The sequence below is a fragment of the Burkholderia multivorans ATCC BAA-247 genome (assembly GCF_000959525.1).
Classification (GTDB): domain Bacteria; phylum Pseudomonadota; class Gammaproteobacteria; order Burkholderiales; family Burkholderiaceae; genus Burkholderia; species Burkholderia multivorans.
In genome coordinates, this window is sequence record NZ_CP009832.1 from 2,109,634 (window position 1) to 2,223,730 (window position 114,097).

General features: G+C 67.4%; 104 protein-coding genes, 3 tRNA genes and 1 pseudogene (2 of these 108 running past the window's edge). 48 read left to right on the top strand and 60 right to left on the bottom strand.

What is annotated here, in order from left to right; genetic code table 11:
* The 4 genes from NP80_RS22180 to NP80_RS22195 form a co-directional block, all read right to left on the bottom strand.
* Window positions 1–117, bottom strand: the start of a protein-coding gene (locus tag NP80_RS22180; protein ID WP_006411887.1) for an acetyl-CoA C-acyltransferase. It extends 1,062 nt beyond the left edge of the window; 117 of the gene's 1,179 nt are visible here — the first part of the coding sequence; it begins with the start codon at window positions 115–117; its stop codon lies beyond the left edge, outside the window.
* 52 nt (window positions 118–169) lie between these two features.
* On the bottom strand, window positions 170–802 hold the full coding sequence (pncA, locus tag NP80_RS22185; RefSeq protein ID WP_006402259.1) for a bifunctional nicotinamidase/pyrazinamidase: 633 nt from the start codon (window positions 800–802) through the stop codon (window positions 170–172).
* 41 nt (window positions 803–843) lie between these two features.
* Window positions 844–2,928 (bottom strand): 3-hydroxyacyl-CoA dehydrogenase NAD-binding domain-containing protein, encoded by a 2,085-nt coding sequence (locus NP80_RS22190; protein ID WP_006411886.1) that lies wholly within the window; start codon window positions 2,926–2,928, stop codon window positions 844–846.
* A 239-nt stretch (window positions 2,929–3,167) separates the two neighbouring features.
* Window positions 3,168–4,811 (bottom strand): 3-(methylthio)propionyl-CoA ligase, encoded by a 1,644-nt coding sequence (locus NP80_RS22195; protein ID WP_006407744.1) that lies wholly within the window; start codon window positions 4,809–4,811, stop codon window positions 3,168–3,170.
* Window positions 4,812–4,964: 153 nt separating this feature from the next.
* Here NP80_RS22195 and NP80_RS22200 point away from each other — a divergent pair, with 153 nt between their 5' ends.
* The 5 genes from NP80_RS22200 (at window position 4,965) to NP80_RS22220 (ending at window position 8,764) form a co-directional block, all read left to right on the top strand.
* Window positions 4,965–6,533 (top strand): protein adenylyltransferase SelO, encoded by a 1,569-nt coding sequence (locus NP80_RS22200; protein ID WP_006409702.1) that lies wholly within the window; start codon window positions 4,965–4,967, stop codon window positions 6,531–6,533.
* Between the two features lie 38 nt (window positions 6,534–6,571).
* Window positions 6,572–7,003, top strand: a complete 432-nt coding sequence (gene msrB / locus NP80_RS22205) for a peptide-methionine (R)-S-oxide reductase MsrB (protein ID WP_006407742.1) — start codon at window positions 6,572–6,574, stop codon at window positions 7,001–7,003.
* A 122-nt stretch (window positions 7,004–7,125) separates the two neighbouring features.
* On the top strand, window positions 7,126–7,656 hold the full coding sequence (locus NP80_RS22210; RefSeq protein WP_006402253.1) for a septation protein A: 531 nt from the start codon (window positions 7,126–7,128) through the stop codon (window positions 7,654–7,656).
* A 1-nt stretch (window position 7,657) separates the two neighbouring features.
* On the top strand, window positions 7,658–7,972 hold the full coding sequence (locus tag NP80_RS22215) for a BolA family protein (protein ID WP_006402252.1): 315 nt from the start codon (window positions 7,658–7,660) through the stop codon (window positions 7,970–7,972).
* 9 nt (window positions 7,973–7,981) lie between these two features.
* A complete protein-coding gene (locus NP80_RS22220; RefSeq protein WP_006407741.1) occupies window positions 7,982–8,764 on the top strand; it encodes a peptidylprolyl isomerase in 783 nt (260 codons plus the stop codon).
* A 109-nt stretch (window positions 8,765–8,873) separates the two neighbouring features.
* Here the strand turns inward: NP80_RS22220 and NP80_RS22225 are convergent, their stop codons facing one another.
* Entirely contained in the window at window positions 8,874–9,431 is a 558-nt protein-coding gene (locus NP80_RS22225; protein WP_006407740.1) for a GNAT family N-acetyltransferase, read from the bottom strand.
* Window positions 9,432–9,435: 4 nt separating this feature from the next.
* The gene (gene purL, locus NP80_RS22230) at window positions 9,436–13,500 is read right to left on the bottom strand and encodes a phosphoribosylformylglycinamidine synthase (protein WP_006407739.1); all 4,065 of its coding nucleotides are present in this window, start codon (window positions 13,498–13,500) and stop codon (window positions 9,436–9,438) included.
* Between the two features lie 250 nt (window positions 13,501–13,750).
* On the opposite strand from purL, the gene NP80_RS22235 reads away from it, so the two are divergent.
* The 3 genes from NP80_RS22235 (at window position 13,751) to pgi (ending at window position 18,373) form a co-directional block, all read left to right on the top strand.
* Window positions 13,751–15,055, top strand: a complete 1,305-nt coding sequence (locus NP80_RS22235) for an FAD-dependent oxidoreductase (protein WP_006407738.1) — start codon at window positions 13,751–13,753, stop codon at window positions 15,053–15,055.
* A 41-nt stretch (window positions 15,056–15,096) separates the two neighbouring features.
* Entirely contained in the window at window positions 15,097–16,641 is a 1,545-nt protein-coding gene (locus NP80_RS22240) for an NAD(P)H-hydrate dehydratase (RefSeq protein ID WP_006408528.1), read from the top strand.
* Window positions 16,642–16,750: 109 nt separating this feature from the next.
* Window positions 16,751–18,373 carry a glucose-6-phosphate isomerase gene (gene pgi / locus NP80_RS22245; RefSeq protein WP_006408399.1) on the top strand — a complete coding sequence of 541 codons (1,623 nt, stop codon included), beginning with the start codon at window positions 16,751–16,753 and terminating at the stop codon, window positions 18,371–18,373.
* A gap of 104 nt (window positions 18,374–18,477) precedes the next feature.
* On the opposite strand, the gene NP80_RS22250 is transcribed toward pgi, so the two are convergent.
* Entirely contained in the window at window positions 18,478–19,179 is a 702-nt protein-coding gene (locus NP80_RS22250; RefSeq protein WP_006408398.1) for an ABC transporter ATP-binding protein, read from the bottom strand.
* Here NP80_RS22250 and NP80_RS22255 point away from each other — a divergent pair.
* Window positions 19,178–19,858, top strand: a complete 681-nt coding sequence (locus NP80_RS22255) for an arylesterase (protein WP_006409804.1) — start codon at window positions 19,178–19,180, stop codon at window positions 19,856–19,858. The genes NP80_RS22250 and NP80_RS22255 overlap by 2 nt on opposite strands.
* Window positions 19,859–19,990: 132 nt before the next feature.
* On the opposite strand, the gene NP80_RS22260 is transcribed toward NP80_RS22255, so the two are convergent.
* The 9 genes from NP80_RS22260 to tig all read right to left on the bottom strand — a co-directional run bounded on the left by NP80_RS22260 (window position 19,991) and on the right by tig (window position 32,112).
* The gene (locus NP80_RS22260) at window positions 19,991–21,925 is read right to left on the bottom strand and encodes a SurA N-terminal domain-containing protein (protein WP_006408396.1); all 1,935 of its coding nucleotides are present in this window, start codon (window positions 21,923–21,925) and stop codon (window positions 19,991–19,993) included.
* Window positions 21,926–22,173: 248 nt separating this feature from the next.
* Complete coding sequence (locus tag NP80_RS22265; RefSeq protein ID WP_006409808.1) at window positions 22,174–23,520, bottom strand: MFS transporter; 1,347 nt, start codon at window positions 23,518–23,520, stop codon at window positions 22,174–22,176.
* Between the two features lie 197 nt (window positions 23,521–23,717).
* Window positions 23,718–24,851 (bottom strand): porin, encoded by a 1,134-nt coding sequence (locus tag NP80_RS22270; RefSeq protein ID WP_006409803.1) that lies wholly within the window; start codon window positions 24,849–24,851, stop codon window positions 23,718–23,720.
* A 683-nt stretch (window positions 24,852–25,534) separates the two neighbouring features.
* Window positions 25,535–25,611 (bottom strand) — tRNA-Asp (locus NP80_RS22275).
* Between the two features lie 23 nt (window positions 25,612–25,634).
* Window positions 25,635–25,710, bottom strand: a tRNA-Val gene (locus tag NP80_RS22280).
* 200 nt (window positions 25,711–25,910) lie between these two features.
* Entirely contained in the window at window positions 25,911–28,337 is a 2,427-nt protein-coding gene (gene lon, locus NP80_RS22285) for an endopeptidase La (RefSeq protein ID WP_006402240.1), read from the bottom strand.
* A 198-nt stretch (window positions 28,338–28,535) separates the two neighbouring features.
* Window positions 28,536–29,807, bottom strand: coding sequence for an ATP-dependent Clp protease ATP-binding subunit ClpX (gene clpX, locus NP80_RS22290; RefSeq protein WP_006402239.1), 1,272 nt, complete (start codon window positions 29,805–29,807; stop codon window positions 28,536–28,538).
* 164 nt (window positions 29,808–29,971) lie between these two features.
* Complete coding sequence (clpP, locus tag NP80_RS22295; RefSeq protein ID WP_006408392.1) at window positions 29,972–30,625, bottom strand: ATP-dependent Clp endopeptidase proteolytic subunit ClpP; 654 nt, start codon at window positions 30,623–30,625, stop codon at window positions 29,972–29,974.
* Between the two features lie 140 nt (window positions 30,626–30,765).
* A complete protein-coding gene (gene tig / locus NP80_RS22300; RefSeq protein ID WP_006408391.1) occupies window positions 30,766–32,112 on the bottom strand; it encodes a trigger factor in 1,347 nt (448 codons plus the stop codon).
* A gap of 422 nt (window positions 32,113–32,534) precedes the next feature.
* Here tig and NP80_RS22305 point away from each other — a divergent pair, with 422 nt between their 5' ends.
* Window positions 32,535–33,680 carry a glycerate kinase gene (locus tag NP80_RS22305; RefSeq protein WP_006409802.1) on the top strand — a complete coding sequence of 382 codons (1,146 nt, stop codon included), beginning with the start codon at window positions 32,535–32,537 and terminating at the stop codon, window positions 33,678–33,680.
* Window positions 33,681–33,742: 62 nt separating this feature from the next.
* Window positions 33,743–34,192 carry a MarR family winged helix-turn-helix transcriptional regulator gene (locus NP80_RS22310; protein ID WP_006408388.1) on the top strand — a complete coding sequence of 150 codons (450 nt, stop codon included), beginning with the start codon at window positions 33,743–33,745 and terminating at the stop codon, window positions 34,190–34,192.
* 135 nt (window positions 34,193–34,327) lie between these two features.
* Here NP80_RS22310 and NP80_RS22315 read toward each other — a convergent pair whose 3' ends face one another.
* The gene (locus tag NP80_RS22315; protein ID WP_045594154.1) at window positions 34,328–35,326 is read right to left on the bottom strand and encodes a 2-dehydropantoate 2-reductase; all 999 of its coding nucleotides are present in this window, start codon (window positions 35,324–35,326) and stop codon (window positions 34,328–34,330) included.
* A gap of 84 nt (window positions 35,327–35,410) precedes the next feature.
* A complete protein-coding gene (locus NP80_RS22320; protein WP_006411154.1) occupies window positions 35,411–36,556 on the bottom strand; it encodes a helix-turn-helix transcriptional regulator in 1,146 nt (381 codons plus the stop codon).
* A 273-nt stretch (window positions 36,557–36,829) separates the two neighbouring features.
* Between NP80_RS22320 and NP80_RS22325 the strand changes: the two genes are divergently transcribed.
* The 4 genes from NP80_RS22325 (at window position 36,830) to NP80_RS22340 (ending at window position 40,587) form a co-directional block, all read left to right on the top strand.
* The gene (locus NP80_RS22325; protein WP_232356640.1) at window positions 36,830–37,897 is read left to right on the top strand and encodes a porin; all 1,068 of its coding nucleotides are present in this window, start codon (window positions 36,830–36,832) and stop codon (window positions 37,895–37,897) included.
* A gap of 20 nt (window positions 37,898–37,917) precedes the next feature.
* Entirely contained in the window at window positions 37,918–39,120 is a 1,203-nt protein-coding gene (locus NP80_RS22330; RefSeq protein WP_045594155.1) for an MFS transporter, read from the top strand.
* 12 nt (window positions 39,121–39,132) lie between these two features.
* Window positions 39,133–40,254, top strand: a complete 1,122-nt coding sequence (locus NP80_RS22335) for a class II histone deacetylase (protein ID WP_006410237.1) — start codon at window positions 39,133–39,135, stop codon at window positions 40,252–40,254.
* A gap of 102 nt (window positions 40,255–40,356) precedes the next feature.
* Window positions 40,357–40,587: a hypothetical protein gene (locus NP80_RS22340; protein WP_006402226.1), complete on the top strand. Its 231-nt coding sequence runs from the start codon at window positions 40,357–40,359 to the stop codon at window positions 40,585–40,587.
* Between the two features lie 103 nt (window positions 40,588–40,690).
* On the opposite strand, the gene NP80_RS22345 is transcribed toward NP80_RS22340, so the two are convergent.
* Window positions 40,691–40,777: transfer RNA gene (locus tag NP80_RS22345), tRNA-Leu, on the bottom strand.
* A 230-nt stretch (window positions 40,778–41,007) separates the two neighbouring features.
* Here NP80_RS22345 and hpnD point away from each other — a divergent pair.
* On the top strand, window positions 41,008–41,841 hold the full coding sequence (hpnD, locus tag NP80_RS22350) for a presqualene diphosphate synthase HpnD (RefSeq protein WP_006408382.1): 834 nt from the start codon (window positions 41,008–41,010) through the stop codon (window positions 41,839–41,841).
* Between the two features lie 16 nt (window positions 41,842–41,857).
* Here the strand turns inward: hpnD and NP80_RS22355 are convergent, their stop codons facing one another.
* The 3 genes from NP80_RS22355 to NP80_RS22365 all read right to left on the bottom strand — a co-directional run bounded on the left by NP80_RS22355 (window position 41,858) and on the right by NP80_RS22365 (window position 45,019).
* Window positions 41,858–43,069 carry a DUF1501 domain-containing protein gene (locus tag NP80_RS22355; RefSeq protein ID WP_006408381.1) on the bottom strand — a complete coding sequence of 404 codons (1,212 nt, stop codon included), beginning with the start codon at window positions 43,067–43,069 and terminating at the stop codon, window positions 41,858–41,860.
* Window positions 43,070–43,130: 61 nt separating this feature from the next.
* Window positions 43,131–44,618, bottom strand: a complete 1,488-nt coding sequence (locus NP80_RS22360; protein ID WP_006410240.1) for a DUF1800 domain-containing protein — start codon at window positions 44,616–44,618, stop codon at window positions 43,131–43,133.
* Between the two features lie 122 nt (window positions 44,619–44,740).
* Window positions 44,741–45,019: a hypothetical protein gene (locus NP80_RS22365; protein WP_035946893.1), complete on the bottom strand. Its 279-nt coding sequence runs from the start codon at window positions 45,017–45,019 to the stop codon at window positions 44,741–44,743.
* A gap of 257 nt (window positions 45,020–45,276) precedes the next feature.
* Here NP80_RS22365 and ompR point away from each other — a divergent pair, with 257 nt between their 5' ends.
* The 4 genes from ompR to NP80_RS22385 all read left to right on the top strand — a co-directional run bounded on the left by ompR (window position 45,277) and on the right by NP80_RS22385 (window position 48,755).
* Complete coding sequence (gene ompR / locus NP80_RS22370; protein ID WP_004192636.1) at window positions 45,277–46,011, top strand: osmolarity response regulator transcription factor OmpR; 735 nt, start codon at window positions 45,277–45,279, stop codon at window positions 46,009–46,011.
* 40 nt (window positions 46,012–46,051) lie between these two features.
* Window positions 46,052–47,413, top strand: coding sequence for an ATP-binding protein (locus tag NP80_RS22375; protein ID WP_006408378.1), 1,362 nt, complete (start codon window positions 46,052–46,054; stop codon window positions 47,411–47,413).
* 188 nt (window positions 47,414–47,601) lie between these two features.
* On the top strand, window positions 47,602–48,150 hold the full coding sequence (locus NP80_RS22380; RefSeq protein WP_004192241.1) for a peroxiredoxin: 549 nt from the start codon (window positions 47,602–47,604) through the stop codon (window positions 48,148–48,150).
* A gap of 77 nt (window positions 48,151–48,227) precedes the next feature.
* Entirely contained in the window at window positions 48,228–48,755 is a 528-nt protein-coding gene (locus NP80_RS22385; RefSeq protein WP_006402220.1) for a carboxymuconolactone decarboxylase family protein, read from the top strand.
* A 125-nt stretch (window positions 48,756–48,880) separates the two neighbouring features.
* Here NP80_RS22385 and ispF read toward each other — a convergent pair whose 3' ends face one another.
* Together ispF and ispD are read right to left on the bottom strand one after the other, a co-directional pair.
* Entirely contained in the window at window positions 48,881–49,366 is a 486-nt protein-coding gene (gene ispF / locus NP80_RS22390; RefSeq protein ID WP_006408377.1) for a 2-C-methyl-D-erythritol 2,4-cyclodiphosphate synthase, read from the bottom strand.
* 29 nt (window positions 49,367–49,395) lie between these two features.
* Complete coding sequence (ispD, locus tag NP80_RS22395) at window positions 49,396–50,106, bottom strand: 2-C-methyl-D-erythritol 4-phosphate cytidylyltransferase (RefSeq protein ID WP_006402218.1); 711 nt, start codon at window positions 50,104–50,106, stop codon at window positions 49,396–49,398.
* 19 nt (window positions 50,107–50,125) lie between these two features.
* On the opposite strand from ispD, the gene mfd reads away from it, so the two are divergent.
* The 4 genes from mfd (at window position 50,126) to NP80_RS22415 (ending at window position 56,771) form a co-directional block, all read left to right on the top strand.
* Window positions 50,126–53,683 carry a transcription-repair coupling factor gene (mfd, locus tag NP80_RS22400; protein ID WP_088923238.1) on the top strand — a complete coding sequence of 1,186 codons (3,558 nt, stop codon included), beginning with the start codon at window positions 50,126–50,128 and terminating at the stop codon, window positions 53,681–53,683.
* A gap of 175 nt (window positions 53,684–53,858) precedes the next feature.
* Window positions 53,859–55,079, top strand: coding sequence for an acetylornithine deacetylase (argE, locus tag NP80_RS22405; protein ID WP_006408374.1), 1,221 nt, complete (start codon window positions 53,859–53,861; stop codon window positions 55,077–55,079).
* Between the two features lie 61 nt (window positions 55,080–55,140).
* Window positions 55,141–56,160: a pyridoxal-phosphate dependent enzyme gene (locus NP80_RS22410; RefSeq protein ID WP_006410233.1), complete on the top strand. Its 1,020-nt coding sequence runs from the start codon at window positions 55,141–55,143 to the stop codon at window positions 56,158–56,160.
* 134 nt (window positions 56,161–56,294) lie between these two features.
* Complete coding sequence (locus tag NP80_RS22415; protein WP_006410235.1) at window positions 56,295–56,771, top strand: DUF3574 domain-containing protein; 477 nt, start codon at window positions 56,295–56,297, stop codon at window positions 56,769–56,771.
* Between the two features lie 130 nt (window positions 56,772–56,901).
* On the opposite strand, the gene NP80_RS31065 is transcribed toward NP80_RS22415, so the two are convergent.
* The 3 genes from NP80_RS31065 to NP80_RS22420 form a co-directional block, all read right to left on the bottom strand.
* Entirely contained in the window at window positions 56,902–57,303 is a 402-nt protein-coding gene (locus NP80_RS31065) for a hypothetical protein (protein ID WP_125902814.1), read from the bottom strand.
* 17 nt (window positions 57,304–57,320) lie between these two features.
* A complete protein-coding gene (locus NP80_RS31070; protein WP_125902815.1) occupies window positions 57,321–57,728 on the bottom strand; it encodes a hypothetical protein in 408 nt (135 codons plus the stop codon).
* 211 nt (window positions 57,729–57,939) lie between these two features.
* Window positions 57,940–60,453, bottom strand: a complete 2,514-nt coding sequence (locus NP80_RS22420) for a penicillin-binding protein 1A (protein ID WP_006407655.1) — start codon at window positions 60,451–60,453, stop codon at window positions 57,940–57,942.
* Between the two features lie 439 nt (window positions 60,454–60,892).
* Here NP80_RS22420 and NP80_RS22425 point away from each other — a divergent pair, with 439 nt between their 5' ends.
* From NP80_RS22425 to NP80_RS22440, 4 genes are all read left to right on the top strand, one after another.
* A complete protein-coding gene (locus tag NP80_RS22425; RefSeq protein WP_006402210.1) occupies window positions 60,893–61,573 on the top strand; it encodes a PspA/IM30 family protein in 681 nt (226 codons plus the stop codon).
* Window positions 61,574–61,655: 82 nt separating this feature from the next.
* Window positions 61,656–62,846 carry a tetratricopeptide repeat protein gene (locus NP80_RS22430; protein WP_006410239.1) on the top strand — a complete coding sequence of 397 codons (1,191 nt, stop codon included), beginning with the start codon at window positions 61,656–61,658 and terminating at the stop codon, window positions 62,844–62,846.
* A 244-nt stretch (window positions 62,847–63,090) separates the two neighbouring features.
* Window positions 63,091–63,522 (top strand): large conductance mechanosensitive channel protein MscL, encoded by a 432-nt coding sequence (gene mscL / locus NP80_RS22435; protein WP_006402712.1) that lies wholly within the window; start codon window positions 63,091–63,093, stop codon window positions 63,520–63,522.
* 337 nt (window positions 63,523–63,859) lie between these two features.
* Window positions 63,860–64,306 carry a hypothetical protein gene (locus tag NP80_RS22440; protein WP_006402711.1) on the top strand — a complete coding sequence of 149 codons (447 nt, stop codon included), beginning with the start codon at window positions 63,860–63,862 and terminating at the stop codon, window positions 64,304–64,306.
* Between the two features lie 87 nt (window positions 64,307–64,393).
* Here the strand turns inward: NP80_RS22440 and NP80_RS22445 are convergent, their stop codons facing one another.
* Window positions 64,394–65,284, bottom strand: coding sequence for an NAD(P)-dependent oxidoreductase (locus NP80_RS22445; protein WP_006407661.1), 891 nt, complete (start codon window positions 65,282–65,284; stop codon window positions 64,394–64,396).
* Window positions 65,285–65,418: 134 nt separating this feature from the next.
* On the opposite strand from NP80_RS22445, the gene NP80_RS22450 reads away from it, so the two are divergent.
* Together NP80_RS22450 and NP80_RS22455 are read left to right on the top strand one after the other, a co-directional pair.
* Window positions 65,419–65,628 carry a dodecin gene (locus tag NP80_RS22450; protein ID WP_006402709.1) on the top strand — a complete coding sequence of 70 codons (210 nt, stop codon included), beginning with the start codon at window positions 65,419–65,421 and terminating at the stop codon, window positions 65,626–65,628.
* A gap of 254 nt (window positions 65,629–65,882) precedes the next feature.
* Entirely contained in the window at window positions 65,883–66,812 is a 930-nt protein-coding gene (locus tag NP80_RS22455) for a LysR substrate-binding domain-containing protein (RefSeq protein WP_006402708.1), read from the top strand.
* Between the two features lie 100 nt (window positions 66,813–66,912).
* Here NP80_RS22455 and NP80_RS22460 read toward each other — a convergent pair whose 3' ends face one another.
* On the bottom strand, window positions 66,913–68,325 hold the full coding sequence (locus NP80_RS22460; protein WP_006411173.1) for an 8-oxoguanine deaminase: 1,413 nt from the start codon (window positions 68,323–68,325) through the stop codon (window positions 66,913–66,915).
* Here NP80_RS22460 and NP80_RS30190 point away from each other — a divergent pair.
* The 3 genes from NP80_RS30190 (at window position 68,308) to NP80_RS22470 (ending at window position 70,435) form a co-directional block, all read left to right on the top strand.
* A complete protein-coding gene (locus NP80_RS30190) occupies window positions 68,308–68,757 on the top strand; it encodes a hypothetical protein (protein ID WP_172488705.1) in 450 nt (149 codons plus the stop codon). The two genes, NP80_RS22460 and NP80_RS30190, sit on opposite strands and share 18 nt — an antisense overlap.
* A gap of 77 nt (window positions 68,758–68,834) precedes the next feature.
* Window positions 68,835–69,188 carry a hydroxyisourate hydrolase gene (gene uraH / locus NP80_RS22465; RefSeq protein WP_006407665.1) on the top strand — a complete coding sequence of 118 codons (354 nt, stop codon included), beginning with the start codon at window positions 68,835–68,837 and terminating at the stop codon, window positions 69,186–69,188.
* Between the two features lie 53 nt (window positions 69,189–69,241).
* Entirely contained in the window at window positions 69,242–70,435 is a 1,194-nt protein-coding gene (locus NP80_RS22470) for a urate hydroxylase PuuD (protein WP_006402704.1), read from the top strand.
* 705 nt (window positions 70,436–71,140) lie between these two features.
* Here NP80_RS22470 and NP80_RS22475 read toward each other — a convergent pair.
* From NP80_RS22475 to NP80_RS22525, 11 genes are all read right to left on the bottom strand, one after another.
* Entirely contained in the window at window positions 71,141–71,653 is a 513-nt protein-coding gene (locus NP80_RS22475) for an ureidoglycolate lyase (RefSeq protein WP_006411175.1), read from the bottom strand.
* On the bottom strand, window positions 71,650–72,663 hold the full coding sequence (gene alc, locus NP80_RS22480; protein WP_006402701.1) for an allantoicase: 1,014 nt from the start codon (window positions 72,661–72,663) through the stop codon (window positions 71,650–71,652). Before alc ends, NP80_RS22475 begins: the two co-directional genes overlap by 4 nt.
* 69 nt (window positions 72,664–72,732) lie before the next feature.
* Window positions 72,733–73,254 carry a 2-oxo-4-hydroxy-4-carboxy-5-ureidoimidazoline decarboxylase gene (gene uraD, locus NP80_RS22485; RefSeq protein ID WP_006407669.1) on the bottom strand — a complete coding sequence of 174 codons (522 nt, stop codon included), beginning with the start codon at window positions 73,252–73,254 and terminating at the stop codon, window positions 72,733–72,735.
* Window positions 73,251–74,204 (bottom strand): allantoinase PuuE, encoded by a 954-nt coding sequence (puuE, locus tag NP80_RS22490; protein WP_006402699.1) that lies wholly within the window; start codon window positions 74,202–74,204, stop codon window positions 73,251–73,253. The genes uraD and puuE overlap by 4 nt, the downstream gene beginning before the upstream one ends.
* 147 nt (window positions 74,205–74,351) lie before the next feature.
* Window positions 74,352–75,188, bottom strand: a complete 837-nt coding sequence (locus tag NP80_RS22495) for an aspartate/glutamate racemase family protein (RefSeq protein WP_006411170.1) — start codon at window positions 75,186–75,188, stop codon at window positions 74,352–74,354.
* 10 nt (window positions 75,189–75,198) lie between these two features.
* Window positions 75,199–76,683: an NCS1 family nucleobase:cation symporter-1 gene (locus NP80_RS22500; RefSeq protein ID WP_006411169.1), complete on the bottom strand. Its 1,485-nt coding sequence runs from the start codon at window positions 76,681–76,683 to the stop codon at window positions 75,199–75,201.
* Window positions 76,684–76,831: 148 nt separating this feature from the next.
* On the bottom strand, window positions 76,832–77,536 hold the full coding sequence (locus NP80_RS22505) for a GntR family transcriptional regulator (RefSeq protein WP_006411176.1): 705 nt from the start codon (window positions 77,534–77,536) through the stop codon (window positions 76,832–76,834).
* 308 nt (window positions 77,537–77,844) lie between these two features.
* Window positions 77,845–78,783 carry a muramoyltetrapeptide carboxypeptidase gene (ldcA, locus tag NP80_RS22510; protein ID WP_006411172.1) on the bottom strand — a complete coding sequence of 313 codons (939 nt, stop codon included), beginning with the start codon at window positions 78,781–78,783 and terminating at the stop codon, window positions 77,845–77,847.
* A gap of 84 nt (window positions 78,784–78,867) precedes the next feature.
* Entirely contained in the window at window positions 78,868–79,431 is a 564-nt protein-coding gene (tadA, locus tag NP80_RS22515; RefSeq protein ID WP_006411166.1) for a tRNA adenosine(34) deaminase TadA, read from the bottom strand.
* Entirely contained in the window at window positions 79,428–79,829 is a 402-nt protein-coding gene (locus NP80_RS22520; RefSeq protein WP_006402693.1) for a DnaJ family domain-containing protein, read from the bottom strand. Before NP80_RS22520 ends, tadA begins: the two co-directional genes overlap by 4 nt.
* Before the next feature lie 234 nt (window positions 79,830–80,063).
* A complete protein-coding gene (locus tag NP80_RS22525) occupies window positions 80,064–81,287 on the bottom strand; it encodes an MFS transporter (protein WP_006407677.1) in 1,224 nt (407 codons plus the stop codon).
* A 291-nt stretch (window positions 81,288–81,578) separates the two neighbouring features.
* Between NP80_RS22525 and NP80_RS22530 the strand changes: the two genes are divergently transcribed.
* The 9 genes from NP80_RS22530 (at window position 81,579) to NP80_RS22570 (ending at window position 89,584) form a co-directional block, all read left to right on the top strand.
* The gene (locus NP80_RS22530) at window positions 81,579–82,355 is read left to right on the top strand and encodes a GntR family transcriptional regulator (protein WP_006402689.1); all 777 of its coding nucleotides are present in this window, start codon (window positions 81,579–81,581) and stop codon (window positions 82,353–82,355) included.
* Window positions 82,352–84,091 carry a fumarate reductase/succinate dehydrogenase flavoprotein subunit gene (locus NP80_RS22535; protein WP_006411180.1) on the top strand — a complete coding sequence of 580 codons (1,740 nt, stop codon included), beginning with the start codon at window positions 82,352–82,354 and terminating at the stop codon, window positions 84,089–84,091. The genes NP80_RS22530 and NP80_RS22535 overlap by 4 nt, the downstream gene beginning before the upstream one ends.
* Before the next feature lie 11 nt (window positions 84,092–84,102).
* On the top strand, window positions 84,103–84,348 hold the full coding sequence (locus NP80_RS22540; RefSeq protein WP_006402687.1) for a 4Fe-4S dicluster domain-containing protein: 246 nt from the start codon (window positions 84,103–84,105) through the stop codon (window positions 84,346–84,348).
* Window positions 84,349–84,395: 47 nt separating this feature from the next.
* A complete protein-coding gene (locus NP80_RS22545) occupies window positions 84,396–85,820 on the top strand; it encodes an ABC transporter substrate-binding protein (protein WP_035947681.1) in 1,425 nt (474 codons plus the stop codon).
* Between the two features lie 37 nt (window positions 85,821–85,857).
* Entirely contained in the window at window positions 85,858–86,733 is an 876-nt protein-coding gene (locus NP80_RS22550) for an ABC transporter permease (RefSeq protein WP_045594157.1), read from the top strand.
* Window positions 86,730–87,518: an ABC transporter ATP-binding protein gene (locus NP80_RS22555; RefSeq protein ID WP_006407682.1), complete on the top strand. Its 789-nt coding sequence runs from the start codon at window positions 86,730–86,732 to the stop codon at window positions 87,516–87,518. Before NP80_RS22550 ends, NP80_RS22555 begins: the two co-directional genes overlap by 4 nt.
* Window positions 87,519–87,558: 40 nt before the next feature.
* The gene (locus NP80_RS22560) at window positions 87,559–88,560 is read left to right on the top strand and encodes a HEAT repeat domain-containing protein (RefSeq protein WP_045594160.1); all 1,002 of its coding nucleotides are present in this window, start codon (window positions 87,559–87,561) and stop codon (window positions 88,558–88,560) included.
* Window positions 88,557–88,880, top strand: a complete 324-nt coding sequence (locus NP80_RS22565) for a gamma-butyrobetaine hydroxylase-like domain-containing protein (protein WP_006411514.1) — start codon at window positions 88,557–88,559, stop codon at window positions 88,878–88,880. The genes NP80_RS22560 and NP80_RS22565 overlap by 4 nt, the downstream gene beginning before the upstream one ends.
* Before the next feature lie 218 nt (window positions 88,881–89,098).
* On the top strand, window positions 89,099–89,584 hold the full coding sequence (locus NP80_RS22570) for an NUDIX hydrolase (protein WP_172488704.1): 486 nt from the start codon (window positions 89,099–89,101) through the stop codon (window positions 89,582–89,584).
* A 29-nt stretch (window positions 89,585–89,613) separates the two neighbouring features.
* On the opposite strand, the pseudogene thpR reads toward NP80_RS22570, so the two are convergent.
* Window positions 89,614–90,199, bottom strand: a pseudogene (gene thpR, locus NP80_RS22575) (RNA 2',3'-cyclic phosphodiesterase).
* 281 nt (window positions 90,200–90,480) lie between these two features.
* A complete protein-coding gene (locus NP80_RS22580; RefSeq protein ID WP_006411511.1) occupies window positions 90,481–91,359 on the bottom strand; it encodes an SDR family oxidoreductase in 879 nt (292 codons plus the stop codon).
* A gap of 99 nt (window positions 91,360–91,458) precedes the next feature.
* Here NP80_RS22580 and NP80_RS22585 point away from each other — a divergent pair, with 99 nt between their 5' ends.
* The gene (locus NP80_RS22585) at window positions 91,459–92,346 is read left to right on the top strand and encodes a helix-turn-helix transcriptional regulator (RefSeq protein ID WP_006407688.1); all 888 of its coding nucleotides are present in this window, start codon (window positions 91,459–91,461) and stop codon (window positions 92,344–92,346) included.
* Window positions 92,347–92,640: 294 nt separating this feature from the next.
* On the opposite strand, the gene guaA is transcribed toward NP80_RS22585, so the two are convergent.
* The 5 genes from guaA to NP80_RS22610 all read right to left on the bottom strand — a co-directional run bounded on the left by guaA (window position 92,641) and on the right by NP80_RS22610 (window position 98,311).
* A complete protein-coding gene (guaA, locus tag NP80_RS22590; RefSeq protein ID WP_006402676.1) occupies window positions 92,641–94,260 on the bottom strand; it encodes a glutamine-hydrolyzing GMP synthase in 1,620 nt (539 codons plus the stop codon).
* A gap of 116 nt (window positions 94,261–94,376) precedes the next feature.
* A complete protein-coding gene (locus tag NP80_RS22595; RefSeq protein WP_006407690.1) occupies window positions 94,377–94,982 on the bottom strand; it encodes a hypothetical protein in 606 nt (201 codons plus the stop codon).
* Between the two features lie 6 nt (window positions 94,983–94,988).
* Entirely contained in the window at window positions 94,989–96,449 is a 1,461-nt protein-coding gene (gene guaB / locus NP80_RS22600) for an IMP dehydrogenase (RefSeq protein WP_006402674.1), read from the bottom strand.
* 259 nt (window positions 96,450–96,708) lie between these two features.
* A complete protein-coding gene (locus NP80_RS22605) occupies window positions 96,709–97,560 on the bottom strand; it encodes a DUF2182 domain-containing protein (protein WP_006407692.1) in 852 nt (283 codons plus the stop codon).
* On the bottom strand, window positions 97,547–98,311 hold the full coding sequence (locus NP80_RS22610; RefSeq protein WP_006407693.1) for a DUF899 domain-containing protein: 765 nt from the start codon (window positions 98,309–98,311) through the stop codon (window positions 97,547–97,549). Before NP80_RS22610 ends, NP80_RS22605 begins: the two co-directional genes overlap by 14 nt.
* A gap of 111 nt (window positions 98,312–98,422) precedes the next feature.
* On the opposite strand from NP80_RS22610, the gene NP80_RS22615 reads away from it, so the two are divergent.
* The 3 genes from NP80_RS22615 (at window position 98,423) to NP80_RS22625 (ending at window position 101,466) form a co-directional block, all read left to right on the top strand.
* Window positions 98,423–99,643 carry a hypothetical protein gene (locus tag NP80_RS22615; RefSeq protein ID WP_006407694.1) on the top strand — a complete coding sequence of 407 codons (1,221 nt, stop codon included), beginning with the start codon at window positions 98,423–98,425 and terminating at the stop codon, window positions 99,641–99,643.
* Between the two features lie 60 nt (window positions 99,644–99,703).
* The gene (locus NP80_RS22620; RefSeq protein ID WP_035488272.1) at window positions 99,704–100,381 is read left to right on the top strand and encodes a Vgb family protein; all 678 of its coding nucleotides are present in this window, start codon (window positions 99,704–99,706) and stop codon (window positions 100,379–100,381) included.
* A gap of 101 nt (window positions 100,382–100,482) precedes the next feature.
* Entirely contained in the window at window positions 100,483–101,466 is a 984-nt protein-coding gene (locus NP80_RS22625) for a DMT family transporter (protein ID WP_006411595.1), read from the top strand.
* 43 nt (window positions 101,467–101,509) lie between these two features.
* Here NP80_RS22625 and NP80_RS22630 read toward each other — a convergent pair whose 3' ends face one another.
* Together NP80_RS22630 and NP80_RS22635 are read right to left on the bottom strand one after the other, a co-directional pair.
* Complete coding sequence (locus NP80_RS22630) at window positions 101,510–101,833, bottom strand: RnfH family protein (RefSeq protein ID WP_006402668.1); 324 nt, start codon at window positions 101,831–101,833, stop codon at window positions 101,510–101,512.
* A gap of 4 nt (window positions 101,834–101,837) precedes the next feature.
* Window positions 101,838–102,275, bottom strand: a complete 438-nt coding sequence (locus tag NP80_RS22635) for a type II toxin-antitoxin system RatA family toxin (RefSeq protein ID WP_006402667.1) — start codon at window positions 102,273–102,275, stop codon at window positions 101,838–101,840.
* Between the two features lie 98 nt (window positions 102,276–102,373).
* Here NP80_RS22635 and smpB point away from each other — a divergent pair, with 98 nt between their 5' ends.
* Window positions 102,374–102,820, top strand: coding sequence for an SsrA-binding protein SmpB (smpB, locus tag NP80_RS22640; RefSeq protein WP_006402666.1), 447 nt, complete (start codon window positions 102,374–102,376; stop codon window positions 102,818–102,820).
* 78 nt (window positions 102,821–102,898) lie between these two features.
* Here the strand turns inward: smpB and NP80_RS22645 are convergent, their stop codons facing one another.
* The 3 genes from NP80_RS22645 to ppsA form a co-directional block, all read right to left on the bottom strand.
* Entirely contained in the window at window positions 102,899–103,846 is a 948-nt protein-coding gene (locus NP80_RS22645) for an SPFH domain-containing protein (RefSeq protein ID WP_006407697.1), read from the bottom strand.
* Window positions 103,847–103,884: 38 nt separating this feature from the next.
* Complete coding sequence (locus NP80_RS22650) at window positions 103,885–104,319, bottom strand: NfeD family protein (protein WP_006407698.1); 435 nt, start codon at window positions 104,317–104,319, stop codon at window positions 103,885–103,887.
* Window positions 104,320–104,442: 123 nt separating this feature from the next.
* Window positions 104,443–106,842, bottom strand: a complete 2,400-nt coding sequence (gene ppsA / locus NP80_RS22655; protein ID WP_006402663.1) for a phosphoenolpyruvate synthase — start codon at window positions 106,840–106,842, stop codon at window positions 104,443–104,445.
* Between the two features lie 373 nt (window positions 106,843–107,215).
* Between ppsA and ppsR the strand changes: the two genes are divergently transcribed.
* On the top strand, window positions 107,216–108,031 hold the full coding sequence (gene ppsR / locus NP80_RS22660) for a posphoenolpyruvate synthetase regulatory kinase/phosphorylase PpsR (RefSeq protein WP_006402662.1): 816 nt from the start codon (window positions 107,216–107,218) through the stop codon (window positions 108,029–108,031).
* 94 nt (window positions 108,032–108,125) lie between these two features.
* Here the strand turns inward: ppsR and NP80_RS22665 are convergent, their stop codons facing one another.
* The 8 genes from NP80_RS22665 to bamA all read right to left on the bottom strand — a co-directional run.
* Entirely contained in the window at window positions 108,126–108,908 is a 783-nt protein-coding gene (locus NP80_RS22665; protein WP_006407699.1) for a TrmH family RNA methyltransferase, read from the bottom strand.
* Entirely contained in the window at window positions 108,905–109,537 is a 633-nt protein-coding gene (rnhB, locus tag NP80_RS22670) for a ribonuclease HII (protein WP_006402660.1), read from the bottom strand. The genes NP80_RS22665 and rnhB overlap by 4 nt, the downstream gene beginning before the upstream one ends.
* Complete coding sequence (gene lpxB, locus NP80_RS22675) at window positions 109,534–110,703, bottom strand: lipid-A-disaccharide synthase (protein WP_006407700.1); 1,170 nt, start codon at window positions 110,701–110,703, stop codon at window positions 109,534–109,536. The genes rnhB and lpxB overlap by 4 nt, the downstream gene beginning before the upstream one ends.
* A 3-nt stretch (window positions 110,704–110,706) precedes the next feature.
* Window positions 110,707–111,495, bottom strand: coding sequence for an acyl-ACP--UDP-N-acetylglucosamine O-acyltransferase (gene lpxA, locus NP80_RS22680; protein WP_006407701.1), 789 nt, complete (start codon window positions 111,493–111,495; stop codon window positions 110,707–110,709).
* A 58-nt stretch (window positions 111,496–111,553) separates the two neighbouring features.
* A complete protein-coding gene (fabZ, locus tag NP80_RS22685) occupies window positions 111,554–112,021 on the bottom strand; it encodes a 3-hydroxyacyl-ACP dehydratase FabZ (RefSeq protein ID WP_006402657.1) in 468 nt (155 codons plus the stop codon).
* Between the two features lie 127 nt (window positions 112,022–112,148).
* On the bottom strand, window positions 112,149–113,231 hold the full coding sequence (lpxD, locus tag NP80_RS22690; protein WP_006407702.1) for a UDP-3-O-(3-hydroxymyristoyl)glucosamine N-acyltransferase: 1,083 nt from the start codon (window positions 113,229–113,231) through the stop codon (window positions 112,149–112,151).
* 15 nt (window positions 113,232–113,246) lie between these two features.
* Window positions 113,247–113,744, bottom strand: a complete 498-nt coding sequence (locus NP80_RS22695; protein ID WP_006407703.1) for an OmpH/Skp family outer membrane protein — start codon at window positions 113,742–113,744, stop codon at window positions 113,247–113,249.
* A 64-nt stretch (window positions 113,745–113,808) separates the two neighbouring features.
* Window positions 113,809–114,097: the 3' end of an outer membrane protein assembly factor BamA gene (bamA, locus tag NP80_RS22700; RefSeq protein WP_006402654.1), read on the bottom strand. Its footprint extends 2,021 nt past the window's final position; only the last 289 of its 2,310 coding nucleotides appear in the window; its start codon lies beyond the right edge, outside the window; the stop codon is at window positions 113,809–113,811.

The window sequence follows — 114,097 nt, forward strand, 5'->3', positions numbered from 1 at the left end:
GAGCGCCGCCGCGACCACGTGGCCGCCGAGCGTCGCGCCGTGCGTCATGTTGAAGGCGCCGCGCCACGATTTCGCGAGCGGCGTGCGTGCGGTCGATACGATTACGGCTTCGGTCATGCGAGTCTCCTTCGTTCCTGCCTGATGTGCTGAATCGAGTGGAAAGGCGGCGCTATGCGCTGGCGCGCACGCCATCGGACGTCACGCGTGCGACGCCCGCCGCCTGCATCTGCTGCCATGCCTGCGCAAGCGAGCCGTTCAGGTCGATCGCGCGGCACGCATCGTCGATCACCGCGGCGTCGAAGCCTGCCGCGCGCGCGTCGAGCGCCGACCACGCGACGCAGTAGTCGGTCGCGAGCCCGCAGCACCAGACGCGTTTCGCGCCGATCTCGCGCAGATAGCCCGCGAGCCCCGTGCGCGTCGTGCGATCGGCTTCGACGAACGCGGAATAGCTGTCGACGCGCGCATCGCAGCCCTTGCGTATCACGAGCTGCGCGTGCGGGAGGTCGAGGTCGCGATGCAGCGCCGCGCCTTCGGTGTCCTGCACGCAATGCACGGGCCACAGCACCTGCTCGCCGTACGGCAGCGCGATCGTCGAGAACGGTTCGCCGTCCGGATGATTCGCTGCGAACGACACGTGCTCGCGCGGATGCCAGTCCTGCGTGATCACGACGCGCTCGAACCGCTGCGCGAGCGCGTTGATCACGGGCACGACCGCGTCGCCGTCGGCGACGGCCAGCGCGCCGCCCGGCATGAAGTCGTACTGCACGTCGATCACGAGCAGCACGTCGTCGGTGCGTTTCATTGCGTTTCTCCTTGCGAGTCGGTGCGCGGCGCCGCGTGGCGTCAGCCGTTGAATCCGCGGCCGGCCTTCGCGAGTTCCGCGATCGACGGCGCGAGCTGCCACGCGTCGCCGTTCGGCGCGGCCGCGTAGCGGCGAATCGCGCGCTCGACGTTGTAGAGGCCGACCATGTCGGCGTACAGCATCGGGCCGCCGCGCCACAGCGGGAAGCCGTAACCGGTCAGATAGACCATGTCGATGTCGGACGCCTTCGACGCGATCTTTTCCTCGAGAATCTTCGCGCCTTCGTTGACGAGCGCGAACACGAGCCGCTCGACGATCTCGTCGTCGGCGATCTTGCGTCGCTCGATGCCGCGCTCCTTCGAATACGCGACGACCATCTCGTCGACGAGCGCCGACGGCCGCGCGCGGCGATCGCCCGGCGCGTAGTCGTACCAGCCGGCGCCCGTCTTCTGTCCGAAGCGGCCCTGCTCGCAGAGACGATCGGCGATCTTCGAATAATGGAGGTCGGGCTGCTCGACGTAGCGGCGCTTGCGGATCGCCCAGCCGATGTCGTTGCCGGCCAGGTCGCTCATCCGGAACGGCCCCATCGCGAAGCCGAACTGCTCGATCGCGCGGTCGATCTGCGCGGGCAGCGCACCTTCCTCGAGCATGAACAGCGCCTGCCGGATGTACTGCTCGATCATCCGGTTGCCGATGAAGCCGTCGCATACGCCCGATACCACTGCCGTCTTGCGGATCTTCTTCGCGACGGCCATCACGGTCGCGAGCACGTCCTTCGCCGTCTGCGCGCCGCGCACGACTTCGAGCAGCTTCATCACGTTCGCCGGACTGAAAAAGTGCATGCCGACGACGTCCTGCGGACGCTTCGTGAACGCGGCGATCCGGTTCACGTCGAGCGTCGACGTGTTCGACGCGAGGATCGCGCCCGGCTTCGCGACTTCGTCGAGTTTGCGGAACACCTGCTCCTTCACGCCGAGCTCCTCGAACACGGCCTCGACGATGAGGTCGGCGTCCTTCACGTCGTCGTAGGACAGCGTCGGCGCAATCAGCGCCATGCGCGCCTCGAGCTTCTCCTGCGTGAGCTTGCCCTTCTTCACCTGCGCGTCGTAGTTCTTGCGGATCGTCGCGAGCCCGCGCTCGAGCGCGTCCTGCTTCGTTTCGAGCAGCGTGACGGGCAGCCCCGCGTTGACGAAGTTCATCGCGATGCCGCCGCCCATCGTGCCCGCGCCGATCACCGCGACACGGCGGATGTCGCGCACCGGCGTGTCGGCCGGCACGTCGGGAATCTTGCTCGCCGCGCGCTCGCCGAAAAACGCGTGCCGCAGCGCGCGGCTTTCCGGCGTCATCATCAGCGCGACGAAGCCTTCGCGCTCGGCGATGCTGCCTTTGTCGAAACCGTGCAGCACGCCGGCCTCGATCGCGTCGATGCACTTGTGCGGCGCCGGGAAGTTCGGCGCGGCGGCCTTCACCGAATTGCGTGCGAACTGGATAAAGCCCGCCGCGTTGTCGTGGACGATTTTGCGGTCGCGCACGCGCGGATGCGGCCCCGGCTGCGCTCCGGCCTTGCGCGCGAACGCGACGGCCGCGTCGAGCAGATCGCCGTCGGCGAGCTGATCGAACAACCCGCTTTCGGCAAGCTGCTCGGAGGGCACCGGCGCGCCCGACACGATCATGTTCAGCGCGGTCTCGAGGCCGACCGCGCGCGGCAGGCGCTGCGTGCCGCCCGCGCCCGGCAGCAGCCCGAGCTTCACTTCGGGCAGCGCGATCTGCGCACCGCGCGCGGCCACGCGATAGTGGGCGCCGAGCGCGAGCTCGAGACCGCCGCCCATCACGACGCTGTGCAGCGCGGCGACGACCGGCTTCGCGCTCGCCTCCACTGCGCGGATCACGGTATGCAGCGTCGGTTCCTGCAGCGCTTTGGGCGTATTGAATTCGGTGATGTCGGCGCCGCCCGAGAATGCGCGGCCGGCGCCCGTCAGCACGATCGCGGCGATCGACGGATCGTGCACGGCGCGCTCGAGCGCGTCCATGATGCCCAGCCGCGTCGACAGGCCGAGCCCGTTGACGGGCGGATTGTTGAGCGTGATGACGGCGACGCCGTCGCGAGTCGAGTAATCCACTGCCATCTGCCTGCCTCCATGCATCGCGCGCCGGGGTGGCGGCGCTTCCATTGTGCGCGGTCGAACGGCCGCATGTCCGGATCGAACGGAGGCAGCATACAACGAAAAAGCACGGTCGTTCAATTTGAATTTGCGCGCAATCCGGGGGCGGATCGCAGGCGACCGGCAAGGGGACTCGCAAGGGGACCGGCCAGGGCAACCGGCCGATAACGGCGGCCGACCGAAGGGCCGGCCGCGCGCCCGCGTTACGGTGCGCAGACCGCCGTCGGCAGCACGTAGTCGCGGAACATTTCGCGCAGCTTCAGCTTCTGCAGCTTGCCGGTCGCGGTATGCGGCAGCGATTCGACGAACACGACGTCGTCCGGAATCCACCATTTCGCGACCTTGCCTTCGTAGAACGCGAGCAGCGCCTCGCGCGTCAGGTTCGCACCTTCGCGCGGCACGACGACGAGCAGCGGCCGCTCGGTCCACTTCGGATGCGCGCACGCGATGCAGGCGGCCTCCGCGACGCCCGGGTGCGCGATCGCGACGTTTTCGACGTCGATCGAACTGATCCATTCGCCGCCCGACTTGATCACGTCCTTGCTGCGGTCGGTGATCTGCAGGAAGCCGTCCGCATCGATCGTCGCGACGTCGCCGGTCGGAAACCAGCCGTCGACGAGCGGCGAGGTGTCGCTGCGAAAGTAGCGGTCGATCACCCACGGCCCGCGCACCTGCAGCTCGCCGTACGCGACGCCGTCCCACGGCAGTTCCTGCCCGTCCGGGCCGACGATCCGCATGTCGACGCCGCCGATCACGCGTCCCTGCTTTTCGAGCAGCCGCCGCTGCACGTCGTGCGGCCGCTGCGACTGCGCCCAGTTCAGCTTCGCGAGCGTGCCGAGCGGCGACAGCTCGGTCATGCCCCACGCATGGATCACGCGTACGCCGTAGTCGTCCTCGAACGTGCGCAGCATCGCGGGCGGGCAGGCCGAGCCGCCGATCACCGTGCGATTCAGCGACGAGAAGCGCACGCCTGCCTCGCGCATGTAGTTCAGCAGCCCGAGCCAGACGGTCGGCACGCCCGCCGAAAACGTCACGCGCTCGGCCTCCATCAGCTCGTAGAGCGATCGGCCGTCGAGATCCTTGCCCGGCAGCACGAGCTTGCCGCCCGTCAGCGGCACCGCGTACGGCAGCCCCCATGCGTTGACGTGGAACATCGGCACGACCGGTAGCACGGCGTCCAGCGCCGACAGGTTCATCGCGTCGGGCAGCGCGGCGCCGTATGCGTGCAGCACGGTCGAGCGATTCGAATACAGCACACCCTTCGGATTGCCGGTCGTGCCCGACGTGTAGCAGAGCCCGCACGCCTGCTGCTCGTCGAGACGCGGCCAGTCGTAGCCGCCGTCCTCCGCCTCGACGAGCGTCTCGTAGCACAGGTACGGCATCGCGCCGCGCGGCAGATGGTCGACGTCGGTCATCGCGATCCAGCCGCGCACGTTCGGACACTGCGGCGCGAGCGCTTCGACGAGCGGCGCGAAGTTGATGTCGAACAGCACGTAGCGGTCTTCCGCATGATTGACGATGTACGCGATCTGTTCGGGAAAAAGCCGCGGGTTGATCGTGTGGCAGACGGCGCCCATGCCGCCGATCGCGTAGTACGCCTCGAGATGCCGGTAGCCGTTCCACGCGAGCGTGCCGACGCGGTCGCCGGCCTCGACGCCGAGCCGCGCGAGCGCCTGCGCAAGCCGCTTCGCGCGCCGCTCGCAGTCGCGATACGTGTAGCGATGCAGGTCGCCTTCGATCCGCTTCGACACGATCTCGGTGTCGCCCGCATGACGCGCGGCATGCGCGATCAGCGACGACACCAGCAGCGGCATGTCCATCATCTGGCCCAGCAACGGCTTGCCCATCGTCTTGTTCTCCCCTGAAGGACGCGAATCGGTGACGGGCCCCGCGGCGGCAGCGGCGCGCGGCGGCCCGGGCGGGCGGCGTGCATCGCGCGGGCCGCCATGCGGGCGGCGCAGCGCCGCCTTACAATATCGGCTTACCCAGAGGCGCTCAACATGTCGTTTTCCCGAAGCGCAGCCGATCCGGCTGACACCCTGCCCGACCTCGCCGCGACGCTCGCCGCGCCTGACGCCCACGCGTTCCTGCGGCTCGGCGACGCGTTTCATACGCGGCTGCCGGCCGCCCCGCTCGCGGCGCCGTACGTGGTCGGTTTTTCCGACGAAGTCGCGCGCCTGCTCGGGCTGCCCGCGTCGCTCGCCGCGCAGCCGGGCTTCGCCGAGCTGTTCGCCGGCAATCCGACGCGCGACTGGCCCGCCGAGGCGCTGCCCTACGCGTCCGTGTACTCCGGCCATCAGTTCGGCGTCTGGGCCGGCCAGCTCGGCGACGGCCGCGCGCTGACGATCGGCGAATTGCCCGGCACGGACGGGCGCCGCTACGAGCTGCAGCTCAAAGGCAGCGGCCGCACGCCGTATTCGCGGATGGGCGACGGCCGCGCGGTGCTGCGCTCGTCGATCCGCGAATTCCTGTGCTCCGAAGCGATGCACCACCTCGGCATCCCGACCACGCGCGCGCTGACCGTGATCGGTTCCGACCAGCCGATCGTGCGCGAGGAAATCGAGACGGCGGCCGTCGTTACGCGCGTGTCGGAGAGCTTCGTGCGCTTCGGCCATTTCGAGCACTTCTTCTCGAACAATCGCCCCGATCTGCTGCGCGCGCTCGCCGATCACGTGATCGACCGCTTCTATCCGGCCTGCCGCGACGCCGACGATCCCTATCTCGCGCTGCTCGAAGCCGCGACGCGGCGCACGGCCGAGCTCGTCGCGCAATGGCAGGCCGTCGGGTTCTGCCACGGCGTGATGAACACCGACAACATGTCGATCCTCGGCGTGACGATCGACTACGGCCCGTTCGGCTTCGTCGACGCGTTCGACGCGAACCACATCTGCAACCACTCGGATACGGGCGGCCGCTATGCGTACCGGATGCAGCCGCGCATCGCGCACTGGAACTGCTACTGCCTCGCGCAGGCGCTGCTGCCGCTGATCGGGCTGCAGCACGGCATCGCCGACGACGACGCGCGCGCGGAACGCGCGGTCGACGATGCGCAGGCCGTGCTCGCGACCTTCCCCGAGCGTTTCGGTCCCGCGCTCGAGCGCGCGATGCGCGCGAAGCTCGGCCTCGAACTCGAACGCGACAGCGACGCGGCGCTCGCGAACCAGCTGCTCGAGACGATGCACGCAAGCCACGCGGACTTCACGCTGACGTTCCGCCGCCTCGCGCAGCTGTCGAAACACGACGCGAGCCGCGACGCGCCCGTGCGCGACCTGTTCATCGACCGCGAGGCATTCGACGCATGGGCGAACCTCTACCGTGCGCGGCTGTCGGAGGAAACGCGCGACGATGCAGCGCGCGCGGCCGCGATGAACCGCGTGAACCCGAAATACGTGTTGCGCAACCATCTGGCCGAACTCGCGATCCGGCGCGCGAAGGAGAAGGACTTTTCCGAAGTCGAACGGCTCGCGCAGGTGCTGCGCCGCCCGTTCGACGAACAGCCGGAACATGAATCGTACGCGGCGTTGCCGCCCGACTGGGCCGGGTCGCTCGAAGTGAGCTGCTCGTCGTAACCCGCGCGTATCGACCGACCGATCAGGAGAACCCCCACATGTCCCAAGATTCCGACGACAAGACCTATCCGTACCGGAAGGACGACGCGGAACTGCGGCGCCGCCTCACGCCGCTGCAGTACGAGGTCACGCAGCACGCGGCCACCGAGCGCGCGTTCACCGGCGAATACACCGACAAGGAAGACGACGGCATCTACAAGTGCGTCGTCTGCGACACGCCGCTGTTCGAGTCCGGCGCGAAATTCCATTCGGGCTGCGGCTGGCCCAGCTACTTCAAGCCGCTCAACGGCGAGGTGATCGACGAGAAGATCGATTACTCGCACGGAATGGTGCGCGTCGAAGTGCGCTGCAATCATTGCGGCGCGCACCTCGGCCACGTGTTCGAGGACGGCCCGCGCGACAAGACCGGTTTGCGCTACTGCATCAATTCGGCTGCGTTAAACTTCGAGTCCCGACCCGAAAACGACTGAGCGGCGCCGGGCGAACCGGCCGGCAGCCACGACGCTGCCGCGGTTCGCGACGGCGGCGCCTGGCGGGTCCCTACAACGGTGAAAGGCCGCGCATGCGGCCTTTTCACGCAGCCGCGAGCGCCATGAAATTCCTGTTCGATCTGTTTCCGATCATCCTGTTTTTCGCCGCCTTCAAGGTCTGGGGCATCTTCACCGCCACCGCGGTCGCGATCGCCGCGACGCTGGCCCAGGTCGCCTGGGTCGCCTTCCGCCATCGCAAGGTCGACACGATGCTGTGGGTCAGCCTCGGCGTGATCGTCGTCTTCGGCGGCGCCACCCTCGTCCTGCACGACGAGAAATTCATTCAATGGAAACCGACTGTGCTGTACTGGCTGTTTGCGATCGGGCTGCTCGCCGCGCGCTATGCGTTCGGCAACAACCTGATCGAGAAGATGATGGGCAAGCAGCTCACGCTGCCGCACCCGGTGTGGGACAAGCTGAACGTCGCGTGGGCGCTGTTCTTCGCGGTGCTCGGTGTCGCGAATCTGTACGTGGTGCACAACTTCACCGAATCGCAATGGGTGAACTTCAAGCTGTTCGGCACGACCGGCGCCATGGTCGTGTTCATCATTCTGCAGAGCCTGTGGCTCACGAAGTACCTGAAGGACGAGTGACATGACCGACGCGTTTCTCCATGCGTCGCCCGACGCGCGCATCGCGCTGATCGAGGCGCGCCTCACCGCGGCGCTCGCGCCCGTGTCGCTGGCCGTACGCGACGACAGCGCGCAGCATGCGGGCCACGCCGGGGCGGCGGCGGGCGGCCACTATACGGTCACGATCGTATCGGCCGCGTTCGCCGGCAAGTCGCGCGTCGCGCGGCACCGGCTGGTGTATGATGCGCTCGCCGATGCGATGCAGCGCGGCATTCATGCGCTCGCGATCGTGGCTTACACGCCCGAAGAATTCGACGAATCTTCAATCCAGCATTAGGAATTCCCGATGATCCTGAAATCCCCCCGCCTGTGGTTCGCGGCGGCTGCTTTCGCAGCGGCGCCGGCCTTTGCCCAGAACATCGCCGTCGTCAACGGCACGCCGATTCCGAAGTCGCGCGCCGACGCGATGGTCGCGCAACTCGTGCAGCAAGGCCAGACCGATAGCCCGCAGCTGCAGCAGGCCGTGCGCCAGGAACTCGTGAACCGCGAAATCCTGATGCAGGAAGCGATTCGCGAAGGCATCCCGAATCGCCCGGACGTGAAGGCACAGGTCGCGGTCGCGCAGCAGACGGTCGTGCTGCGCGCGATGATCGAGAACTTCCTGAAGAAGAACCAGCCGACCGACGCCGAAGTGAAAGCGCGCTACGACGAGCTCGTGAAGACGGCCGGCGGCAACCGCGAATATCACCTGCACCACATCCTCGTCGACAGCGAGCAGCAGGCGAAGGACCTGATCGCGAAGATCAAGGGCGGCGCGAAGTTCGAGGATCTCGCGAAGCAGTATTCGAAGGATCCGGGCTCGGGCAAGAATGGCGGCGACCTCGACTGGTCGGACCCGAAGGCGTACGTGCCGGAATTCGCGGCAGCCGCGCAGAAGCTGCAGAAAGGCCAGATGACGGACGAGCCCGTGAAGACGCAGTTCGGCTGGCACATCATCCGCGTCGACGACATTCGCGACGTCGCACCGCCGCCGTTCGCGCAGGTGAAGGCGCAGATCGCGCAGCAGCTCGTGCAGCAGAAGCTGCAGACGTTCGAGGAAACGCTGCGTCAGCAGGCGAAGATCCAGTAACGTCGCCGACGCTGCACCAAAGAGAAAGGCCGCTTCGAGCGGCCTTTTTTGTTGCGTGCGCGCGAAGCGCGAACGCGGCGCGCGGCAGATCGCAGCACGGCGGCGCTGCTCAGTGCTGCGCCTGCTCCGGATAGAACGCGTCGTGATAGCGGACGATGCCCGCGCGGTGCGGCGCGGCATCGTCGAGCATCAGCGCCAGAAAATGCGTGGCCGGCGCGTCGGGAAACACGAGTTCGGCGCACGGCGCGAAGCCGAAGCGCGCATAGTAGGCGGGATCGCCGAGCACGACACAGCCCTGCGCGCCGCGACGGCGCAATGCGTCGAGCGCCGTGCGCACGAGGCCGGCGCCGACGCTGCGCCGCCGGCAATCGGCCCGCACCGCGAGCGGTGCGAGCCCGTACCAGCGCGAATCGCCGGCCGCTGCGCCGCCGATCGATACCGGCGAACAGGCGACATGCCCGATCACGCGGCCGTCGCGCTCCGCGACAAGCGACACGGCGAGCGCGCGATCCGCGCGCAGCGCGTCGACGATCCGCCGTTCGAACTGCCCGTGCTCCGGTTCGCCCGCGAACGCGGACACGATCACGTCTGCGATCGCGTCGACGTCGGACGCGCGCTCGTCGCGCAGCGTGACGACTTCGACGGGTGCGTACGGATCGAACGACACGGCGTCAGCCGATCCAGCGGCGCGCGTTGCGGAACACGCGCATCCACGGGCTCGCTTCGCCCCAGCCTTCCGGATGCCAGCTCATCGTGACCGTGCGATGCACGCGTTCCATGTGCGGCATCAGCACCGTGAAGCGGCCGTCGGCCGTCGTGACCGACGTGATGCCGGCCGGCGACCCGTTCGGGTTGAACGGATAGCGTTCGGTCGCCTCGCCGCGATGATCGACGTAGCGCATCGCGACCGCGACGCGCTCGATGTCGCCCTGCTGCGAGAAGTCCGCATAGCCTTCGCCGTGCGCGACCGCGACCGGAATCCGCGACCCTTCCATCCCCGTGAAGAAGATCGACGGCGACTTCTCGACTTCGACGAACGAGAAGCGCGCTTCGAACTGCTCGGACTTGTTGCGCGTGAACTTCGGCCATGCGTCGGCGCCCGGAATCATCGACGAGAGGCTCGACAGCATCTGGCAGCCGTTGCAGATCCCGAGCGCGAACGTGTCGGGGCGTGCGAAGAACGCGGAGAACATGTCGGCCAGCTTCGCGTTGAAGCGGATCGTCTTGGCCCAGCCTTCGCCGGCGCCAAGCACGTCGCCGTACGAGAAGCCGCCGCACGCGACCGCGCCCGCGAAATCGGCAAGCGTCGCGCGGCCGGCGAGCAGATCGCTCATGTGGACGTCGTGCGCATCGAAGCCCGCGCGATCGAACGCGTAGGCGGTTTCGAGATGCGAGTTCACGCCCTGCTCGCGCAGGATCGCGACGCGCGGGCGCGCGCCCGTCGCGATGAACGGCGCGGCGACGTCTTCTTCCGGATCGAAGCCGAGCACCGGCGAGATGCCCGGATCGGCCGCATCGAGCAGCGCGTCGTATTCGGCATCCGCACACGCCGGGTTGTCGCGCAGGCGCGCGATGCGCCAGCTGACTTCGCCCCATGCGCGATGCAGCTCGGTGCGCGGCGCATCGAAAATCTTCTTCGCATCGCGGTACACCTCGATCACGTCGCGGTCGTTGACCGTGCCGATCACGTGCGAGCACGTCGACAGCCCGAATTCGCGCAGCGCGCCGAGCACCGCGTCGCGGTCGGCCGCACGCACCTGCACGACGGCGCCCAGTTCCTCGTTGAACAGTGCGCGCAGCGTGCGGTCGTCGCGACGTCCGCTCGTCTGCTTCGCCCAGTCCTTCGCGTCGCCGTAGTCCGATTCGTGGTTCGCGTCGAGCGTCAGCATGTCGACGTTCAGCGACACGCCGGCGCGCCCCGCGAACGCCATTTCGCAGACCGTCGCCCACAGCCCGCCGTCCGAGCGGTCGTGGTACGCGAGCAGCTTGCCCTGCGCGTTCAGCGACTGGATCGCGTCGAAGAAGCGCTTCAGGTCCTGCGGATCGTCGACGTCCGGCGTCGTGTCGCCGACCTGCTGCGTGACCTGCGCGAAGATGCTGCCGCCCATGCGGTTCTTGCCGCGACCGAGGTCGATCGCGATCAGCACGCTGTCGCCGGCGTCGGCGACGCGGCGCAGCTGCGGCGTCAGATGACGGCGCACGTCCTCGACCGGCGCGAACGCCGAGATGATCAGCGACACCGGCGCGACGACTTCCTTCGCGACGCCCTGCTCCTCCCACTTCGTCTTCATCGACAGCGAGTCCTTGCCGACCGGGATGCCGATGCCGAGCGCCGGGCACAGCTCCATGCCGATCGCCTTCACCGTGTCGAACAGCGCGGCGTCCTCGCCCGGCGTGCCGCATGCGGCCATCCAGTTCGCGGACAGCTTCAGCTTGTCGAGCGACGCGATCGGCGCGCTCGCGATGTTCGTGATCGCCTCGCCGACCGCCATGCGGCCCGACGCGGGCGCATCGATCACGGCGAGCGGCGTGCGCTCGGCCATCGTCATCGCCTCGCCGCGGAAGCCCGCGTAGTCGAGCGCGGTGATCGCGCAGTCGGCGACCGGCACCTGCCACGGGCCGACCATCTGGTCGCGCACCGACGTGCCGCCGACCGTACGGTCGCCGATCGTGATCAGGAACGACTTGCTCGCAACCGTCGGATGCTTGAGCACGTCGACCGCGACCGCGGACAGCGCGATGCCCGTCACGTCGACCGGTGCGCGCTCGGTATGCACGCGCGTGACGTCGCGGTGCATGCGCGGCGGCTTGCCGAGCAGGACCTCCATCGGCATGTCGACCGGGTACGCATCCGCGCCGGTCGCCTGCTCGTCGAAGAGTTGCAGCTGGAGTTCGTCGGTCGCGACGCCGACCACCGAGAACGGGCAGCGCTCGCGCGCGCAGATCGCCTCGAAGCGCGGCAGGTCGGCCGGCGCGATCGCGAGCACGTAGCGCTCCTGCGCTTCGTTCGACCAGATCTCGCGCGGCGACAGGCCCGACTCCTCCAGTGCGATCTTGCGCAACTCGAAGCGCGCGCCCTTGCCCGCGCCGTCGACGATCTCGGGGAACGCGTTCGACAGGCCGCCCGCACCCACGTCGTGGATGCTGAGGATCGGGTTTTCCGCGCCGAGCTGCCAGCAGCCGTTGATCACTTCCTGCGCGCGCCGCTCGATTTCCGGATTGCCGCGCTGGACCGAGTCGAAGTCGAGTTCGGCCGTGTTCGCGCCGGTCGCCATCGAGCTCGCGGCGCCGCCGCCCATTCCGATCCGCATGCCGGGGCCGCCGATCTGGATCAGCAGCGAACCGGCCGGCACGTCGTGCTTGTGCGTGTGCTGATCGGCGATGTTGCCGAGGCCGCCCGCGATCATGATCGGCTTGTGATAGCCGCGCACGGTGCCGCCGACGTTCTGTTCGTACACGCGGAAATAGCCGCCGAGGTTCGGGCGGCCGAATTCGTTGTTGAACGCGGCGCCGCCGAGCGGGCCGTCGATCATGATCTGCAGCGGCGACGCGATGCGGTCCGGACGGCCGTACGGGCCGTGCTGCTCGTTCGGATTGCGCTGCGCGAGCGGCTGCGCGGCGTCGCGCGCGTTTTCCCACGCCTGGCGTGCGCCCGGCAGATCGAGGTTCGATACCGTGAAGCCCGTCAGGCCCGCCTTCGGCCGCGCACCGCGGCCCGTCGCGCCTTCGTCGCGGATCTCGCCGCCCGCGCCGGTCGCCGCGCCCGGGAACGGCGAGATCGCCGTCGGGTGGTTGTGCGTCTCGACCTTCATCAGCGTGTGCGTAAGCTCCGTGTGGCGGCCGTAGCGCTCGCCCGGCTCGCCGGCCGCGCCCGCGCCGCGCGGGAACCAGCGCTCGGCTTCGGCGCCCATCATGATCGACGAGTTGTCCGAATACGCGACGATCGTGCCTTGCGGGCTCAGCTTCTCGGTGTTGCGGATCATCGCGAACAGCGACATGTCCTGCGCTTCGCCGTCGATCGTCCACTGCGCGTTGAAGATCTTGTGACGGCAGTGCTCGCTGTTCGCCTGCGCGAACATCATCAGCTCGACGTCGGTCGGATTGCGCTCGAGCTTGCGGAACGCATCGACGAGGTAGTCGATTTCGTCTTCGGCGAGCGCGAGGCCCAGCTCGACGTTCGCGCGCTCGAGCGCGCCGCGGCCGGCGCCGAGCACGTCGACCGTCGTCAGCGGCTTGGCCGGCAGTTCGTCGAACAGGTGTTTCGCGTCGTCGCGCGCAGCCACCACGCTTTCGGTCATCCGGTCATGCAGCGCGGCCGCGACCGCGGCGCGCGCGTCGTCGGACAGCGCCTTCTTGCCGCCGAGCAGGCCCGACTTCAGCGTGACCGTGAACTCGATGCCGCGCTCGATGCGGCGCACGTGCGTGAGGCCGCAGTGCTGCGCGATGTCGGTCGCCTTGCTGGCCCACGGCGACACCGTGCCGAAGCGCGGCAGCACGACGAAGGTCTCGAGCGTCCCTTTCTCGGTCGCCGGCTCGAACGGCGCGCCGTAGTGCATCAGCGCATCGATGCGCGCGCTGTCGTCGGCCGACAGCGGTTCGGCCGCGTTGACGAAATGCAGGTACTGGCCGCGCACCGCGACGATGTTGGCGTCGATTTGCCTGAGCGTGTCGAGCAGACGGGTTTGACGGAAATCGGAGAGGGCCGAAGCGCCGGGAAAACACGAGAAGTGAGCCATGGGCTGGACTGACGTCGATGAGTCGCGCTAGAGGGCGACATGGGGCGAAAGGAAGGCCGTAATTATACCCGTAAGTCGGTCGCCCAAGACCGCCCGTCGGGTGCGCCGCGTGCACCGCCGCGGTGCGCGTGCGGCCGCGCGGCGCCGTCCGGCGCGATTTTGGCGCTATCATTCGCGGTTCCCCGGGCCGCGGGCCCGTCACGCGAATTCTCACCGGGTGGCCGCGCGCCGCCCGTCATCGAAGCAATCCATGGATGTCATCGTCATCGGCGGCGGACTCACCGGCGTCGCCACCGCCTACCAGCTCCGGGCGGCCGGTCATCGCGTCTGCGTGGTCGAACGCCACGCGACCGTCGCGCAGGGCGCGACCTACGGCGACGGCGGCGCGCTGCTGCCGAGCCCGCTCGACGTCTGGTTCGGGCCGACCTTCATGCACGCGCGCCAGCCGCGCGACAGCGGCATCGTGTACAAGCCCGGTTTCGACGGCGCCGTGCGCCGCTTCGCCAAGCGGCTCGCCGCGTTGCGCGAGCCCGACGCGTTCGTCGCGCAGTATGCGCGGCTGCGCCCGCTGATCGACGCGGCGCGCGAGGCGGTCGCCGACATCGAGAACCGCTTCCGGCTCGAGTTCGAGCAGAAGACGGGCATCCTGCACGTCGTGCGCGACGCGCGCGACTGGGAGGCGCTGCAGCCGGCGCTGGCGCTGCTGCCCACGCTCGATCAGCCGCACCGGACGCTGAGCGCCGACGCGTGCGCCGCGCTCGAACCGTCGGTGCGCGCCGAGCCGGATTTCGCCGGCGGCGTGCTGCTCGAAACCGAGCGCACCGGCAACTGTCCGCTGTTCGCGAAGCTCGTCAAGCAGACGCTCGACGAGCACGGCGTGCAGTTCCGCTTCGGCGCCGACGTCGCGGCGATTCGCGTCGACGCGGGCCGCGCGGCGGTCGAACTCGCGCCGCCGCGCGGCGACCGGCGCGCCGCGCATGCGCGCGAAGTCGACGTGATTTCGGCCGACGCGGTCGTGGTCGCCGCCGGCACCGGCAGCATCGCGCTGCTCGAGCGGCTCGGCTGGCGGCTGCCGCTGCATCCGATCCGCGTGCACACGCTGAGCGCGCCGATCGCGTACGAAGAGTACGCGCCGCATCTGAGCATCGTCGATTCGGTCAAGCGGATCGCGATCACGCGGATCCAGCAGCGGCTGCGAATCGGCGGCGGCGCGGTGCTGCAGCGCGCCGCCGATCTCGCAAAGCCGCTCGCCGAACCGCTCGCCGAAGCCGCGCTCGCGCTGCTCGGCCAGGCCGCGCACGACTGGGTGCCGGGCGCCGCGAAGATTTCGGCCGCGTTGTCGTGGCAGGGTGCGCAGCTGCTGTCGCCGGACGGGCTGCCGGTCGTCGGTCCGACCCCGCATCCGCGCGTATTCGTCAATATGGGCCACGGGCCGGCCGGTTGGGCGCTCGCCTGCGGGTCTGCTAAAGTGGTGACCGACTATCTCGGCGGCAACGTGCAGCACTGGCCCGCCGACACGCTCGCCGCGCTGCGCGCCGAGCGCTTCACGACCTGACCGCCGCGCGACGCTTCGCGGCGGGTTCCCGATCCGTCGCCATGCCGCTCGCCCACCCGTTCCCCGATTCCGACCCGATCGCGCTGCTGCGCGTCGCCGATCTGCGCACCGCCGAAACGGCCGCGGCCGCCGCCCTGCCCGCGCATACGCTGATGGACCGCGCCGGCACGGCCGCCGCGCACTGGCTCGCCGCGCGCACCGGCGGCAGCGGCCGGCCGGTGTGGTTCGCCGTCGGCCCGGGCAACAACGGCGGCGACGCACTCGTCGCGGCTGCGCGGCTGCAGCAGCTCGGCGTCGCCGTGCACGCGTGGATGCCGGTGCCCGTCAAGCCCGACGACGCGCAATGGGCACTCGGCGTCGCACGCGCGGCCGGCGTGCCGATCGCGGCCGAGCCGCCCGCGTCGCTGGACGGCTATGCGTGGGTCGTCGACGGGCTGTTCGGCATCGGGCTCGGCCGCGCGCTCGACGGCGTCTTCGCTGCGCAGGCCGCACGCATCGCCGAGCATGCGCGACGCGGCGGCGCGGTGCTCGCGCTCGACGTGCCGAGCGGGCTCGACAGCGATACGGGGCAGATCGTCGGCGGCGGTGCGGCCGTCGTCGCGACGCACACGCTGACCTTCATCGGCGCGAAGCCGGGCCTGTACATGGTCGAGGGTCGCGATCTGGCCGGCGAAATCGACATCGCGTCGCTCGACCTCGCGCCGCCCGCCTCGCCGGCGATCGTGCTGAACGCGCCCGCACGGTTTGCGCACGCGCTGCCCGCGCGCGCATTCGCGTCGCATAAGGGCACGTTCGGCAGCCTCGCCGTGCTCGGCGGCGACACCGGCATGTGCGGCGCGCCGATCCTCGCCGCGCGCGCCGCGCTGTTCGCGGGCGCGGGCAAGGTGCACGTCGGCTTGCTCGGCGCCGGCGCGCCGCCTTACGATCCGCCGTTCCCGGAGCTGATGCTGCATCCTGCCGACACGCTCGAACTCGGCGCGATGACCGCGATCGCAGCCGGGTGCGGGCTCGGCACGCGCGACGCCGCGGCCACGCTCGTACGCGACGCGCTCGCACACGATGCCGCCGCGCTGCTCGACGCCGATGCGCTGAACCTCGTCGCCGCGCACGCGGATCTCGCCGCGGCCGTCGCCGCGCGCGGCGCCCGCGGCCGCGCGTGCGTGCTGACGCCGCATCCGCTCGAAGCGGCGCGGCTGCTCGGCAGCGACACGCGCGCGGTGCAGCGCGACCGCCTCGCGGCCGCACAGGCGCTTGCCGCGCGCTACGCGAGCATCGTCGTGCTGAAAGGCGCGGGCACGGTCATCGCCGCACCCGACGGCCGGCTCGCGGTGAATCCGACCGGCAATGCGGCGCTCGCGACGGGCGGCACGGGCGACGTGCTCGGCGGCCTAATCGGCGCGCTGCTGGCGCAGCGCGTCGCGCCGTACGAAGCGGCGCTCGCCGGCGTCTACCTGCACGGGCTCGCCGCCGACACGCTGACCGCGGCCGGCACCGGGCCGGTGGGCCTGACTGCCGGCGAACTGGCGCCGACGGTGCGCACGCTGATCAATCGCCTTTTTCGTTCGTCGCCGCGCGCCGACGCATAACGCCGCTATACTGACTGCCCCGCCGCACGGCGGGCCCTCGTCCGCCGGCCGTCCGATCCCGACGCGCCGGCGCGGCATTCCTCCCGATTCACGCTTCACACGAACCGCCATGACGCTGAATTCGCTCCCCGCCTGGACTGCCCTTCAATCCCACTTCGAACAGATCCGTCACGCGCGTCTGCGCGACTGGTTTGCGCCGCAGAACGACCCCGCGCCGACGCGCGCCGAGCGCTTCACGTTCTCGGGCGGCGGTCTCGCGGCCGACTTCTCGAAGAACCGCATCACCGACGAAACGCTGCGCCTGCTCGTGCAGCTCGCGCGCGAAGCGCGCGTCGAAGCGCGTCGCGACGCGATGTTCGCCGGCGAGATCGTGAACCCGACCGAAGGCCGCGCGGCGCTGCACACCGCGCTGCGCGCGACCGATCCGCACGCGCCCTTCCATGCGCAGGTGAGCGCGGAGCGCGCGAAGATGGCGACGTTCGCGCGCGCGGTGCGCAGCGGCACGTGGACGGGCCACACGGGCAAGCGGATCCGCCACGTGATCAACATCGGCATCGGCGGTTCCGACCTCGGGCCGAAAATGGTCACGCACGCGCTGCGCCACGTCGCGACGCGCGACATCTCGATGCATTTCGTGTCGAACGTCGACGGCGCCGATCTCGCGCGCGTGCTCGAGCAGGTCGATCCGGAAGAAACGCTCGCGATCGTCGTGTCGAAGACGTTCACGACGCTCGAGACGATGACGAACGCGCGCTCGCTGCGCGACTGGTTCGTCGCGAAGGGCTGCCCCGAGGATGCGCTCGCGAAGCACTTCGTCGGCGTTTCGGCGAATCCGGCCGAGGTCGTGAAATTCGGGATCGCCGCCGACAACGTGTTCGAAATGTGGGACTGGGTCGGCGGCCGCTACTCGCTGTGGTCGGCGGTCGGCCTGTCGATCATGATCGCGATCGGCCCCGAGCAGTTCGACGAACTGCTCGCCGGCGCGAACGACATGGACCGCCATTTCCGCGAAGCGCCGCTCGAACGCAACCTGCCGGTGCTGCTCGGCTTGATCGGCATCTGGTATCGGAACTTCTTCGGCTCGCAGAGCTATCTCGTCGCGCCGTATTCGGAAGCGCTGCACTATCTGCCGTCGTATCTGCAGCAGCTCGAGATGGAAAGCAACGGCAAGTCGGCGCGCCTCGACGGCCGCTTCGTCGACTATCCGACCGCCGCCGTTACGTGGGGCGAACCGGGCACGAACGGTCAGCACGCGTTCTTCCAGATGCTGCATCAGGGGCCGACGATCGTACCGATCGACTTCATCGCGGTGCTGACGCCCGAGCATCCGCTTGCAAGTCACCATCCGAAGCTGCTCGCGAACTGCTTCGCGCAGAGCGAGGCGCTGATGCTCGGCCGCACGCTCGAGGAAGCGCGCAAGGTCGCCGGCCCCGGCAAGGAAGATCTCGCGCCGCACCTGACCTTCCCCGGCAACCGCCCGACGACGACGCTGCTCGTCGACGCGCTGACGCCGCGCGCGCTCGGCGCGCTGATCGCGCTCTACGAGCACAAGGTGCTCGTGCAGGCGACCGTGTGGGACATCAATCCGTTCGATCAGTGGGGCGTCGAGCTCGGCAAGATTCTCGGCAAGGTCGTCGAGGCCGATCTGGCGGCCGACGCGGTCGATACCGCGAAGCACGACTCGTCGACGACCGCGCTGATCGCGCGCGCACGCGCGGCGCTCAAGCGCTGACGCGCGCCGCCGCGGCCGCGTGCGGACGCTGTCGCACGCGGCCCGGCGACCGAGCCGTCGCGCGCTGCGCCGCGTCATGCGGCGCCATGCGGCGTTATGGCGCCTTATGCCGCGTGCGACGCGACGATGCGCCCGGCATCGAGCGTGACTGTCGTCGCACAGCGGCGCGCCAGCTCGGGATCGTGCGTGACGAGCACGAGCGTCGCGCCGTGCGTGCGGTTCAGTTCGAACATGAGGTCGATCACTGCGTGGCCGGTCGCCGCGTCGAGACTGCCGGTCGGCTCGTCCGCGAACAGGATGGCCGGGCGCGTGACGAAGGCGCGCGCGAGCGCGACGCGCTGCTGCTCGCCGCCCGACAGCAGTTTCGGATAATGCGCGGTCCGCTCGGCGAGGCCGACCTGCGCGAGCAGCGCCCGTGCGCGCTCCGCCGCGTCGCGCGTGCCGATCCCGCCTTGCAGTTCGAGCGGCAGCATCACGTTTTCGAGCGCAGTCAGATGCGGCATCAGCTGGAACGACTGGAACACGAAGCCGACCGAGCCGTTGCGCAATGCGGCGCGCGCGTCCTCGTCGAGTTGGTCGAGTGCGCGGCCGAGCAGCCGAACCGTGCCGCTCGTTGCGCTGTCCAATCCCGCAAGCAGGCCGAGCAGCGTCGATTTGCCGGACCCCGACGCACCGACGATCGCGAGGCTGCTGCCGGGCCGCACGGCGAGCGAGATGCCGTCGAGGATCGTCAGCTCGCCCGTCGCGTCGGCGACCCGCTTGCACACGTCATGCACTTCGATGATCGGATCGGTAATCTTGAACATGGACAGGACACTTCGCTGGAAAAGACGCGCGGCGCTCGTCGCGCTGCTGGGCGGCACGCTGGTCGCGACGGGATTCGCTCGCGCCGCCGCAACGCCGGCCGCGACCTCGACCACGGGACAGCCGGTGATCGCCGTACTCGGCGACAGCCTCTCGGCCGAATACGGGCTGCCGCGCGACACGGGCTGGGTCGCGCTGCTGCGGCAACGGCTCGCGACGGAGCGAATCGATTATAGCGTCGCGAATGCGAGCGTCAGCGGCGACACCACGAGCGGCGGCCGTGCACGGCTGCCGGCCGTGCTGCAGCGGCTCAAGCCCTCGATCGTCGTCGTCGAGCTCGGCGCGAACGACGCACTGCGCGGCGTGCCGCTCGCGACGACCGAGCGCAATCTGCGCGACATCGTCGCCGATGCGCGGCGCGCGCACGCCAAAGTCGTGCTGGTCGGCATGTACGTGCCGTCGAATTACGGCCCCGACTACACGCAGAAGTTCCATGCGGTCTATACGCGGCTGTCGAAGGAACTCGACGTGCCGCTCGTCCCATTCCTGCTTGCCGGCATCGAGAACAAGCCCGACATGTTCCAGTCCGACCAGATCCATCCGACGCAGCAGGCGCAGCGCGTGCTGCTCGACAACGTGTGGCCGACGCTGAAGCCGCTGCTCGGCAAGCCGCGCGGCTGAAGCGTTCGCCCCAATGAAAAATCCCTGCCGGCGCGATGCCGGACAGGGATCGGAATGCAGCTCGCGCCGCGCTGCCGCCGGGCGGCGCACGACGCACATCGGGTTGCGCGCGAAACGACGCTCAGTCGGCGCTCAGTCGTCGTTGCCCTGCGACTGGCTCGCGGTCGAACCGTACAGCTTGACCTTCGAGCGATCGCGCAGCGCGGTGAGATACGCTTCGCCTTCGCTCTGCGCCTCGACCTGCGCCATCTGCTGCTGCGCGGCCGCCAGCTGCTGCGGATCGACGGCCGAACCGGGGATCACCGCGTTCACGCGATAGATCGCATAGCCGTCCGCACCGAGATCGACGCCGACATAGGCGGGCAGTGTCTTCGGATCGACTTTGTAGACGGCACTCAGCGCGGCCGGGCTCAGGCCCTGCGATTGCGTGCGCGAGATCTTCTGCGCGGCCGCGAAGCCTTCGGTCGACTTCGACTTCTGCAGTTCCGCGAGCTTCGCCGCGCCGTCCTTCTTCGCGAGTTCGGCAGCCTGCTCGGCGACGACCTTCTGGCGCACGGCGTCCTTGATCGCGTCGAGTGCGGGCACGGCGGCCGGCTTGTAGTCGGTCACGCGCGCCGAGATCAGCGTGTTGTTGCCGACATCGATCGCCTGCGTGTTGTTGTGCGCCTTCACCGAGTCGTTCGCGAACACCGCCGCGAGGAACTTCGCGTTGTTCAGCGGGCTCGTGGCCGGCAGTTGCGGATTCGGCGTCGGCGTGACGGTCGCCGTCTGGATCGTCAGCTTGTACTTGTCGGCGGCCGGCTGCAGGCTCTTCGCCTTCTCGTAGACGGTCGACGTGAAGCCTTCCGCGTTGTCCGAGAATGCCTTCGCCGCGTATTGCTGCTTCAGGGTCGCGGCGATTTCGTCCTTCACTTCCGCGAACGGCTTGACGATCGACGGCTTCACGTCGGTCGCCTTCAGGATGTGGAAGCCGAGATCGGACTGCACGACGCCGCTGATCTCGCCTTGCTTCAGCGCGAACGCCGCGTCGTCGAATGCCTTGCCGCCCGCGGTCGAGCCGCGCGTGATGAAGCCGAGATCGCCGCCCTTCGCCGCCGACGGCGCGTCCTGCGAGTTCTTCTCGGCGATCTGCGCGAACTGGTCCGGGCGCGCCTTCACGTCGGCGAGCAGCTGCTCGGCCTTCGCCTTCGCGGCCGCCTTGTCCGCGGCGCTCGCATCGCTCGCCGCCGCGATGAAGATGTGGCTCACGCGAACCTGCGCTTCGGTGCGGAAGTGCGTCGGGTTGTCGTCGTAGAACTTCTTGATGTCCGCGTCGGTCGGCTGCGCGCTCGCGGCGGCCGCGGCCGGCGAATAGACGAGATACTCGATCGTCGCCGTCTCGGGCGTCGCGAACTGCTGCTTGTGCGCGTCGTAGTACGCGGCGAGCTGTGCGTCGGTCGGCTGGACCTTCGACGCATAGTCGCTCGTCTTCAGCACGAGCGCCTGCACTTCGCGCTGCTGCGCGGCGAGCTCCGACAGCCGCTGCGCGAGGCTCTTCGGCGTAAACGCGCTCGACACGATGCTCGCCGGAATCTGCTGCAGCGCGAGGCTGTAGCGCACGCGCTCCTGATACTGCTCGGGCGTCATGCCCTGGAACGACATCAGCTGCGCATAGCGCTCGACGTCGATCGAGCCGTCGGGCTTCTTCAGCGACGCGATCATCGGGTCGCTCAGCAGCGCTTCGCGCACGGCGTTATCCGAGGCCGTCAGATGCAGACGCTGCGTTTCATCGGCGAGCACGCGCTGCTGGATTAGGCCGTCGAGCACCTGCTTGCGGTGGTCCGGCGTATCGAACGCCTTGATGTCGAACTGAGCGCCGAGCGCCTGACGCGCCTGGTCGATCTGCTGACGAAACGCGCCGTCGAATTCGACGCGCGTGATCTTGTGCCCGTTGACCGCCGCGACGTTCGCGCTTTCGTCGAAGAAGCCGCGGAAACCTTGGATCCCGACGAAACCCAGCCCCGGCAATACGATCAGGAGCAGGAGCGCCATCATCAGGCGCTGGTGATTACGGAAGAAATCGAGCATGCGTGACGGGGTGTATTGGACAAAACGCCCGATATTACAACAGTGGGCGGGAAAAAAGGCGAACCGGCAGGACAGCGCGCCGCCGCGGGGCGCCGCCGGATCGTCCCGGCGCACGGTCCGCGCGCCGCAATCTGCCCGCTGCGGGCAGGCTCGCCGCGATATGTCCCTTGTCCCAAGTACGGCGAAAACGCCGCGCGGGCGGGCCGCCGCCGCGACGCATCGCCGCGCGGCCCCACCCGACCACCGCCTTACGCGACGTCGGCCTGCGCCGCTTCGACGCTTCGTTGCGCATGCACCGGCTCGAGCGGGCGCATCAGGCCGACGGCGACCATCGCGATCAGCCCCGGCACGGCGATGGCCAGGAAGTTCTGCTGAAGCGGCAGCGCCTGACTGACCAGCAAGCCGATCACGATCGGCGCGAGAATGGCGCCGCTGCGCCCGACGCCGGACGCCCAGCCGATCCCGGTCGATTTGGCGGCCATCGGGTAGAACTGCCCGGCGAACGCATAGGTGACGATCTGCGTGCCGATCGTCGATGCGCCGGCGAGGCCGACCAGCACGAACAGCACGGGCTCGGGCACCTTCACGCCGAGCAGGCCGATCGACACGGCCGCGAGCCCATACATCGCGACCAGCACGTGCTTCATGTTGAAGCGGTCGGCCAGCCAGCCGCCGCCGATCGCGCCGATCATCGCGCCGAAATTCAGCACGAGCACGAACGTCAATGCCGAGCCGAGGCTGTAGCCCGCGCCGGCCATCAGCTTCGTCAGCCACGAACTCAGCGCATAGACCATGAACAGGCACATGAAAAAGGCGACCCACAGCATCACGGTGCTGAAGCCGCGTCCATCGGCAAACAGGCTGCGAATGCCCGGCGCGTCGCCCTTCTCCTGGCCCGAGATCGAAAAGCTGTCGCCCTGTTGCGGCCGATACCCAGGCTCGATGCGCGACAGCACGCGCCCGACGGTATCGGTGCGCCCCTTGCGGATCAGAAAACTCATCGATTCGGGCATGTACGCGACAATCGCGGGCACGAGCAGCACCGGCAAACCCGCCGCGATAAACACCGACTGCCAGCCGTAACGGGCGATCATCGCCTTGCCGACCAGCGCGGCCAGCATGCCGCCCACCGAGTAGCCGCTGAACATCAGCGTGACCAGCGTGCTGCGGATGCGGCGCGGCGAGAATTCGGTCATCTGCGCGACGACGTTGGGCATCACGCCGCCGATGCCGAGGCCGGCGAGAAAACGCGCGATGCAGAACGTGACCGGCTCGTGAGCGACGCCCGCCGCCGCGGTAAAAATACTGAACAGCAGAATGCAGATGACGATCGCACGCACGCGGCCGATGCGATCGGCGATCGTGCCGAGAAACACGGCGCCCAGCATCATGCCGAACAGCGCCGAGCTGACCATCAAGCCGGCGCCGGTCGGACCGACCTTCATCTCGGCCATGATCGACGGCAGCGCGATGCCGACCACCGCGAGGTCATAGCCATCGAAAATGATGATCAGCGCGCACCAGAACAGGACGCCGGCATGAAACCGGCCAAACCGCGCGCCGTCGGACAATTGGCATACGTCGATATTTCGCATTCGGGTCTCCATTTAAACCTGAGGTTCTCGTGCCGAATGCGACGATCCGGCACGCGTCCAGTTGTATTGCTTGTTTTTGTGTGGCCCCGTCGCGCTCGCGTGGGGCTGTGCCGGCTTTGCCGGATTGCTGTGTCGCTGCTGTCGATGCACACGGGCTGCCCGCCAGAACGCGAGCCCGCGCACGTTCTGCGCCGCGTTCAGAACATGTGCCGGATGCCCGCCATCACGCCGAGTTGACCGACACCTGCGGCGGGCGTCGTGCCGCCGCCGCCGGAACTCAGGCTGTAACGCGCGTGGGCGCTATTCCACAGATATGAACCCTGCAGATAGGCGGCCGTGGCCTTCGACAGGAAATACGTTCCGCGCAGCGTCGTCATGGTCGCTCGCGTGTTCTGCTCGCGATTGACGATGCGGAACGCTTCGCCGTCGAGCACCGCCGCAGGCGTCACCTGATACGCGGCGCCGACGAAGAACAGGTCCGAGCGCACATCGGGCACCGACGGCGACACGGTATCGACGTGACGTCCGACCCAGCCGGCGCCGAGTTTTACCGGGCCGATATTTCCGTATCCGCTGACCTGCATGCGGATGTCCTTGTCGCCCTCGCTGGTCAGTGCCAGCGGCGCCACGCCGTTGAAAAAGTTCGCGGCCGCGCCCGCGCCGCCGCGCTGTTCGTCGTAGGCAGCCGACACGCCGAACGTCTGCGTGTCGTACTTGATCATCGCGCTCCACTGGCGGCACTGCGTGAAATGCCCCGCCACCGAACCCGCGCAGGTGCCCTGCCCCGGCGAATTGCCGGTGCCGGCGGAATCCCGGCCGAACGAATACATCGCGCCGAGCGTCAAGCCTCGAAAAGTGCCCATGTAGGCGATCGCGTTGTCGCTGCGGGCGTTCGGAATATACGCGTCGAGCGATGCGCTGCCGTAGATGTCCGGGCCCAGGATGTCGGAGTCTGTCAGCCCCCAGAACGTCATCGAGTACTGACGTCCGAAAGACAGCTTGCCCCACGGCCCTTGCAACCCGACCCACGCCTGACGGCCGAACAGTCTGCCGCCCTGACCGAGATCGCCGCCGCGCGGATTGAAGCCGCTTTCGAGCTGAAACACCGTCTTCAATCCGCCGCCGAGATCCTCGCTGCCGCGCAGCCCCCACCGCGACGGCAGCTCGCCGGTGATGCCCGGCATGCGGACCAGTCTGTCGCCTGCCGCATTCGCATGCGTCACATACTCGATGCCCGTATCGATGACGCCGTATAACGTCACACTGCTTTGGGCGAACGCAGGCACGCTCAGCACGCCCAGTCCACCGACCACCCACTTCGCAAGCTTCATCGGTCTCCACTCCATGTTGAATTATTCTGATTCTTCGGACATCGCTTATATATAAAAAGCATGCCTAATCATTGTCCGCATGATTGCGTCTGGACTTGTTTCGTTCGGCCGGTTTTCCGGCACGACGACGCAATGCGGGATGTCATGCACGGCCGAACAGCCTCGCCCGCGCACGACCCATCGAAAGTTAAAGTAAAGCGGAGCAAGCGTCCAATACCGACGCGATCTGCATTCATACCTGGCAGGCATCGGTGTACGGGCCGATTGTCGTATACCCGGATGGTGATTGCGGCACGCAGCTTTGGGTCAACGTCCTTCGTCGGCAGCCTGTCGTGAGGCTGGAACCGCATCGCGGATGCTCTCGATGATTACTTCGGCGTACCGAATATAAATACCGCGGCAATGCGTACTGCGATTACGTTCGTCGACCCGCGTTGCGCATCGGCAACCGGAAGCACAAACGAAGAAGCCCGCACGAGGCGGGCTTCTTCGTTTGTTTGGCAAAGCGGACGGGACTCGCCTACATCCTGCAGGCCGCGGATGCGCGTGCACGCGCATCCCTTCGAGCCCCGCCGGAAGCCGCGCAGGCGGCTTCCTCCGCTCCCCAGTCGCGCGCCCGCAAGCGGGCGCAACCCGACAGCACAAATGAAAAAGCCCGCGCAAGGCGGGCTTCTTCATTTGTTTGGCGGAGCGGACGGGACTCGAACCCGCGACCCCCGGCGTGACAGGCCGGTATTCTAACCGACTGAACTACCGCTCCTTGGTCTTGCCGAACCGGGAAACTGGTGGGTGCTGAGGGGATCGAACCCCCGACCTACGCCTTGTAAGGGCGCCGCTCTACCAGCTGAGCTAAGCACCCGTTTCCGATTCGATCTGGCTGCGATCTGCGTTTCAGCATCAACAACCAGCGAGCCTGCGATTCTAATTCATCCCCGAATACTTTGCTAGCCCCGAGCACGATTTTTTCGTCAGCCGACGCACACGCTCCCGACGACGCACATAAAAAAACCCGCGGACACGCCGCGGGTTTCGTGAACAACCGTCAGGACGGTGTTCCGGTCAGTGCTTGACGACCTCGGTCGAGCCGGCATCCTTCGACGCATCGGCTACCGGCGCCGACGAAGCCTTCGCTTCCTCTTCCGGCGGCAGCGGTGTCGGCAGACGTTCGAGCGCGAGTTCCAGCACCTTGTCGATCCAGCGGACCGGCACGATCTCGATCGCGTTCTTCACGTTGTCCGGAATCTCGGCGAGATCCTTCACGTTCTCTTCCGGGATCAGCACGAGCTTGATGCCGCCGCGATGCGCCGCGAGCAGCTTCTCCTTCAGCCCGCCGATCGGCAGCACTTCGCCGCGCAGCGTGATTTCACCCGTCATCGCGACATCGGCACGCACCGGGATACCGGTCAGCACCGACACCAGCGCCGTCGTCATCGCTCCGCCGGCGGACGGACCGTCCTTCGGCGTCGCACCTTCCGGCACGTGGATGTGGATATCCTGCTTCTCGAACGCTTCGTCCTTGATGCCCAGACGCCGGGAACGCGACCGCACGACCGAACGCGCTGCCTCGACCGACTCCTTCATCACGTCGCCGAGCGAACCGGTGCGAATCACGTTGCCCTTGCCCGGCATCACCGCGGCTTCGATCGTCAGCAGATCGCCGCCGACTTCCGTCCACGCGAGGCCCGTCACCTGACCGACCTGGTTTTCCTTCGCCGCGAGGCCGAAGTCGTACTTGCGCACGCCGAGGAACGTGTCGAGGTTGTCGCCGTCGACCTTGATCGCGCCCGATGCCTTCTTCAGCAGCAGCATCTTCACGACCTTGCGGCAGATCTTCGACACTTCGCGCTCGAGCGAACGCACACCGGCTTCGCGCGTGTAGTAGCGGATGATGTCGCGGATCGCCTGCTCGGTGACCTCGATCTCGCCGTCCTTCAGACCGTTGTTCTTCTTCTGCTTCGGCAGCAGGTAACGCTGCGCGATGCTGACCTTCTCGTCTTCCGTGTAGCCGGACAGACGAATCACTTCCATCCGGTCGAGCAGCGGCGGCGGGATGTTCAGCGAGTTCGACGTCGCGACGAACATCACGTCCGACAGATCGAAGTCGACTTCGATGTAGTGGTCGGCGAACGTGTGGTTCTGTTCCGGATCGAGCACTTCGAGCAGCGCCGACGACGGATCGCCGCGGAAATCCATGCCCATCTTGTCGACTTCGTCGAGCAGGAAGAGCGGATTGCGCACGCCGACCTTCGCGAGGCTTTGCAGGATCTTGCCCGGCATCGAGCCGATATACGTGCGGCGGTGACCGCGGATCTCGGCTTCGTCACGCACGCCGCCGAGCGCCATCCGGACGAACTTGCGGTTCGTCGCACGGGCGATCGACTGGCCGAGCGAGGTCTTGCCGACGCCCGGCGGCCCGACGAGGCAGAGGATCGGCGCCTTCACCTTGTCGACGCGCTGCTGCACCGCGAGATACTCGAGGATCCGTTCCTTGACCTTCTCGAGGCCGTAGTGATCCTCGTCGAGCACCTGCTCGGCGTTCGACAGGTCGTTGTTGACCTTGCTCTTCTTGCGCCACGGCAGGCCGATCAGCGTGTCGATGTAGTTGCGCACGACGGTCGCTTCGGCCGACATCGGCGACATCAGCTTCAGCTTCTTCAGCTCGGCGTCGGCCTTCTTCTTGGCTTCCTTCGGCATGCGCGCGGCGTTGATGCGCTTCTCGAGCTCCTCGAGATCCGCACCCTCTTCGCCTTCGCCCAGCTCCTTCTGGATCGCCTTCACCTGTTCGTTCAGGTAGTACTCGCGCTGGCTCTTTTCCATCTGGCGCTTCACGCGCCCGCGGATGCGCTTTTCGACCTGCAGGATGTCGATCTCGGCTTCGAGCTGCGCGAGCAGGTGCTCGAGACGCTCGATGACCGGGAACATCTCGAGGATGTGCTGCTTCTGGTCGAGCTTCAGCGGCAGACGCTCGGCGATCATGTCGGCGAGACGGCCTGCTTCGTCGATGCCCGACAGCGACGTGAGGATCTCCGGCGGGATCTTCTTGTTCAGCTTCACGTACTGATCGAACTGCGACACGATCGCACGGCGCAGCGCTTCCGTTTCGGCGCTGTCCGCATGATCGGGCTCGAGCGGCATCACTTCGCAGGAGAACTGCGTCTCCTGTTCCTCGATCGACAATGCCTTCGCGCGCTGCAGCCCCTCGACGAGCACCTTCACGGTACCGTCCGGCAGCTTCAGCATCTGCAGGATGTTGGCAATACAACCGACTTCGTACATGTCCTTGTCGGTCGGTTCGTCCTTCGCCGCGGTCTTCTGGGCGACGAGCATGATGTGCTTGCCGCCTTCCATTGCTGCTTCGAGGGCCTTGATCGATTTCGGCCGGCCCACGAAGAGCGGAATCACCATGTGCGGGAAAACGACGACGTCCCGCAGCGGCAGCAGCGGGAGCGTGATGCGTTCCGGCGGGAGAAGTTGGGTGCCTGACATTTCATTTCCCCATGAGTGGAATCAATTGTTCGGTAATTGAGGCCGGCACATCGGATTGCAAGCCTTCAAGTGCGGGAAATATTCGGTAAGAAAGTAACCACCGCGTGTCGAGTCAGAGTTACCCACAAGATAAACGAAAAAAAGCCGCCCACGTTTTCATGAACGGCCCTTTTTCGCAGAACATCGTCGGCAAGCCGGTCAGTTCGAACCCGCCACCTTCGGCGTGTCCTCGTAGATCAGCAACGGCTTGCCGTCGCCATCGATCACGTTCTCATCGATGATGACCTTGCTGACCCCTTTCATCGTGGGCAGCTCGTACATCACGTCGAGCAACGCCTGTTCGATGATCGAGCGCAAGCCGCGCGCGCCGGTCTTGCGACGGATCGCCTTGCGGGCGACCGCCTGCAGCGCGGCCGGGCGAATCTCCAGCTCGACGCGCTCCATCGCGAACAGCTTGTGATACTGCTTGACGAGCGCGTTCTTCGGCTCGACGAGGATCTTCATCAGCGCGGCTTCGTCCAGCTTGCCGAGCGTCGCGACCACAGGCAGACGGCCGATCAATTCGGGGATCAGACCGAATTTGATCAGGTCTTCCGGCTCGACGTCGCGCAGCACTTCGCCCGCGTCGCGATCCTGCTTGCTCTTGACCGTCGCGCCAAAGCCGATGCCCGTCTTTTCGGTGCGATCGGTGATCACCTTTTCGAGGCCGTCGAACGCGCCGCCGCAGATGAACAGGATGTTCGTCGTGTCGACCTGGATGAAATCCTGGTTCGGGTGCTTGCGGCCGCCCTGCGGCGGCACCGACGCCATCGTGCCCTCGACGAGCTTCAGCAGCGCCTGCTGCACGCCTTCGCCCGACACGTCGCGCGTGATCGACGGGTTGTCCGACTTGCGGCTGATCTTGTCGATCTCGTCGATGTAGACGATGCCGCGCTGGGCCTTGTCGACCTCGTAGTTGCAGTTCTGCAACAGCTTCTGGATGATGTTCTCGACGTCCTCGCCGACGTAGCCGGCTTCGGTCAGCGTCGTCGCATCGGCGATCACGAACGGCACGTTGAGCAACCGCGCGAGCGTCTGCGCGAGCAGCGTCTTGCCGGAGCCGGTCGGCCCGATTAGCAGGATGTTGCTCTTCGACAGCTCGACGTCGTCCTTCTTGTCGAGATGCTTCAGACGCTTGTAGTGGTTGTACACGGCGACCGCGAGGATCTTCTTCGCGCGCTCCTGCCCGATCACGTATTGATCGAGGATGTCGCGAATCTCCTGCGGGCTCGGCAGATCCGAGCGGGACAGGCTGGCCTCGACGCCGGCGGCGGCCGCCTCGTCGCGAATGATCTCGTTGCAGAGGTCGATGCACTCATCGCAGATGAACACCGACGGGCCCGCGATGAGTTTTTTCACCTCATGCTGACTCTTCCCGCAAAACGAGCAATACAACAGCTTCTCGCTGTTCGAACCTTTTTTGTCCGCCATGAATGTAGAGCCTCCGGACAGGTAAATGACATGATACGCCGATTACTCCGGACACCGCGCGCGGGACGCGGCCGAAGCCGGCTGATGCGCTTGCCGCAGATGCTCAGGGCATTTCGGGACACTGCCGGGGCGCCGCACGAAACGGGGCGGCACCCCACTTAAGTTCAGGGACGCTTCAGCAGCACCTGGTCGATCAACCCGTACGCCTTCGCGTCCTCGCTCGACATGAAGTTATCACGGTCGGTGTCGCGCGCGATGCGCTCGACGTCCTGGCCCGTATGCTGCGCGAGCAGGTGGTTGAGCCGCTCCTTGAGGTACAGGATCTCGCGCGCCTGGATCTCGATATCGGACGCCTGGCCGCGCGCGCCGCCGAGCGGCTGGTGAATCATCACGCGCGAGTTCGGCAGCGCAAAACGCTTGCCCTTCGCGCCCGACGCGAGCAGGAACGCGCCCATGCTGGCCGCGAGCCCCATGCAAAGCGTCGACACGTCCGGCTTGATGAACTGCATCGTGTCGTAGATCGCCATGCCGGCCGACACCGAGCCGCCCGGACTGTTGATGTACAGGCTGATGTCCTTGTCGGGATTCTCGCTCTCGAGGAACAGCAGTTGCGCGACCACCAGGTTGGCCGTCTGGTCGTTCACTTCGCCGACCATGAATACCAGGCGCTCCTTCAGGAGACGCGAATAGATGTCGTACGAACGCTCGCCGCGGCCGCTCGTTTCGACGACGATCGGCACGAGCCCCAGCGCTTGCGCCTCGAAACCCTGCGGCGCATTCGAAGCAAGCATGTCCAGCAATTCAGCGCGAGTGATCATTCAATGAACCTTGTTCGAATGGAAAATTGAACGGAGGGAAGCCGCCCGCTCAATCGCCATATTAATGGCAACCGTGCGCCCGACGTAAAAACGGCGTGCAGGCCGTCGCTCCGACAGCCGGCACGCCGCTGCTGCGACAGTTACGCTTGCGCCGATGCGCTTGCGAGTGCCTCGAAGCTCACTTCCTTGTCCGTCACCTTTGCCTTGCCCAGCACGAAGTCGACGACGTTGCTTTCAACGACGAACGCTTCCATCTCGGCGAGGCGCTGCTGGTTGGAATAATACCAGCGGACCACTTCCTTCGGGTCTTCGTAGCTCTTCGCGAACTCGTCGACTTCCGCGCGGATCTGCTCCGGCTTCGCTTCCAGGCCGTTCGCCTTGACCAGCTCGGCGAGCACGAGGCCCAGCTTCACGCGGCGCTCGGCCTGCTCGGCGAACATTTCGGCCGGAATCGGCGCGTCCTTCGCGTTCGGCACGCCGCGCTGCGCGAGATCCTGACGCGCCATCTCGACGAGACGCTGCTGATCCTGCTCGATCAGCGCCTTCGGCACGTCGAGTTCGGAGATCTTCAGCAGCGCGTCCATCACCTGGTTCTTCACGATCGCCTGCGTGCGACGCTTCGCCTCGCGCTCGAGGTTTTCCTTGATCTCGTTGCGCATCTTCGTGAGATCGCCGTCTTCGATGCCTAGCGACTTCGCGAATTCGCCATCGATTTCCGGCAGGTGCGGCCATTCGACCTTCTTCATCGTGACCGTGAACTGCGCAGTCTTGCCCGCGACGTCCTTGCCGTGATAGTCGTCCGGGAACTTCAGGTCGAACGTGCGCGACTCGCCGGCCTTCAGACCGAGCGCCGCCTGTTCGAATTCCGGCAGCATGCGGCCTTCGCCCAGCACGAACGGGAAGTCTTCGGCCGTGCCGCCCGGGAACGCGACGTCGTCGATCTTGCCGACGAAGTCGACCGTCACGCGGTCGCCGTTCTGCGCCGCGGTGTCCGCGCCGCCGTCGCCGTGCTCGCCCGCTTCGCCGCGTGCGTGGAAGTGCACGCGCTGCTTGCGCAGGATGTCGAGCGTGCGGTCGATTTCGGCGTCGCCGATCGTCGTCGTCGAGCGCTCGACTTCAGCGGTCGACAGATCGCCGATCTTCACTTCCGGGTAAACCTCGAACGTCGCGTCGAACGCGTAGGCGTCGTCCGACTGCTCCTGCTTCGGCGCGAAGCTCGGCTGACCGGCGACGCGCAGGTTTTCCGCGCGGCTGATCGTGAAGAATTCCTGGCCGATCTTGTCGCTCAGCACTTCCGCCTCGACCTGACCCGCGTACTGCTGCGCGACCATCTTCAGCGGCACCTTGCCCGGGCGGAAACCCGGCATGCGCACGTTCTTCGCGAGTTTCTGGATACGGGCGTCGATTTCCTTCTGCACCGTCTCTTTCGGCAAAGAAATCGTCACGCGGCGTTCAAGCTTGCCGAGGTTCTCAACAACGTTAGCCATGGCTTCAATCGTCCTAAAATTATTCGAGCGAATCGGTTTTTCCTTGCCGTGCCTGCCTGGCGCGCGCACACGCCGCGCCGGAGCGCCACGCCATCCCTGCACGCGCCGGATGGCTAGCGCAAGCGGCTCGGAGCACGGCTTTGGCCGGAAGAATCGACTATTCTAGCAAACAATTTTCGTCATACCGCCAGATCGGCGCGTCGCGGCAGTCGTTCGCCGCGTCGTGCGCGCGACGCTCCGGCTCCCCGGCTTGCCGCACGCGATCCGTCGCACGTTGCGTGCCGCGCCCGCGCTCGGCGCGATGGATTACCGTTATGCCGTGCGCCATATCCATCGCGCGCCGCCATCCTGTAAGCTCCGAATGAAGGTGCGCCGTCATCGCACCCCGATTCCTCACACCAATCACGCTTTCCGGAGACACCATGCCGCAACACCCGTCCGCGCCTGTCGTCGTCATCGCGCCCGATTCGTTCAAAGGCTCGCTTTCCGCCGAGCAGGTCGCGGACGCGATCGCGACCGGCATCCGCCGTGCGCGCGCCGACGCCGTCGTGCGCTGCTGCCCGATGGCCGACGGCGGCGAAGGCACGCTCGACGCGATGCTCGCCCGCGGCGGCACGCGGCGCACGCTGCGCGTGGCGGGTGCGTCGCTTGCGGCGCGCGACGCGGCGGTCGGCGTGATCGATGCGCGCACTGCGATCGTCGAGACGGCCGAGGTCGTCGGCATCACCGATCCGGTCGGGATGAGCGTGCCGGTCGACGCACGCAGCACGCGCGGCATGGGCGAGGCGATCCGCGCGCTGCTCGACGAAGGCGTGCGCCGCTTCTTCGTCGCGCTCGGCGGCAGCAGCACGAACGATGCCGGCGCGGGCCTGTTGGCCGGGCTCGGGCTGCGCTGTTTCGACGCGGCCGGCCAGCCCGTGGAGCCGGTACCCGCGCGGCTCGCCGACATCGCGCGAATCGATGCGTCGGCACTCGATCCGCGGCTCGCGGAAGCGGAATTCGTCGGGATGTCCGACGTCGACAACCCGCTGACCGGCGCGCATGGCGCGACCGCGGTGTTCGGGCCGCAAAAAGGCGTGACGCCCGAGCAGGTCGCGACGCTCGACGCCGCGCTCGGCCGCTTCGCCGATCTGCTCGAGGCCGCGCTCGACCGCCACGCGCGCGATCTGCCCGGCGCCGGTGCCGCGGGCGGCCTCGGCTTCGCGCTGCGGATGCTCGGCGCGCAGTTCGAGGCAGGCGCGGAGGTCGTCGCGCGGCAGATCGGGCTCGACGCGGCGCTCGAGGGCGCCGACTGGCTGATCACCGGCGAAGGGCGCTCGGACGTGCAGACGCTGCACGGCAAGGCGCCGTTCATCGCGTGCCGTCACGCGCAGGCGGCCGGCGTGCCGGCGTCGCTGCTGTCCGGCGCGATCGATCCGACCGCGCTGCCGCGGCTGTCCGAGTACTTTTCCGGCTGTTTTTCGCCGGCGCCGGGCCCGATTTCGCTCGACGTCGCGATCCGCGACGCGGCGACGCTGCTCGCGAACGAAGCCGAACAGTTGACGCGCCTGAAATACGGCGCACACTGACCGTTGACCCGAGCGCGCGATACAGGAACAATCGGGCCCGCCATTTTTCTTCAGGATGCGACATGAAAGGCCGACAAGCCGGGCTCGATCAGTTTCTGACCTATCGCCTTCACGCGCTGACCAAGCGATCCGACCGCGGCATCGGCGAGGTGTACCGGCACAAGCTCGGCATCTCGCTGCCCGAGGCGCGCGTGATCGCGGCCGTCGGTGCGTTCGGTCCGTTCTCGATCATGGATCTCGCGCGCCACACGAATCTCGACAAGAGCCAGGCGAGCCGCGCGGCCGAAGCGCTGCTGCGCCAGGGCCTGCTCGAGCGCAGCGCGAGCGACGAGGACGGCCGCATCGTGCTGATCGCGCTGACCGCCGACGGCCGCGCGCTGTACCGGAAAATCATGCCGATCGTGCGCAAGTGGAACGACGGGCTGGTCGCGTGCCTGTCCGAGAGCGAACGGAACACGTTCGAGCGGCTGCTCGACAAGGTCGTCGCGCACGCGCTCGAACGCGACAACTGACGCCGTCGCGCGACAAGCGCGTCAAATCGTCCGCACCGACGGTGCCGGTCGGCAGGACGCATACGCTTTGTTCAGATCAATGAAGCCGATGCCGGCGGCGCGCGCGGCGCCGCTCGCGCACCGCGCGATAGCCGGCTATAGCCCGCTGTTCGCGGCGCGCTGACGCAGCAGCCCGAGCACCGCGTCGCAGTACGGCGTCGGCACGTTCAGCCTGCGCCCCAGCTCCGGGAACACGCCGAGAATCGGCCCGATCTCCAGCGGCCGCCCTGCCTCGAAATCCTGCAGCATCGACGTCTTGAACGCGCCGAGCTTGCGCGTGACCGCGATGCGCTCGGGGCCGCTCATGCCGGTCGACAGCCCGAGCTTCGCGCCGATCTGCGCGGCCTCCTCCATCATCCGCAGCGCGAGATCGTGCGTGAACGGATCGTCGAGCAGCTGTTCGGCCGTCGAGCCCGTCAGCGCGCTCAGCGGATTCATGTTCATGTTGCCCCACAGCTTCGCCCAGATCTCGGTGCGGATCGCGGGCGTCGATTCGACGTCGAACCCGCCTGCCGAGAGCAACGCCGCGAAGCGCGCGGCGGCCGGCTCGAGCCGGCCGTCCGGCGCGCCGACGATCAGCCGGTTGCCGCGTCCGCGCCGGACGACGCCGGGCGCGTCGGTGCTCGACGACAGATGCACGACGCAGCCGATCGCCTGCCCGGGCGGCAGCGCGGCCGACACGGCGCCGGCCGGATCCACTGCTTCGAGCGGTACGCCGTCGAGCGGGCCGGCGAGCCCGTGCGTGAACCACCACGGCAAACCGTTCATCGCCGCGACGATCACCGTGTCCGGACCGACGAGCGGCGCGATCCGCGCGGCCAGCGCCGGCAGCGCCTGCGCCTTCAGCGCGATCACCACGTAGTCCTGCACGCCGAGCGCGGCCGCGTCGTCGCTCGCGTGCACGGCGACCGTCGAGGTTGCGCCCGCGTCGTCGATCACGCGCACGCCGTGCGCGTTCAGCGCGTCGAGCGTCGCCCCGCGCGCATACGCGCTCACCGCGACGCCGGCGCGCGACAGCGCCGCCGCGAGCAGCCCGCCGATCGCGCCGACGCCGACCACCGCCGCGCGCACCGCGCCTGAATTCGTGTCGTTCATGATGGAATGTCCGTATGCCGGGAGTTCTGGAGCATAACGCCCAATCGTTGCGGATACAACGACCTCCGGTGCGTTCGATCGCCTTCAGCGCAGGTCGCGCGGTGCCGCGGCCGGCCGCTCGTCCGGCACGTCGGCGCTCGCGCCGAGTACGCCCGCGATCTGGCTCTTGTCGTGCATGCCGAGCTTGCGGTACGCGCAGCGTAGATAGTGGCGCACCGTCGTCGGCGAGATCGCCATCTGCTGCGCGACCTCCTTGTGCGACCGCCCCGCGCCGTAATAGCGAATGGCAGCGAGCTCGCGCGGGCTCAGCCGGTCGAGCAGCGAGCGCGGCCGCGCTTCGAGCTGGAACAGTCCGGCGACCGGCACGCAGCCTATCCGCAGCGCCGTGCCGACGAAAGGCTGTGTTGCGTGACGCCGCAGATGCGCGACGAGCGGTTCCGGCACGCGCGTGCCCGACCATGCCGGCCATTCGGCGCGCAGCACGTCGTCGAAGCCGTGATCGGCATGGTGCAGCACGCCGAAGTTGTCGCACAGCGCACGCGACGCCGGCGCGCCGGCATCGCCGCGCTCGCGCGTGAGCTGTGCGGCACGGTTGATCGTCAGCGCGGCGGCCAGGTGCGGAATCACTTCTTCGAAACGCTGCGCGTCGGCGTCGCCGAACGGACGATTCAGCCCCTGACGGTAGATCGACATGAAAGTCGTCAGCCCGAAACGCCGATCGAGCGTGCACACGCACATCAGCTGCGCGAGCCCGTACTTCACGCACCAGTCGCGAAAGCGCGGATCGAGCCCCGGCTCGACGACCGACAGCCGTACCGCGCGGCCGTGCGCGCCGCGCAGCGTGCGGTGCGCGAGCGGATCGCAGTCGCGCACGCGTTTCCAGTCGCCGAAGAACGCGTCCGGAAGACGGTACAGGAAGCTGTTGTGCATCACGGGGCCGGTCGCCACGTGCGTCGCGACGCCCGTCCACGCGGCATCGAACGGAATCAGCGCCTGCAGCAGCGAAAAGAAGCGGCATTCGAATTCGCCGATGGCCGACTGTGCGGCGAACGCATAGAGGTCGAGCAGCATCAGGCCGAGTTCGCGCTGCGCGGTGTCGCCGTGCGCGACGCCGTCGAAGTCCGCGCGCCGCGGCGACGGCGGCGGCCACGCGGCCTCGTCGAGCACGATCGCCGCCGGCACGTCGCGCAGCGCATCGAGATCCTGCCCGGTACCCGTCGTGATCCTCACCTTCCGCTCTCCTGCCCGTGCGGGCCGCCGATGTGCGCAACGCAGACCGGCCGATTATAGCGAGCGTCATTTTTGACGGGCCGGCGCGCCGCCACGCGGCGCAATCCCATCCATTTGAACGGGGCGCGACGCATTGCTGCCGCGCAGCACGCGCGCCCGCGGCACCGCGACGCTGCGGCGCGGCGCACCGCGGGTTTTCCGCAACCTCCATCTGAACGGCTGTTCGGCGCCTTTGCGGCCGCCGACACTGCGTCGCGATTCCCCACGACCACGATGCGCCCGCATGGAGAACCCCACGTGATTACATCGCGCTTCATCCGCACGGCAGCCGCCGCGACCGTCGCCGCATGCGGCGCGGCCGCACACGCGCAGTCGACGCTCACGCTGTACGGCGCGCTCGACGTCGGCGTGCAGTACATGACGCATGCCGACGCCCATCGCTCGGCCGTGCAGTTGCAGAACTACGGAATCGTGCCGTCGCAGATCGGCATCAAAGGCAGCGAGCCGCTCGGCGGCGGCTGGCGCGCGCTGTTCAAGCTCGAACAGGGCATCAACGTGAACGACGGCACGGCGACCGTGCCCGGCCTCGCGTTCTTTCGCGGCGCGTACGTCGGCATCGCGGGGCCCATCGGCACCGTCACGCTCGGTCGGCAGTTCAGCGTGCTGTTCGACAAGACGCTGTTCTACGACCCGCTCTGGTATGCGTCGTACAGCGGACAAGGCGTCATCGTGCCGATGTCCGCGAACTTCATCGACCGCTCGGTGAAGTATCAGTCGCCGACGTTCGCCGGCTTCGATGTCGAGGCGCTCATCGCGACGGCCGGCATCGCGGGCAATACGCGCGCCGGTCGCGTGCTCGAGCTCGGCGGCCAGTACGCGAGCAACGGACTGTCGGTCGGCGCGGTGCTGCATCAGTCGCACGGCGACATATCGGCGACGGACGACGCATCGGGCCGACGACGCGAACTCGGCACGCTCGCCGCGCGCTATGCGTTCGCCGCGCTGCCGCTGACCGTTTATGCGGGCGTCGAGCGCCGGACCGGCGACCTCGATGCGGCGCGCACGATCGTCTGGGGCGGCGCGCGCTATCTGACGACGGGCGGCATCGGCCTCAATGCGGGCATCTATCACACCGATTCGCGCACGCCGGCGATCGGTCATCCGACGCTGTTCATCGCGAGCACGACGTACGCGCTGTCCAAACGCACGGTCGCGTACGTGAACCTCGGCTACGCGCGCAACGGCAACCGGAGTTCGCAAACCGTCTACGAATACGACCCGACACCGCTCGCCGGCGCATCGCAGTTCGGCGCGATGGTCGGCATGTACCACCTGTTCTGAACCCACTGCGAGACGCCGCGATGAAGCCCCTTGCCTCCGATACCGTGCGCGCATCCGATGCGCACGCCGCCCCGTTCGCCCGCGCGACGCTCGTCGCACTCGTCGTGTTCGCCGCGATCACGCCGCTGCTGCTGCTCGTCGCGCCGGCCGTCGCCGCTCAACTCGCCGTGCAGCTTCGCTTGTCCGCGTCCCAGATCGGCACGTACTTCTTCGTCGAACTCGGCGCGTTCAGCGCGGCGACCGTGCCGTCGTATCTGTGGCTCGGCCGCGTCGATGCGCGGCGTGTCGCGGCGTGCGCGATCGCGCTGTTCGGCGCGGGCAATCTGCTCACCGCGCTGTGGATGCCCGACTTCGCGACGCTGCTCGCACTGCGCGCCGCGACCGCACTCGGTGGCGGCACGCTGATGGTGCTCTGCATGACGAGCGCCGCGACGAGCGAGAACAGCGATCGCGTGTACGGGCTGTGGGTCGTCGGCCAGCTGATCGCCGGCGCGATCGGACTGTTCGTGCTGCCGCACGTGTTCGTCGCGTTCGGCTTGCGTGCGCTCTACTTCGCGCTCGCGGCACTGGCGCTGGCCGCGGCGCCGCTGTCGCGCGGCTTTGCGCGCTCGACCGGCATGCACGTCGCGCGACACGCACGCGGCGCCGCGCTCGGGATGCCGGCCGGCTGCGGCGCGCTCGCGATCGGCGCGGTGCTCGCGTTCTATCTCGCGATCGGCAGCGTGTGGACCTTCGCGAGCCGCGCCGCGGCCGACGCCGGGCTCGATTCGCAAGCGGCCGGCACCGTATTGGCGATCGCGAGCGTGATGGGGATCGCCGGTGCGGCGCTCGCGTCGTGCGCGGGCGGCCGCGTCGCGCGCCGCACGATGCTTTGGACCGGCTACGCGCTGCTCGCCGCGTCGCTCGTCGCGCTGGCCGCGCAGCCGCGCGCGGCCGGCTACAGCGCCGCGATCTTCACGTTCAAGTTCGCGTGGACGTTCGTACTGCCGTTCATCCTTGCGACTGTCGCGCAGATCGATACGTCGGGCCGCCTCGTCGCGACGCTCAACTTCGTGATCGGCGCGGGCCTCGCCGCCGGGCCGCTGCTCGCCGGGCTGATGCTCGATGCCGGCGGCACGATGCGCGCGCTATTCGTCGCCGCGACCGCGGTCGCCGCCGTGTCGTTCGCCGCGCTGCGCGGCATCGAACGGACGGCACGCCGCTCCGCTTCTTCCCAACCTTGACAGGTCATACCCATGAAACGCACCGCATTCTTCACCGACGAACGCACCTTCTGGCACACAGGCGGCACGCACGCGCTGTTCTTTCCGGTCGGCGGCTGGGTCCAGCCGCCGTCGGGTGCCGGCTATGCCGAATCGCCCGACTCGAAGCGCCGGCTGCTGTCGCTCGTGCACGCGTCGGGGCTCGCCGCGCAGCTCGACATGCGGGGCGCCGCGCCCGCCGCGCGCGAGGATCTGCTGCGCATCCACCCTGCCGGCTACCTCGATGCATTTCGGGCGCTCAGCGACGCGAACGGCGGCGACCTCGGCGATCTCGCGCCGTTCGGCAAGGGCAGCTATGAAATCGCCGCGCTATCGGCAGGGCTCGCGATCGCAGCGGTCGACGCGGTCGTCGACGAGCGCGCAGCGAATGCGTTCTCGCTGTCGCGGCCGCCCGGCCATCATTGCCTGCGCGACCGGCCGATGGGCTTCTGTCTGCTCGCGAACATCCCGATCGCGATCGAGGCCGCGCGCGCGAAGCACGGCATCGGCCGCGTGGCCGTAATCGACTGGGACGTGCATCACGGCAACGGCACGCAATCGATCTATTACGACGATCCGGACACGCTGACGATCTCGCTGCATCAAGACCGCTGCTTCCCGCCCGGCTACGGCGGCGCCGAGGATCGCGGCGCCGGTGCCGGCATCGGCGCGAACCTGAACGTGCCGCTGCTCGCCGGCAGCGGTGACGATGCGTACCGCCATGCGTTCGAGCGGATCGTGCTGCCGGCGCTCGAACGCTTCCGGCCCGAACTGATCGTCGTCGCGAGCGGGCTCGATGCGAGCGCGGTCGATCCGCTCGCCCGGATGCTGCTGCATACCGACAGCTACCGGTTCATGACGCGCGCCGTCAAGGAGGCCGCGCAGCGCCATTGCGGCGGCCGGCTCGTGATCGTGCACGAAGGCGGCTATTCGGAAGCGTACGTGCCGTTCTGCGGACTCGCGATCGTCGATGAGCTGGCCGGCGTCCGCACCGCGGTCGCCGATCCGATGCTCGAGCTCGCGGTTGCGCAACAGCCCGGCGAGCGGTTCCTCGCGTTTCAGCGCACGCTGATCGACGAACTGGCGGCATCGTTCGGCCTGCCGGCCATGCGATGACGGCAGCGGGCCGGCGTCGGTTCGCGGCCGGCCCTTGCGCGATCGGCGCGGATGCGGTCTCCTGTGCGTTTGATCAAACAGGCCCGAGGCCGTCTTCTTCCGATGAAATCCTCCCCGCGCGATAACGATGCCCAACGCAATGCGCGCCGCCAACCGTCGAAACTGGTTCTCAATATTGCCGCCGTGCTGGTCGGCCTCGTCACGTTCGCCGTGGGCGCGGGATGGGTGATTTATAGCTGGCTCGTCGACCGCGAAGTGCAGTATTTCGCGATTCCGCTGGTGTTCTCGGTGCCCGTGATCGTCGCCGTCGCGATCCGGAGTTTCTGGGATTAGCGGCGGCGGCGATCGCGAGCAAGATGCGCGGAAACGAAAAAGCGCTGCGGTCGGGGACCGGCAGCGCTTTTTTTCGGAATCGGGCCGTGCGGCACGTATTCGATGGTGCGTGAGGCCGGACTCGAACCGGCACACCCTTGCGGGCGTCAGGACCTAAACCTGGTGCGTCTACCAATTTCGCCACTCACGCGGATCCTTGCGTCGCCAGAGCGCGCGGGCACATCGTCTGCGCCCCGCACGTCGGGGTTTTCGGCCGGCGACACCGGCGCCCCGATCAGGCGAGCGCGAGATTCTACCCGATCTGCGCGGCGTTGTCTCGCTCGCCGGCACCGCGCGGTCGGCGGTGCTAGAATGCCGCGCTCGACGTGACGGCGGCACCGGCCGTGCGCGTCCGTCCCTGCCCCGACCCGAATCTGCCCCGTGAACTTCGACGATTACTGCCAGCAAAAGGCCGCCCCCGCGGGCTCCAGCGTCTACTACGCATTGCGTCAGGCGCCGGCCGCGGTCGAGCCGCGCCTGACCGCGCTGTTCGCGCTGCGCCGCGAACTCGAAGAAACCGTCAAGGAAATCAGCGACCCGACCGTCGGACACACGAAGCTCGCGTGGTGGCACAAGGAACTCGCGGCGCTCGCGAACGGCCAGCCGTCGCATCCGGTCACGCAGGCGCTCGCGCGGCACCATCCGTCGATCGCCGCCGAAGCCGACGCGCTGCGCACGCTCGTGAACGGCTACGGGATGGATCTCGAGCAGGCGCGCTATCTCGACTTTGCGAATCTGCAGCGCTACGTCGCGCAGGTGGGCGGCACGTTCGCCGCGCTCGTCGCGCGTGCGGCCGCCGCGCAACCGGGCGCCCCGCAGCCCTGGGCGGCCGACGTCGGCCGCGCACTGATGCTCGCGCAGTTCGTGCAGGAGCTCGGCAACGATGCGCGCCACGGCCGCATCTATCTGCCGATCGACGAACTGCAGCGCTACAACGTGACGGCGGCCGACCTGCTGAACCGGCGCTACAGCCCCGCGTTCACCGAATTGATGCAGTTCCAGACGGCCCGCGCGCGCGAAGCGCTCGACGCAGCCGACGCTGCGATTCCGGCCGCCGAACGCCGCGCGCAACGCACGTTGCGTGCGCAGGTCGCGCTCGCGCGCGCGCTGCTCGACGAAATCGAGCGCGACGGCTATCAGGTGCTGCATCAGCGCATCGCGCTGACGCCGATCCGCAAGCTGTGGATCGCCTGGCGCGCCGCGCGCCGTCGCTGACGCGGCGCGACCGGCATCACGCCTTCAGCAGCGGCAGCGTATCGAAGCGCTGCTGCAGCACGCTCGTCGCATCGAGGCCCCACCACGGGCCGAGCACGGTCGCATAAAGCTGACGAAAATCGACGGCGACCGGCAGATTGCCGTTGCCGTCCAGTCGCGCCAGCGCCGGCGGCGCGCCATACAGGCCGCCGATCACGCGACCGCCCATCACGAAGTGCGGCGCGGCCGTGCCGTGATCGGTGCCGTTGCTCTGGTTCTCGCGCACGCGCCGCCCGAACTCCGCGTAGGTCATCACGAGCGTCGTATCCCAGCGTCCGAGCTCGATCAGCGCGCCGCGCAGCGCCGTCATCCCTTCCGCGAACTGCTTGAGCAGCGCCGCATGCTGGCCCGGCTGATTCTGGTGCGTGTCGAAGCCGTTGAGCGTCAGCCGCAGCACCGCGACGCCGTCCTGCGTGCCGCGCCCGTTCGCATCGCACGCGGCCAGTACCTGCATCGCGGTCTTCACCGACGTGCCGAACGCGCCGCCCGGAAACGCCGTCGCGAACGCGCGCATGCCGCCGCGCGGACGCAGCCGGTCGGCGGCCTTCACGATATCGTTCTCGACATCGATCACGTGCGCGAGCGCCGGATTGCGTTCGCGCAGCGACGACGGTTCGGCGAGCCGCGCCGCGCGCACGAACTGCGCGGGATTGACGAGCGCGATCGCACGCGCGCCGTTCGCGAGCGGCCCCATCTCGGCGCTGCCGAGCACCACGCCGTCGGCCGCGAAGCCGGGCGGCACGGGCGCCTGCGCGAACGTGCGCGTGAGCCAGCCTTCGTGCAGATACTGGTCGGCGCGCGACGCGGTGTCCCAGATCTCGATCGAACGGAAATGCGACAGGTTCGGCTGCGGATAACCGACGCCCTGTACGATCGCGAGCTGCCCGTCGCGCCACAGCGGCATCAACGGCGCCAGCGACGGATGCAGGCCGGTCTGCGCGTCGAGCTGCAGCACCTGGTCGCGCTTGACGCCGATGCTGCGCCGATACTGGTAATAGAGCGGATCGGCGTACGGCACCACGGTGTTGAGCCCGTCGTTGCCGCCCTTCAGCTCGACGAGGATCAGCACGTTCTCATAGCGGGCCGCGAACGATTGCCCGGCAGCCGCCGCGCGCGACACCGAGGGCCATAGCGACACGCCCGCCGCGGCTGCGGCTCCGGTCAGCGTCAGAAAATCTCGTCGGTTCATCATGCATCCTTCGGCCTGCCGCGCGGCTTGCGCGCCGCAGCGGCAACGGCCCGTGTCGTCGTCATTTCAATTGATAGGCCGGGTCCATCAGCAGCGCCTGCAGATACGCGCTGCCTGTCGACGCCGTGTCGATCGCGGCGACCGGCGGCACCGGCAACACCGCATGCTGCAGTTGCAGCTCGGTCGACAGCCCGACGACCGCCTGCGGGCGCGCACGGTACTGCGCAAGCCAGCGCTCGAGATCGAAGCGCAGGCCGCCGCGCGCGGGCGACGCCGGCCACGCCGCCACACCGCTCGTCATCGCGGCGGCGACGGACGGCCCGGCGCGTGATGGCGCATTCGCCGCGACGCCCGCGCGCATGCCGGCCGTCTCGGTCGCGCGGAACAGCTGCTCGACGAACTGCTTGCGCGCGAGCAACGTCGTGCTGTTGATCCACATTGCGCCGCCGGGCCAGCCCTTCACGTTCGGCGGATAGAACAGGTTCTGGCCGAGCGTGCGCACGGTGTTCGCGAGCATCTGCGGATCGCCGTACGCGACGTCGAACATCCGCACCGACCCGACGACGAATTCGGCCGGCGACTTGACCAGCACGCCGCGGTTGCGCGGATCCCAGAACGCGTCGGTCGACCACAGCGCGGCGAGCGCTGCGCGGATGTCGTAGCCGCTCGCGCGAAAGCGGTCGGCGACGATCTCGAGCTCGCGCGCATCGGGCGCGTCGGACACGAACTCGCGCCACAGCTTCGCAGCGACGAAGCGCGCGGTCTCGCGCTGCTTCAGCAGGATGTCGAGAAACGCGTCGCCGTCGAACGGGCCGGTCTCGCCGAGTATCGTCTTGTCGCCGGCATCGTGCCAGTCGGTGCGCACGACGAAGCGCAGCGTGTCGGGATCGACGGTCCAGCCGGTCATCGCGCGCGCCGCTTCGGTCACGTCACGCTGCGTATAGTGCCCCTCGCCGAGCGTGAACAGCTCCATCACCTCGCGCGCAAAATTCTCGTTCGGCCGCCCGTTGCGATTACTCGCACCGTCGAGGTACTGCAGCATTGCCGGATCCTTCGCGACCGCATGCAGCAGCGTGCCGAAATTGCCGAGCGCCTCGCGGCGAAACAGCGCATTCTGCGCGGCCATCGTCTGCGGGTACGGCACCTTGTCCTGTCCCGACGTGAAGTGGCCATGCCAGAACAGCGTCATGCGCTCGGTGAGCGGCGACGGCGTCGCGACCATCTCGTCGACCCACGCGGCCCGTAATGCGTCGTAACGCCGATCGCGCAGCCGGCGCGCTTCGCGCCGCATGTCGGGCGTGAGCGCGCGGCGCAGCGCGCGCGGCGGAGGCGGCTCGTCGATCCAGTCGGGCCATGCGGTGACCGGCGTGCGCCGGACGTTGCCGAGCGTGTCGGCGACGAGCTGCGCGCGCGTCATGCCGACCGCCCACGCGACGTCCGCCGGTGCCGGCGAGAAGCCGGTGCGCGTGAGGAAGAACAACGCGTCGTCGGCATCGAGCGGCGTCTGCATCGCGGGCGACGATGCCGCGCCGGCTGTATTCGCTTCCATCGTGATCGGCTCCGGGAACGCACGCAGCGTGCGAATGCCGGTTCAACGGCACGCGTCGCCGCGGCGTTGACGGAGAAATTGCTACGGTGTATTTCCGCAGCGCGGCGCAGACGACGGCGCGCTCAGCGCTTGTACAGCTCGCGCACGGCGTCCTCGATGTGCTGACGCAACAGATGACGCTCTTCCGGCGTCATGTGGCCGTCGCGGCGGCGCTGCTCGAGATCGGGAGGCACGGCGGAACGGACGGACGGATCGGCGGCGCGATCGGGCTGCAGCGCCTTGCCGCGCGGCGCCTTGCGCGACCATGCGCCGTGCTCGGGGCGTTGCGCATACGCGAAGTTCGACGCATACGGACCGGCGAGCGCGATCGTCAGCATCAGTGCAATCCGGGCAGATCGCATGACCGTCCTCGCTTCTTTGGTCGATTTGTTCCCTTCGTCACGCGGCAACCGGCTACCTCTGGTACTAGAAAAACCCTGCGGAATTCGGGTGTGCAAAGATGAAAGATGGAGTGCAGCGAGTATCTACCGAATTTCGGCTTCGAGTAAAGGAATCTCTATAGCCTGCCTTTACTCCGCGCGACACCACGGGTAAATTTTGTAACTGACTGTAACGCGCCAAAATCCTCGACGGCGCGCCATTTCTCATTCGCGATAAGATGCCGCTCATGGAAACGAAAAACCCCTCCAAGATTCTCGTCGTCGACGACGACCCGCGCCTGCGCGATCTGCTGCGCCGCTATCTCGGCGAGCAAGGCTTCAACGTCTACGTCGCGGAGAACGCGACCGCCATGAACAAGCTCTGGGTGCGCGAGCGCTTCGACCTGCTCGTGCTCGACCTGATGCTGCCCGGCGAAGACGGCCTGTCGATCTGCCGCCGTCTGCGCGGCAGCAACGACCGCACGCCGATCATCATGCTGACGGCGAAAGGTGAAGACGTCGATCGCATCGTCGGCCTCGAGATGGGCGCCGACGACTACCTGCCGAAGCCGTTCAACCCGCGCGAGCTCGTCGCGCGCATTCACGCGGTGCTGCGCCGCCAGGCGCCGGCCGAGCTGCCGGGCGCGCCGTCGGAAACCACCGAGGTGTTCGAGTTCGGCGAGTTCTCGCTGAACCTCGCGACGCGCACGCTGACGAAATCCGGCCAGGAAATTCCGCTGACCACCGGCGAATTCTCGGTGCTGAAGGTGTTCGCGCGTCATCCGCGCCAGCCGCTGTCGCGCGAGAAGCTGATGGAGCTCGCACGCGGGCGCGAATACGAAGTGTTCGACCGCAGCCTCGACGTGCAGATCTCGCGTCTGCGCAAACTGATCGAGCCCGATCCGGGCAGCCCGCGCTTCATCCAGACCGTCTGGGGTCTCGGCTACGTGTTCATCCCGGACGGCGCCGCCTGATCGTCCTTCTTTCCGGTTTCGCCCGCTCACGGCCCGTCCCATGCGTATCGACCGGCGCCTTCTGCAGCTCGCGTTCGGCGGGCTGTTCTGGCGCACCTTCCTGCTGATCGCGCTGCTGATCTCGGTCAGTCTCGCCGCGTGGTTTCAGAGCTTTCGCGTGATCGAGCGCGAGCCGCGCGCGCAGCGCGTCGCGCTGCAGCTCGTCGCGATCGTGAAGCTCACGCGCACCGCGCTGCTCTACTCCGATCCCGATCTGCGCCGCGCGCTGCTGCAGGATCTCGAGAGCAACGAAGGCGTGCGCGTGTACCCGCGCGAGAAGACCGACAAGTTCCGGCTGCAGCCCGACGAATCGCTGAACCGGCTGATCGAACACGACATCCGCAGCCGCCTCGGCGACGATACCGTGATCGCACAGTCGGTCAACGACATTCCGGGCGTGTGGATCAGCTTCAAGATCGACGACGACGACTACTGGGTCGCGCTCGACCGCGATCAGCTCGATACGGTCACGGGCCTGCAGTGGGCCGGCTGGGGGCTGTTCGCGCTCGCGCTGTCGCTGTTCGGCTCCGCGTTCATCACGAGCCTCGTCAACCGGCCGTTCTCGCGGCTCGCGCTCGCCGCGCGCCAGGTCGGTTCGGGCCAGGCGCCCGAGCCGCTGCCCGAGCGCGGGATGGGCGTCGCGGCCGAAACCAACCGCAGCTTCAACCAGATGGTGCGCGACCTCGAGCAGCTCGAGGCCGACCGCGCGCTGATGCTCGCCGGCATTTCGCACGACCTGCGCACGCCGCTCGCGCGGCTGCGTCTCGAAACCGAAATGAGTCCGTCCGATCAGGCGACCAAGGACGCGATGGTCGACGACATCGAGCAGATGGACCGCATCATCGCCGCCTTCATCGACTACGCGCGGCCGACGCAGCGCAAGCCCGAGCCGGTCGATCTGTCGACGGTCGCGCAAGACGTGGCCGCGCGCGTGTCGAGCGAGGACGGCGTCGAGATCCGCCTGCGGCTCGCGCCGGCCGCGATCATCGAGGCCGACGAAACCGACATGCGCCGCGTGGTCGGCAACCTCGTCGAGAACGCGCGCAAATACGGGCAAAGCAAGCACGACGGCATCTCGCGGATCACGCTCGAGACGCGCGTGTCGCATGCGCGCGTCGAACTGTCGGTCAGCGACGAAGGCCCCGGCATTCCCGAAGATCAGCTGCCGCTCGTGATGCGGCCGTTCTACCGCGTCGACGCCGCACGCTCGAAGGCCGACGGCACCGGCCTCGGGATGGCGATCGTGCTGCGCCTCGTCGGCCGCTATCGCGGCACGCTGCGCCTGCGCAACCGCAGCCCGGAAGCGGGGCTGGAAGTCACGCTCGAATTCCCCGGCACCGGCAAATTGCGCGCGACCGCATGACGCGGGCGCGCACGTTTATTGCGCGTCACACTATCGCCGCGGTTGAGAAAATCTATGGGGAGTGTTAGTCAAAATCTATTGAATCGCTTCACTAATAGTGTTATAGTCTCCCCATGCTGTCACATGATCGTTGCAGCACCGAGGTAGCTTGACTCAGTCTTCTTCCCAACTCATACAGGAGTATCCGCATGAAAACCGTGGGCGATAAACTCGAAGCTTTCACCGTCGTAGCCGCGAAGCCGGGCTTCAACAATCACGAGGAAAACGGCCAGTCGGCGTTCGAGACCGTCACCGAAGCGTCGTTCCCGGGCAAGTGGAAGATCATCTACTTCTATCCGAAGGACTTCACGTTCGTGTGCCCGACGGAAATCGTCGAATTCGCAAAGCTCGCGAAGCAGTTCGAAGAGCGCGACGCCGTTCTGCTCGGCGGCAGCTCGGACAACGAATTCGTCAAGCTCGCATGGCGTCGTGAGCACAAGGACCTCGACAAGCTGAACCACTACTCGTTCGGCGACGTCAAGGGCGAACTGATCGACCAGCTCGGCGTGCGCGACAAGGAAGCCGGCGTCGCACTGCGCGCAACGTTCATCGTCGATCCCGACAACACGATCCAGCACGTTTCGGTGAACAACCTGAACGTCGGCCGCAGCCCGGAAGAAATCCTGCGCATTCTGGACGGCCTGCAAACGGACGAACTGTGCCCGTGCAACCGCGCAATCGGCGGCGCAACGCTGTAAGCGCATCGATGCACGAAAGCCCGCGGCGCGCGTCCTGCCTGCGGGCTTTTTTCACGGCCAACTCATAGGAGATATCAATGGAATTCATCGATTCGATTAAGGCACGTATTCCCGACTACGCGAAGGACATCCGTCTGAACCTCGACGGCACGATCTCGCGCTCGTCGCTCGAAGGCAACGATGCGGTCGGCGTCGCGCTGGCCGCGGCGGTCGCCGCGAAGAGCACGGTGCTCGTGAAGACGATCCGCGAAGCGAACGTGCTGTCGCCCGAAGAAACGCATGCCGCGCTGACCGCGGCCGCGCTTATGGGGATGAACAACACCTGGTATCCGTACGTCGAGATGGCCGACGACGCCGATCTGAAGACGCAGCGCGCCGAACTGCGCATGGGCGCCTATGCGTCGCACGGCGGTGTCGACAAGCGCAAGTTCGAGATGTACGCGCTCGCCGCATCGATCGTCGGCAAGTGCCACTTCTGCGTGAAGTCGCACTATGCGCTGCTGAAGAACGAGCAAGGCATGACCGTCACGCAGCTGCGCGACGTCGGCCGCATCGCGTCGGTGATCAACGCCGCCGCGCAGGTCATCGCCGCCGAAGGCGAATAAGCGATACCGCAGCGTCCGGCCTCGCCGGACGTGCGCCGCAAACGAAAATGCCACGCATCCGCGTGGCATTTCGCTTTTCCGGGCGCCGTGCAGCGCCGGCTGCCGCGCTGCGCGGCACGCCGTTGTCACGCGCCCTGCTTCACGAGCAACGCGGCCGCCTGCGCCTCGATTCCTTCGCCGCGACCGAGATAGCCGAGCTTCTCGTTGGTCTTCGCCTTCACGTTCACGCGTTCGAGCGGCAGCCCGAGATCGGCCGCGATGTTCGCGCGCATCGCTTCGATGTGCGGCGCGAGCTTCGGCGCCTGCGCGATGACCGTGCTGTCGACGTTCTGGATCGCGAAGCCGGCCGCCTTCACGCGCGCGACGCATTCGCGCAGCAGCACGCGGCTGTCGGCGCCCTTGAACGCGGCGTCGGTGTCGGAGAAATGACGGCCGATGTCGCCGAGCGCCGCCGCGCCGAACAGCGCGTCGGTGATCGCGTGCAGCAGTACGTCCGCGTCCGAGTGGCCGAGCAGGCCGCGCTCGTACGGAATCGACACGCCGCCGATGATGAGCGGGCGCCCCGCGACGAGCTGGTGCACGTCGTAGCCTTGTCCGATTCTGAAATCCATGCGTGTTCCGATTGAGGAGAAATTGACAATCACGAAGCGTTCGCGGCGCGCGCGAGAATTGCCTCCGCCAGCGCGAAATCTTCCGGATACGTGACCTTGAAGTTGCGCAGGCTGCCCTGCACGACGCGCGGCGTATGGCCGGACCATTCGATCGCGCTCGCCTCGTCGGTCAGGTCGTGCCCTTCGCGCTGCGCGCGCTGGATCGCGTCGCGCAGCATGCCGATGCGAAACATCTGCGGCGTCTGCGCCTGCCACAGTGCGTCGCGCGGCTCGGTGCGCGCGATCGCGTCGCCGCCGGCCGGCACGCGCTTGAGCGTATCGGCGACGGGCAGCGCGACGATGCCGCCGACCGGATCGTCCTTCAACGTCGCGACCAGCGTGCGGATCAGTTCCGGCGTGATGCCCGGGCGCGCGGCGTCGTGCACGAGCACCCAGTCGTGATCGGCCGCGCCGAATTCGGCAAGGCCGAGCAGCCCGTTGAGCACCGAGGCCTGCCGCGACGCGCCGCCGCAGCGGCGCACCGCGAAGCGCAGCCCCGCGAAGCGGCGCGCATCGAAGTGCGTGTCGTCGGGGGCGAGCACGACGAGCGTCTGCGCGAATTCGCTGCACGCGTCGAACGCGGCCAGCGTGTAGTGCAGCAGCGCGCGGCCGGCGAGCGTCCGGTATTGCTTCGGCACGGCCGAGCCGGAACGGCTGCCCGTGCCGGCGCAGGGAATCAGGGCGAAAAGTCGGGGAGTCACGAAGGAGAACGCCGGAAAGGTGAAATCGAGAAGCGGATTTTATAATAGGTCTTTCGTCTCGGCCGCCGCCTTGCCATGCGCGCGCGTCCGCCACCCTGCCGTCCCTATGCCAGACAACGCTTCCACCCCGTTCGCTTCGCCCGTTGCCCGCGTCAAGCCCGGCCAGCGGTTCGCCTTCGACGGCACGCACGGCTCCGCCGATGCGCTCGCCATCGCCCGCTACCTCGCCGACAACCGTGAACACGTGCCGCTGCTCGCCGTGATCTGCGCGAACGCGGTCGACGCGCAGCGTCTTTCGCAGGAAATCGGCTATTTCTCACCGGACGCGCGCGTGCGCTTGCTGCCGGACTGGGAAACGCTGCCGTACGACACGTTCTCGCCGCACCAGGATCTCGTGTCGGAGCGTCTCGCGACGCTGCACGATCTCGGCGAAGGCCGCTGCGACATCCTGCTCGTGCCGGCCACGACCGCGCTGTACCGGATGCCGCCCGCGTCGTTCATGGCCGCCTATACGTTCGCGTTCGCGCAGGGCGAGCGTCTCGACGAAGCGAAGCTGAAATCGCAGCTCACGCTCGCCGGCTACGAACACGTGAGCCAGGTCGTGCGGCCCGGCGAATACTGCGTGCGCGGCTCGCTGATCGACCTGTTCCCGATGGGCTCGCCGCTGCCGTACCGGATCGACCTGTTCGACGATCAGGTCGACTCGATCCGCGCGTTCGATCCCGACACGCAGCGCAGTCTCTACCCGGTGCGCGACGTGCGGCTGCTGCCGGGCCGCGAATTCCCGTTCGACGAAGCCGCGCGCACCGCGTTTCGCAGCCGCTGGCGCGAGACGTTCGAAGGCGACCCGAGCCGCGCGCCGATCTACAAGGACATCGGCAACGGCGTGCCGTCGGCCGGCATCGAGTATTACCTGCCGCTGTTCTTCGACGAAACCGCGACACTGTTCCACTATCTGCCGCAGAACGCGCATCTCGTGTTTGCCGGCGATCTCGACGCGGCGATCCGCCGCTTCACGGCCGATACCAGGCAGCGCTATGCGTTCCTGTCGCACGACCGCGAGCGGCCGATTCTCGAGCCGCAGCGGCTGTTCCTGTCGGACGACGATTTCTTCACGCTCGCCAAGCCGTTCGCGCGTCTCGTGCTGCCCGCGCAGCCGGCCGGCGGCTGGGCGACCGCGCTGCCCGAACTGACCGTCGACCGTCATGCCGACGATCCGCTCGCCGCGCTGCGTACCTTCGTCGAGACTTCCGGCAAACGCGTGCTGCTGACCGTCGAGTCGGCAGGCCGCCGCGAGACGATCCTGCAGCTGCTCGCCGAACATCGTCTGCGCCCCGCGTCGAACGATCATTTCGCCGGCTGGCTCGAGAGCGACGCGCGCTTCGCGCTCGGCGTCGCGCCGCTCGCGAACGGCTTCGCGGTGCCGGGCGAAGGCTATGCGATCGTCACCGAGACCGAGCTGTACGGCGCGCTCGGCCGTCGCGCGGGCCGCCGCCGGCAGGAACAGGCGAGCAACGTCGACGCGATGGTGCGCGACCTGTCCGAGCTGAAGGTCGGCGACCCGGTCGTCCATGCGCAGCACGGGATCGGCCGCTACATGGGCCTCGTGTCGATGGATCTCGGCGAAGGCGAAACCGAATTCCTGCATCTCGAATACGCGGGCGAAAGCAAGCTGTACGTGCCCGTCGCGCAACTGCACGTGATCTCGCGCTACAGCGGCGCCGATCCCGACAGCGCGCCGCTGCATGCGCTCGGCTCCGGCCAGTGGGAGCGCGCGAAGCGCAAGGCTGCGCAGCAGATCCGCGATACGGCGGCCGAACTGCTGAACCTCTACGCGCGCCGCGCGGCGCGCGAAGGCCATGCGTTCGCGCTTGATCCGCGCGACTACGTGAAGTTCGCGGAAAGCTTCGGCTTCGAGGAGACGCCCGACCAGGCCGCGGCGATCGCGGCCGTGATCGGCGACATGACGAGCGGCAAGCCGATGGACCGCCTCGTGTGCGGCGACGTCGGCTTCGGCAAGACCGAAGTCGCGCTGCGTGCGGCGTTCATCGCGGTGATGGGCGGCAAGCAGGTCGCGCTGCTGTCGCCGACCACGCTGCTCGCCGAGCAGCATACGCAGACCTTCGCCGATCGCTTCGCGGACTGGCCGGTGCGCATCGTCGAGCTGTCGCGCTTCAAGACGACCAAGGAAGTGAACGCGGCGATCGCGCAGATCAACGAAGGCAGCGTCGACATCGTGATCGGCACGCACAAGCTGCTGTCGTCGGACGTGCAGTTCAAGCGGCTCGGCCTCGTGATCATCGACGAGGAACACCGCTTCGGCGTGCGCCAGAAGGAAGCGCTGAAGGCGCTGCGCGCGGAAGTGGACGTGCTGACGCTGACCGCCACGCCGATTCCGCGCACGCTCGGGATGGCGCTCGAAGGGCTGCGCGATTTCTCGGTGATCGCGACCGCGCCGCAGAAGCGGCTCGCGATCAAGACCTTCGTTCGCCGCGAGGAAGAAAGCGTGATCCGCGAGGCGATGCTGCGCGAGCTCAAGCGCGGCGGCCAGGTGTACTTCCTGCACAACGAGGTCGAGACGATCGAGAACCGCAAGGCGATGCTCGAGGAACTCGTGCCCGAGGCGCGCATCGTGATCGCGCACGGCCAGATGCACGAGCGCGAGCTCGAGCGCGTGATGCGCGATTTCGTCGCGCAGCGTGCGAACGTGCTGCTGTGTACGACGATCATCGAAACCGGCATCGACGTGCCGAGCGCGAACACGATCATCATGCACCGCGCGGACAAGTTCGGTCTCGCGCAGCTGCACCAGCTGCGCGGCCGCGTCGGCCGCTCGCACCACCAGGCGTATGCGTACCTGCTCGTCCACGATCCGCAGGCGCTCACCAAACAGGCGCAGCGCCGGCTCGAGGCGATCCAGCAGATGGAGGAACTCGGTTCGGGCTTCTATCTGGCGATGCACGATCTCGAGATCCGCGGCACCGGCGAGGTGCTTGGCGACAAGCAGTCGGGCGAGATCCACGAGATCGGCTTCCAGCTCTATACGGAGATGCTCAACGATGCGGTGAAGGCGCTGAAGAACGGCAAGGAGCCCGACCTCACCGCGCCGCTCGCCGCGACGACCGAGATCAACCTGCATGCGCCCGCGATCCTGCCGGCCGACTACTGCGCGGACGTGCAGGAGCGGCTGTCGCTCTACAAGCGGCTCGCGAACTGCGAGCACGCCGATGCGATCGACGGCATTCAGGAAGAGCTGATCGACCGCTTCGGCAAGCTGCCGCCGCAGGCGCAGGCGCTCGTCGAAACGCATCGGCTGCGGCTCGCCGCGAAACCGCTCGGCATCGTGAAGATCGACGCGAGCGAAGCCGCGATCGGGCTGCAGTTCGTGCCGAATCCGCCGATCGATCCGATGCGGATCATCGAGATGGTGCAGAAGCATCGGCACATCAAGCTCGCGGGCCAGGACAAGCTGCGCATCGAAACGCGCTCGCCCGATCTCGCGATCCGCGTGTCGACGATCAAGGAGACGCTGCGCGCGCTCGGGCATCGGCAGGACGCGGCAAGCGCCGCACGTTGACGCGCAACGCGCGGCCCGCGCGCGACGGGCGACGGTGTGCGGCATGGTCCGCGCATCGGAGGCCCGTTTGCGGGCGGCGATACGGCGCGGCGATGCTGCACCGCACCGCGTGCGACGAAGGCGGGCCGGGGCGTTTTTGAGTATGATTTTCCCATTCATCTGACGGAGTTCTGCCATGTCCACTCTCGACGCGACGACCCAACCGGCCGCCGATTCACGCGATCACGCACTCGTGGGCCTGCCCTGGGTCAAGCAGCTGGTGTCGATGGACACGACGAGCCGCGTGCCGAACCTCGGGCTGATCGAGACCGTGCGTGACGCGCTCGCCGCGAAAGGCATCGCGTCGACGATCACGCGCGATGCGCGCGAAGGCTGGGCGAACCTGTTCGCGACCGTGCCCGCGCACGACGGCTCGACGAACGGCGGCATCGTGCTGTCCGGGCACACCGACGTCGTGCCCGTCGACGGCCAGCAATGGGACAGCGATCCGTTCGCGCCGGACGTGCGCGACGATCGCCTGTACGGCCGCGGCACCTGCGACATGAAGGGCTTCATCGGCACGGCGCTCGCGCTGCTGCCCGAGATGCAGGCGACCAAGCTCGCGAAGCCGATTCACTTCGCGCTGTCCTACGACGAAGAGATCGGCTGCGCCGGCGCGCCGCTGATGATCGCCGATCTCGTGAAGCGCGGCGTGCAGCCGTCGGGCTGCATCGTCGGCGAGCCCACGAGCATGCGTCCGATCATTGCGCACAAGGGCATCAACGCATACCGCTGCTGCGTGCGCGGCCATGCGGCGCATTCGTCGCTCACGCCCAAAGGGCTGAACGCGATCGAGTACGCGGCGCGCCTGATCTGCCATATCCGCGACATCGCCGATCGGTTCCGCGCGGAAGGCCCGTTCGATACGCTGTACGACGTGCCGTTCACGACCGCGCAGACGAGCACGATCCAGGGCGGCAACGCGATCAACACGGTGCCGGCCGAATGCCGATTCGACTTCGAGTTCCGCAACCTGCCGACGCTCGACCCCGAGCAGATCTTCGCGCGCATCGAAGCGTATGCGAACGAGACGCTGCTGCCGCAGATGCGTCGCGAGCATCCGAACGCGGCGATCGAGTTCTCGAAGATCGCGGCCGCGCCGGGGCTCGATGCGACCGAGCAGGCCGCGATCACGCAGCTCGTACGGGCGCTGACGGCCGACCAGGACAAGCGCAAGGTTGCGTACGGCACCGAAGCGGGCCTGTTCGAACGCGCGGGCATTCCGAGCGTCGTGTGCGGACCCGGCAACATCGAGCAGGCTCACAAGCCGAACGAATATGTCGAACTCGCGCAGCTCGCCGCCTGCGAGCAGTTCCTGCGCAAGTTCATCCGCAGCATGTCGGTCGACGCACACTGACCGCTCTCTCGCCCGCCGGCCCGTGTGCGCGGGCCGGTTCATCTCCGCCACACGCCACGCCATGTCGACTGAACCGCAGGGCCTCGTTCATACGACGATCGACGGCGAGCCGATTCCGACGCTCGACGAAATCGCCGCGCAGCATTTCGCGCTGACGCCGTGGGTCGCGCGCACGCCCGTGTTCGAGCGCGCCGATCTGCCGTCGCTCGAGGGCACGCACGTGAACTTCAAGTTCGAACTGCTGCAGGTGAGCGGCAGCTTCAAGGCGCGCGGCGCGTTCACGCACCTGCTCGCGCTCGACGACGCGCGCAAGAACGCGGGCGTCACCTGCGTATCGGCGGGCAACCATGCGGCGGCCGTCGCGTATGCGGCGATGCGGCTCGGCCACGGCGCGAAGGTCGTGATGTTCCATACCGCGAGCCCGACGCGCATCGCGCAATGCAAGCAGTACCGCGCCGAAGTCGTGCTCGCGGGCAGCGCATCGCAGGCATTCGAGATCGTGCGGCGGATCGAGGCCGAGGAAGGCCGCTTCTTTATCCATCCGTTCAACGGCTATCACACGATTCTCGGCACCGCGACACTCGGCTACGAATGGGCGACGCAGGCACCCGACCTCGACGCGGCGATCGTGCCGATCGGCGGCGGCGGGCTTGCGGCGGGCGCCGCGACCGCACTGCGTCTGGCGAATCCACACGTGCACGTGTACGGCGTCGAGCCCGAAGGCGCCGACGCGATGAGCCGCAGCTTCGCGGCCAATCACACGATCAAGATGAGCGCGATGCAGACGATCGCCGATTCGCTGATGGCCCCGCATACCGAGGAATACAGCTACCAGCTGTGCCGTCGTCATATCGACCGGATCGTCACGGTGTCCGACGACGCGCTGCGCGCGGCGATGCTGTTCCTGTTCGCGAACCTGAAGCTCGCGGTCGAGCCGGCGTGTGCGGCTGCACTCGCGGCGCTGCTCGGGCCGCTGCGCGAACCGCTGCAAGGCAAGCGCGTCGGCGTGCTGCTGTCGGGCACGAATACCGATCCGGCGACGCTCGGCATGCATCTCGCGCACGCGAAGCTGCAGCGCTGACGCGGGCGCGAGCGACCTAGGGTTATCCCCAGTTTGTGTTGACAGCCCTGTTGATAACTCGCCGAACAAGCCCGCAAGTGGTTGAACGGGCAGCGTTTTACGCGCGAGAAACGCGCTGGGCGCGAAATGGGCAGATGCGGTGTGCGCGGCTGCGCATGCGCGCTGCCGCGTGGCGACGACGCGCGCGGCTCGCGATCGGCGCCGCGGCAATCGCGCTCGTCGCCGGTTGCGCGGGCACGCCCTCGCCTGTCGCAGGCATAGCGGGCGCATGTACGCAGCCCGGCCAGCACGCAGCGCTGCAGGCCGATCTGCTGTTCGGTCGCGACATCGCGGGACGCGCGCCCGTCACCGATGCGGAGCGCGCGGCGTTCCTCGCGGATGTCATCACACCGCGATTTCGCGACGGCTTTACGTATTGGGACACGCACGGACAGTGGCGCGATCACGCGAGCGGGCGGATCACGCAGGAGGCAAGCTTCGTCGTGCGTATCGTCGCCGACGATACGCCGGACACGCGCACGCGGCTCGATGCGATCCGCGATGCGTATGCGCAACGGTTTCAGCAGGAATCGGTGGGTATTACGCTCGTGCCCGTTTGTGCGTCGTTCTGATCTTCGGGGAATTCTTGGGCGGCGCTTGTCGACTCGGAAGCGACGTTCATCATCGCCGAAAGCGGACCTTGCCGGGGTGCAGACCTGCGGTCCAGAATCGGCGTTGATCGAGGTCAGCCGCGATCTACGTTTAGATGAGCGTGGCACCGCGGAAAACGTTATAGGGCGCGGATTCGAGGTTCAAGCGTTCAGGGATTGGCAGTCCGTTGCAGCAGTAGTCGATTTCAACATAACTCAAATGGCCTGAATTATCGGCAAACAAAAGGATTTCAAGCGACCGCAACCCTTCAGAGCCACTGTGATCGCGGAAGTCTGCTTCAAACACTAGACCGTAACCGTGTCCGCTAGTTGCTATTCTAGGCACCTCGTCGGGGGTGGTCATTGACAGTGCGAAACTGTTGCACCCGCATTCACAAAACTCAACGATTTTGGCGTTCGCAAATTGGGCTGCTAGCGCATTGGCATTGGGAAATTGGCAGCGTTCAAGAATGAACGCAATCCAATAAGCTGCCCGGTCTTTGTCGTTTCGCATATTGGGGCCCGGGTCTCTCAGGTAGGTTGCGGCTTGCGAGCACAAAAACCCCAATCTGTGGGCGAAAAAAACGAGAACCCTAGCTCGACGAGCGCGGACCGTAGTCGCTCGGTAAGCGTTATCCCATAGACCTCCAGGATCGAATAACCCGGATCGTACGAGTGACAATTGTGGTGTTCGTCGACAGCATTGAGGATTGCATCGCACCAGCTTTCTTGATCCACACCATATTGAATGAACGTGGTAGCGCCGCCTTCCATGTTGAGCCTGGATGGGTTCGGCGATGCTCTCCAGATTTGCTCGGCAACAACAACATTCGCGGGAGTAGCAACAACCCATGTGTGTCGTACTTTCGCGGCCACTTCTTGGATACGAGCGCCGAAATCAGGGTCTACGATGAGTGCGACCGTGTTGTTCGTCGGCATCCGTCCTCTCCCGTTGCTCGCAACTATCCCATGAGGAACAGGCAGGTTGAAAGAATCCGATGGCAATTGTCAACGATTCAGCTAGCAATGTCGAATGTCAGAAACCGGCCGAACTCCGCCATTGCCCCCCAGCGCTCCCCAAAAATCCGAAACAAACAAAAAAACGGGCGCCCGAAGGCGCCCGTCGCATGGATGAGGAACAGCGCACAGCTTACTTGCTCTCGAACATATCCATGATCTGCTGCTTCTCCTGCGGCGTGACCGGCGGCGGCGTGAGCCCTTCCGCCCCGGCCGAGCCGAGTGCATCGTTCGCGCTGATCGCGTTCGCCGCCGGATTGATGTCGACGCTCGCGACGAACCCGTTGCCCGGCGTGCGATCGGCGTAATACAGTTCGCCGTCGATCGTCGTCAGGCCGTCCGGCATCGGCATCTGCTGCTCGGGCACGCCGTTGAGCGCGGTACGCATGTAGTTCACCCAGATCGGCAGCGCGAGCTGCGCACCGAATTCGCGGCTGCCGAGGCTCTTCGGCTGATCGAAGCCCATCCACGCGACCGCGACGAGCGATTGCTGATAGCCGGCGAACCAGCCGTCCTTCGCGTCGTTCGTCGTACCGGTCTTGCCCTGCAGGTCGTTGCGGCCCAGCGCGTTGGTGCCTGCGCCGGTGCCGGCCGTCGCGACCGTATGCAGCAGGCTGTTCATCACGTAGGCGTTGCGGCCTTCGATCGTGCGCGGCGCCGTGCTGCCCGCGATCACAGGCTGCGACTTCTGCAGCGGCTGGCCGCGCGCGTCGTCGACTTCGGCGATCAGATACGGATCGACCTTGTAGCCGCCGTTCGCAAACACCGCATAGCCGGTCGCGAGCTGCAGCGGCGTCACGAGGCCGGCGCCGAGCGCCATCGGCAGATACGGCGGCGTCTTCTTCGGATCGAACCCGAAGCGCTGCGTCACGTACTCCTGCGCGTACTGTGTGCCGATCGACGCGAGAATCCGGATCGACACGAGGTTCTTCGAGCGCTGCAGACCGGTGCGCATCGTCATCGGGCCGTCGGGCTGATCGTCGTCCTTCGGTTCCCACGCGGTGCCGCCCGGCACGCTCGGCGGGAAGTACAGCGGCGCGTCGTTGATGATCGTCGCCGGCCCGAGCCCCTTGTCGAGCGACGCCGAATAGATGAACGGCTTGAACGACGAGCCCGGCTGGCGCCACGCCTGCGTCACGTGGTTGAACTTGCTCTTGTTGAAGTCGAAGCCGCCGACGAGCGAACGGATCGCACCGTCCTGCGGCGCGATCGCGACGAGCGCGCCTTCGACCTGCGGCAGCTGCACGATCTGCCAGCCGGTCTTCGCGTCCTTCAGCACACGCACGATCGAACCGGGCCGGATGCGCAGCGTGTTGTTCGCGCGCGCGCTCAGCGCGCCCGACACGAAGCGCAGCCCGGCCGCGCCGATGCGCGTCGTCGCGCCGCCGACGAACTGCACGTCGACCGCGTTCGGTGCGGCCGACAGCACGACCGCCGATTGCAGGTCGCCGTTGTCCGGGTGATCGGCGAGTGCGTCGTCGATCGCTTCGTCGCGCTCGTCGCCGGCCGGCGGCAGATTGATCGTGCCTTCCGGCCCGCGATAGCCGTGCCGGCGCTCGTAGTCGAGAATGCCGCGACGCACGGCCTGATACGCGGCCTCCTGGTCGGCCGAGTTGATCGTCGTCGTGACGGTCAGCCCACGCGTGTAGGTCTCATCCTTGTACTGCTGGTACATCATCTGCCGCACCATTTCGGCGACATATTCGCCGTGCACGGCGTACTGGTTGCCCGGCGTGCGCACATGGATCTCTTCCTTCACGGCCTGCTCGTACTGCGGCTGCGTGATGTAGCCGATCTCGAGCATCCGCTTCAGGATGTATTCCTGACGCACCTTCGCGCGCTTCGGATTGACGACCGGGTTGTACGCGGACGGCGCCTTCGGCAGCCCCGCCAGCATCGCGGCTTCCGCGAGCGTGATGTCCTTCAGGTCCTTGCCGAAGTACACGCGCGCGGCGGCCGCGAAGCCGTAGGCGCGCTGGCCCAGATAGATCTGGTTCATGTACAGCTCGAGAATCTGGTCCTTCGTCAGCGCCTTCTCGATCTTGTACGCGAGCAGCATCTCGTAGATCTTGCGCGTGTACGTCTTCTCGCTCGACAGGAAGAAGTTGCGCGCGACCTGCATCGTGATCGTGCTCGCGCCCTGCCGCGCACCGCCGTGCATCAGGTCGGCCACGCCCGCACGCAGGATGCCGACGAAGTCGACGCCGCCGTGCTCGTAGAAGCGGTAGTCCTCGATCGCGAGCACCGCCTTCTTCATCACGTCGGGAATGTCCTGGAAGCGCACGAGGCTGCGGCGCTCCTCGCCGAACTCGCCGATCAGCACGTGGTCGGCCGTGAAGACGCGCAGCGGCACCTTCGGCTGATAGTTGGTCAGCGCGTCGAGCGACGGCAGCTGCGGCGCCATCACGACGAGCGCGTAGCCGACGATCAGCGCACCGACGATCGCGATCGTCGCGAACAGTCCGACGAACCACAGCGCGATGCGTCCGCCGAACGAACGGCCGCCTCCGCCTGCACTGCGTGCGGCGTGGCGGTCGTCGCCGCGATCGTCGTCATCGGTGTAATAGGCGCCGGACGGCGCACGGCGCAGCGAGTAGTGAGGTTCGGTCCGGTCGGACGAGGAAGGCGGTCGTTTGATGATTGGCATGTCGGAATGGCGGGCTGCGTGGTGCCCTCGGACGCATGCGGAAAATGCAGGCGGATGAGTCGGAGTGGTATGTCGTGGCTACAGTCACGTCGACAGACCGCGCCATGCGTCGATCCGTTCCCGCGACGTGACAGCGCATTTTAATGAAATCGCCCGCGTGCCTTCGCGATTTTTTGTAAAAATTCCCGCACATCGGTATCGCGCCGCGCGTATCGGCGCGATCCTCGGCCTATCATGGACACGCGAACACGCCTGCATGCGCGCGTTTCTTTCAGTCGCGAAAGGTTTGGCGCAGGTGCGCACGATGCGCTTGAAGCCGCGCGTTTAAGCCGTATTTAAGTGAAGCGGTGGTGTAATATCCGCCGGCTCGCACGGGTCGCCAGCGGCACGCGGCGAGCGATGCCGCGACGCGCGGCGCCTTTCAACCACGGAGGATTTCATGTCGCTTTTCGACTCTATTTCGCGCACGATCAAGGGCCTGCTGAACGACGCGGCCGATTCGGTACAGGATCCGTCGCGCGACGCACGGCAGATCGTGCGGGAGCTCGACGACAGCATCGGCCGTGCCGAGAATTCGCTGATCGAGATCGAAGCGCAGGTCGCCACGCAGCGCAGCAAGCGCGACGCGGCCGACGACAAGGTGAAGAAGTACGAAGACGGCGCGAAGCGCGCACTGCAGGCCGGCGACGAAGCGCTCGCGCGCGAGGCGCTCGCCGCGCAGGTAAACGCGGAAGCCGAGCGCGATGCGCTCGCGGCCGAGCTCGCGACGCTCGAACCGTCGGTCGAAAAGCTGAAGGGGCAGATCGCCGACATGCGCCAGCGCCGCAACGATCTGAACGCGCGCTCGAACATCCTGCAGGCGAAGCAGGAAATCGCGCAGGCGAAGGACGTCGCCGCGAGCGCGCTCGGCGGCATTGGCGGCAAGAACCTGTCCGAAGACTTCCGCAAGCTCGAAGACAAGGTCGCGCTGCAGAACGCACGCTCGGACGCACGGCTGAATTCGGCCGACACGTCGAGCGGCAAGGCGCTCGACGACAAGCTCGCCGCCCTGAACAAGGGCCCGTCGGTCGAGGATCGCCTCGCGGCGCTGAAAAAGCAGATCGACACGCCCGCGCAGTAAACCGGCGCGCCGCGCGGCGCGTGTCGTGCGCCGCGCAGCGAACCGATCGTCAGGAGACGGGCCTATCGCGCCCGGTTCGACCATGAAGAAATCTCTCGCCGCTCTCGGCCTCTCGCTGATGCTGCTGTCGTCCGCCGCATTCGCGGTTCCGTCGCTGCAGCAAGTCGAGCAATCGATCGCGCAGCGCGACTGGCAGCGCGCGGACGCGCAGTTGTCGCAAGTCGTCGACGCGCATCCGAACAACGCGCACGCGCGCTATCTGTATGCGCAGGTGCTCGATCGCGAAGGCCGCGCGGCCGACGCGCTCGTGCAGTTGCAGCGCGCGAAGACGCTCGATCCGCAATTGCGCTTCACCGACGCGTCGCGCTTCGCGCAAACCGAAGCGCGGATTCGTGCCGATGCGTCGCGCACGACCGGCAACGTGCCGTCGGCTACGCCGTCCGGTTCGCTGCAATCGTCGCTCGCGCCGTCGTCCGCACCGGCCGTCAAGCACGGGCCGTCGACCACGATGTGGATCGGTCTCGGCCTGCTCGTCGCGGTGATCGCGCTGGTACTGCGCTGGACGCTGCGGCGCGCGCGCTCGGCCGGCGACACGCGCGCCGACGACGAACGGCGCGCGCAGCTCAAGCGCGCAACCGACGTGCTGAACGACATCCGGCCGCTGAAGCTCGACGCGAAGCTCTCGACGTTGCCGGGCGCGGCCGCCCTCGCCGGCGAACTCGACGCGATCGAAGCCGATGCGCGCACGCTCGTCGAATCGCTGTCGAACGGCAAGAATCCGGTGCCGCCGTACCGGATCGACGAGCTCGAGCAGCGTCATGCAAGCGTGAAGGCGCGCGTCGAAGGCCGCCCCGATCCGGCCGCGCAGCCGGCCGCACCGGGCAACGGCAGCGGGTCCGTGTACGCGCAGGAAGCCGATCGCGTGACCGGCGCGCAAGGCCAGCCGTATCAGCAACAGCCCTACCCTCAGCAACCGTATCCGCCGCAGCCGTATCCGCAACAGCAGCCGCCCGTCGTGATCCAGCAAGGCGGCGGTTTCGGCGGCGGCATGGGCGGCCTGCTGACCGGCGTACTGCTCGGCGAAGCGATGTCGGGCGGCCGCGATCGCGTGATCGAACGCGACGTGATCGTCGACGACGAGCGTCGCCGCCAGCAGAATGCGGACCCGGGCTTCGATCTCGGCCGCGGCGACGATTCGAACTGGAGCGACGGCAACGGCGGCGGTGTCGATCTCGGCAGCAACGACGACGGCTGGAGCGACGACAACACCTGAGCGCAGCAACCGATCGGCTCGGCGTTGCACAAACGGGGCGTCCATGCCATGCATGGCGCCCCGTTCTCGTTGATGGCGCGCGCACCGCCCGTCGATTTGTCAATCATTTCAAGATGGACTACCGGCAAGCGGGCGCGTTCGCTATCATGCGACCATCGGTGTGCCACCGACCCTTTATTCGACGCCCCGCCCCGCCGTGCGTCCCGGCACGCCTTCCCCCGCCCCAACCAGGAGAAAGCCGCTCATGAGCATAATCAAGGAATTCAAGGAGTTCGCCGTCAAGGGCAACGTGATGGATCTCGCCGTCGGCGTGATCATCGGCGGCGCGTTCTCGAAGATCGTCGACTCGGTCGTGAAGGATCTGATCATGCCGGTCATCGGCGTGCTGACCGGCGGTCTGGATTTCTCGAACAAGTTCGTTCTGCTCGGCACCGTCCCCGCATCGTTCAAGGGCAATCCGGATTCGTTCAAGGATCTGCAGGCCGCGGGCGTCGCGGTGTTCGGCTACGGTTCGTTCATCACCGTGCTGATCAATTTCATCATCCTGGCCTTCATCATTTTCCTGATGGTGAAATTCATCAACAAGCTGCGCAAGCCCGCGGAAGCCGCACCGGCCGCAACGCCGGAAGACATCGTGCTGCTGCGCGAGATCCGCGATTCGCTGAAGCAGCGCTGATCGCGCCCGTCGCGCTCACCCGAACGGCCCGCTCTCGTGCGGGCCTTTTTCTTGCGCACCTGCGACGGCGACCGCGTGCGGTGCATCGCACTTTTTTGTGACAGGCGAACGCACGCGCGCGGAAAGCAGGTCTATGATGGAGACTAACGACAGTACAGGCGCCGAGACGCTGGCTGTGTCGATCGTGGCAAGCGGGTCGACGGGAGGCATCGATCGTCGTACCGCACGAATGCTGCATTTTCGTGTGCTATAACGGATCGGCATGCGGCGTACATAGCCGGGAGTGGGTCGCATGAAAGTGCCGCATTTCTTGCAATTGTTTTTGAGGCGAGTGTTTATGTCCTTCCCGAAAAAACGTCGACGTGCGCAACAGGACGGCCAGGAATCGTTCCTCGCGGTATTGCGCCATTCGAAGCCGTTCGCGCAGCTCGACACCAAGATTGCCCGCGCCCGCGCGCAGGACGAGCCCGTCCTCTACGCGCACGTGCTGCCCGGCCTCGACGTCCTGCTATGCAGCGTGCGCGGCGCGCAACCGCCGTATCCGGCGATCGCCGATTTGCGCAAGCGCTGCATCGAGTCGATTGCCAATGCGCTCGAGCAACCGCTCGACGGCCTCGAAAACGGCGGATACTGGTACGAAGCGAACGGCTTCGGCTTCCTCGTCTTCGCGAGCCGCGCCCGCGCACGTATCCTGCCCGAATTTGGTGCAGGCACGAAAGCGAGCCTGCGCGGCGGTCTCGGCCGGCAGAACGCCGGCGACACGACACCTCGCTCCCTCGGCTGAACCGCCAACGATTCGATGGGCCGCCTCCGCGCGGCCCATCGGCCGTCTGCACACGCCGCGCGCGCAACGCGCGGCGTGCGGCCTGCGTCAGCGCGCGTGGCGTCCGTTCTGCGGGCGCACGATGTCGATGAACGCCGCGAAGTCCGCGCTGGCGAGCCCCTGTGCGGCGCCGAGCCGCAACACCTGCTGGACCGTCGCCGATACGGGCATCACCGCGCCCGTGTCGCGCGCGGCGTCGGCGATTGCATCCACATCCTTCTGGAACGTGCCGAGCGCGCCGATCGGCGCGTGCGCGCCCGACGTCATGCGCGGCACGAAGGTCTGCAGCAGCACCGAGTCGGCCCAGCCGCCGGCGAGCGCTTCGGCGAGGCGCGCCGCATCGATGCCGCTTGCCTGCGCGAGGCCGACCGCCTCGGCGATTGCCGTGACCGTGGCCGTCACGATCGCCTGATTGCAGAGCTTCGCGGTCTGCCCGGCGCCGGCATCGCCCATGTGCGTGATGCGCGACGCGTACGTGTCGATCAACGGCCGCACCGCATCGAGATCGGCCGCACGGCCGCCCGCCATCACGGCGAGCGTGCCGGCCTGCGCACCCGGCACGCCGCCCGACACCGGCGCGTCGACCCAGCCGACGCCGAGCGCAGCCGCGCGCGCCGCATAGTCGCGCGTCGCGGCCGGCGCAATGCTCGAATGATCGACGATGCGCTGCAGCCGCCGGGCCGACGCGTCGCCCGCGAGCAGGCCATCGGCGCCGAATACGACGTCGCCGACCGCGCGCGTGTCGAGCACGCAGACGAATACCGTCTCGACACGCTGCGCGAGTTCACGCGGCGTATCGACGACCTGCGCGCCTTCCGCCGCGAGCGCCTCCGCCTTCGCACGCGTCCGGTTCCACACGCTGACGCGATGCCCGGCCGCCAGCAGATGCCGAATCATCGGCGCGCCCATCAATCCCGGTCCGCAAAATCCGACTTCCACGATTGTCCTCGTCTCCGATAAGGGTTGCACTTGCCGCCCATCATACCTATCACTCAAGAAGCCGGACACGCGCGACGCCGCTTCGGGCGCGCGGCTTGCGCCGGCGCTGTCACCGACATTCCAGGGAGTGCATCATGAGCGACCACGTCTACAAGTTGATCGAGCTGACCGGTTCGTCGCGGCAATCGTGCGACGACGCGATCCGCAACGCGATCTCGAAGGCCGGCAAGACGCTGCACAACCTCCACTGGTTCGAGGTGACCGACACGCGCGGCCACATCGAAGGCGACCAAGTGATCCACTGGCAGGTGACGCTGAAAGTCGGCATGCGTCTCGACGACTGACCGGCGCCCCGCGACACACCGCGCCACACCGCGCCACACCGCTACACGCGCTTCGCCGCACCGCTGGACGCTCACCGCCGCATGCCCGCGGCGGCGTGCGCCGCGTCCGTTTCTCCCTCCGTTCCGGCCGCGGCCGCGGCCCGAACGGCGCCCGTCTGCGGGTATCCATCTCTTGACGCTGGTTTTCGTTCATATTAAAAACCATATACCCCAAACGCCCCTCGATCAGCCCAGACATATAAACCGGAGAAATCATGAGTCAGCAACGCGAGGCGATCGACACGTACCTCTTGCGCGTCTTGCACACCCTGTTGATGGAGCGCAGCGTCACGCGCGCGGCCGTCAAACTGAATCAGTCGCAGCCGGCCATCAGCGCCGCGCTGCGACGCCTGCGCGACATCACCGGCGATCCGCTGCTGGTGCGCGGCAAGTCCGGCATGGTGCCGACCGAATACGGGCTGCGCCTGCTCGAGCCCGTCCAGAACGCATTGCGCGAAATCGAACGGATCAAGTTCCAGCAGCACAACTTCGATCCGGCCACGTCGATCCGCTGCTACCGGATCGGCTGCCCCGACTATCTGAACGTGCTGTTCGTGCCGACCGTCGTCGAACGCTTCCGCCAGGCCGCGCCGAACGCGACGCTCGAGTTCCATTCGCTCGGCCCCGCGTTCGACTACGAACTCGCGCTCGAGGACGGCAAGCTCGACATCGTCGTCGGCAACTGGCCGGAGCCGCCCGAGCAGCTTCACCTGTCGAACCTGTTCGTCGACGAGATCGTCTGCCTGATGAGCAACACGCACCCGTTCGCGAAACGCGGCGGGCTGACGCTCGACCAGTACCTGAACGCGCCGCATCTCGCGCCGACGCCGTACTCGGTCGGTCAGCGCGGCGCGATCGACGTGCATCTCGCGCGCGAGCGGCTCAAGCGCCACGTCGTCGTCACGCTGCCCTACTTCAATCTCGCGCCGTACGTGCTCGTGAAGTCGGACCTGATCTTCACGACGACGCGGCTGTTCGCCGATCACTACGCGAAATTCCTGCCGCTGTCGGTCGTGCCGGCGCCGCTCGATTTCCCGCCGATGCAGTACTACCAGCTCTGGCACGAGCGCTGCCACTACTCGGACGAGGTGCGCTGGCTGCGCGGCCTCGTCGCCGAAGCGACGCGCACGCTGATCGAACCGTAAGCGGCCGCGCGCCAAACGCCGTGCACCTCGCGCGTGCACGCGCCGCACGTCGTGCGTCGTGCTGCGGTCGCGGCGGTGGCCAAGACCGCCGCCGCGCCGGCTAGCGCGATGCTTCGACGAGCATCTTCGCGAGCGCGTTGTGACGTTCGATCACGGGCGGCAGATCGAGCGTCGCGAGCCGCCCTTCACGCACGACCACCTTTCCGTTCACGACCGTATAGGCGGTCTGCGACGGCGCACAGAACACGAGCGCCGCGACCGGATCGTGCAGCGCGCCCGCGAACAGCGGCTGACGCAGGTCGAACGCCGCGAAGTCGGCGGCCATGCCCGGCTTCAGCGCGCCGATGTCGTCGCGGTTCAGCACCTTCGCGCCGCCGAGCGTCGCGATCTCGAGCGCTTCGCGCGCGGTCATCGCATCGGGGCCGAAGCCGACCCGCTGCAGCAGCAGCGCCTGCCGCACTTCGGCGACCATCTGCGCGCCGTCGTTCGATGCCGAGCCGTCGACGCCGAGCCCGACCGGCACACCCGCGAGCCGCATCTTCTTCACCGGCGCAATGCCGGACGCGAGCCGCATGTTCGAGCACGGACAGTGCGCGACGCCGGTGCCCGTGCGCGCGAACAGGCCGATGCCCGCGTCGTCCAGCTGCACGCAGTGCGCATGCCAGACGTCGTGGCCGACCCAGCCGAGATCTTCCGCGTATTCGGCCGGCGTCATCCCGAACTTCTCGCGGCTGTACGCGATGTCGTTGACGTTCTCGGCGAGGTGCGTGTGCAGCGACACGCCGTACTCGCGCGCGAGCAAGGCGGCGTCGCGCATCAGGCCGCGGCTCACCGAAAACGGCGAACACGGCGCGACCACGACGCGCAGCATCGCGTAGCGGCCTTCGTCGTGATAGGTCTCGATCAACCGCTGCGCGTCGCGCAGGATGTCGGGCTCGCGCTCGACGACAGAATCCGGCGGCAGCCCGCCGTCGCGCTGGCCGACGCTCATCGCGCCGCGGCTCGCGTGAAAGCGCATTCCGATTCGCTGTGCGGCCGCGATGCTGTCGTCGAGCCGGCTGCCGTTCGGATAGATATACAGATGGTCGCTCGACGTCGTGCAGCCTGACTGCAGCAGCTCGGCCATCGCGGTCAGCGTCGAGACTTCGATCATCTCGGGCGTCAGGTTCGCCCAGATCCGGTACAGGTTCGTGAGCCAGCCGAACAGCTCGGCGTTCTGCGCGGCCGGCACCGCGCGCGTGAGGCTCTGATACATGTGATGGTGCGTGTTCACGAGCCCCGGAATCACGAGATGGCCGCGCAGATCGAGCACCTCGTCCGCGGTATCGGGCAACTCGGCGCTCGGGCCGACCGCGACGATCCGGTTGTCTTCGATGTAGAGCCCCGCGTCGCGCAGTTCGCGCCGCGTGTCGTCCATGGTCACGAGCACGTCGGCGTGCTTGACCAGCAAGGTGGTCGGGCGGGATGGGGAGGATTGCGGCGCGCGTGCGCCGGCGTGCTGCTCGAGGTTCATGCGTTCTCCGCGTCGGTGTACCCCCGACCGCTTGCGGGGGCGCTCACAAAGCCGTTCGAACGCTGCGTCGCGGCACGCTCCGGTGCCTGCGTCCGTTCGAACGCCCTGGCCCGGTTACCCGGCGTGCTCGCCGTCTTCGGGGTGCGGCGCCGGCCGTCGGCCGACGCGCACGGCGGGAGGATCGCCGATGCGCGCGCCGCGCACAATGCGCGACGACGAATACCGGGCTTCACGGTCGCGATATGGTACGCCGCGCAGCGGCCCCGCGGCGGGCCGCACCCGCGCGCGGCGGGCCGCGCCGGCAAGGCGTCGACAGCCGGTCATGCGCGGCGCATTATCTTTGCTATCGCGCGCGTATTTGCCGCAGGAACCTTCTTACAATGCCTGCACGGCGCTCGCTTCAACTTCGCCGACGGGTATGTAGCCACGTGACGTGGAGCCTCGATCCGCCGCACTGTCATTGGATCGAGCCGCCGCCGAACATCGCATTCACACAAGGACAATTGCGAATGGGAAAGCTCACTACCCACGTACTCGATACGGCGAACGGTCGTCCGGGCGCCGCACTCAAGGTGGACCTCTACGCGCTGGACGGCGACTCGCGCCGCGCGATCAAGACCGTGCTGACCAATAGCGACGGCCGCTGCGACGAACCGCTGCTCGAAGGCGCCGCGCTCACCGCCGGCGAATACGAGCTCGTGTTCCATGCCGGCGACTACTTCGCGTCGCTCGGCGTGAAGGTGCCCGAACCCCGTTTCGTCGACCGCGTCGTGCTGCGTTTCGGCATCGCCGATCCGGGCGCGCACTATCACGTGCCGCTGCTCGTATCGCCGTGGTCGTACAGCACCTATCGCGGCAGCTGACACACGCATCGGCTGCCCGCATCAAGACAACGATCTGAGTCTGGAGGAGTTTCATGGAAGGCTTCATCACCGACTGGCTGAACCTCGCGCTGCGATGGCTGCACGTCATTGCAGCGATCGCGTGGATCGGCGAGTCCTTCTACTTCGTCGCCCTCGACAACAGCCTGAAACCGCCGACCGACGCGAACCAGCGCAAGCGCGGCGTGTTCGGCGAGCTGTGGCACGTGCACGGCGGCGGCTTCTACAACATGCAGAAGTACACGGTCGCGCCGCCGGAAATGCCCGAAGACCTGCACTGGTCGAAGTGGCCGTCGTACACGACGTGGATGTCGGGCTTCTCGCTGTTCTTCGTGCTGTACCTGCTCGCGCCGAACACCTATCTGATCGACAAGAGCGTGCTCGACATGGGCCCGGTCGTCGCCGTCGCCTCCGCGCTCGGCTTCCTGATGGCCGGCTGGATCGTCTACGACTCGCTGTGCCGCCTGCTCGGCACCAACGATCGCGTGCTCGGCATCTGTGTAGGCATCTACGTCGTCGTCGCGGCCTACCTCGCGTGCCATATCTTCGCCGGCCGTGCCGCGTATCTGATCGTCGGCGCGATGCTCGCGACGATCATGTCGGCGAACGTGTTCTTCGTGATCATTCCCGGCCAGCGCAAGATGGTCGACAAGATGCTCAAGGGCGAAGAGCCGAATCCGATCTACGGCAAGCGCGGCAAACAGCGCTCGGTGCACAACACCTACTTCACGCTGCCGGTCGTGTTCGCGATGCTGTCGAACCACTACGCGATGACGTACGCGAACAAGTACAACTGGGTCGTGCTCGTGCTGATCATGCTGGCCGGCGCGCTGATCCGCCAGTTCTTCGTGATGCGTCACCGCGGCCAGCAGCTGTGGTATCTGCCGCTCGGCGGCGTCGCGCTGATGGCCGGCGCGCTGGTGTGGACGATGCCGAAGCCGGTCGCGCCGGAAGCGCAGGCGGCGAACGCACCGAAGATCGCCGTCAAGGACATCATGCCGATCCTGCAGCAGCGCTGCGTCGAGTGCCACTCGTCGAAGCCGACGCTGATGGGCAGTGCGCCTGCCGGCGTGATGTTCGACACGCCGGACGAAGTGTCGAAGAACGCGCAGCGCATCTACGAGCAGGCCGTGCGACTGAAGACGATGCCGATCGGCAACGTCACGCACATGACCGACGACGAGCGGACCAAGCTCGCCGCGTGGTTCGAGGGTGGCGCGGTGAAGTAAGCCGCCGCGCGCCGGGCGACGAACGAAGCTCGGCGCGATCCTCTCCGTTCTCGGGGCCCGGAAACGGGCCCGTTTTTTTGCCGGCGGCGTTTGCGGCAAATGTGCTGCGGGCGGTTGTCGACGTGTCGTGCCGTGTCTTGGCGTGATCGTACGCAGCAATACGTCGTATGCACGCCACGCGACGCTCGCATCCGCGACCGCGAGACTTCGTCCGCAAGCCATTCGCGCCAGGCGACGATGCGCCGATCGCCAAACGACGGCTTCGGATACACGACGCGATACGCGGCGTCGGCGCCACTGCTACAACCAAGTCGAACCGGCACACGAGCCGGCTGTCCGCGATGCACGCGCGATCATTCGCAGCGGCCCGAGGCAGCCGCTGCATCCTCCGTCGCCGCCTACACGATGTGACTCGAATCCGGCAACGCGATGCAGTGGCCCGCATCGAAAGGGGCCACGCCCGCTGCAGCGATTCACGACAACCGGTGCGATCACATTGCGCCGCCGACATCGCAATTCACATTGCGAGGCACGCGATGCAGCAGCTCGCGCGCGCCTCGCCATCGTGCCGCACGATCGCGACGACGGGATACGCCCATACGAACGAGGAACCCTCTGTCGCACCATAACGCCACACATGGCACGCATAAAAAAACCCGCGCGAATCGCGCGGGTCCATGTATCGCACTACGATCGACCAACCACTCAGGCCATCACTGCGTCGAGCGCCTCCTCGGTCAGCCACAGCGATTCGCGCAGATCCTGCTCGTTCAGATTCAGCCCGTCACCGCCACGATCGACGACGATGAAGTCGCTGACTTCGCCGAGCGCGATCAGTGGATGATGCCAGACGCCTTTCGCATAGTTCACGCCCTGCCATCCGCTCGTCACGAACGCACGAATCTTCGACTCGTCGAGATCGCCCGCGGGCGCGACGACGATCAGATACGGCCGGTCGTTCAGCGGCACGAAGGCCTGGCTGCCGAGCGGATGCCGCTCGAGCATCTTCACTTCGAACGGCAGCGTGCGCGGCTGACCGCGGAACAGGTTGATCAGCGTGCGCCCGCCTTCGTCCTCGACGTCGACTTTCGCGAGATCGTGAAAGCGGATCGTCGTGCCGAGATTGATCGGGATCTGCTTGGCGCCTTCCGTCTCGATCACGTCGCCGAACGGCGCGAACGCTTCCTTGGTCAGCGGTTCGATGGTCAGCGTCTTCATTTGTCGAGCGTCCCCCACAGGCGCAGGCGCGACACGCCGCCGTCCGGAATGATGTTGAGCCGCACGTGCGTGATCGGCCCGAGCGACGCGATTTCCTGTTCGAAGTAGTGCTGCTTGTCCATCTGCAGCTTCTGCTCGCCGAGCAGCACCGGCCAGAACATCGACTGCGTGATCAGCGAACTGTCGGTGCCGCCCGACACGTACGCGGCCTGAATCGAGCAGCGGTCCGGATAGTTGCCCTTGAAGAACGCCGTATCGACTTCGATGCGGCGAATCACGCCCGGCTGCGCGAGCGCGATGATCGCCCAGTCGTTGCCGGGCTCGCGGCGGCGACGCGTTTCCCAGCCGTCGCCCATGTTCACGCCGCGGCCGGGCAGCAGCATGTTCGATGCGGCGCCGAAGTGCTGGTTGTTCGCGGCCACCACGTAGCCGCCGTTTTCCATCGCCGCGAGATCGAACTGCTCGGTCGCGCTCGCGCCGGCCCAGTCGAGCTGCGGCTGGCCGTAGACGCGCAGCCGTGCGATGCCGCCGTCCGGATAGATGTTCACGCGCAGATGCGTGAACGCGCGCACGTCGGTGGTTTCGACGTAGTGGTGGCTGTTGCCCTGCAGTGCCGTCGACGCGACGATCTCGACCCATTCGGTCGCATGCGTCGGCGCGCCGTCGGCCACGTATGCGGCCTCGATCGACGCGGCCGGCGGGAAGTTGCCCGTGAAATGGCTCGTGTCGATGTCGACACCCTTGATTACGCCGGGCCGCGCGAGCTTGACGATGCACCAGTCGTAGCCGGTCGTGCGCTTCCGGCGCGTTTCCCAGCCGTCCATCCACTTGCCGTGATCGTCGTACTTGCCGGGGATGAACACCGCCGGCTCGGGGTTCAGCATGCGCTCCTTCGGCGCGAAGAAATCGTCGCTGGCCTCGAGCGCCTGCGCACCGAGACGCGGATCGGCGAGATTCACGTAGCGCCGCGTGAAATCGGGTGCATCGGGATCGAGAAGCGGGAGGGCCATGATGTTTCCTTGTCAGTGATGCCAGTGATGCGTGGAGGCCGCTGCCACGCAGCAGGCCGTGTTGCGGTGTCAGGCGTCGATCAGGTCGTCGAGGCGGAAGCGCGCGATCCGGTAGATCTGGTCGAGACTCGTGCGCAGTTCCTCGTCGCGCGAATGATTCACGCGCTTTTCGAAATTCGCGATGATCCCGTGCCGATCGTAGCCGCGCACGGCGAGGATGAACGGGAAGCCGAACTTCTCGCGATACGTGCGGTTCAGCGTCTGCAGCTTGTCGAATTCTTCCTGCGTGCACTGGTCGAGGCCCGCGCCGCTTTGCTCGCGCGTCGACTCGGCCGTCAGTTCGCCGCGCACCGCCGCCTTGCCGGCGAGCTCCGGGTGCGCGTTGATCAGCGCGAGCTGGCGTGCGTCGCCGCCCGCCTCGACCGCGCCCGACATCGCCTTGTGCAGCGCGTCGACGCTCTCGAACGGACGGTCGGCCGCGACCGCTTCGGCGACCCACGGCGAATGCTCGAAGATCCCCGACAGCGCCGCGACGAATGCGCCCGGCGCCATCGTGTTCAGTTGTTCCAACGTGTAACGCATCGCCTTCATGCTTTCCCTTCGTTTTGATGATTGGGCTGATACGGATGATGTTCACGCCAGTGACGCGCGATATCGACACGGCGCGTCACCCATACGCGGTCGTGCTTTTCGATGTGATCGAGGAAGCGCTGCAGCGCACGGAACCGGCCCGGCCGGCCGAGCAGGCGGCAGTGCATGCCGATCGACATCATCTTCGGCGCTTCGTCGCCCTCTTCGTACAGCACGTCGAACGCGTCGCGCAGATAGTGGAAGAAGTGGTCGGCCGTGTTGAAGCCTTGCGGCGTCGCAAAACGCATGTCGTTCGTGTCGAGCGTGTACGGGACGATCAGCTGCGGCGTCGTGCCGCCGTTCGACACCGCGACGTCCATCCAGAACGGCAGATCGTCGCCGTAGTAGTCGGAGTCGTACAGGAAGCCGCCGTATTCGGCGACGAGGCGATGCGTGTTCGGGCTGTCGCGGCCCGTGTACCAGCCGAGCGGGCGCACGCCCGTCACGCGTTCGATCGCTTCCATGCCGAGCCGCATGTGCTCGGCCTCGAGCTCCGGCGTCGCGTTCTGATAATGGATCCAGCGCCAGCCGTGGCACGCGATTTCATGGCCCAGCTCGACGAATGCGCGCGCGACTTCCGGATGACGCTCGATCGCCATCCCGACGCCGAACACCGTCAGCGGCAGCCCGCGCTTCTCGAACTCGCGCAGGATTCGCCATACGCCGACCCGCGAACCGTATTCGTAGATCGACTCCATGCTCATGTGACGATCCGGATACGCGGCCGCGCCGACGATTTCGGACAGGAACTGCTCGGAGCCCGGATCGCCGTGCAGCACGCAGTTCTCGCCGCCTTCCTCGTAGTTCAGCACGAACTGCACGGCGACACGGGCGCGCCCCGGCCAGTTCGCCTGCACGGGATGACGGCCGTAGCCGATCAGGTCGCGAGGATAGTTGGAATCGTATGCCATGGTTCGAAGTGCGACGAAAGCTTGCTGAAATTATGGGTTCGCACCGCCCGCGCAACGCCGGAAGCCGGCTGCACGGGCCGATGCGACGACGGCCCAGTGTAGCGAAAACGCCCATACGCGCCCATACAGCGGCGCAGATAGTGCATGTCAGACGGCGTGTATGTGCGGTTGCGGCAAATCGGGCGCCGGCTCCGCTGCGGCCGCCCCGCTTCGCGCGCCTGCGCCGGCCGGCGACGCCGCGAGTGCGTCGTTCGGCGGACTGAAGCGCGCGAACTCGCCGTCGTAGCGCTTCGGCAGCGGGCGCGCGTAATCGCCGCGCTTGGCCGTCGCGAGGCGCAGCGCGACGAGCGCCTCCGCCCACTTGACGGCCGCGGTCACGCCCTCGACGACCGGTGCGCCGATCTGCTGTTCGATCTCGTGCGCGAACTCGGCCATGCCCGCGCAGCCGAGCACGATTGCGTCCGCGCCGTCCTCCTCGAGCGCGCGCCGGCATTCGTCGACGATGATCTTGCGCGCGGCCGAGCCGGGCCGGTCGAGCTCGAGCACCGCGACGTCGGTCGCGCGCACGTTGCGGCAGAACCGCTTCATCCCGTAGCGCTCCGCGAGGTGCCACGCCATGCCGCACGTGCGCGCGAGCGTCGTGACGACCGAAAAGCCCGGTGCGAGCACGCTCGCCGCATGCATCGCGGCTTCGGCGATCCCGATCACGGGGCCGCGCGCGAGTTCGCGCGCCGCGTAGAGGCCCGGATCGCCGAAACAGGCGATCACGTACGCGTCGACACCGTCGCGTTCGCCCTGCGCGATCTCGGCAAGCAGCCCGGGCGTCGCGAGCGCCTCGTCGTAATAACCTTCGATCGACGGCGGACCCATCGTCGGGCTCACCGCGACGATCTGCGTGCCGGGCGCCGCGACTTCGCGCGCGCAGCGGCCCATCGCGTCGGTCATCCGCTGCGTCGTATTCGGATTGATCAGCTTGATCTGCATGGCGCGCTCCTCAACGCTGCGTGCCGGCGAGCACGCGGTAGAACACGAAGCCGAGTGCCGCGCCGATGAACCACGAGAAGTTCGCGACGCCTTGCCAGCCCGGCATCATCACGCAGACGATCGCGATCACCGCGGCCGGCAGCAGTGCGGCGAGCGCGCGGCGGTTCACGCCGCCCGTGTACCAGTAAGTGCCGCTCTCCGACATCGTGTAGAGATCGTCGCGCACGAGCCGGCCGCGCTTGACGAGATAGAAGTCCGCGATCAGCACGCCGTACAGCGGGCCGATGAATGCGCCGAGCACGTCGAGCGTGTAATGGATCACGGCCGGGTTGTTGAAGAGATTCCACGGCGTGATGAACACCGACGCGACGGCCGCGAGCATCCCGCCCGCGCGCCAGCTGATCAGCCGCGGCGCGACGTTCGAGAAGTCGAATGCCGGCGACACGAAGTTTGCGACGATGTTGATGCCGATCGTCGCGATCGTGAAGGTCAGCGCGCCGAGAATCACTGCGGTCGGATGATCGATGCGGCCGACCGTCTCGACCGGATCGGTGATCAGCTCGCCGAACACCGGCAGCGTTGCGGCCGTCGTGATGACGGTGACGAGCGAGAACGCGAGGAAGTTCACGGGCAGCCCCCAGAAGTTGCCGCGCTTCACTTCGCCGAACGACCGGCAGTACCGCGAGAAGTCGCCGAAATTCAGCATCGGTCCGGAGAAGTACGACACGACGAGCGAGATGGCCGTGATCATCACCGGGATCACTTCTGCGCCGTGATACTTGACGCCGCCGAGGTTGATCCCGATGTTGCGCCAGCCCGCGCGCCACACCATGTAGCCGGCGAGGATGAACATCACGACGTAGACGGCCGGACCCGCGAAGTCGATGAACTTCTTGATCGTCTCCATCCCGTTCCAGAACACCAGCGCCTGCAGCACCCACAGCAGCATGAAGCCGGCCCAGCCGACGGCCGACAGGCCGAGGAAGCCGTAGCGATGAACGTCCGCATACAGCAGCCACTGCGGGAAGAACTTCAGCACGACGATCACGAGCGCGCTCGATGCGAGATACGTCTGGATCCCGTACCACGCGATCGCGATCAGCCCGCGAATCACGGCCGGCACGTTCGCGCCGAGCACACCGAACGTCGCGCGGCACGCGACGGGATACGGCACGCCGATCTGCTGGCTCGGCCGCGCGATCAGGTTGCAGAGCACGTTGACGAGACTGATGCCGACGATCAGCGCGATCAGGACCTGCCAGCTCGTGAGCCCAAGCGCGAACAGGCTGCCCGCGAACACGTAGCCGCCGACGCTGTGCACGTCGGACATCCAGAACGCAAAGATGTTGTACGATCCCCACGTCTGATTCTTCAGGGGTGCCAAATCTTCGTTGTACAGACGCTCGCTGTAACCGCCCGGCAACGCGGGGCCGCCGCCCTCGCCGCCCTCTTGCGCCGGATAGGCGCTGTCGTGCGCCACACTGAACTGAGCCATGACTTCTCCTTGACGCGGCCGGATGGCCGCTCCACCGTCATCGATAACGCCCCGGATCGTCGTCCGGAGTCGGACCCGCGGCCCGCGGCGCGAGCCGCGGACCTGCATTGCTCTGTGGTGTGGCGCGTCGTCGAGCCCGGGTCGCCGTTCAGGCGCCGCCGAACACTTCGCGCAAATCGACCTGGCCCTGCGCGGGCCGGTCGAGCATCTTCAATTCGACATGTTGCAGGTGCTGCGCCATCAGCGCGGCCGCCCGCTTCGCGTCGCCCGTCTCGAGCGCCGCCAGAATCTCGCCGTGATCGTCGAACGAGCACGGGCTGCGTCCATGCGACTCGTACAGCGCGGACATCAGCGTCGAGCGCGCGACGAGCCCTTCGAGGCACTCGCCGAGCGTCGCATTGCCGGTCAGTGCGGCGAGCGCCGTATGAAACTCGCCCGACAGCCGGATCCACGCGGCGAAGTCGTGCCGCTCGAACGCCTTGCGCTCCTTGTCGATCAGCGCCGCGATGCCCTTGAGCCGCTTCGCGCTCGGGCCTGTGGCGATCCGCTCGACGACTGCCAGCTCGATGATGCGGCGCATCTCGAACACTTCGTGCACGTCCTGCAGCGTCGGGCTCGCGACGAACGCGCCGCGGTTCGGCTCGAGATCGACGAGCTTGTCGGTCGCGAGCTGTGCGAGCGCCTGCCGGATCGTCCCGCGCTTCACGCCGAACAGCTCGCACAGCTGCGCCTCCGTCAGCTTCGCGCCGGGCGCGAGCCGATGCTCGAGGATCGCGGTGCGGATCCGTTCGGCGATCGCTTCGTGGCCGGCGGCCGCGGACGGGGTGGATTCGGGCTCGTTCATGATCTGCATCGTGTGATGGTCCTTATCGTAGAACGGACATAAAGATTGTCAACAATTCTTTTCCCGTATTGTGCACACTTCGAGCGCATCGCGCCGCGCGAAACCGGTGCATCGTGCATCAAAATCAGGCGCAGCAAGGCGTTCACACCCGTTTGAGGCGGCTCTCGTCGTATACCCTGCCCGCCATTTTGTCGACAAAATTGGTGCACGGCCCATTCGCCTTCCCGTTTCGGGCGGTAGAAAAAGACGGCCGTTAGTTGCGCAATTGCTCGAAGAAAAAGGCGGGACGCCCCGCCTTGTCCGATCCGCGCCGCCGCTCAGCCGAGATGCGGATAATCCGACAGCGTCAGCCGGAACCCGTGCGCGTTCGCGACGAGCTGCGCACGTGCGCCGAACGGCAGCGTCAACAGATCGGGCACGTGGCCGAACTGCAGCCCCGTGACGACGGGAATGCCGATCACCGCGCGCACCTGGTCGATCATCGCCTGCATGTCGTAGCCGTTGTCGTACTCGAACGGCCGCGCGCCGGTGAACTGGCCGAGCACGAGCGCCTGCTGGCGCGCGAGCACGCCGGACAAATGCAGCTGGTAGATCATCCGTTCGATCCGGAACGGCTGCTCGTTGACGTCTTCGATGAACAGGATCCCGCCCTCGATGTCCGGCATGTACGGCGTGCCGACCAGCGATGCGAGGATCGCGAGGTTGCCGCCCCACAGCGTGCCCGTCACGTTGACGGACTGCACCTGCGGCGCGTCGGCGACGATCGTTGTGGTCGGCTGCGTCAGCGTCTGCCAGAAGTGCTGCATCGTGAAATCGCTCGGCGTTTCCGCGCCGAAGTCCGCGGACAGCATCGGCCCGCCGAAGCTCTTGATCCGCGCCTTGGCGTACAGCGCGACCTGGATCGCGGTGAAATCGCTGTGGCCGACGAGCGCGATCGGCTGGTCGCGCAGCCGGCGTTCGAGCCCGCGATAGTCGAGGCCGTGCAGGATTCGTGCGGCGCCGTAGCCGCCGCGCACCGCAAGCGCGATGTCGGGCAGCGGCCGCGCCGGATCCGCCAGCCGGTTCAGGTCGGCCGCGCGCTCGCCGTCGGTGCCGCCGAAGCGCTGGAAGCGGCGCTGCGTCGCCTCGATGTTCTCGATGCGCTGTTGCGCGACGCTGAGCCGCTCGAGCGCGCGATTGATCGCGTCCGGATCGTGCGGATAGCCGGACGGCGCAAGCAGGCGGATGGTGTAGGACGCGGCGGGCTGAAAGGACATGGCGAAAGGTGTCGGGATCGTGGAACTGCTTAGAGGGACCGAACCGGCGCCGGTTCACGAAGGCAGCCGCGCGGGCCGTGCCGGCTACGATTCGCCGGCGGCCGCGTCGCGCGCGAGCCGCGCGTCGCGCAGCGCGCGCCGGCGTTCGGCAAAAAACGACTTCAGCGCGGCGCCGCACTCGTTCGCGAGTACGCCGCCGACGACTTCCGTATGGTGGTTCAGCTGCGGATTCGCGAACGCATCCATCACGCTGCCGCATACGCCGGTTTTCGGATCGGCGGCGCCGAATACGACGCGCGCGATGCGCGCATGCATGATCGCGCCCGCGCACATGAGGCACGGCTCCAGCGTGACGTACAGTTCGCAGCCCGGCATGCGGTAGTTCTGCAGATGCTGCGCGGCCATGCGCAGCGCGGCCATTTCGGCGTGTGCGGACGGATCGTGGCCGCCGATCGGATGGTTGAAGCCGCGCGCGAGCACTTCATCGCCGCGCACGAGCACTGCCCCGACCGGCACTTCGCCGGCCGCGCGCGCCTCTTCGGCCGCGGCGAGCGCAAGGCGCATGAAATGCACGTCGCGCGCCGAGGCCGGCGCGGCTGCTGTCGAAGGGAAATCGGCCGCTGCGTCGTGCAGCGTGTCGGAGCTCACATCGGCCCCGCTTCGGCGGACACCTCGTCGAGCCCGCGCTCGCACAGACGTTCCGCGATGCGCCGGCAGTATTCGCGCGGCATTACCATCGGGCCGCCGCGCAACGATTCGAGCGCCATGTCGAGCGCGAGGATCTTCGCCTGCAGCCGGCACCGCGCGGTGCGGTCGCTGACGGCCTGCAGTTCGTCCTGCAGATTGCGCAATGCGCGCAGCTGTTCGACGGCCGGCGGCACGAACCCCGCGTTCTTCAGGATACGGTTGGCCACCCGCACCTCCTCGGGCACGAGCAGGTCGTCGTCGAGCGCCTGCGGCGCGCCGGTACCCGGCAAATCGTCGAACTCGCCCCGCGCGGCGGCGGCGGCAATACGCTGTTCGACCAGAGCGTCAAGCAGTCTCATCAGTCAATCGGAACAATGCGGCAGCCGAATTCTAGCAGGGTGACGCCCGTATGACAGGCCCCTTCGAGCATATGCTCGATATTGTGGTTTTTAGGGCCGGAATCGCCGCGCATGCCGGCCGATCGGCACGCGTTCCGCGCAGGCATGCGGCTGCTACGCGTGTGGCGTGTGGCGCCCGCCGCACGGGACGCCAGCCGCCGGCATGCCCGCCGCGCGATGCCGCCGCGCGCGCGATCACGCGGTCACCGCGTCGGGCCGGGCAGCAGGAAACGGACGAAACATCGTCGCAATCAGACAGGCGCCGACGCCGATCGCGAACGAGCCGACATAAAGCCAGCCATAGCTGCCGAACGTATCGACGATCAGCCCGCCGGCGACCGGCCCTGCCGCCATCCCGAGGCTGCCGGCCATCGCGCTGCCGCCGATCACGGTGCCCATCATCCGCAGCGGGAAGTTTTCGCGCGCGAGCACCGCATAGAGTGGCATCACGCCCGCATAGACGAAGCCGAACAGCGTCGCGACCGCGTAGAAACCGTCGAGCGTGCGCACGAATGCATAAGCGAGCGCGCCGAGCGCCTGAACCAACAGCCCGGCGACCAGCATCCGCTTCGCGCCGACGCGATCGCCGAGCACGCCGAACACGATCCGGCCGCCCATCCCCGCGAGCCCTTCGACGCTGTAGATCGACACCGCCACGATCAGCGGGATTCCGCAGGTCACCGCATAGCTGACCGTATGAAAAATCGGCCCCGAATGCGTCGCGCAGCAGAAGAAATTGGTCAGCAGCAGCAGCGCGAACTGCGGCGAGCGCAGCGCGTGCGCGACCGTCATCGGCGCTTCCGCGCCGCCCGCGACGGACGGTGCGCCGTGTGCGCCGTCCCTACCGGCCAGCGCCGGTGCGCGACGCACGAGCAGCGACGCGGGGATCATCGTCGCGGCCGCGACCGCCGCGATCGTCAGCATCGAGGAGCGCCAGTCGTGCGTCGACACGAGCCACGCGGCGAGCGGCGACATCGTCATCGGCGCCATGCCCATGCCGGCCGACACCAGCGACACCGCGAGGCTGCGGTGCGTGTCGAACCAGCCCGTCACGCACGCCATCATCGGCGCGAACATCGCGGCCGTCGTGCCGCCGACCGCGAGCCCGAAGATCGCCTGAAACGCGGCGAGCGACGGCGCGCGGCTCGCGAGCGCGAGGCTCGCGGGCAGCAGGACCGCACCCGCGACGACCACCGCGCGCGTGCCGATGCGGTCCGACAGGCTGCCCCACGCGATGCTCGCGAACGCCATCGCGAGAAAGCCGATCGTCATCGCGGCGGAGATGCCGGTCATCGACCAGCCCGTGTCGCGCGCGATCGGACGAAGAAACACGGGTAGCGAAAACATCGCGCCGACCGCGATGCAGCCCATCAGCGCACCCGCGGCGACGATCACCCAGCGGTATCGGGATTCCGGCATGTCACGTCTCCTTGTCGTATCGGATCGAAAGCAAAAGCCGCGCCGCGCAGCGCGGCGCAGTGATCGGGCGCTGCGGCCGCGCACCGGCCGACCTGAACACGACGAACGGCGCCGTGCGAAATCGACATCCGCAGCGACACGGCCGGCGATTTTTTTCGTCGACCGCATCGCGCCGCATGGCCGGAACGCATGCGCTTTTCCGAAATCGGAAAGTGAAAAGCAGAAATGCTTCGTTGGGCCGGGCGATCGCGCTGACTACACTCGAGCCTTCTTGTCATAACAAGTCAGCCGATGCCCGCACCGAACGTCGTACCGCTGTCGCCCGCCCCGCTCTACGTGCAGATCAAGGACACGCTGCGCGCGCGGATTCTCGACGGCACCTATGCGCCGCACAGCCGGATGCCGTCCGAACACGAACTCTGCGCGATGTTCGACGTGAGCCGCATCACCGTACGCCAGGCGCTCGGCGATCTGCAGAAGGAAGGCCTGCTGTTCAAGCTGCATGGCAAGGGCACGTTCGTGTCGAAACCGAAGGCGTTCCAGAACGTGACGTCGCTGCAGGGCTTCGCCGAAGCGATGTCGTCGATGGGCTACGAGATCGTGAACCAGTTGCGCAGCCTGCGCATCGTCAAGGCCGACCGTCACCTCGCCGCGAAGCTGAACGTGCCCGAGCATGCGCCGCTCGTCGAGATTCATCGCGTGCGGCTGCTGAACCGCGAACCCGTGTCGCTCGAGCGCACGTGGCTGCCCGAAGCGCTCGGCAAGCGCATCGCAAGCGCCGATCTCGCGACGCGCGACATCTTCCTGATCCTCGAGAACGACTGCGGCGTGCCGCTCGGCCATGCCGACGTGGCGATCGACGCGATTCTCGCGGACGACGAGATCGTCGATGCACTGCGCGTCGAGGAAGGCAGCCCCGTGCTGCGCATCGAGCGGCTCACGCACGACGCGTCGGGCGCGCCGATCGATTACGAACACCTCTACTTCCGAGGCGACGCCTTCCAGTACCGGCTGCGCATCGACCGGCAGCGGCACAAGGCGCGCAAACCTGCAAGGAATCCGCGATGAACACCCATGTACTCGAATACGACATCGTCGTGGTCGGTGGCGGCACGGCCGGCCCGATGGCCGCGATCAAGGCGAAGGAACGCGACCCGTCGCTGCGCGTGCTGCTGCTCGAGAAGGCGAACGTGAAGCGCAGCGGCGCGATCTCGATGGGGATGGACGGACTGAACAACGCCGTGATTCCGGGCCACGCGACGCCCGAACAGTACACGCGCGAGATCACGATCGCGAACGACGGCATCGTCGATCAGGAAGCGGTCCATGCGTATGCGACGCACAGCTTCGCGACGATCGAGCAGCTCGACCGCTGGGGCGTGAAGTTCGAGAAGGACGGCACCGGCGACTATGCGGTGAAGAAGGTTCACCACATGGGGTCGTACGTGCTGCCGATGCCGGAAGGTCACGACATCAAGAAGGTGCTGTATCGGCAGCTGAAGCGCGCGCGCATCGCGATCACGAACCGCATCGTCGCGACGCGCGTGCTGACCGACGCGCACGGCAACGCGAGCGGCGTGCTCGGCTTCGACTGCCGCACCGCCGAGTTCCACGTGATCCGTGCAAAGGCCGTGATTCTGTGCTGCGGTGCGGCCGGCCGGCTCGGGCTGCCTGCGTCCGGCTATCTGATGGGCACCTACGAGAACCCGACGAACGCCGGCGATGGCTATGCGATGGCGTATCACGCGGGCGCCGCGCTCGCGAATCTCGAATGCTTCCAGATCAATCCGCTGATCAAGGACTACAACGGTCCCGCCTGCGCGTACGTGACGGGCCCGCTCGGCGGCTTCACCGCGAACGGCAAGGGCGAACGCTTCATCGAGTGCGATTACTGGAGCGGCCAGATGATGTGGGAGTTCTATCAGGAACTGCAAAGCGGCAACGGCCCCGTGTTCCTGAAGCTCGACCATCTCGCCGAAGAAACGATCCGGACGATCGAGCAGATCCTGCATACGAACGAACGGCCGAGCCGCGGACGCTTTCACGCGGGGCGCGGCACCGACTATCGGCGGCAGATGGTCGAGATGCACATCTCGGAGATCGGCTTCTGCAGCGGCCACAGCGCCTCCGGCGTGTACGTGAACGCGCGCGCCGAGACCACCGTGCCGGGCCTCTACGCGGCCGGCGACATGGCGGCGGTCCCGCACAACTACATGCTCGGCGCATTCACGTACGGCTGGTTCGCCGGACAGAACGCGGCCGACTACGTCGCCGGCCGCGAACTCGCGCCCGTCGATGCCGCGCAGGTCGACGCCGAACGCGCGCGCGTGTTCGCGCCGCTCGCGCGCGAGCACGGCCTCGCGCCCGCTCAGGTCGAATACAAGCTGCGCCGGATGGTGAACGACTATCTGCAGCCGCCGAAGGTGACGCGCAAGATGGAAATCGGGCTGCAGCGTTTTGCCGACGTCGCTGAGGATATCGAAGCGATCAAGGCCACGCATCCGCACGAGCTGATGCGCGCCGCCGAAGTGCGTGCGATCCGCGACTGCGCGGAAATGGCTGCGCGCGCGTCGCTGTTTCGCACCGAGAGCCGCTGGGGGCTGTATCACCATCGCGTCGACTATCCGCATCGCAACGATGCCGAATGGTTCTGCCATACGTGGCTGCGCAAGCACGCGGACGGCACGATGCGCAGCGAGAAGCGGCCAGTCGAACCGTACATCGTGCCGCTCGCCGACGACGAGCGCGCCGCCTACGCGCAATTGCGCATCCGCGAACCGGCCGCCGTCGCGGCCGCCCTCTGAGGAGCCCGCCCGTGTCCCATACCCCGCACGAGATCTTCCTGCGCAGCAGCGCACCGGTCACGATCGACGAGGAACGCTGCATCGCCGACAAGGGCTGCACCGTCTGCGTCGACGTCTGTCCGCTCGATCTGCTCGCGATCGACGTCAGCAAAGGCAAGGCATACATGCAGTTCGACGAGTGCTGGTACTGCATGCCGTGCGAACGCGACTGCCCGACCGGCGCCGTGAAGGTCGACATCCCGTATCTGCTGCGCTGAGCGCGCATCGGTTGCCCATCGATTCCCCTCTACCGGACTCACGACAGATGAACACCACGCTACGGACCTTGCGCCTGCTTGCCGCGTCGCTCCTGCTCGCGGCCGCAGGCGCCGCGCACGCCGAAACGATCCGCGTCGCGATCGGCACGCAGGACACGACGATCAATTGCGCGACCGGCGGCCTGCTGATCCGCGAACTGCACCTGCTCGACAAGTATCTGCCGCGCACCGGCAAGTATCGCGACGTCAAATACGACGTGCAGTGGAAGGACTTCACGTCAGGCGCGCCGCTCACCAACGAAATGGTGGCCGGCAAGCTCGACTTCGGCGCGATGGCGGACTTCCCCGGCGCGCTGAACGGCGCCGCGTTCCGCAAGGCCGGCCGTGCAAGCGTGTTCATCGCGGTGCTCGACGGCAGCATCGACGGCAGCGGCAACGGCATCGTCGTGCCGACGAATTCGCCGGTGCGCGCGTTCGCGGACCTCAAGGGCAAGACGATCTCGGTGCCGTTCGCATCGACCGCGCACGGCATGCTGCTGCGCGCGGTCCGTGCGCAGGGCTGGAATCCCGACACCGACGTGAACATCGTCACGCAGGCGCCCGAAGTCGCCGGCAGCGCGCTGAAGGCCGGCAAGATCGACGCGCACGCCGATTTCGTGCCGTTCGCCGACCTGTTCCCGTATCGCGGCATCGCGCGCAAGATCTACGACGGCGCGCAGACTCACGCACCGACCTTCCACGGCGCGCTCGTCGATGCCGCGTATGCGCAGCGCTATCCGGAAATCGTCGTCGCGTACCTGCGCGCGGCGATCGAAGCGAACCGGCTGCTCGCGCAGAACCCGGAGAAGTACAGCCTGCTGATCGAGAAAGTCACCGGGATCGAGGCGCCGGTCGACTATCTGTATCACGGTCCGCTCGGCATCCAGACGCGCGACCTCACGTGGAAGCCCGAATACCGGCAGGCCGTCGCGACCGCGATCGACACGCTGAAACTGCTGAAGAAGACCGACACCGCGCCCGACCCCGCGACGTTCATCGACGACCGCTACATCCGCGCGGCGTTCGCAGCGTCCGGGCTCGACTACGACGCGGCGCTGAAGCGCTACGGCCGGCAGCCGCTCGTCGCGAACGATGCGTCGACCGGCAAGCCGATCCGCGATTTCAACGACGTCGCGCAAGTCTGGCCGGCCGGCGACGAAGCCGTGCGTCATTACGCGAATCCGGCGTCGGCGTTTGCGGCGCTCGCGAAGCTCGGCGCGTCTGCGAAGGTGCGTGCGGTCTTCGTGCACGACCATGCAAGCGGGCTCAAGCTGTTCGCCGATCAGGCCTGGTACGTGAAGGACGCGCACGGCGCCCTCACCGCGTTCCTGCTCAAGTCGGGCGCCGACGCTTACGCGCAGCGCGTGTCGGGTTCGGTCGTCGACTATGCGGCCGCGCGGACCGGCTCCGCCGCGGCGCTCGCCGCGCGCTGAACGGCGCGCCTCTCCCCTCATCGATACGGATATCCGCATGGCCGCGACCTTCGAGCTTGCCAAACGCCGTCTCTCCGAACCGTCCCGCGCCGGCGACGCGCGCGCCGCCCATGCCGCCGCACGCGGTGCGCCGCCGCTGCTGCGCCGTCGCGCCGCGCGGCTCGCGTCGCTCGTCGCGTGCATCGCGCTGTGGCAGGCCGCCGTCCATTGGCGACTGTCGCTCGGCGTCGTCACGTTCGCGAACGTCCCCGCCCCGGCCGATGTCGGCCCCGCGCTGTGGGCGCTACTGCATTCGCCGAAGCTGCCGATGCACCTGTTTGCAAGCCTTACGCGCGTGCTCGCCGGCTTCGCCGCGGCGGCGGTGACGGGCGTCGGACTCGGTCTCGCGATCGGCCGCTATCGCGCGCTCGAAGACGCGCTGCTGCCGCCGCTCGAGGTGCTGCGGCCGATTCCGGCCGTCGCGTGGATTCCGCTCGCGATCCTGATGTTTCCGTCGTCCGAGCTCAGCATGATGTTCATCACGTTCGTCGGCGCGCTGTTCCCGATCCTGCTGAACACCGTGCACGGCGCGGAAGCCGTCGACCCTCGCCTCGTCGCGACTGCGCGCAGCCTCGGCACACGCGGCTTCGCGCTCTACGCGGAAGTGATCCTGCCCGGCGCGGCACCGGCGATCTTCACGGGGCTGTCGATCGGCATGGGCACCGCGTGGTTCTGCCTCGTCACGGCCGAGATGATCGCCGGCCAGTACGGCATCGGCTATTTCACCTGGGCGTCGTACACGCTGCAGAACTATCCCGACATCGTCGTCGGCATGGCGTTGATCGGGCTGCTCGGCATGGGCAGCAGCCTGCTCGTCAAGCGGATCGGCAGCGCGCTCACGCCGTGGTACGCACCGCGCGGAGGCCGGCGATGAGCGCCGCCGCATCGGCATCGGCCGCGCCCGGCCGCGTCGGCGTGCGCGCGCTGACGATCGAACTCGGTCCGCCGCACGCGCGTTTCGCGGCGCTCGATTCGCTCGAGCTCGACGTCGCACCCGGCGAATTCGTCTGCGTGCTCGGACCGTCCGGTTGCGGGAAATCGACGTTGCTCGGCGCACTGGCCGGGCACGTCGCGGCGACACGCGGCGAGATCGTCGTCGACGGCCAACGCGTCGATCGCCCACACCCCGATCGCGGGCTCGTGTTCCAGCAGCACACGCTGTTTCCATGGAAGCGCGTGATCGACAACGTCGCGTTCGGCCTGAAGATGAAGGGCGTGCCCGCGCGCGAGCGCCGCCGCGAGGCCGCCGAACTGCTCGAACTCGTCGGACTCGGCGCGTTCGGCGCGCACTATCCGGCGCAACTGTCCGGCGGCATGCAACAGCGCGTCGAAATCGCCCGCGTGCTGATCAACCGGCCGCGCGTCCTGCTGATGGACGAGCCGTTCGGCGCGCTCGACGCGCAGACGCGCCGGATGATGCAGACGCTGCTGCTCGACATCTGGTCGCGCATCGGCACGACCGTGCTGTTCGTCACGCACGACATCGAGGAAGCGCTGTTTCTCGGCGATCGCATCGTAATGCTGTCGCCGCGGCCCGCGCGCATCGTCGCCGACATTCGCGTGCCGCTCGCGCGACCGCGCACCGACGACAGCACGACCGAACCTGCCTTCGTCGACATCAAGCGCCGCTGCCTCGCCTTGCTGCGCGATGCGGGCTGACTGCGCGGCGCCGGCCCCTTTACCGATCCGGTTTTCATCCATGACCTTTTCCGCTCCTGCCTTTCCGCCGTCCGGTGCCTACGATGCCTATGACGCCGACCACGCCGCGCTGCTCGCGCGGCTCGCCGCAGCCGACGCATCGGTGCGTCGCGTCGCACTGCTTGAACTCGCCGATCTCGAAGATGCGGCGCTCGTGCCCACGTTCGTCGCCGTGCTGCGCGACGATCCGTCCGCCGACGTGCGCTGCGAAGCCGCGCGCGTGCTCGGCGCATGGGAGCGGCCCGACGTCGTCGACGCACTGTGCGCGGCGCTGCTCGATCGCGACGACGACGTGCGCGCGAGTGCGGCGCAGAGCCTGTCCGAACTGAAGGAACTCGCGTCCGGCGCCGTGCTGTGCCGCTGGGCCGATCGGGCCGAGCCGTCCGTGCGCGCCGCCGTCCTGCGCGGCCTGCGCGAATTGCGCGATCCCGACGCGTATGCGCCCGCCCTGCGCGCGCTCGAGGACGGCACCGCGGCCGTGCGCGCGGAGGCCGTCGCGGTGCTGGGCTGGCTCAAGGATGCGCGCGCACTCGCGCCGCTCGCACGTATCGCGACCGCCGATGCCGACGCCGCCGTGCGACGGATCGCGGTCGGTGCACTCGGCTTCGCGGCGTCCGGCGACGCCGCCGTTGCCGACGCGCTGCTTGTCGCGCTGCGCGACCGCGAATGGCAGGTGCGCGAGGAAGCGGCCGCGACGCTCGGCAAGCTGCGGATCGCGGCCGCGCGCGCGCCGCTCGTCACCGCGCTCGACGACGATTACTGGCAGGTGCGCCTGCGCGCCGCACGCGCGCTCGGGCAGCTGCGCGACGCCGCTGCGGCACCGGCCGTCGCGGCGCTGCTCGTGCATTCGATCAGCAATCTGCGCAAGGAAGCCGCGCTCGCATTGGGCGAACTGCGCGATTCGGCGTCGCTGCCCGCGCTGCATGCGGCGCTCGACGATCGCGATCCGGAAGTGCGCAAGGCCGTGCGCATCGCGATCCGGCAGATCGAGGACGCGCAATGACTGCGCCGACCGAACTCGTGCTTGATCATGCGGCGCGCGCGCTGACGTTGCGCTGGGCCGACGGCGGCACGCAGCGCATCGACTATGCGCGGCTGCGCCGTGCCTGTCCGTGCGCGGCATGCCGCGCGCTGCGCCGTCGCGGCATGGTCGTCGTCGCGCCGGCCGATCTGACGCTGGCCGGCGTGGAGCCGGTCGGCTACGGCATCTGCGTCGCGTTCGGCGACGGGCATGCGCGCGGCATTTATCCGTGGGCGTATCTGGCTGAACTGCGGGATGCCGGAGAGAACGCGACGATCGATGCGTCGTGCGCGGACGTCTGACCCGGTCGCTTCGCGGATATGTCGATGCATACGGCGCCGCCGCGCGGCGACATGCGGGCGCGAACGCTGCGATACTGGCGAGTGCAGACCTTGGCCATTCATCGCGCGCGGCACACGGACACGCGAGCCCGTGGCGGTCGCCGCGCCCCGCGTGCGATCGTTTATAGCGCGCGATGAATGCACGCAGGCCGTTTGCGCGTTCGTATCGGGTTCAGATCATGCCGACATCGTCCTCTTCCGCCGCCGACGCCACGGACAACGTGCGCGTCGTTCCCGCCGTGATCGGCATCGTTCTACGCGGCCGCGACGTGCTGCTCGTACGCCGCGCGAATCCGCCCGACGCGGGCCGCTGGGGCTTTCCCGGCGGCAAGATCGAAGCGGGCGAGCCGATCCGCGATGCCGTCGTGCGCGAACTGGCGGAAGAAACGGCGGTGAAAGTCGAGGCAGTCGACGTCTTCACTGCACTCGACGCATTCGGTCGCGACGACGACGGCACGCTGCGCCAGCACTTCGTGATGGTGGCGGTGCTGTGCCGATGGTTGCGCGGCACGCCGGCGGCCGGTGACGATGCGCTCGATGCGCGCTGGTTCGGTGTGGATGAACTGGAGCGTCGAGACGATCTGCCGATGAGCGCGGGCGTCGTCGACGTCGCGCGGCGGGCCGTCGAGCGGGCATCGGCGCTCGCCGAACGGCCTCGCCGCTGAACCGGTATCGGCACCGTTGCGTGATGCCGTCAGATCGGCGTGGTCAAGTCGAGCGGCCAGCGACCGATCACGTCATGGCGCGTCTTGCCGAGCCAACTGTCGATCAACACGAACTCGCTGACCGTCCACGCGATCGGCTCGATCGTGTGCGGCGCGCCGGCTGCGGTCGTAGCGCAGCGTGACATGCGGCGTAAAGCTCGCGCGCGACGGTCGAAGGCCCGTCCTTTTCAGTGCCTCGACGAGTTGCCGCTGCAGGTCGATCAGCTCATGCGAAACGTCGGACACGGTCAGCACCCAGGGCCGATCGTCGGTGCGGCCGCTGAAGCTGACGATCCGGTCGAACGACACGTCGAACGGCCGCGCGCGGACGCGCTGTGCCGCGTCGCGGGCACGGACAATCACCTCCGGCGGTATGTGCATGAATTCGCCGAGCGAATGCAGCGTCACATGCAGGCGCGCCGTATCGACCCAGTGCCCGGTGCGGGCCGCGTCCGGCCACAAACGACGCGCCGCATCGGCAATCCGCGCAGCGGTATGCGGATCGGGCTGCGCCGCAAAAAACAGCCGATGATGCAGCCGCGGCGCTTCGATGCCCGGCAGAGTCAGTTGGGTCACGGCGCGATTAGCGATATGCCGATGGACAAGCGTCCATTATCGTCAATCGAACGACGCGCCGCTTGCGGCAGAAAAAGCGACGCCCGGCAGATTGGGTTGCCGGGCGTCGGTGTCGGCGCAACATGCGATCGGGAAGCGATGCGCATTTATGGTCGGTGGTTTATCGCCAATCGATCATCGGCAAATCGCGCGCCATCGGCATCACGCTGCGGCGCCCGGTGGCGTCTTTGCCGCGGGACGAACTCGGAGCCAGTTGCGCGTCTCTTGTACGCCTGCGCTGCTCAGGACGCCTCGATTCGCTCGAGATCGGCGATCAACCCAGGCCCCGTCGGATTCCAGCCGAGCACCTTGCGCGTCTTTTCGCTCGAGGCCACGAGATCGTGGCCCGCGAATGCCGCCAACCAACCGAAATGCGCAGGCGCCTCTTCCGCGGACAGGGAGGCGACAGGCACTTTCAGCGCACGGCCGATCGCTTCTGCAATATCCCGCATCGGTACACCTTCTTCCGCCACGGCATGATATTTCGCGCCGGCCTCGTTCTTTTCCAGCGCCAGCCGGTAAAGACGCGCGACATCCGAGATGTGCGCTGCAGCCCATCGATTGCGTCCTTCGCCGACGTACGCGGACACCCCCTTCTCCCGCGCGACGGCGACGGCGTAGGTCAGAAGCCCTTGCCGCACCGTGTCGTGGACCTGCGGAAGCCTCACGACCGCGGCGCGCACACCCTTCAGCGAGCGCGCCGTCTGCTCCGACACGCGCGGAAACGGGAAATCAGGCGGCACATCGTCGTCCTCGGTCGCGAGCCGGCCCGGGGCGGCCAATCCCGCCGTGCCTGCCGTCACGATCAGAAGCTTGTCCGAACCGGCGAGGACCGCACCCAGCGCTTCGATGGCGCGGCGATCGATCTCGCAGGACTGCGCAAAGTTCGACCAGTCGTGAACGAAGCCGAGATGAATGACGGCGTCGGCCGCCGCCGCGCCCGCCCGCAGGCTCTCGGTATCTTCGAGCGAACCGCGATGGACGTCCGCGCCAATGGCGGCCAGCGATTTCTCCCCCTCGTCCGAACGCGCCAGACCGAGGACGCGATGTCCGGCGGCGATCAATTCCTTGACGGTGGGAATGCCAACAAATCCGGTGGCGCCGGTAACGAAAACACGCATGATTTGCTCTCCAGGTTTGCCAGGGAGACAAATCTAGGCGCAGAGACTATCCTGGTAAAGTAGTGACGTTATCATATTAAATTGATTAACAGGATCGACGTGGAACAGGCGAACGAAAACCTGCTCGGGACGTATCTGCGGGACCGGCGCATGAAGCTCGACCCCGTCGCGCTCGGCTTTCCCGCGGGGCGCCGGCGCACGCCGGGGCTGCGCCGCGAGGAAGTGGCGCAGCGCGCGAATATCAGTCCCACCTGGTACACCTGGCTGGAACAGGGTCGCGGCGGCGCGCCATCGGCCGACGTGCTCGACCGCATTTCGCAGGCCCTGATGCTGACGGACGTCGAGCGCGAGCATCTTTTCCTGCTCGGCCTTGGGCGGCCTCCGGTGGCGCGCTATCGCGAGACGGACGGTGTCACGCCGCGTCTGCAGCGCGTCCTCGACGCACTGGATCCGAGCCCCGCCCTGATTCGCACGGCGACCTGGAACGTCCTTGCCTGGAATCGGGCGGCGACTGTCATGCTGGGCGACTATGGATCGCTGCCGCCGCATCAGCGCAATGTACTGCGCACGATCTTCCTCGACCCGCGTGCGCGCGCCGTGCAGTATGACTGGGAGAGTGTCGCGCGCCACGTCATCGGCGCATTCCGCGTGGACGCCGCGCGTGCGGGTGCGGCGACGGAGGTGGAACCGCTCGTCGACGAGCTGTCGCGGCTGAGTCCCGAATTCAGGGCGATGTGGCGTGACAACGATGTCCGCGAAATCCACGGCGAGCGTGTCAAGCGCATTCGCCATCCGGTGCTCGGGCCGCTTGCGTTTGAATACTCGACGTTCTCGGTCGACGGCCGGACCGATCTCAGCATGTGCGTCTACAACCCGGCGACGCGGGCCGATGTAGAGAAGATCGCATCGCAGATTGAGTCGGTGGTACACCGCTCGCCGCCGGTGGACGGAGGGGCCGTAGCGAACGTGGACGGTAATGGTCGGTGAGACCGTTGTGTGTTTCCGTTGCCCTCTTAAGCCGGGCAATCGCGGGCTTGGGCTTGAGATTGCACGAGACAGGTTCTCAGAGGAGACCTGTACCGTCGTCGAAGACGGATTTAAGGCGATAGTGAACCGGACGATCTTGATGATCCGGCTTTCGGTTCTCGTCGACTTCGCTACAGCCGGCCTGTTCTGCCGGCCGGCGATAGCGGCTGATCGTTGCCGATAGCAGCCGTGACGTGCCTTTCATTGAATCAGCACGTCACGAGCGTTTTGCGAGAGTCGTCGAGGGGCGTGATTTCACTCCCACTCAATCGTCGCCGGCGGCTTCCCCGAAATGTCGTACACCGCGCGATTGATCCCGCGCACTTCGTTGATGATCCGGTTCGACACACGCCCGAGCAGCGAGTACGGCAGATGCGCCCAGTGCGCCGTCATGAAGTCCGTCGTCTGCACGGCGCGCAGCGCCGTCACGTAGTCGTACGTGCGCCCGTCGCCCATCACGCCGACCGACTTCACCGGCAGGAACACCGCGAACGCCTGGCTCGTCAGGTCGTACCAGCTCTTGCCGACGTCCGCTTCGCCGCACAGGCCGGCAGCCGCATCCTGCGCGGTCGCGACCGTGTTGCGCAGCTCCTCGATGAAGATCGCGTCCGCGCGGCGCAGCAGGTCCGCGTACTCGCGCTTCACCTCGCCGAGGATCCGCACGCCGAGGCCCGGGCCCGGGAACGGATGGCGATACACCATCTCCGGCGGCAGGCCGAGCGCGACGCCGAGCTCGCGCACTTCGTCCTTGAACAGGTCGCGCAGCGGCTCGAGCAGCTTCAGGCCGAGCGTCTCCGGCAAGCCGCCGACGTTGTGGTGGCTCTTGATCGTCGTCGCCTTCTTCGTCTTCGCGCCGCCCGACTCGATCACGTCCGGATAGATCGTGCCCTGCGCGAGCCACTTCGCGTTCGACAGCTTCTTCGCCTCGGCCTGGAACACCTCGACGAACTCGCGGCCGATGATCTTGCGCTTCGCTTCCGGATCGGTCACGCCGGCCAGATGGCCGAGGAACTGCTCGGACGCGTCGATGTGCACGACCTTCGCATGCAGACGGCCTTCGAACATGTCGAGCACCATCTTGCCTTCGTTCAGACGCAGCAGCCCGTGGTCGACGAACACGCAGGTCAGCTGATCGCCGATCGCGCGATGGATCAGCGCGGCCGCCACGCTCGAATCGACGCCGCCCGACAGGCCCAGAATCACTTCCTCGTCACCGACCTGCTCGCGGATCTTCGCGACCGCTTCCTCGATGTGGTCGCGCATGATCCAGTCGGGCTTCGCGCCGGCGATCTGCAGCACGAAGCGCTCGAGCATCTGGCGGCCCTTCACCGTATGCGTGACTTCCGGATGGAACTGCACCGCGTAGTAGCCGCGCGCCTCGTCGGCCATCCCGGCGATCGGGCAGCTCGGCGTCGACGCCATCAGCTTGAAGCCCGGCGGCAACTCGGCGACCTTGTCGCCGTGGCTCATCCAGACCTTCAGCATGCCGTGGCCTTCGGCCGTCGTGAAATCCTCGATGCCGTCGAGCAGGCGCGTATGGCCGTGCGCACGCACTTCCGCGTAGCCGAATTCGCGATGGTCGCTCCACTCGACCTTGCCGCCGAGCTGCACGGCCATCGTCTGCATCCCGTAGCAGATGCCGAGCACCGGCACGCCGAGATCCCACACCGCCTGCGGCGCGCGCAGTTGATGGTCTTCGTACGTGCTCGCGTGACTGCCCGACAGGATCACCGCCTTCGGCGCGAATTCGCGGACGAATTCGTCGGACACGTCGTTCGGATGGATTTCGCAGTAGACGTGCGCTTCGCGCACGCGGCGCGCAATCAGTTGGGTGACTTGCGAACCGAAGTCGAGAATCAGGATTTTGTCGTGCATGGCTGCGGACGGGATGATGAGAATAAGAAAAGCAGCGCGTTCGATTGAACCTGCGCTGCGTCAATAGCATGGACGGCGACGTCGGGCGGCGGACGGCACGCGCGACGCATCGCCGGTCAATCCTGCGTCGGCGGGCGCTCGTCGAGCGCGACGGTGCCGGACGACGAGCCGGGCCTCGACGGCGCGACGGGCGGAACGCCCGACGACGGCGGCACCGGCGCGGACGGCCGGACGACGACGGGCTCGACCCGCTGCGGCGCGCGCTCGACGACGGGCTCCGCGGTGCGCTGCGGCGCACGCGCGTCGAGCGCCTGCGCGCGCTCGCGCCGCCGCACGGCCGACGCGAGTCGCACACCGCCGAGGCCGAGCACGATCAGCACGACGCCGGCGATCGCCGACAGCACCCTGCCGGCCGCGGCGAGCGCGGGACCGCTGCCCGTGCCGATGGACCAGACGACCGTCAACACGCCGGTCAGCCAGTTCACATGGCCGACCGCGCGGGCGACGGGCGCCGTCAGATCGCCGTTGACCGCCGCATGAAACGCGAGCCACGCGAGGCCGAGCAGCGCAATGCCGAAGGCCTGGCCGAGCATCGCCGGTTCGACGTTCGCCAGTTGCAGCGCGTTGAACAGCGCATGCCACGGCGTCAGCACGAACAGCAGCCCGAACGCCAGCAGCAGCACGGCATCGACGACCAGCACGGCTCGCAGCAGCGGTTTCATCGGCGATCAGTCCACGTGATAGTTCGGCGCTTCCTTGGTGATCTGCACGTCGTGCACGTGCGACTCGCGCATGCCCGCCGCGGTGATCTGCACGAATTCGGCCTTCTCGTGCAGCTCCTCGATCGTGCGGCAGCCGCAGTAGCCCATGCTCGCGCGCACGCCGCCGACCAGCTGGAACAGGATCGCGTTGACCGAGCCCTTGTAGGCGACGCGGCCTTCGATGCCTTCCGGCACGAGCTTGTCGATGTTCGCCGAGTTGTCCTGGAAGTAGCGGTCGGCCGCACCGTCCTTCATCGCACCGACCGAGCCCATGCCGCGGTACGACTTGTACTGGCGGCCCTGATACAGGAACACGTCGCCCGGCGCTTCTTCGGTGCCGGCGAACATGCTGCCCATCATCACGGCGTTCGCGCCGGCGGCCAGCGCCTTCGCGACGTCGCCCGAGAAACGCACGCCGCCGTCGGCGATGCACGGCACGCCCGTGCCCTTCAGCGCTTCCGAGACGTTCGCGATCGCGCTGATCTGCGGCACGCCGACGCCCGCGACGATGCGCGTCGTGCAGATCGAGCCGGGGCCGATACCGACCTTGACCGCGTCCGCGCCGTATTCGACGAGCGCCTTCGCGGCGGCGGCCGTCGCGATGTTGCCGCCGATCACCTCGACGTGCGGGAACTTCTGCTTGACCCAGCGCACGCGCTCGAGCACGCCCTTGCTGTGGCCGTGCGCGGTATCGACGACGATCACGTCGACGCCCGCCTGCACGAGCAGCTCGACGCGCTCTTCGTTGTCCGGACCGACGCCGACCGCCGCGCCTGCGCGCAGCTTGCCGTGCTCGTCCTTGCACGCGTCGGGGTGCTCGGTCTGCTTCGTGATGTCCTTGACGGTCATCAGGCCGCGCAGCTCGAACGCGTCGTTGACGACCAGCACGCGCTCGAGGCGGTGGCTGTGCATCAGCGCCTTCGCTTCCGCGAGCGGCGTGCCTTCCTTGACGGTGACGAGACGCTCGCGCGGCGTCATGATCGACTTGACCGGTTCGTCGAGGCGCGTTTCGAAGCGCAGGTCGCGGTTCGTGACGATGCCGACGAGTTGCGGACCTTCGACGACCGGGAAGCCCGAGATGCCATGCTGGCGCGACAGCGCGATCACGTCGCGCACCTTCATTTGCGGCGGCACCGTGATCGGATCGCGGACCACGCCCGACTCGAAGCGCTTGACCTTCGCGACCTCGCGCGCCTGTTCGGCCGGCGTGAGGTTCTTGTGAATGATGCCGACGCCACCCTGCTGCGCCATCGCGATCGCGAGGCGACCTTCGGTGACCGTGTCCATCGCGGCGGACACGAGCGGCATGTTCAGGGAGATGTTGCGGGTCAGCTTGGTCTTGAGGCTGGTGTCGCGCGGCAGAACGTCGGAGAAGGCCGGGACGAGGAGCACGTCATCGAACGTGAGTGCTTTTTGGATCAGACGCATGGCAAATCCTGTGGGCGCAAAAGCGAATTATACGCGAAGCGCGGCGAATTTTCACAACACGAACAACGGCTTAGCCGTTTTCCGCCGTTCCGGGGCCGAATCGTTCGAATCGCCGTTCGCTTCGTTTTCGATCGCCTTTCGTTTCGGCCCCGCATCGCCCCGTTCGCGCAATCGGACGGCCCGGTCCGCATCGGCGGACCGGCGTGCCGGCCGCGCGCCGGTCGAGTCGCGTCCGGACGCGTGCCAATGTCCTCCCCCTCTATATCGCGCCGGCTGCACTCGCGAGCATCGCGACCCCGCCCACGAGCATCGCCGCGCCGACGATCCGTGCCACGCGATGCCCGTGCGGCAGCAGCCGCTCGGCCGCGATCGCCGCAGTCGCGACCGCCATCACGCGCAGGTCCATCGCGCCGGCCGCCAGCGCCGCGGTCATCAGATTGCCGCAGCAGGCGGCGCAGTGCAGCGCGATACGCATGCCGTGCCGCCACGCATCGGCGGCGTCGGCACGCGGTGCCGACGCGCCGGCCGGCTCGTTGCGGCAACAATCGAGGCGATGGCGCTTCCAGCCGGTCAACTGCAGCGTGCCCGCCGCGAAGACCGTCGCGCCGCTCGCAAACGGCAGCGCATACGCGAGCGCCGACAGCCGCAGCGCCGCCGCTGCAAGCACGTCGCCCGCCATCCAGACGAGCACGCCGATCGCCATCCATACCGAGAAATACGCACCGCCCGCGATCGCGACGCGCGCCGTCCGATGCGCAGGCCCGGGCACGTGCGCGCCGATCAGCTGCCGGTAATGCCACAGCGCAGGCGCGAGCACCGGCAGCATCATCGCGACGACCATCGTGCCCCACATTCCGGCGAACGCGGCGAGCGCACGGTCCGCGCGCCATCCGCACGGATGGCCCCACGCGGCCGGCGCAAGCCAGCCGCCCGCCGCGATGCCGCCGCCCATCGCGTCCATCGACGCGTGCCGGTTCAGCAGCACGGCCACGGCCGTTGCCGATACGGCAGCCAGCACCGCGCCGAATGCTTGCCGCTCGCGGCCTGTCGCGCGCGCGTTCATCGCGGGCTCGTCGTCGGTCGGCGACGCCGCGCGCTCAGCGCTGCGCATACTCGTCGTGCCGGCGCCACCATATGCCGGTTTCGTTGCGTCCGAGCGGCGCACGATCGAGCCACGCGTACATGCCCCACAGCGCGTCGAGCCCGCGCGCGTACGTCGAATACGTGTGATAAATCGCATCGTCCTCGCGCACGAACGCGCTCATCCCCGGCCGGTCGCGCGCGTAGGTCCGCGCATCGGTGCCGCAGGTTGCCGCGAACTGCGCGACCGGCGCAGGCGGCGGATCCATGTCCATCGCGTGCGTGCCGCGCGCATAGTTGTAGTCGACGTCGCCCGTGCGCTGCTGCGCCTCGGTGAACGACACGTTGAAGTCGAAGTTGAAATCGCTGTCCGCCGACGACGCCCACGGAAACGTCCATCCCATTCGCCGCCGATAGCCGAGCAGCTTCTCGAGCGGCGCACGCGAGACGGCCGTCAGCGTCACGTCGTGATGCGCGAGGTGGACGACGAATCCGTCGAAACCGTCGGCGAGCGCCGAGCACGACGGACAGCCTGCCTTGTAGTCGGGGCCGAACATGAAGTGGTAGACGAGCAGTTGCGAGCGGCCGCGAAACAGGTCCGCAAGCGTCGCCGGGCCGTCCTCGGTGTCGAACCGGTAGGTCTTGTCGACGCGCACCCACGGCAGCGCCGCACGCCGCCGCGCGAGTTCGTCGCTTTGCCGCGTCAGCGCCTTTTCGGCGTCGAGCAGCGCACGGCGCGCGGCCAGCCATTCGTCGCGCGTTCCGGTGAGATGGGTCGTCATCGTAGCTTCCTCCTGTCGATCGGTATCGGGCACGGCCGGCGGCCGTGTGCGTGGTGCTAGATTAGGAGCCGTCGCATCGCCGGAGGGAGTGACAAGTGTGTCGGGATTCCGATGGATTCGCTGATTACCGCGGCCGCACGCGCGCTCGCGGGCGGTGACGCGCTCGGCGCGCTGAACCGCGTCGCGCTGCGCGACGATGCGCCGGCGCTCGCATTGCGCGGCATCGCGCTCGCGCAGCTCGGCGACTTCGAGCGTGCGCGTGCGCTGGTGCGCGCGGCGACCCGCGCATTCGGCGCCCGGGAAGTCGTCGCGCGTGCGCGTTGCGTCGTCGCGGAAGCGGAAATCGCGCTCGCGGCGCGCGACCTCGGATGGCCGTCGCGCGCGCTCGACGCCGCATGCACGACGCTCGACGCGCACGGCGATCGCGCCAATGCCGCACTCGCGCGCCATGTCGGCGTGCGGCGCCTGCTGCTGATCGGCCGCGTCGACGAAGCCGAACGCCGGCTCGCGACGCTCGATCCGACGCCGCTGCCGGCCGCGTCGCGCGCGGCGCACGAACTGATCGCGGCCGGCATCGCGATGCGCCGCGTGCGCGCCCACGCGGCACGTGCGGCGCTCGCACGCGCACGCGAGGCCGCGCTGGCTGCCGGCATCGCCGCACTGACCGCCGAGATCGACGCCGCCGGCCGAATGCTGGCCGCGCCTGCCGCGCGGCTCGTCGCGCAGCACACGTCGCGCGCCGTGGGACTCGACGACGTCGAGGCGCTGTTCGCGTCCAACGCGCTCGTCGTCGACGCGTGCCGATACACGGTGCGCGATCCGCGCACGACGGTGCCGCTCGCGCGCCGCCCGGTGCTGTTCGTGCTCGCGCGTGTGCTCGGCGAAGCGTGGCCGGCCGACGTGCCGCGCGACGCGCTGATCGCCGCCGCGTTTCGCACACGGCATCCTGACGACACGCATCGCGCGCGGCTGCGCGTCGAAATCGGCCGGCTGCGCGCGCTGCTGCGCCCGCTTGCGAACGTCACCGCGACGCCGCGCGGATTCGCGCTCGAACCGCTCGGCACGCGCGACGTCGCCGTGCTCGCGCGCCCGGTCGACGACCGCCATGCCGACGTGCTCGCGCTGCTCGCCGACGGCGAAGCATGGTCGAGCTCCGCCCTCGCGCTCGCGCTCGGCGCGAGCCAGCGCACCGTGCAGCGCGCGCTCGACGCACTCGCGGAAGCAGGCAAGGCGCACGCGTTCGGGCGCGGCCGCGCGCGCCGCTGGACCACGCCGCCGCTGCCGGGATTCGCGACGACGTTGTTACTCCCGATGCCGGTCGCGGGCGACTAGGATCGACTTGCATGACGAACCGCCCCGGCGACCGGCCGACCGAACGACAAGGTGATCACGATGACACGATCGAAAGCAGACATTCTTCGCGAATACGGCCCGTTTCCGGGCGTCGACGGCGTGCACGGCGTCACGTTCGACGGACAGCGGATCTGGTTCGCGTCCGGCGACAAACTCAACGCGCTCGATCCGGAGCGCGGCACGACGGTTCGCACGATCGACGTCGCCGCGCATGCGGGCACCGCGTTCGACGGCCGTCATCTGTTCCAGATCGTCGAAGACCGCATCGAGAAGATCGACCCCGAATCGGGCCGCGTGCTCGCGACGCTGCCCGCGCCGGGCGGCGGCGGCGATTCGGGTCTCGCGTGGGCCGAAGGCACGCTGTGGGTCGGCCAGTACCGCGAACGCAAGATTCATCAGGTCGATCCGCAGTCGGGCGCCGTGCTGCGCACGATCGAGTCGAACCGCTTCGTGACCGGCGTCACCTGGGTCGACGGCGAGCTGTGGCACGGTACGTGGGAAGCCGACCGCAGCGAGCTGCGACGCATCGATCCTGAGTCAGGCCGCGTGCTCGAGCAACTCGACCTGCCCGACGGCGTCGGCGTATCGGGACTCGAATCGGACGGCGGCGAGCGCTTTTTCTGCGGCGGCGGCAACAGCGGCAAGCTGCGCGTCGTACGTCGCCCGGCGCGAACAGCGCCGCCGGACGACGCGCAACGCGAATCCACCGACGACTGACGCGAATCGCGCACCGCGCCGCGAGTGCAGGAATGGACAAGACGCGGCCGCACGAGCGCGGCTACCATGCGCGCTCGTCAGTGATTCGTCGGGAGCAGTGAATGCAGCGCGGTGTGGTGTACGGCGTCCTCGCGGGCGCCATGTGGGGCATGGTCTTTCTCGTTCCGCGTTTGCTGACCGACTTCTCGCCGCTGCTGCTGAGTGTCGGCCGCTACGCGATGTACGGGCTCGTGTCGGTGGCCGCCGCGTTGCCGGCCGCGCGCTCGCTGCTCGCACGGCTCACACGCGGCGACCTGATCGCGCTCGCAAAGCTCGCGCTCGTCGGCAACGTCGCGTACTACATGTTGCTGTCCGCGGCCGTGCATTTGATCGGCATCGCGCCGAGCTCGCTGATCGTCGGCGTGCTGCCCGTCACCGTCACGCTCGCAGGGCTCGGCGACCGCGGCGCGGTGCCGCTGCGGCGGCTTGCCGCACCGCTCGCGCTCGTCGTCGCCGGCATCGCCTGCATCAACGTCGATCTGTTCACGTCGGAAGCCGCGCATGCGACGACGCTTGCGCAAAAGCTTGCCGGCATCGCCTGCGCGGCCGGCGCGCTCGCGAGCTGGACCTGGTATGCGGTCGCCAACACGCGCTATCTGCAGCGCCATCATCGTTTCGACGGCAACGAATGGTCGGTGCTGTGGGGCGTCGTGACCGGTGCGATCGGCGCGCTCGGCTGGGCCGTGATCGTCGCGCTGCCGGCCGGCACCGTACAGGCTGCGCTGCCCGCGTCGCGCTGGCACCTGTTCTGGCTGCTGAACCTCGGCCTCGCGATCGGCGCGTCGTGGCTCGGCAACGGGCTCTGGAACGCGGCGTCGAAGCGGCTGCCGCTCACGCTGTCGGGCCAGTTGATCGTGTTCGAGACGGTGTTCGCGATGCTCTACGCGTTCATCTTCGATCAGCGCATGCCGCGCGTGCTCGAAATCGCGGCGCTCGCGCTGCTGCTCGCCGGCGTGTACGGTTCGGTGCGGCGGCACGGCGATGCGGACGGTAACGGCAACACGCCGACGCGCGCCGCGATCGATCCGAACGCCGCCGCGCACTGAGCGCGGCCGCTTCAATCGGACGAATGAAACAAACGCACGCGGCTCAGCGCGCGTCCTTGTGCATCCACTTGCGCCCTTCGACGGAGCCGTCGCGGCGCGCCTTGTCGACGCGCCGCTGGCGCGCGATCTTCGGATCGACGATCAGCGGCCGATAGATCTCGACGCGATCGTGATCGGCGAGCGGCGCGTCGAGCGACGCGAGTTTGCCGTAGATGCCGGTTTTCGCATGCGCGAGATCGATTTCGGGATGCAGCGCGAGCACGCCGCTCGCCTCGATCGCCGCGCGCACGGTCGCGCCTTCGGGCAGCGACACCGGAATCAGCGTCTGACGGTCGGGCAGCGCATAGCAGACTTCGATCGACAGCATCGCCTCACCCTTTACCGTAGCGCTGGTCCGCGCGCTTCACGAACGAATCGACGAACGTGTTCGCGATATGGTTGAACACCGGACCGATGATCTTTTCGAGCAGGATGCTCGAGAACTCGTAGTGCAGCGAGAATTCGATCTTGCACGCATCTGCGCGCAGCGCGGTGAAGCGCCACGAGCCCGTGAACTTCTTGAACGGGCCGTCCGCGAAGTCCATGTCGATCCGCGTCGGACGCTGCTGCGTATTGCGCGTCGCGAAGTGCTGCTTGATGCCCTTGAAGTTGATGTCGATGCGCGCCTCCATTCCGCTCTCGTCCTGACGGCGAATCTCGACACCGCCGCACCAGGGCAGGAAATTGGGGTAGTCGGCCACGTCGGTGACGAGGTCGAACATCTGTTCCGCCGAATGACGGATCAATACGGTTTTCTGGACATCTGCCATAAATCGCGCGGCATCGCTGAAGGTGGGAGAGCAAGCCGGGCGATCCGCGCCCCGCTTTGCTAAAATCGTGATTTTAAACGAGTTGGCCCGATCCTTTCATGAGCATCATCGACAACAGGAAAGCGCACTTCGATTACCACATCGAGGAACGCTATGAGGCGGGGCTCGTGCTCGAGGGCTGGGAAGTCAAGGCGCTGCGCGCCGGGCGCGGGCAAATCAAGGAAGGCTACGTCGTGATCAAGAACGCCGAGATCTTCCTGATCGGCACGCATATCAGCCCGCTGCCCGAAGCCTCGACGCACATCAAGCCCGATCCCGTGCGCACGCGCAAGCTGCTGCTGCACCGTGACGAGATCAAGAAGCTGATCGGCAAGGTCGAGCAGCGCGGCTACACGCTCGTGCCGCTGAACTTCCACTACAAGGGCGGCCGCGTGAAGTGCGACATCGCGCTCGCGAAAGGCAAGAAGTTGCACGACAAGCGCGAAACCGAGAAGAAGCGCGACTGGGAACGCGAGAAGGCACGCATCATGCGGGCCGGCGCCTGACGCACGCGCATTGCCTGAAACGATACGGCCCGCTTCGAGCGGGCCGTATGTTTTGGTCGACTCGACGATTCGTGCGCGTCAGCCGTTGCCGCGCGGCAGGTCGGCCGCGGCCGGCGTCGCGCGCTTGACGATCGTCAGTGCGGACGCGATCGCCGTGCCGAGATCGGACAGATTGGACGGCACGATCAGCGTATTGCCCTGCTTCGCGAGATTCGAAAACGCGCCGACGTACTGCTCGGCGACCTTCAGATTCACCGCATCCATCCCGCCTTGCGACTGGATCGCGCTCGCAATCTTCTGAATCGCCTGCGCATTCGCTTCGGCGACCGCGAGAATCGCGGCCGCTTCGCCCTGCGCCTGATTGATCGCGGCCTGCCGCTCGCCTTCGGACTTCTGGATCGCCGCCTCGCGCGCACCCGACGCGAGGTTGATCTGCTCCTGCTTGCGCCCTTCGGACGCGGCGATCAGCGCGCGCTTCTCGCGCTCCGCGGTGATCTGCGCCTGCATCGCGTGCAGGATTTCCTTCGGCGGCGTCAGGTCCTTGATCTCGTAGCGCAGCACCTTAACGCCCCAGTTCGCGGCGGCCTCGTCGAGCGCGGACACGATACTGTGATTGATGAAGTCGCGCTCCTCGAACGTCTTGTCGAGCTCGAGCTTGCCGACTACCGAGCGCAGCGTCGTCTGCGCGAGCTGCGTGATCGCGAGCACGAAGTTGCTCGACCCGTACGACGCCTTCATCGGATCGGTGACCTGGAAATACAGCACGCCGTCGACCTGCAGCTGCGTGTTGTCGCGCGTGATGCAGACCTGGCTCGGCACGTCGAGCGGAATCTCCTTCAGCACGTGCCGGTACGCGATACGGTCGACGAACGGCAGCACGATGTTCAGCCCCGGCGACAGCGTCGCGTGATAGCGGCCGAAGCGCTCGAGCACCCACGCGTGCTGCTGCGGCACGATCTTCACCGTCTTCGATACGATCACGATCGCGATGACGAGCAGTACGACCCAGATGATCAGCGAATCCATCGACATTTCCTCCTTGTTGTATGCACGGGCACGGACGATCAGCCCGCAGGTTTCGCGACGACCACGAGGCAGTTGCCGCGCACGGCGCTGACCTGATAGACGCGCGCATCGTCGCGCTCGCCGGCCGCCAGCTCGACGTCCCACTCGGCACCGCGATACTGGACGCGCGCGCGGCCGTCATGCCACGCGCCGACCGTGACGGTCGCGCCGATATCGAGGTTGACGTCGGGATTCGTCGACGTATCGCGCTTCTGCTTGCGCCCGAGCCCCGAGCGGCGCAGCGCGATCATCGCGACGAGCGCGATGGCGGCGGCCGCGCCGATCTGCACGTGCGGCGCGAAGCCGGCGAGCTGCAGCAGTCCGCCGGCAACGAAGCCGAGCGCGATCATCAGCAGATAGAACGTCCCCGTCAGCAGCTCGGCCACGACGAGCACGCCGACTCCGACCCACCAGAACAACTGCGCCGACATCATTGCGGTCTCCTGCAAACGAAAACACCCCGGATCTACCGGGGTGTTTATAGCATGAACCTTGCATTTTGCCTTCAACGAAAGTGCGGCCGAGCCGCCCTTTCGTCGAAGCGACGCGATCGACCGTTATTTCCGGTTCGCGAGCGCCTGCCAGGTATCGATGATCGTGTCCGGGTTCAGCGAGATCGACACGATGCCTTCGTCGGTCAGCCACTGCGCGAAATCCGGATGATCGGACGGGCCCTGACCGCAGATGCCGACGTACTTGCCCATCTTGCGGCACGTATCGATCGCGCGCTTCAGCAGGAACTTGACCGCCGGATCGCGCTCGTCGAAATCGACGGCCAGCAGCTCCATGCCCGAATCGCGATCGAGGCCGAGCGTGAGCTGCGTGAGGTCGTTCGAGCCGATCGAGAACCCGTCGAAGTACTGCAGGAACTCTTCCGCGAGAATCGCGTTGGTCGGCACCTCGCACATCATCACGAGGCGCAGCCCGTTCTCGCCGCGCTTCAGGCCGAACTTCTCGAGCAGGCCGACGACGCGTTCCGCCTGCTTCACGGTGCGCACGAACGGCACCATGATCTCGACGTTGGTCAGGCCCATCTCGTCGCGCACGCGCTTGAGCGCACGGCACTCCATCTCGAACGCCTGCGCGAAGTCGTCGGCGATGTAGCGCGACGCGCCGCGGAAGCCCAGCATCGGGTTTTCCTCGTCCGGCTCGTAGCGCGAACCGCCGATCAGCTTCTTGTACTCGTTCGACTTGAAGTCGGACAGACGCACGATCACGGGCTTCGGATAGAACGCCGCGGCAATCGTCGCGACGCCTTCGGTCAGCTTGTCGACGTAGAACGCACGCGGCGACGCATGACCGCGCGCGACGCTCTCGACGGCCTTCTTCAGATCCTGATCGACGTTCGGATACTCGAGGATCGCCTTCGGGTGCACGCCGATGTTGTTGTTGATGATGAACTCGAGACGCGCGAGGCCGACGCCGGCGTTCGGCAGCTGCGAGAAGTCGAACGCGAGCTGCGGATTGCCGACGTTCATCATGATCTTCACCGGAATTTCCGGCAGTTCGCCGCGCTGCACTTCGGTGACTTCCGTCTCGAGCAGCCCGTCGTAGATCTTGCCTTCGTCGCCTTCCGCGCACGATACGGTGACGAGCGCGCCGTCCTTCAGCACGTCCGTCGCGTCGCCGCAGCCGACCACGGCCGGCACGCCGAGCTCACGCGCGATGATCGCCGCGTGGCAGGTACGCCCGCCACGGTTCGTGACGATCGCCGACGCGCGCTTCATCACCGGCTCCCAGTTCGGATCGGTCATGTCGGCGACGAGCACGTCGCCCGGCTGCACGCGTTCCATTTCCGACGGATCCTGGATCACGCGCACGGGGCCCGCACCGATCTTCTGGCCGATTGCACGGCCGGTCGCGAGCACCTGCGACTGGCCCTTCAGCTTGAAGCGCTGCTCGGCCTTGCCGCTCGCCTGGCTCTTCACCGTCTCCGGACGCGCCTGCAGGATGAAGATCTTGCCGTCGCGGCCGTCCTTGCCCCACTCGATGTCCATCGGACGCTGGTAGTGCTTCTCGATGATGACCGCGTACTTCGCGAGCTCGATCACGTCGTCGTCGGTGATCGAGTAGCGGTTGCGCTGCTCGTGCGGCACGTCGACCGTCTTCACGCGGCCCGGCTCGCCCGGCTGCGTGAATTCCATCTTGATCAGCTTCGAGCCGATCGAGCGGCGGATGATCGGGTACTTGTCCTGCGCGAGCGTAGTCTTGAACACGTAGAACTCGTCCGGGTTCACGGCGCCCTGCACGACCGTTTCGCCGAGACCGTAGCTCGACGTGATGAACACGGCGTCCTTGAAGCCCGACTCGGTGTCGATCGTGAACATCACGCCGGCCGCGCCGACGTCCGAACGGACCATGCGCTGCACGCCGGCCGACAGCGCGACTTCGGCATGCGTGAAGCCCTTGTGCACGCGATACGAGATCGCGCGGTCGTTGTACAGCGACGCGAACACATGCTTCATGCGGTCGAGCACGTCCTCGATGCCGACGACGTTCAGATACGACTCCTGCTGACCGGCAAACGAGGCGTCGGGCAGATCTTCGGCCGTGGCGGACGAGCGCACGGCGAACGACAGCTCGCCCGGCGAGCCGCTTTGCAGCACTTCGAACTGCGCGCGGATTTCCTGCTCGAGGCGCGGCTGCAGCGGCGCGTCGACGATCCACTTGCGGATTTCGGCGCCGGCTTCGGCGAGCGCCTTCACGTCGTCGATGTCGAGCGACTCGAGACGCTTCGCGATGCGGTCGGTGAGGTCGTTGTGCTTGAGGAAATCGCGGAATGCGAGCGCGGTCGTGGCGAAACCGGTGGGAACGCGCACGCCTGCCTCGGCAAGCTGGCTGATCATCTCGCCGAGCGACGCATTCTTGCCGCCCACGATCTCCACATCGGTCATCCGCAACTGCTCGAACGGAATTACATACGCCTGGTCCTTTGCGACGTTTGCTGCGTTAGTCATACAAGCCCCTAAGTGTGAAAAAAATGCTCGATCGCGCAAGTGGGCTTGAACGCGGGCGCTTGCAAAAAGGCGCGGCGCGTCTTGCGCAACCTGTTAGATAAACAATCGCAGACGCGAAAGCTTCCGACCCGATTACAAAAATCCCGGCAGAAAGGCGAATTTTGCAGATGAATCGCCGAACTTGCCGGGAGTTTCGAATCGCTCGCGGCAAGCCTCGGGCATCGTACGCGCCCCGCCCCCGCAATTGCTTATCCAACAGGTTGCCGCTATTCTACCGTGCCGGCTGCAGGATGTGGCACGACCTTGTCACTGCGTCTGGAGGGCGGCCTCGAGCCGCCCGCGCAACCGCCCTTCACGTTCGACGTCCAGATTCATGCTGCCTACCGTTTTCATCGTCTCCGACGGCACGGGGATTACTGCCGAAACCTTCGCGCATTCGATCCTCTCCCAGTTCGACCAGAAGTTCCGCCTCGTGCGCGTGCCGTTCGTCGATTCGCTCGACAAGGCATACGCGACCGTCGAGAAGATCAACGAAGCCGCCGTGCACGACGGCCGCCGCTCGATCGTGTTCACGACGCTCGTCGACAGCGAGTCCAACGAGATCGTCAAGCGCTCGAACGCGCTCGTGCTCGACATGTTCCAGCGCTTCGTCGAACCGCTCGAGCAGGAACTGCAGCTGAAGTCGAGCCACGCGATGGGCCGCGGCCACCAGAACGCGGACACCGAGGAATACAAGACGCGCATCGAGGCGATCAACTTCTCGCTCGCGCACGACGACGGCCAGTCGAACCGCAACCTGTCGGAAGCGGACGTGATCCTGGTCGGCGTGTCGCGCAGCGGCAAGACGCCGACGAGCCTCTATCTCGCGATGCAGTACGGCGTGAAGGCCGCGAACTATCCGCTGATCCCGGAAGATTTCGAGCGCGGCAAACTGCCGTCGGCGCTGGCGCCCCACCGCGACAAGCTGTTCGGGCTGTCGATCGATCCGCAGCGTCTGTCGGAGATCCGCAACGAGCGGCGTCCGGGCAGCAAGTACGCGGCGCCCGAAAACTGCCGCTACGAGATCAACGAGGCCGAAGCGATGATGCGGCGCGAAGGCATCAAGTGGCTGTCGTCGACGCACAAGTCGATCGAGGAAATCGCGACGACGATCCTGCAGGAAATCCGCCTCGAGCGGCAGTCGTACTGATCGTCGCGGCGGATCGTCCCGCCGGAAGCAAAAAGGCCGCGTTCGACGCGGCCTTTTTTCGTTCTCGCCCTGACGCGGCGATCTGCGCGCGAGATCACGCGCGACGCTGCTGCCGGACCTGCTCGAACAGACATACCGCGGCAGCTGCCGCGACGTTCAGCGACTCCATGCCGCCCGGCTGCGGAATCGTCACGCGATGAGCGGCGATGTCGCGCCAGAACGCCGACACGCCCGCGCCTTCGTTGCCGAACACCCACGCGACCGGTTGCGACAGGTCGCAGTCGTAGATCGCCTGCGCGCCGTGCGAATCGGTCAGCGCGACCGGCACGTCGAGCCGCGCCGCGAGCGCCTCGGGCGCGACATCCTCGTGGATCGACAGCAGGAAATGCGCGCCCATGCCGGCACGCAGCACCTTCGACGACCACGCATACGCGGTGCCGGGCGCGCAGAACACGTGCCGCACGCCGGCCGCCGCCGCACTGCGCAGGATCGAGCCGACGTTGCCGGCGTCCTGCACGCCGTCGAGCACGACCGACGTATGGGCGACGCGCGCCGGCAGCGGCGGCGAGGGACGATCGACGAGCAGCAGGAAGCCGACGCCGTTGACGACGTTCGACAGCTGTCCGAACAGCGCATCGGGCAGCGTCACGATGCGCTGCGCGTCGATGCGTGCAACGATCGCCTGCGCTTCCGCATGGCCGAGCGCGCCTTCGGTCGCGACGCACAGCTCGGGTATCGCGCCCGTATCGAGATAGGCGCTCGCGAGGTGGAATCCTTCGAGCAGCGCCTGCCCGCTGCGGCGCTGATGGGGTGTCGAACCCGCAAGCGCCTTCAGGCGCTTGTAGAGCGGGTTGTCCCTTGACGTAATGGCTTTCATCGAATCAGATCGAGCGCTTCGCGCACGGGCGCGAACGAACGCCGATGCGCTTCGCACGGGCCGTGCTCGCGCAGCGCGGCAAGATGTTGCGGGGTGCCGTAGCCTGCGTGCACGTTGAAACCGTAGACGGGAAAACGTTCGTGCAGATCGACGAGCATGCGGTCGCGCGTGACTTTCGCGAGGATCGATGCGGCCGAGATGCTCGGCACGAGCGCATCGCCGCTGACGATCGCCTCCGCGCGCACGGACAGCGTGGGGCAGCGGTTGCCGTCGATCTGTGCAAGCGTCGGCAGCACCGACAGCCCTTCGACCGCACGCTTCATCGCGAGCATCGTCGCATGCAGGATGTTCAGCGAGTCGATTTCGTCGACGCTGGCCGATGCGACGCAATACGCGCGCGCATTCGACACGATCAACTCGTACAGCGCATCGCGCTTCTTCGCGGACAACACCTTCGAATCGTCGAGCCCGTCGATCGGCCGGGCGGGATCGAGAATCACCGCGGCCGCGACGACGGGCCCGGCAAGCGGCCCGCGCCCCGCTTCGTCGACGCCGCAGACGATCTCGTCCGGGCGGTTGAAGTCGAAGCCCGCCTGCATATCGGCGAACGTGATGCGGCCTGCCGTCATGCGCGCCTCTTGCGCTGGTCGAGCACGCGCGCGACGGCTTCGGCCGCCTTCGCGGCGGTGTTCTGCCGCAGCGACACGTGCATCTCGGTGAACACTTCGGTCAGCGTGCGGCGGTTCGCGTCGTCGCGCAGCTGCGTAAGCGTCGCGTCGGCGAGCGCCTCGGGCGTCGCGAAATGCTGCAGCAGCTCGGGCACGACGAAGCGGCCGGCGAGAATGTTCGGCAGCCCCACGTACGGCAGATAGCCCTGCCGGCGCATGATCTGCCCCGTCAGCCAGGGCACCTTGTACGAGATCACCATCGGCTTTTTCAGCAGCGCCGCTTCGAGCGTGACGGTGCCGCTCTTCACGAGAATCGCGTCGGCGGCCGTCATCGCGACCTGCGAGCGGCCGTCGGTGATCGTCAGCGCAAGCTGCGGACGCGCGTCGACGAGCGGCTGCAGCAACTCGCGCAGCGCGGGCGTCGCCGCCGGCATCACGAAGCGCAGGCCCGGCTCGCGCTGCTGCATCAGCGCCATCGCCGCGAAGAAGGTCGGGCCGATCAGCGCGATCTCCGAGCGGCGGCTGCCGGGCAGCACCGCGATCACGGGGCCGTCGGCCGGCAGGCCGAGCGCGATGCGCGCGCCGTGCGTGTCGGGTTCGAGCGGAATCTCGTCGGCGAGCGGATGGCCGACGTACGTCGATGCGACGCCCGCCTTGTCGAGAATCGCCGGCTCGAACGGGAACAGGCACAGCATGTGGTCGACGGACTTCGCGATCTTCTTGATCCGCCCGCCGCGCCACGCCCAGATCGACGGACACACGAAGTGGATCGACGGAATGCCCGCGTCGCGCGCCGCCTGTTCGACGTTGAAGTTGAAGTCGGGCGCGTCGACGCCGATGAACGCGTCGGGCCGCTCCGCGAGCAGCTGGCGCTTCAACTCGCCGCGGATGCGCAGGATCTCCGGGATCTGGCCGAGCGCCTCGACATAGCCGCGCACCGTCAGCTTGTCCATCTGCCAGTGCGAGTCGAAGCCCTGCGCGATCATCCGCGCGCCGCCGATCCCGTAATAGTGGGTCGACGCGGGCAGCCGCTCGCGCAATCCGCCTAGCAGCGACGCCGCGAGCAGATCGCCGGACGGTTCGCCCGCCACCATCGCGAGCCGGAGCTGAGTGGTCGGCAGCGGCATCGCTTAGCGGATGATGCCGCGCTGCGACGCGTCGATGAACGCGACGAGCGCATTGACCGGTGCATCGCCGTCGCCGCCCGCCTGCGCGAGCTCGCGCAGCTGCGTCTTCGCCTCTTCGAGCGACAGGCCGTTCTTGTACAACAGCCGGTACGCGCTGCGCAGCGCCGAAATCGCGTCCGGCGAGAAACCGCGCCGGCGCAGCCCTTCGATGTTGATGCCGTGCGGCTCGGCCTTGTTGCCGGCCGCGATCACGAACGGCGGCACGTCCTGCACGAGCGCCGACGCGCCGCCGAGCATCGCGTGCGCGCCGATGCGCACGAACTGGTGCACGCCCGACATCCCGCCGATGATCGCCCAGTCGCCGATTTCGACGTGGCCCGCCATCTGCGCGTTGCTCGACAGGATCACGTGGTTGCCGACGCGGCAGTCATGGCCGATATGCACATAGGCCATGATCCAGTTGTCGTCGCCGAGCGTCGTCACGCCGGCGTCCTGCACGGTGCCCGTGTGGATCGTCGTGAATTCGCGGATCGTGTTGCGGTTGCCGATCACGAGCTTCGTCGGCTCGTCCTTGTACTTCATGTCCTGCGGACGGCCGCCGACCGACGCGTAATGGCCGATGCGGTTGTCCTCGCCGATCGTCGTGTGACCTTCGATCACGCTGTGCGAACCGATCGTCGTGCGCGCGCCGATCGTGACGTGCGGGCCGATGATCGCGTACGGGCCGATTTCGACCGACTCGTCGATCTGCGCGCCCGGTTCGACGATCGCGGTGGGATGAATCCTGGTCATGCGCCGTTGCCTCTCGAAATGATGTGTCGCTTTACGTTGCGGATGCGTACCGCGCCGCTCAGGGCGCCGCGTCGGCCGTCTTGACCGTGCACATCAGCTCGGCTTCCGCGGCAACCTTCCCGTCCACTTCGGCCACTGCCTTGAACTTCCAGATCCCGCGGATGTAGCGTTCGAACGTCACGTTCAGGATCAGCTGGTCGCCCGGTTCGACGACACGCTTGAAGCGCGCGCCGTCGATGCCGACGAAGTAGTACAGCGTGTTCTCCGGATCCTTCGGCTGCTCTTCGGAGAACGTCAGCAGCGCGGCGGCCTGCGCGAGCGCTTCGAGGATCAGCACGCCCGGCATCACCGGCCGCTTCGGGAAATGGCCCTGGAAGAACGGCTCGTTGATCGACACGTTCTTCAGCGCTTTGATGCCTTTGTGCGGTTCGAGTTCGAGCACGCGGTCGACGAGCAGAATCGGATAGCGATGCGGCAGCAGCGTGAGGATCTTGTGGATGTCGAGATTGATTTTTTCAGTGCTCATGATGGTTCGTCTCACGCAGAGGCTGCGCGGTGGTGAAGCAAAAGCTGAAACGGACCGCGACGCGGCCCTGTCTGGCGAACCGGGCCGGATGCGCTGGCCGTGCCCGGTTCATCGGTCGCATCGCGCGTCAGGCGTCCGTGTCGCCGCGCTGCGCGGCGAGCGCGGATTCGAGCGCCTTGATGCGATCGCGCAGTTTGTCGAGGTTGCGCACGAGCGCCGCGCTGCGGTTCCATTCGCCGTGATCGACGGCCGGGAACGCGCTCGTATAGATGCCGGCCTTCGGCAGCGACTTCGACACGCCCGATTTGGCGGTGACGATCACGTAGTCGCCGAGCGTCACGTGGCCGGCAATCCCGACCGCGCCGCCGATCATGCAGTGGCGCCCGATCGTCGTGCTGCCCGCGATGCCCGCGCAGCCTGCGATCACCGTATACGCGCCGATCCGGCAGTTGTGGCCGATCTGGACCTGGTTGTCGATCTTCACGCATTCCTCGATGACGGTATCCGCCATCGCGCCGCGATCGATCGTCGTGTTCGCGCCGATCTCGACGTCCGGGCCGATCGACACGCCGCCGACCTGCGGAATCTTGACCCAGGTGCCCGTGCGCGCCTCGCCTTCGCCGACGAAGTCCGGCGCGAAGCCGAAACCGTCGGAGCCGATCACCGCGCCCGCGTGCACGATCGCACGCGGACCGATCTTGCAGCCGTGATAGACGGCGACGTTCGGGTACAGATGCGAGCCTGCGCCGATCGTCGTGCCGCGGCCGACGAACACGTTCGCGTCGAGCTGCACGCCATCTTCGATCACGGCGCCCGCCTCGATCGTCACGTGCGGGCCGATCACCGCGCTGTCGGCGACGCGCGCGGCCGGATCGATCGTCGCGCTCGGATGCACGCCGGCCGCGCGCGGCGGCGCGGCGAGATCGATGAACATCTGCGCGACGCGCGCGAAATACGCGTACGGATTCGGCGTCACAATGAAATTGCGGCCGCTCGCGGCCGCGCCCAGCTTTTTCAGATCCTTCGGCGCGATCAGCACCGCGCCGGCGCCGGTCGTCTCGACCTGCGACAGGTATTTCGGATTCGCGAGGAACGCGAGCTGCCCGGGGCCGGCCTGGTCGAGCGGCGCGAGGCTGGCGACCTTGCATTGCGCGTCGCCGGCGATCTCGCCGCCGAACCGCTTTACGAGTTCCTCAAGCGTCAATGCCATTCGTCGTCTGCTCCGTCAGTTCGTCGAGCCGGACGCGAGTGCCTTGAGCACCTTGTCGGTGATGTCGATGCGCGGGCTGACGTACACGGCTTCCTGCACGATCAGATCGTAATTCTGCTGCTCGGCGATCTGCTTGATCACCTTGTTCGCCTTGTCCAGCACCGCGGCCAGCTCCTCGTTGCGACGCTGGTTCAGGTCTTCGCGGAACTCGCGCTGCTTGCGCTGGAAGTCGGTGTCGAGCTGGGCGAGATCGCGCTGCTTCTGCGCGCGATCGGCCGCCGACAGCGACGCGCCGTTCCTGTCGAGCGAGTCGGACAGCGACTTCAGACGTGCCGCCATGTCCTGCAGATCCTTGTCGCGCTTCGCGAACTCGGCTTCGAGCTTCGTCTGCGCCGCCTTGGCGGGCGCCGACTCGCGCAGGATCCGATCCGAATTGACCGCCGCAATGCGGGCGACGTCCTGTGCGTGCGCCGTCGCGGCGCCCAGCGCCAGCGCAACGGTCAACGCGCACATCACTCGTTTCGAAAACTTACCGGTTAGCAAAATTACCCTCTCGTTGCTGTTGTCATGCGTTCGATCAGAACGCCGTCCCGATCTGGAACTGGAATTTCTGGTACTGGTCGCCTTCGTGTTTCTGCAGCGGGAAGCCGAGGCTCAGCTTCAGCGGGCCGATCGGCGAGATCCACGCGAGACCGATACCGTAGCCGTAGCGCAGGCCGTTCGCGCCGGTACTCGTGCCGCCCGGCGCGTTGCCCCACACGTTACCGCCGTCGAGGAACGTGAACACGCGCAGCGTGCGGTCGTAGCCGGTGCCCGGCAGCGGGAACGTCAGCTCGATGTTGCCGACGACCATCTTCGAGCCGCCG

Coding starts and splice junctions, on each gene's coding strand:
- msrB (WP_006407742.1), top strand. CDS start 6,572: ATGTCCCAAGATTCCGACGACAAGACCTATCCGTACCGGAAGGACGAC.
- NP80_RS22695 (WP_006407703.1), bottom strand. CDS start 113,744: ATGTGCGCGTTGACCGTTGCGCTGGCGCTGGGCGCCGCGACGGCGCAC.
- NP80_RS22200 (WP_006409702.1), top strand. CDS start 4,965: ATGTCGTTTTCCCGAAGCGCAGCCGATCCGGCTGACACCCTGCCCGAC.
- purL (WP_006407739.1), bottom strand. CDS start 13,500: ATGGCTCACTTCTCGTGTTTTCCCGGCGCTTCGGCCCTCTCCGATTTC.
- tig (WP_006408391.1), bottom strand. CDS start 32,112: ATGGCTAACGTTGTTGAGAACCTCGGCAAGCTTGAACGCCGCGTGACG.
- NP80_RS22545 (WP_035947681.1), top strand. CDS start 84,396: ATGAACACCACGCTACGGACCTTGCGCCTGCTTGCCGCGTCGCTCCTG.
- NP80_RS22615 (WP_006407694.1), top strand. CDS start 98,423: ATGGATTCGCTGATTACCGCGGCCGCACGCGCGCTCGCGGGCGGTGAC.
- NP80_RS22310 (WP_006408388.1), top strand. CDS start 33,743: ATGAAAGGCCGACAAGCCGGGCTCGATCAGTTTCTGACCTATCGCCTT.
- NP80_RS22565 (WP_006411514.1), top strand. CDS start 88,557: ATGACTGCGCCGACCGAACTCGTGCTTGATCATGCGGCGCGCGCGCTG.
- pncA (WP_006402259.1), bottom strand. CDS start 802: ATGAAACGCACCGACGACGTGCTGCTCGTGATCGACGTGCAGTACGAC.
- NP80_RS22335 (WP_006410237.1), top strand. CDS start 39,133: ATGAAACGCACCGCATTCTTCACCGACGAACGCACCTTCTGGCACACA.
- NP80_RS22330 (WP_045594155.1), top strand. CDS start 37,918: ATGAAGCCCCTTGCCTCCGATACCGTGCGCGCATCCGATGCGCACGCC.
- NP80_RS22250 (WP_006408398.1), bottom strand. CDS start 19,179: ATGTTCAAGATTACCGATCCGATCATCGAAGTGCATGACGTGTGCAAG.
- ppsA (WP_006402663.1), bottom strand. CDS start 106,842: ATGACTAACGCAGCAAACGTCGCAAAGGACCAGGCGTATGTAATTCCG.
- NP80_RS22525 (WP_006407677.1), bottom strand. CDS start 81,287: ATGCCGGAATCCCGATACCGCTGGGTGATCGTCGCCGCGGGTGCGCTG.
- lon (WP_006402240.1), bottom strand. CDS start 28,337: ATGTCAGGCACCCAACTTCTCCCGCCGGAACGCATCACGCTCCCGCTG.
- NP80_RS22595 (WP_006407690.1), bottom strand. CDS start 94,982: ATGAAACCGCTGCTGCGAGCCGTGCTGGTCGTCGATGCCGTGCTGCTG.
- NP80_RS22215 (WP_006402252.1), top strand. CDS start 7,658: ATGACCGACGCGTTTCTCCATGCGTCGCCCGACGCGCGCATCGCGCTG.
- NP80_RS22530 (WP_006402689.1), top strand. CDS start 81,579: ATGCCCGCACCGAACGTCGTACCGCTGTCGCCCGCCCCGCTCTACGTG.
- NP80_RS22635 (WP_006402667.1), bottom strand. CDS start 102,275: ATGGCAGATGTCCAGAAAACCGTATTGATCCGTCATTCGGCGGAACAG.
- NP80_RS22305 (WP_006409802.1), top strand. CDS start 32,535: ATGCCGCAACACCCGTCCGCGCCTGTCGTCGTCATCGCGCCCGATTCG.
- NP80_RS22650 (WP_006407698.1), bottom strand. CDS start 104,319: ATGATGTCGGCGCAGTTGTTCTGGTGGGTCGGAGTCGGCGTGCTCGTC.
- NP80_RS22355 (WP_006408381.1), bottom strand. CDS start 43,069: ATGAACCGACGAGATTTTCTGACGCTGACCGGAGCCGCAGCCGCGGCG.
- NP80_RS22665 (WP_006407699.1), bottom strand. CDS start 108,908: ATGAAAGCCATTACGTCAAGGGACAACCCGCTCTACAAGCGCCTGAAG.
- NP80_RS22415 (WP_006410235.1), top strand. CDS start 56,295: ATGCGGTGTGCGCGGCTGCGCATGCGCGCTGCCGCGTGGCGACGACGC.
- NP80_RS22450 (WP_006402709.1), top strand. CDS start 65,419: ATGAGCGACCACGTCTACAAGTTGATCGAGCTGACCGGTTCGTCGCGG.
- NP80_RS22420 (WP_006407655.1), bottom strand. CDS start 60,453: ATGCCAATCATCAAACGACCGCCTTCCTCGTCCGACCGGACCGAACCT.
- NP80_RS22610 (WP_006407693.1), bottom strand. CDS start 98,311: ATGACGACCCATCTCACCGGAACGCGCGACGAATGGCTGGCCGCGCGC.
- NP80_RS22425 (WP_006402210.1), top strand. CDS start 60,893: ATGTCGCTTTTCGACTCTATTTCGCGCACGATCAAGGGCCTGCTGAAC.
- NP80_RS22365 (WP_035946893.1), bottom strand. CDS start 45,019: ATGCGATCTGCCCGGATTGCACTGATGCTGACGATCGCGCTCGCCGGT.
- lpxD (WP_006407702.1), bottom strand. CDS start 113,231: ATGGCATTGACGCTTGAGGAACTCGTAAAGCGGTTCGGCGGCGAGATC.
- NP80_RS22580 (WP_006411511.1), bottom strand. CDS start 91,359: ATGCGTGTTTTCGTTACCGGCGCCACCGGATTTGTTGGCATTCCCACC.
- NP80_RS22505 (WP_006411176.1), bottom strand. CDS start 77,536: ATGCAGATCATGAACGAGCCCGAATCCACCCCGTCCGCGGCCGCCGGC.
- mscL (WP_006402712.1), top strand. CDS start 63,091: ATGAGCATAATCAAGGAATTCAAGGAGTTCGCCGTCAAGGGCAACGTG.
- puuE (WP_006402699.1), bottom strand. CDS start 74,204: ATGGCATACGATTCCAACTATCCTCGCGACCTGATCGGCTACGGCCGT.
- lpxB (WP_006407700.1), bottom strand. CDS start 110,703: ATGCCGCTGCCGACCACTCAGCTCCGGCTCGCGATGGTGGCGGGCGAA.
- NP80_RS22195 (WP_006407744.1), bottom strand. CDS start 4,811: ATGGGCAAGCCGTTGCTGGGCCAGATGATGGACATGCCGCTGCTGGTG.
- NP80_RS31065 (WP_125902814.1), bottom strand. CDS start 57,303: ATGCGAAACGACAAAGACCGGGCAGCTTATTGGATTGCGTTCATTCTT.
- NP80_RS22440 (WP_006402711.1), top strand. CDS start 63,860: ATGTCCTTCCCGAAAAAACGTCGACGTGCGCAACAGGACGGCCAGGAA.
- lpxA (WP_006407701.1), bottom strand. CDS start 111,495: ATGACCAGGATTCATCCCACCGCGATCGTCGAACCGGGCGCGCAGATC.
- NP80_RS22455 (WP_006402708.1), top strand. CDS start 65,883: ATGAGTCAGCAACGCGAGGCGATCGACACGTACCTCTTGCGCGTCTTG.
- NP80_RS22625 (WP_006411595.1), top strand. CDS start 100,483: ATGCAGCGCGGTGTGGTGTACGGCGTCCTCGCGGGCGCCATGTGGGGC.
- alc (WP_006402701.1), bottom strand. CDS start 72,663: ATGGCCCTCCCGCTTCTCGATCCCGATGCACCCGATTTCACGCGGCGC.
- NP80_RS22460 (WP_006411173.1), bottom strand. CDS start 68,325: ATGAACCTCGAGCAGCACGCCGGCGCACGCGCGCCGCAATCCTCCCCA.
- NP80_RS22520 (WP_006402693.1), bottom strand. CDS start 79,829: ATGAGACTGCTTGACGCTCTGGTCGAACAGCGTATTGCCGCCGCCGCC.
- NP80_RS22645 (WP_006407697.1), bottom strand. CDS start 103,846: ATGGATTCGCTGATCATCTGGGTCGTACTGCTCGTCATCGCGATCGTG.
- rnhB (WP_006402660.1), bottom strand. CDS start 109,537: ATGACGGCAGGCCGCATCACGTTCGCCGATATGCAGGCGGGCTTCGAC.
- NP80_RS22380 (WP_004192241.1), top strand. CDS start 47,602: ATGAAAACCGTGGGCGATAAACTCGAAGCTTTCACCGTCGTAGCCGCG.
- NP80_RS22220 (WP_006407741.1), top strand. CDS start 7,982: ATGATCCTGAAATCCCCCCGCCTGTGGTTCGCGGCGGCTGCTTTCGCA.
- NP80_RS22265 (WP_006409808.1), bottom strand. CDS start 23,520: ATGCGAAATATCGACGTATGCCAATTGTCCGACGGCGCGCGGTTTGGC.
- NP80_RS22210 (WP_006402253.1), top strand. CDS start 7,126: ATGAAATTCCTGTTCGATCTGTTTCCGATCATCCTGTTTTTCGCCGCC.
- NP80_RS22270 (WP_006409803.1), bottom strand. CDS start 24,851: ATGAAGCTTGCGAAGTGGGTGGTCGGTGGACTGGGCGTGCTGAGCGTG.
- NP80_RS22190 (WP_006411886.1), bottom strand. CDS start 2,928: ATGGCAGTGGATTACTCGACTCGCGACGGCGTCGCCGTCATCACGCTC.
- NP80_RS22550 (WP_045594157.1), top strand. CDS start 85,858: ATGGCCGCGACCTTCGAGCTTGCCAAACGCCGTCTCTCCGAACCGTCC.
- NP80_RS22475 (WP_006411175.1), bottom strand. CDS start 71,653: ATGAAGACGCTGACCATCGAACCGCTGACCAAGGAAGCGTTCGCGCCG.
- NP80_RS22535 (WP_006411180.1), top strand. CDS start 82,352: ATGAACACCCATGTACTCGAATACGACATCGTCGTGGTCGGTGGCGGC.
- guaB (WP_006402674.1), bottom strand. CDS start 96,449: ATGCGTCTGATCCAAAAAGCACTCACGTTCGATGACGTGCTCCTCGTC.
- ompR (WP_004192636.1), top strand. CDS start 45,277: ATGCCGCTCATGGAAACGAAAAACCCCTCCAAGATTCTCGTCGTCGAC.
- guaA (WP_006402676.1), bottom strand. CDS start 94,260: ATGCACGACAAAATCCTGATTCTCGACTTCGGTTCGCAAGTCACCCAA.
- NP80_RS22360 (WP_006410240.1), bottom strand. CDS start 44,618: ATGGAAGCGAATACAGCCGGCGCGGCATCGTCGCCCGCGATGCAGACG.
- NP80_RS22340 (WP_006402226.1), top strand. CDS start 40,357: ATGAAATCCTCCCCGCGCGATAACGATGCCCAACGCAATGCGCGCCGC.
- NP80_RS22470 (WP_006402704.1), top strand. CDS start 69,242: ATGGAAGGCTTCATCACCGACTGGCTGAACCTCGCGCTGCGATGGCTG.
- NP80_RS22240 (WP_006408528.1), top strand. CDS start 15,097: ATGCCGCTCGCCCACCCGTTCCCCGATTCCGACCCGATCGCGCTGCTG.
- uraD (WP_006407669.1), bottom strand. CDS start 73,254: ATGAAGGCGATGCGTTACACGTTGGAACAACTGAACACGATGGCGCCG.
- NP80_RS22375 (WP_006408378.1), top strand. CDS start 46,052: ATGCGTATCGACCGGCGCCTTCTGCAGCTCGCGTTCGGCGGGCTGTTC.
- smpB (WP_006402666.1), top strand. CDS start 102,374: ATGAGCATCATCGACAACAGGAAAGCGCACTTCGATTACCACATCGAG.
- argE (WP_006408374.1), top strand. CDS start 53,859: ATGTCCACTCTCGACGCGACGACCCAACCGGCCGCCGATTCACGCGAT.
- clpP (WP_006408392.1), bottom strand. CDS start 30,625: ATGATCACTCGCGCTGAATTGCTGGACATGCTTGCTTCGAATGCGCCG.
- NP80_RS22325 (WP_232356640.1), top strand. CDS start 36,830: ATGCGCCCGCATGGAGAACCCCACGTGATTACATCGCGCTTCATCCGC.
- NP80_RS22315 (WP_045594154.1), bottom strand. CDS start 35,326: ATGAACGACACGAATTCAGGCGCGGTGCGCGCGGCGGTGGTCGGCGTC.
- clpX (WP_006402239.1), bottom strand. CDS start 29,807: ATGGCGGACAAAAAAGGTTCGAACAGCGAGAAGCTGTTGTATTGCTCG.
- NP80_RS22255 (WP_006409804.1), top strand. CDS start 19,178: ATGGACAGGACACTTCGCTGGAAAAGACGCGCGGCGCTCGTCGCGCTG.
- NP80_RS22630 (WP_006402668.1), bottom strand. CDS start 101,833: ATGCTGTCGATCGAAGTCTGCTATGCGCTGCCCGACCGTCAGACGCTG.
- NP80_RS22430 (WP_006410239.1), top strand. CDS start 61,656: ATGAAGAAATCTCTCGCCGCTCTCGGCCTCTCGCTGATGCTGCTGTCG.
- NP80_RS22495 (WP_006411170.1), bottom strand. CDS start 75,188: ATGCAGATCAAGCTGATCAATCCGAATACGACGCAGCGGATGACCGAC.
- NP80_RS22500 (WP_006411169.1), bottom strand. CDS start 76,683: ATGGCTCAGTTCAGTGTGGCGCACGACAGCGCCTATCCGGCGCAAGAG.
- NP80_RS22555 (WP_006407682.1), top strand. CDS start 86,730: ATGAGCGCCGCCGCATCGGCATCGGCCGCGCCCGGCCGCGTCGGCGTG.
- NP80_RS22570 (WP_172488704.1), top strand. CDS start 89,099: ATGCCGACATCGTCCTCTTCCGCCGCCGACGCCACGGACAACGTGCGC.
- NP80_RS22605 (WP_006407692.1), bottom strand. CDS start 97,560: ATGCGCAGCGCTGAGCGCGCGGCGTCGCCGACCGACGACGAGCCCGCG.
- NP80_RS22410 (WP_006410233.1), top strand. CDS start 55,141: ATGTCGACTGAACCGCAGGGCCTCGTTCATACGACGATCGACGGCGAG.
- NP80_RS22620 (WP_035488272.1), top strand. CDS start 99,704: ATGACACGATCGAAAGCAGACATTCTTCGCGAATACGGCCCGTTTCCG.
- uraH (WP_006407665.1), top strand. CDS start 68,835: ATGGGAAAGCTCACTACCCACGTACTCGATACGGCGAACGGTCGTCCG.
- NP80_RS22385 (WP_006402220.1), top strand. CDS start 48,228: ATGGAATTCATCGATTCGATTAAGGCACGTATTCCCGACTACGCGAAG.
- NP80_RS22260 (WP_006408396.1), bottom strand. CDS start 21,925: ATGCTCGATTTCTTCCGTAATCACCAGCGCCTGATGATGGCGCTCCTG.
- NP80_RS22235 (WP_006407738.1), top strand. CDS start 13,751: ATGGATGTCATCGTCATCGGCGGCGGACTCACCGGCGTCGCCACCGCC.
- NP80_RS31070 (WP_125902815.1), bottom strand. CDS start 57,728: ATGCCGACGAACAACACGGTCGCACTCATCGTAGACCCTGATTTCGGC.
- fabZ (WP_006402657.1), bottom strand. CDS start 112,021: ATGAGCACTGAAAAAATCAATCTCGACATCCACAAGATCCTCACGCTG.
- ppsR (WP_006402662.1), top strand. CDS start 107,216: ATGCTGCCTACCGTTTTCATCGTCTCCGACGGCACGGGGATTACTGCC.
- pgi (WP_006408399.1), top strand. CDS start 16,751: ATGACGCTGAATTCGCTCCCCGCCTGGACTGCCCTTCAATCCCACTTC.
- ldcA (WP_006411172.1), bottom strand. CDS start 78,783: ATGTCCTTTCAGCCCGCCGCGTCCTACACCATCCGCCTGCTTGCGCCG.
- NP80_RS22560 (WP_045594160.1), top strand. CDS start 87,559: ATGACCTTTTCCGCTCCTGCCTTTCCGCCGTCCGGTGCCTACGATGCC.
- ispF (WP_006408377.1), bottom strand. CDS start 49,366: ATGGATTTCAGAATCGGACAAGGCTACGACGTGCACCAGCTCGTCGCG.